The organism is Halomonas salipaludis (assembly GCF_002286975.1).
Classification (GTDB): domain Bacteria; phylum Pseudomonadota; class Gammaproteobacteria; order Pseudomonadales; family Halomonadaceae; genus Franzmannia; species Franzmannia salipaludis.
This window is the reverse complement of record NZ_NSKB01000002.1, coordinates 284,778-398,922: the sequence shown is the minus strand read 5'-3', so window position 1 is coordinate 398,922 and position 114,145 is coordinate 284,778. Positions and strand designations below refer to the sequence as shown.

Sequence of the window (114,145 nt, the reverse complement as noted above, 5' to 3'; positions counted from 1 at the left end):
ACGGCGCCTGGCAGACCTCGCCGACTCTCAGGGTCCCCATGCTCTATATCTTCTTCTCCACCGTGGTGATGTTCGCCCTGCTGCTGAGCTATAGCGCGCTCGGCTGCATCGAGGGCCTCATCGCCATGCTGCGTCCCAAGGAGCGTCGCTGATGGAAGTACTCGTCCTGTTCGGGGTCTTCCTGGTGCTGCTGGTGATTGGCCTGCCGATCGCCTTCGCCCTGGGGCTCGCCTCTCTGGCCTATTTGTTGCTCGAAGGCATCTCACTGACCATCGTGCCGCAGCGCATGTACGCCGGCATCGATACCTTCGTGCTGCTGTGCATTCCCGGTTTCGTGCTGGCCGGCAACCTGATGAACGTAGGCAACATCACCGAGCATATCGTGCGTTTCGCCAATGCCCTGCTGGGCCATATCCGTGGCGGCCTGGGGCTGGCCAACGTCGGCGGTTCGATGATCTTCGGCGGCATCTCGGGTACCGCGGTGGCCGACTCGGCGAGCATCGGTTCGGTGATGATTCCTGGCATGGCCCGCTCCGGCTACGACAAGCCCTTCGCCGCCGCGGTCACTGCCGCCTCCTCCACGGTGGGGCCGATCATCCCGCCCAGCGTGCCGATGATCATTGCCGGGTCGCTCTCCGGCGTCTCGGTGGGGCGGATGTTCCTGGCCGGCGCCATCCCCGGGCTGCTGCTGGGCCTGGCGATGATGATCACGGTCTATATCCTCGCCGTGCGGCGTGGCTATCCCAGGGGCGAGCGGGCCACCTTCATGGAGCTGCTGCGCGAGGGACGCACCGCCTTCTGGGCGCTGCTGATGACGGTGATCATCCTCTACGGCATCATCGGCGGCTTCTTTACGCCCACCGAGGCATCCATCGTTGCCAGCCTGTATGCGCTGGTGGTGGGCATGTACGTCTACAAGGGGCTCTCGTGGCGCAAGCTGCCGGGGATTCTCAGCGACACGGTGCTCACCTCCTCGGCGCTGCTGCTGCTGGTGGGGCTGGCCAATCTGTTCGGCTGGATCCTGACCAGCGAGCAGGTGCCGCAGATGATCGCCGCGCTGATCCTGTCGGTCAGCGAGAACCCGATCATCGTGATCCTGATTCTCAACCTGATCCTGCTGTTCGTCGGCGCCTTCATGGAGACCATCGCCGCGCTGATCATCCTGTTCCCGGCGCTGCTCGGGGTGGCCACCGGGGTCGGCGTCGACCCGGTGCACTTCGCGGTCATCGCGGTGCTCAACCTGATGATCGGCCTGACCACGCCGCCGGTGGGCGTCTGCCTGTTCGTGGTGGCGGGCATCGGCAAGCTGCCGATGCTCACCGTGGCGCGGGCCATCGTGCCGTTTCTGCTCTGCAATATTGGCGTACTGCTGCTGGTCTCCTATGTGCCGGCGGTGTCGCTGTGGCTGCCGACCCTGATCATGGGCGAATGACCCACCATAAGGAGGGATGATGTCCATCACCCGCTATCCCGCCGCGTCGCGTCGCGGTGCCATCGCCATCGTGCATCTCGGCCTGGGGGCCTTTCATCGCGCCCACCAGGCGGTTTATCTGGAACGCTACCGCCAGCGCAGCGGCGATGATGCCTGGGGTATCTGCAGCGCCAACCTGCGCGGCAATGTGGCCCTGGTGGACGGCCTGGCCGCAGCCGGCCATCACTACCATGTCGCCGAGTACACCGACAGTGAGAACGTCACCCTGCGCGAGATCGGCACCATCGAGGAGACGCTGTTCTCCGGCCGAGACGCCGAGGGGCAGTGGGGGCGCGATCTGGATGCCCTGCTGGAGCGCATGGCCGCGCCCGAGACGCGCATCGTCACCCTCACCGTCACCGAGAAGGGCTACTTTCTCAACCCGGCCAGCGGCGAGCTGCTCAGCGACGATCCGATGATCGCCGCCGATATCGCTGAGCCCTCGAGACCCCGCACGGCGCCAGGCATGCTGGTGGAGGCGCTGGCGCGGCGACGCGCCCAGGGCATCGCGCCCTTTACGGTACTGTGCTGCGACAATATGCCGGACAACGGTCGGCGCACCCGCAACGCCGTGGTCCAGCTCGCCGCGCGGCGCGACCCCGAGCTGGCGACGTGGATCGAGGCGCAGGTCGCCTTCCCCTGCAGCATGGTCGACCGCATCGTGCCGGCGATGACCGAACACGATGTCGCCCGGCTTGCCGAACTGGGCGTGGCCGATGCCCAGGCGGTGGCCTGCGAGGCCTTCAGCCAGTGGGTGGTGGAAGACAGCTTTCCCCAGGGCCGGCCCTACTGGGAGGCCGACGGGGTAGAGATGGTCGATGACGTCGCACCGTTCGAGACCATGAAGTTGCGCCTGCTCAACGGCAGCCACTCGCTGCTCGCCTATCTCGGCGCGCTGGATGGCATCGCAACGGTCGCCGAGGCGGTGGCCCGCGACGACCTGCGCGCCCTGCTGCACCACTATATGCATCGCGAGGCGGCGCCGACCCTGAGCCTGCCGGCGGGCACCGACCTGAGCGGCTATGCCGCCTCGCTATTGGCGCGTTTCGGTAACGACAGCCTGCAGCATCGCCTGCAGCAGATCGCCATGGACGGCAGCCAGAAGCTGCCCCAGCGCTGGCTGCAGGGCGCCGTGGCGCGCCTCGAAGCGGGTGGCGAGGTGCCGTGTACTGCACTTGGCTTGGCGGCGTGGATCCGCTACACCGCTGGCAGCGACCTGCACGGTAATGCCCATGCCGTCGACGATCCCCTGGCGCCGCGCTTCGTCGAGCTCCATCAGCACCACGCCAATGACCCGGCGGCGCTGGTCGCCGCCTTCCTGGCCATGGACGACGTGGTGCCGCCGGCCCTGGCGGGCAATGACGCATTCGCGATGGCGGTGCTGAGCGCCTATCGCACCTTGACTGAACAGCTCCTCGAGGGAGCGCTCGCCGCTCTCAACCGAAACTGAAGAATCGCGCTGCAGAGTATCGAGTTGCTGTTTTGCACTAGAAACGACTTTTTATCGTTAGATGGTTAGGAGAATAAATATGAAAAAAATACCACTGTTTTTCGGCCTGTCAGGAATGGTGTTGATCATTAGTGCTTGTGGACAAGGAGGTAATGACGAACAGGCGACATCGAACGAGGCTTATAAGCTCAATGTCGGTATTGCCATGAATGATAGGGATCCCATGTATGAGGGCATCGTAAGGTTTAAGGAGGCAGTCGAAGCACGCACAGAGGGTGGTGTTGAAATCGAGGTGTTTTCTAGTTCACAGCTGGGGAGTACTGCGGACCTTTTAGAGCAAGCAAGAGTTGGCGCCAATGTGGCAACCTTGACGGATGCTGGCCCACTAGGGGATATAGTCAGAGAGATTTCGATACTACAAGCTCCCTATATCGTCGATAACCTAGATGAGGGGCGGCAGTTGGTGGCCTCAGATCTCTTCAAGGAGTGGCAGGCTAACTTGGAGCCGGAGGGGGTGAAAGTCTTATCTTTTAACTGGTTCCAGGGAGAGCGGCACTTGGCGACGACTCGGTCTGTATTGACCCCAGACGATCTTAGTGGCATGGCGATTCGTACCAATGGTACGTCAATCGTCAATAAAGCGATTGAGGTCATGGGAGGAAACCCGACTGGCCTGGCATGGGCGGAATCCTACCCAGGCCTGCAGCAGGGGGTTATCGATGGGGTTGAAGCCCACTATTCCGCCATTCATGGTGCACGCCTGCCAGAAGTCGTTGACTCCATAGCGAAGACAGGCCATTTCCAGCTTCTAACCGCGCTGACTGTTGGTACCCAGTGGTTTGATAGGTTGCCCTCAGAGTACCAGAAAATCTTGATTGAAGAGTCAGTTGAAGCTGGGGAGTATGCTTCAGGTTTGAATGTGGAAAGGTCAAGAGAATATGAAGAGGAGATGACGGCTCAAGGAGTGAACATCAACCAGGTCGATATCGCTCTGTTCAGGGAAAAGGCTGACCGTTTCTATGACGAATTTGAAGGATTTAAAGCGCTCAGGGAGGAGGTTGACGAATATTTGGATAAATGAGTCCATGGTGGGAGGTTTAATGCGGGGGCTGTGAAGTCACCAGCCCTTATGCAAGGCAGAGGATGTTATACGTTGCTTTGGTTTGGCGCTCATTTGAAGAGGTTTATATGGATAGAATAATTAATTTTTTGATTGCCTTGGAGGAGTTTGTTTCCAGAACGCTGCTGGTGTGTGTGGTTTTATTGGTGTTTTTTGCAGCCGTGGGGCGGTGGTTTGGGCTGCCCGTTGCCTGGTCGGTGAATATTGCTCAGCTGCTTTTCGTGTGGATTATTTTTCTAGGTGCCAACCAGGCTCTGAGAAACGATAAACATATTGGGGTTGATATCATCACCAGTCGACTTACTGTGCAGTGGCGAAGGCTGAGCGAGCTAGGTGTTTTGGCTTTGGTTTCGGCATTTTTGGTTTTCATCGTTATGTATGGAGTGGGACTGAGCATTGATAACGCCACTCGTACAATAAGCAATACTTCCATTAGTTATTTCTACATAACGATGGCTGTTCCAGTGGGCTGTCTGCTGATGCTTGCTACCACTTTAAGGAAGATACAGCGCCTTGTGGTGAATGACCGTGGCCCATCTCATGGAGCACTGTCGGAGAGCAGTGATGATGTTCGATAGCTTTATCCTGCCAGCTGAAAGGGCATAATAGATGATATTGGTTAGCATTCTATTCGTGATATTCCTGTTGCTAAATGTGCCTGTCGCATTTGCCATAGGTATTGCAAGTCTCTCGTTTTTCCTGCTAGAGCCTAATCTACCAACTGCGCTGTCCGTTCAGCGCATGGTTAGTGGAACCCAGTCCTTCCCACTGCTGGCGGTACCCTTCTTTGTATTGGCTGGCCATATCATGAACGCTGCCGGTATCACTTCCCGCTTGATTCGTTTTGCTAATGCGTTGACCGGGCATCTAGTGGGTGGCCTGGCGCATGTCTCGATTGTTCTAAGTGGTTTGATGGGAGGTGTGTCAGGTTCGGCTAATGCTGATGCAGCAATGCAGAGCCGAATTCTGGCACCTCAGATGCTAAAGCGAGGATATTCGGGAGGCTATGCTATCTCGGTGATTGCGGTAAGTTCACTGATTACGGCAACTATCCCACCAAGTATCGGCTTGATTTTATATGGATTCGTTGGAGAGGTGTCGATCGGGAAATTATTTATCGCTGGTATCGTGCCTGGAGTATTGTTGACCTTGCTTTTGATGGCTACGTCTTATCTCATTGCCAAAAAAAGAGGGTATGATGTTAAAGCTGATATCGAAAAGCCTTCTTTTAGAGTGGTGTTTAATGCTTTCAAGGAAAGTGTCTGGGCACTGCTGTTTCCTGTTATCTTGATCGTAGGGATTCGCTTTGGGATATTTACCGCCTCAGAGGGTGGTGCTTTTGCAGTTATATATGCGCTCATTATCGGTGTCTTTGTTTATCGAGAATTAAGCTGGGGGAAGCTTAGTGAAGTGTTGAGCGAAACCGTCATGGACAATGCAGTTATCATGCTGATTATCTCGACGGCCGCAATACTCGGGTACATTATCACATATGCTCGTGTACCACACAGCATGTCTGAGCTTATTGTAGGAGTTTCCGGGGACCCAACGGTTGTTCTTATGCTGGTTCTGCTGTTTGTTCTTATAGCTGGCATGTTCATGGAAGCGACGGTTAATACACTGCTATTGACTCCCATATTCCTGCCAATTGTGCAACAGTTCGGAGTGGACCCTGTGCACTTTGGGATCATCATGATGCTCATTGTTACGCTAGGCGGTATGACTCCCCCAGTTGGCGTCACGATGTATACTGTTTGCTCGTTAACCGGAATATCCGTCGAAAGATACATAAAAGAATCTCTCCCGTTCCTTGTGTCGGTGGTTGTATTGGTGCTGGTGCTGGCCCTGTTCCCCGGGATCGTGATGTTCTTGCCGAACTTACTGATGTGAAATGTTTTGCGAAAGGATTTTGCGAAATATTTCGATCTTGAGGAGGCTTTATGGATGTGGTAGTTGCTGATAATTTGAAAGAGGTATGAAATGAGTAGAGTTCCTTTTGATGTGATGGTACAGGAAGTAAAGCGAGTCTTGGTGAAGAAGGGGTTCGACGATGATCGGGCCGAGGAGTGTGCGAGACTCTTTGCAGAAGCGAGCCTGGATGGCGTTTATTCACATGGCTTGAATCGTGTGCCGAGGTTTGTTGATTATATTGTTGAGGGGTGGGTTGATATTCATGCGCAACCGACGTTAGTCGGTGGCTTAGGCGCGGTTGAACAGTATGACGGAAACCTAGGCCCTGGTAATCTAAATGCCAAGTTTTCAATGGATCGTGCGGTCACACTTGCACGCGAGAACGGCATTGGGGTAGTTGCAATTAGAAATACTAACCATTGGATGAGAGGAGGCAGCTACGGCTGGCAAGCTGCTGATGCAGGCTGCATCGGGGTTTGCTGGACAAATACGGAATCATGCATGCCCCCATGGGGATCGAAAGACCGCAGGATCGGTAACAACCCCATGGTGCTTGCGGTTCCTCGGAAGGAGGGGCACCTTGTGCTCGACATGGCCATGTCTCAATTCTCTTACGGGAAGTTGGAGGTCACTAGGCTTAAAGATGAATTGCTGCCCGTTGATGGTGGATTCGATAATGAGGGGAACTTAACTAGAGTCCCGGCAGAAATTGAGGCATCGATGCGTATCCTGCCAGCGGGCTACTGGAAGGGCTCAGGGCTCGCCATAATGTTGGACATGATGGCGTCCTTGTTATCGGGTGGTCTCTCAACCAGTAAAGTGGATAAGCTTAAGCCGGCACCTCACGCGTCAGGGTATGGGACATCACAAATTTTTATCGCTTTTGATCCCGGCAAGTTCTCGGATGATTATTGGTCAGAGGGTGTCGTTGATGAGCTGGTTCGCTATTTGCACGATGCTGAGCCCGCAGAAGGGCATGGTAACGTGAGCTATCCTGGTGAAAGAACGATACAAACAAGACGCGATAACCTCGAAAAGGGAGTGCCAGTCGATGACGCTATTTGGAAAAGAGTGCTTGAGCTGTAACTCCCCTTCAAGTGCGAAGTAACCGTATGTCGAGAGCGTACCGCATGAGTCCTCGTGTAGCACAGGCGGTGCTCAGCGCCTGTGCTACGCAGACGCTCATCAGTAGGCTCGCAGAGAGGAGATAGTCCCCATGCAGCATACCTGGCGCTGGTTCGGCCCCACGGACCCCATTCGCCTCGACGAAATCCGCCAGACCGGGGCCACCGGCATCGTCACCGCGCTGCACGAGATCGCCAATGGTGAGGTGTGGCCGCGCCAGGCGATCGCCGAGCGCAAGGCGCTGATCGAGGACGCCGGCTTGACCTGGTCGGTGGTCGAGAGCGTGCCGGTGCACGAGGCGATCAAGCAGGGCCTGGCGGCGCGCGACGCCTTGATTGCCAACTATTGCCAGACCCTGCGCAACCTGGCGGCGTGTGGCATCGATACGGTCTGCTACAACTTCATGCCGGTCCTCGACTGGACCCGCACCGACTTGCGCTATCGCCTGCCCGATGGGGCCCTGGCGCTGCGCTTCGACCAGGTCGCCTTCGCCGCCTTCGATCTGTACCTGCTGGCGCGCCCCGGCGCCGAGAACGACTACAGCGAAGCGCAGCAGCGCGAGGCTCGAAACTATCTCGACACCCTAGGCCAGGGTGACCGCGATACCCTGGTCGATACCCTGATCGCCGGCCTGCCCGGTGCCGAGGAGGGCTACACCCTGGCCCAGTTCCGTGAGGTGTTGACGGCCTACACCGGGATCGACGCCGACCGCCTGCGCGAGCACCTGGCGTATTTCCTGCGCGCGGTGATACCCGTGGCCGAGGAGGTGGGCATCCGCATGGCGATCCATCCCGACGACCCACCGCGGCCGATGCTGGGCCTGCCGCGGGTGGTCTCCACTGCCGAGGACGCCCAGTGGGTCCTCGATGCCGTGCCCAGCCCGGCCAACGGCCTGACGCTGTGTACCGGCTCCTACGGCGTGCGCGGTGACAACGACCTGGCCGCGATGGCGCGTCACTTCGGCCCGCAGATCCACTTCGTCCACCTGCGCTCGACGCGGCGTGAGACGCCGGATCCGCGCTCCTTCCACGAGGCGCCGCACCTCGACGGCGACGTCGACATGGTGGCGGTGATCCAGGCCCTGGTAGCAGAGGAGCGGCGTCGCGAACGCGAGGGCGGGGCGCGCCTGCCACTGCGCCCCGACCACGGCCACCAGCTCCTCGATGACCAGCAGCGCGCGACGGCTCCGGGTTACCCCCTTTATGGTCGGCTGCGCGGCCTGGCCGAACTGCGCGGCGTGGAGCTGGCGGTGCGCCAACTGACCGTCTGACCCCACCGATTGCTCGGCGGGGTCCCGTTGTGTTACTGGCTCTGGAACAGTTAGGGAGCGCTGATTTATGTCGCGAGCGAAGAGAGGCTGGTCGCCGCCGGAGCGCAGGAACCGGAGTGTAGCCTGCTACATGAGGATTCCGAGCACCGCCGGCGGCCAGGATATCGAGCGCAGCAATAAATCAGTGTTTCCTTAGCGGCCGGTGGCGGCGATCTGGCCCTCGCTCAGAGCTGCCTCGGGGGCCTGCTCCATGCGTCGACGCTCCTCATCGAGGATCGCCAGGGCCTGTTCCGGCGTGGTGCGTGGCGCCGGTGTGAGCAAGCTGACCACCATGCCTACCGTTAGAGATGCCAACACTGCCGGGATGCTGGGGTTGCCCCAGTAGGCGTTCCAGTCGGCGTTGGCGATGATCCCAAGTGACGTAGCTGAGGCGCTGACCAGTGTGGCCACGGCACCCTGCCAGTTGTAGCGCGGCCAGAAGCGGCCCAGCAGAGCGCAGGCCAACAGGCCGGCCATGATGGTGGAGATCATGCGGGTGATATAGGTGATCACATTGTCCGAGGTCAGGGCAAAAGCCAACGCCAGGCCGATAGTGGCTACCAGCGCGATCCGGGAGAAACGTACTACGTTGCGTGCCGAGGGGGTATGGCCTGTGGCCAGCACGTAGAGGTCACGCATCAGTGTCGAGACCCCGGCGATGGCATCCGAGCTGGCACTGGACATGGTTGCCGACAGCCCCGCTACCAGCAGCAACAGGCCGAGGCCCAGTGGTAGGATCTCGGTGGCCAGAAAGGGGAAGGCGAAGTTGCTGTTGTCCAGGCCCGGATTGAGGGCATGGGTGGCCATGCCGATGATCGCCGGGATGATCGAGAAGCCCAGATAGAGTACGCCGGTGATCACGAAGGAGCGGCGTACCGAAGCGACCGACTCGCCTGAATAGATGCGCTGGCGGAAGGAGGGCGTCGCTAGCACGCCCACGGCGATCACCGCGGCCAGCGATAGCGCTGGCAGGCCGCCTATGGCCCCGATCCCGAGGAAGCTCGCCGCGCCGGCGTCCATGCTCGCTGTGAGCCCGCTGAATCCACCCACTTCCACCAGCGCCAGTACCGCCATCAGCAGGAAGCCGGCGAAAAGTATCACCGCCTGAATGGTGTCGGTCCAGACCACGGCAAAATAGCCCCCGATCACGCAGTAGATACCGAAGCCCAGTGCCACCAGAATGCGTGCGGTGGTCAGGTCGATGTCTGCCATCCATGACAGGTAGAGGCCGCCGCCGAGGATATGCGCTCCTAGCCAGCCGATGCAGGCGACGTAGATGAGCACTGCCACCAGATAGCGCACCAGGCGATTGGCTCCCACATAGTAGGAGAGCTCCTCGCTCATGGTCATGAAGCGCAGCTTGCGCACCGGGGCAAATAGCAGCGCCAGCAGCAGTACACCGACGGCGCCGCCGATGCCGTAGAGCGCGCCGGCCCAGCCGTTAGCATAGCCGAAGCCCACTGCGCCCATGCTCGAGCCGGTGCCGACCATGGTCGCCACGGTAGTGCCGATGGTCAGAAAGAGGGGCACGCTGCGCCCACCGAGCAGAAAGTCGTCGCCGTTGCCGCGCTTGTGGCGCGAGATCCACCAGCCGAAACCGATCATGGCGGCGACGTACACTACAAAGGTGCCGAGGAATATATGACTGTTCATGGTAGCCTCTTATCGTTGTTTGCCCGGCCGTTGCCGCGGCCGGTGGTAAGCAATGTCTCGATCGTCGGCGGGCATCGTCTGTCAGGAAACATCCGCCGGCGGTCTGGTGCCGTGCTCCTTGCCGGGAGCACGGCACCCTCTCTTCAGGCCCGGTCGGCCCGGAAGCACTTCACGTCCACCTCCACCTTGCAGTCCACCACCAGGTCCTGGACGCTACAGATGCGTGCCGGCGGGTGGTCGCCGAAGATCTCGCGGAACACCTTGTTGAAGGACGAGAAATAGCGGGCGTCGGTGAGTACCGCGGTGACGTGCACCACGTCCTCCACGCCATAGCCGGCCTCCGTCATGATCGTCAGGCAGTTGTCGAAGGCGAGCCGAGTCTGCGCGACGATGCCGCCCTCGACGACTTCGCCGTCGGTCATCGGCGTTTGACCGGAAACGTAGAGCCAGCCACCGGCTTCTACGGCGCGGGCGAAGGGCAGCTTCTGGCCGCCGGTGCCGACGCCGCCTTCGACGCCGTAACGGGTAATGCTCATTGAGATTCCTCCTTGCTATTTTGGGTCAGGGTATTGGGGATACGCCGGGTGCGGCGCAGCATGCGCCCGGCGCGCTCGCCGGTGGCCGCTCCCTGGCGGTAGGCGATCGTGCCATTGACCACCACCAACTCAATGCCCTGGGCCGGGGCGATGGGCGTGGCGTAGTCGGCGGTGTCTTCCAGGGTCTCGAGGTTGAAGAGCGTCAGGTCGGCATAGGCCCCCTCGCGGATCACGCCGCGGTCGGTAAGGCCGAAGTTGGCCGCCGAGAGCCCAGTCATCTTGCGTACCGCTTCGGCCAGCGGCATCAGCGCCAGGTCGCGGCTGTAGTGGGCCAGCACCCGGGGGAAGGCGCCCCACAGACGCGGGTGCGGATGGGGGTCGTTGGGCAGACCGTCGGAGCCGACCATCGACAGCGGATGGGCCAGCACCCGGCGCATGTCGTCCTCGCTCATGTTGTGGTAGACCGCCCCGGCCGGCTGCAGCCGCTCGGCGGTCTCCAGCAGCGACAGCTTCCACTCCTCGGCAATTGCCGTGAGCGGGCGGCGCGCCTGCTCGGGATGCGGCTCGGACCAGGTGATGGTGATCTCGATCTCGTCGCTGACCTGGCCCAGGTCGAGGGTCGAGGAGCCGGCGGTATAGGGGTAGCAGTCGCAGTGGGCGCGCTGGTGGCGGGCGGCATCTTCCAGCTTCTTCAGGGCGTGGGGGGCGCCGCCCCAGTTGCCGGCGCCAGCGCACTTGAGGTGCGAGATCACCAACGGCACCCGGCCGTGACGGGCGGTGGCGAAGGCCTCGTCCATGGCGCCCGGCAGGCCGGCGAACTCGTCGCGCAGATGAGTGGTGTAGATGCCGCCGGCCTCGCCCACGGCGGCCACCAGCGGTGCCATCTCCGCAGTGGGGGCATGGAAGGCGTTGCGGTAGGCGAGCCCCGAGCTGAGCCCTAGGGCGCCCTCGTCCAGGGCCCGGCGCAGCAGGCGTTCCATTGCGGCGATCTCGCTCGCTTGGGCGGGGCGTGCGAAGTCATCCATCACCTGGCTGCGTAGGCTGGTGTGGCCCACCAAGGCGGCGACGTTGACGCTAGGCACTGCCTTATCTACCGCTTCGGCATAGGTGGCGAAGCTTGGGTAGCGGAAATCCTCGGCCCGCCCCAGCAGGTTCATGGGATCGGGGACCTCGCTTGCGAGGGACACGGGGCTGGCGCTGATGCCGCAGTTGCCCACCACCACCGTGGTCACCCCCTGGGAGAGCTTGGGCAGCATGTCCGGGGTGCGGATCACGTTGGTGTCGTCATGGGTATGTACATCGATAAACCCCGGTGCCAGGTAGCGACCATCGGCATCGATGACGGTCGTCGCCTCGCGGCCCTTCAGGATGCCGATTGCCATGATGCGCCCGCCGCGAATCGCCACGTCACCAGCGAAGGGTGGAGCGCCGCTACCGTCGAGTAGCATGGCATTGCGGATCAGCAGGTCGTCGGGCATGTCTGTCTCCCAATGGCTGGCGGGCAGTCGCCCAGGAGGTGCGAAGGGCGTAGACCGAATATGGCTTTGCTGCGAAATCTAGAACGACGAGGTCTTAAGAAACGCCTGCAGGCGCGGCGACTCGGGATGCAGGAACAACCGCTGGGGCGGCCCCTGTTCGGCGATTCTGCCTGCTTCCATGAAGACGACCTTGTCGGAGACGTCCCGCGCGAATCGCATCTCATGCGTGACCAACACCATGGTCATGCCCTCCTGGGCGAGGGATCGAATCGTCTCTAGCACCTCGCCGACGCGCTCTGGGTCGAGTGCGGAAGTGGCTTCGTCGAACAGCATCACCTTGGGGTTCATGGCGATGGCTCTGGCAATGGCCACACGCTGCTGCTGGCCACCGGAGAGCTGGGAAGGGCGATGATCCCGACGCTCGAGCATGCCCACCCGCTCGAGCCAGTGATCCGCCAGCTCGACCGCCTCGGACCTCGGCATGCCGCGAACCTTGGTCAACCCAAGCGTGACGTTGTCCAGCGCGCTCATGTGCGGAAACAGATTGAAGGCCTGGAACACCATGCCGGTCATCGCACGCTGACGTGCGACTTCCTGCTCGCGGATTCGGACCCGTTGGCCACGTCGGATGCTGTAGCCAATCGTTTCGCCGCCGATCAGTACCTCGCCCTGGTGAAACTCCTCGAGCAGGTTGAGGCAGCGCAGTAGGGTGGTCTTGCCGGAACCGCTGGCGCCGATGATCGACACGACCTCACCCTCGGCGACCGTGAAATCGATGCCCTTCAGTACGTCGAGTTCACCGAACCGCTTGTGTAAGTCGCGCACTTCCACGATAGGGGTCATACCGTTTTCCTCGTCGCTTGGTCGAGACGCCGACCGATGAAACGCCCAACCTGCTCGATGGCGAAGTTGATCAGGAAATAGATCACCCCGGCCAGCAGGTAGAACTGCATGTTGAGAAAGTTGTTGCTGATGATCTGTTGGGTCGTGAGTAGCAGCTCGGCGACACCGATCACCGACAGCAGCGTCGAGGCCTTGACCATCTCTACCGCGGCGGTGATCCAGGTCGGCAGGGCGTAACGCAACGCCTGGGGGAACAGGATGTAGCGAAAAATGCTGCCGAAGGTGAGGCCGATCGCCCGGCCGGCTTCGATCTGCCCGCGCGACAACGATTGCAGGGCGCCCCGCAATATCTCCCCGACGTGAGATGAGCAGAACAGCGTGAGTGCCAGTGCACCCGCCTGGAAAGCGGTGAGATTCAGGCCCACGGCGGAGGAGACGTAGAACGTCGCCAGCACCAGAACCAGCACGGGCGTACCGCGAATGATGTCGATGTGGAGTCGGGCCGGCCACTTGAGTGGTTTGCCACCGTAGGTGACCGCGATGCCGATCACCATGCCGAGCACGGTTCCAGCCATGATCGCGATCAGCGACACCGCGAAGGTGATCGCCGTACCGTTCACCAGGGCAGCGCGATTGGCGACCACTTGATTCAGAAAGTAATCCCATTCCATGTCAGCTTTTCTCCAGCACCAATCGCTTCTCCATCGCCCTCAGCACCAGCGTGATGGCGAAGCAGCAGGCGATGTAGAGCAGCGAGGCGACGAGCCAGACCTCGATCACCCGGAAGGTTTCAGAATTGATCTTGCGGGCGTAGTAGGTCAGCTCGGGAACCGCGATGGTGGCAGCCAGGGAGGTGTCCTTGAACAGGGAAATGAAGTTGTTGCCGAACGCGGGCAGTGCGTTGCGAAACATGATCGGCAGCACGATATAGCGTTTGATGCGAAGCGACGTCAGGCCGATCGCCTGTCCGGCTTCGGTCTGGCCCTGGGGGACGCTCAACAGGCCGCCGCGAAAGACCTCCGCCATGTAGGCGCTGGCGTAGAGCGACAAGGCCACGATGAAGCTGGTGATCTTGTCCAGCGACAGCCCCAACTGCGGCATACCGAAAAACAGGAACAGCACGATCACTAGGATCGGTAGATTGCGAAGCATCGAGATCCAGGTAAAGGCTAGGCTGCGCAGCCAGCGGCTTGGGGCACGGCTGGCGAAGGCCACTACCAGCCCTAGAACGGAACCGATGGCGATCGATACTAGCGCCAACAGCAGGCCGAGGCCGATACCGCTGAGCAGCAACGGCCACTGATTCAGGATGGGGGCGAAGTTGAAGTGATAGTTCATGTCGGTCCATCTGCACGAGGAAGCAGTGTAGTGGGACGTTGCCGGGCAAGGAGCTGCCAGGCAACGTCAGCGGGCCGGGTTAGCGCATTTCAGCGGGGAAGCCGGTCTGCGGGGCAGGAGGACGCTCGCCAAACCACTGTTCGAACGCGTCGGCATAGCGCTGGAACTCGACGCCGTACATGGCTTCTTCGAGGGTGGTGTTGACGAAGTTCAACCAGCGCTGGTCATCGGGTGAGACGGCGCAGGCATAGGACTGCGGGTTCCAGCTGTAGCCGGCATCGGCATAGCGACCGGGGTTGTTTTTCATGTACCACTTCAACGTCGACAGGTCGGTGGCGACGGCGGCGGCGCGACGCGAGTTGAGTGCCTGGTAGATCAGGTTTTGGCTCTCATACTGATCGACCCTTGCTTGTGGCAGCGCTTGGTGAACCATCTCTTCGGCATAGACGTTCTGTAGTACTGCGACGGTAATGTCGTCGCCAGCGTCCTGGAGTGCGTCATAGTTGCCGTAGTCGCTACCCTCGAGCACCAGCAGACCGACGCCCTCCCGGTAGTAGGGCACGGTGAACGCGACCTGCTGGGCGCGGGCAGATGTGACCGTCATCCCCTGGCAGGAGATATCGACCTTATTCGTCAACAGGTTGGGGATGCGGGCATCCGATGATTGATTGACGAAGCGGACCTTGCTGGGGTCGTTGAACAGGCCCTGGGCCAGGATATGACCGATATCGGCATCGAACCCTACGGTCTGCCCCTTATCGGTGAAGTGCCAGGGAGGGTTCGAACTACCAGTACCGACGATGAGTTCGCCTCGATCGAGCACCGTCCGCAGGGTATCGGCCTGAGCCGTTGTGGCGGCAAGAGAGGGGAGGAGGGTGAGCGCCGCAATAGCGCCAAATGCTTTGAGAGTCGTTTTCATGGAAGTAGGCTCATCTTGTTGCTGTTGTTGTCCGGTATATCAGACCGTTGTCTGGTTTATCGGATAGAGTTATACTGCACCCATTCATTAGCGCTGCGCAAGTGGGTTAACCAGCTGCCGCCACAGAGGGGTAGACTGGGGCCTATGTACTCATCAACGAGGTGATATGAGCCGCTCCAACACCACATCGTCCCCCCGTGCCCGTGGCGTCGATCGCGTCATCTCTCTGTGTGAGCAGCTTCATCTGCATCGGCAACCGATGACGCCGAAGGAGCTGATTGAGGCGACCGGCGCACCGCGGTCGAGCGTATACGAACTGGTCAGCCTGCTAAGTGAAGCGGGCTGGTTGGAGACGACTAGCGATGGCCGGATCTTCTTCGGCCGGGCAATGCACTATTTCGGCCTCGACTATGCCGATCACAACGATCTTCTGCGCCGTGCCCGACCAGTAATGCGTCAACTATCGGCGCGCTTCGATGAGACCACTCAGCTGTGCATGCTGGATGGCGACAAGTACACCGTCATGCTCAACGAGAATGGCGCTCGGCCGTTTCGTATCAGCTCTGAAGTGGGTGTGAAGGTGCCGATTCCATGGACCGCATCCGGTCGGGTGCTGCTCGGTGGGATGAGTCGGGAGGCGATGCTGGGGCTGATACCGGAGGAAGATTTCGTTCTTCCCAGCGGCGAGCGTATCGATATCGAGGGCTTCATCGCCGATATCGAGTCGACGCGTCGTCGGGGTTACGCCATGACCGAGGGGTTGGTCGACAGCTTTGCTTGCTGCATGGCCGTTCCTGTATACGAGGGTGCCGGCCCGGCCCGGGCCACCCTCTGTTTCACCGTCGGCCGCGATGCCGATGAGACCCGCCGGGAGACCTTGCTTGCGGCATTGCGTGAGGCGTCCTGTTCGCTCTCCAGCGGAGAGTGATACCCGCTGCCCCCTGTCTGGAGACAGACCATGAACGAAGCAACTCCTTTAACATCTTCTTCGGTGTTGCCGCAGAAAGGCACTCCTCTTGCCATTCCCTGCAAACTGCTTGGGGATGTGCCGCTGCCGGCGGCGGTGATCCATGAGGCGCCGCTGGCCCATAACCTGGCGTGGATGCAGCGCTTCGCCGAGGCCCATGGCGCGCGGCTGGCGCCCCACGGCAAGACCACCATGGCGCCGGCGCTGTTCCGGCGTCAGCTCGAGGCCGGTGCCTGGGGCATCACTCTGGCCACGGCATCGCAGTGCCGGGCGGCCTTCGTGCATGGGGTGCGTCGGCTGCTGATGGCCAACCAGCTGGTGGGCGAGGCCAATATGGGCATCGTCGCCGAGCTGATCGAGGGCGGCGCCGACTATTACTGTGTCGTGGATAGTGTTGAGAATGTTGGCCAATTGGGGCCTTTCTTCGCCGCCCGAGGGCTCGAGCTGCAGGTACTGATCGAGTTGGGCGTGACAGGGGGGCGTTGCGGTTGCCGCGATGCCATCCAGGTCGAGGCACTGGTGGCGGCCATCGCCGAGCAGCCGGCCCTGCGGCTGGTGGGGGTCGAGGGGTACGAGGGCATGATCGCCGGCGGTGACGAGGTCGCCGCGGTCCGCGCCTACGGCGAGCGGTTGGTCGACACCGTCAGGGCGCTGCACGCCAGCGGTGTGCTCGCCTGCGAGGCACCGATCGTCACTGCGTCTGGCTCCAAGTGGTTCGACCTGATTGCCGAGGCCTTCGACGAGGCCGAGTTGCGCGAGCACTACACACCAGTGCTGCGGCCGGGCTGCTATGTGGTGCATGATCACAAGTTATATGCTGGCGCCATGGCCGACGTGAAGGCGCGCCATCCGCACCTCGAAGGCGAGCTACAGCCAGCGCTGGAAGTCTTCGCCCATGTCCAGTCGCTACCCGAACCGGGGCTTGCCATTATCGCGCTTGGCAAGCGTGATATCGGCCACGAGCCGGACTTGCCGCTACCGCTGCGGCTTTATCCCTTGGCCTCGCAACCGGAAGCGGGCATGGTTCCGGCTGACGTCACGGCCTGGCACACGACGCACATCATGGATCAGCACGTCTTCCTGGCGATTCCCCAAGATACTCCTATCGCCGTCGGCGATGTGATCGCCTTCGGCACCTCTCACCCCTGCCTCACCTTCGACAAGTGGCGCCAGCTGCTGTTGGTCGATGACACCCTGACGGTCAAGGAGGCTCTGGCGACCTACTTCTGAAGTCGCGCTAGACCATCGCGTCCGCCGTGAGGCGGGCCACCGCCGCGGGCAGCTCGCTGGCGTGATGGATGGCGATGGCTCCGACGGGAGTGGTCTCGGCGGCGGGGAAGCGGTTGAGGTGAATCACCTGCATGCCGGCCTCGAGGCCGGCGGCCACGCCCACCGAGGCGTCGTCGATCACCACGCAGCGCGCCGGTGGATAGCCCATGCTGGCGGCGGCCTGCAGAAAAAGGCCCGGATCCGGTTTCCACACCTCGAGGGTATAGGCGCTGAACAGCCGCTCCTCGAAATGATGGCTGAAACCCACGCTCTCCATCGCACAGCGAATCTTGGCCTCGGGGCCGTTGGAGACCACCGCCTTGGGGTGGGCGTCAAGTGCCGCCAGGGCGTCGGCCATGCCGGCGATGGGCATTAGCTCGGCGCGCATGCGCCGCTCCATCAGGGTGCGCATCTCCTGCTCCAAGCGTTCGCGGCGCGCAGCGTCGAGGGTGCCATGACGCCGTTCGAGGGCGAGCACGATGGTCAGGAAGCGGACGCCACGAAACTCCTGCATATACTGGCGCGGCGTGAAGGGTAGCCCGAAGCGCGGCAGCACCTCGGCCATGACCTCGGCGAGCAGTATCTCGCTGTCGACCAGGGTGCCGTCGGAATCGAACAGCAGGCAGAGTGGGGTAGTCATGCAAATGTCTCCGGATGCGTGGCGATGAGGGCCTCGAGTCGCTGGCGATCGGGCAGCCCTTCCATGTCGCCGATGACCTTGACCGCCTCGGCGCCGAGCAGGTTGCCGCGCAGCACGGCCTGACGCGGATCGAGCCCATCGAGCAGGGCGCTGATCACGCCAACGGCAAAGGCGTCGCCGGCGCCCACGGTATCGACTACCTCGGCCACCGCGAAGCCGGGCACACTGAGGCTCTGTTCGCGGCCGCCGAGCGTGCCGCGATAGTAACCGCCCTGGGGGCCCAGCTTTATGACAACCGCCTTGGCACCGCGCTCTAGATAGAAGTCGGCGATGCCCTCGGGGGATTCCCGTCCGGTCAGCCGCCGCCCCTCGGCGAGGCCGGGCAGCACCCAGTCGGCCTGGGCGGCGAGGCGATTGAGGGTGTCACGCATCTCCTCTTCGCTGTGCCACAGGCTGGGGCGCAGGTTGGGGTCGAAGGAGATGCTCGCACCGGCGGCGCGGGCCTGGGCCAGCAGGTGGTGGGAGAGCGCCCGGGCGCTGGACGAGAGGGCGGGAGGAATGCCGGTGGCGTGGAGGTGCCTGAGGGCGCTGAGGTCGAGGTCACTGGCGTCGTCGCAACACAGCTGACTTGCCGCGCTGCCGCGGCGGAAGTAGCTGACCCGGGGATCCTGGCCATCCTCCGCGCGCTCCTTGAAAAGTAGGCCGGTGGGGTTGATGGCGTCGCTGACCAAGTGGCGGCAATCCAGCCCTTCCTGCTCCAGGGTGCGGCGGATGAACTCGCCGAATCCGTCGTCGCCGACGCGGCTCAGCCAGGCGACGCCGAAGCCGAGCCTGGCCAGGCCAATGGCGACATTGGTATCGGCGCCGGCGATCCTGCGCCGGAAGCGCTCGACCTCGGCCAGCGCGCCCGGCGTCTCGGCGACGAACATGGTCATGGCCTCACCGAAGGTAAGGATCTCGGGGGGGGTAGGGCTAGGCATGGGTGAGTCGTCTCCGCATGAGTCAACGGCCAGAGGAGGCCGCTGGTGGTGGCTGGGGTGGCGTGCCGGCCGCGGTCGAGCCGCGTGCCATCAGCGTTGGGGAGTGCTGGATGTCATCGATGGCGCGGGCGGGGTCGGCCAGGCGCTTTAGCAAGCATGCGACTGCGCTGTGGCCGATGGCCGCGGTGGGTTGGGCAAGGGTGGTAATGCCGGGTTCGACCAGCCCACACCAGTCGAGCTCATCGATCCCCATCAGGCCGGTGGCGCCAGGGCGAATCGCCAGGGCGTGGAAGGCACGGGTGGCGGCCAGGGTCATGTTGCCGTTGGCACATAGCACGGCTTTTGGCGCCGCGGCCGGGCGCTGGATAAATGCGCTGAGCGCGGCCTGCAGTGACTCGTCGGCGCAGTCCGGCGCCTGGCAGTGGACCTCACCGCGCAGTCCTCGCGGTGCCAGGCCGTGGCGGAAGCTTGCCAGGCGCTGTTCGCGGGAGCTGACCTGGGCTGCAGGCTCGCTGAGATAGAACACCTCGCGGTAGCCCTGCGCGGCTAGGTGGTCGAGGGCCATCTCGATGGCCAGGCGGTTATCGAGCCCCACCACATCGGCACGTGCGTGGTCGAGGCGGCGGTCGAGCAGTACCGTGGGAATGGTCTGGGCGTCGAGCGCCGGCTGGTGGCTGCCGGTCGGGTTGATCACCAGCCCCTCGACCCGGTAGGAGGCGAGCAGCGCCAGGTGCTCGCGCTCCTGGGAGGGGGCGTTATCGGTGTTGCACAGCATCAGCGAGTAGCCGTGCTGGCGACATGCCTGTTCCACGCCATGCATCACCGCCACCGAGAAGGGGTTGCGGATGTCTGCCACCAGCATGCCGATCAGCCGCGAATGCCCCCCCTTGAGGCCGCGAGCCATGCGGTTGGGTGAAAACCCCAACTGTTCGGCTGCCGTGGCAATGCGCTCCTGCAGCGCCGCCGACAGCCTCTCGCGCTCGTCGCCAAAGTAGCGCGACACGCTGGTCTTGGAGGCGCCGGCGGCGCTGGCGACGTCATGCAGGGTAGGGGCGCGATCGGCCATGCGTGATGCTATCCAGTGGCAATGGTAACGTTCCCATCCTAACTCTTCCTGGCCGTTGCGGCAAACCCCTAGATGCCACCCACCACCAAGGCGCTATGGTCGAGGCCGGCATCGATGGGGTATCAATGGGAGGTCATAGGCTGAGTCCCAAAAGGAGAGATGAAATGGCGATCTATCGCTACGATGGCATGACCCCCGAGGTGCACGCCGACAGCTACGTGGCCGAAACCGCGGATGTGATGGGCCGGGTGGCGCTGCACAAGGGCAGTAGCGTGTGGTACCAGGCGGTGCTGCGCGGCGACAACGAGCTGATCGAGATCGGCGAAGGCAGCAACGTGCAGGAGGGGGCGGTGCTACACACCGATCCGGGCTACCCGCTGACGGTGGGCAAGCGGGTCACCGTGGGCCACCAGGCGATGCTGCACGGCTGCAGCGTCGGCGACGGTGCGCTGATCGGCATTCAGGCGGTGGTGCTCAACGGCGCCAGGATTGGCAAGAACTGCCTGGTCGGCGCCGGGGCGGTGGTCACCGAGGGCAAGGAGTTCCCCGACAACTCGCTGATCCTCGGCGCGCCGGCCAGGGTGGTGAAGACCTTGAGCGACGAGGCCATCGCCGCCATGCAGAAGGGCGCCGACAAGTACGTTGAGCGTGGCCGGGTGCATCGCGAGACCCTGGAGCGGATCGATTGAGAAAATCTCCGCCATCGATGTTGCACTGCACAAAATGCTCTGCTATGTTGCACTGCAACGAAGGACGAAAAGCCTTCGCTCCCGAAACCTACGGAGGTGTCCCATGAGCAACGCAACTATCGATCAAGCCACTCAGCAGTTCGAATCCATGTTCTTCGGTCCGGCCCGTGCCTATGCGGCACTGAGCATCGACTACGCCGAAAAGCTGCTGAACACCCAGTACGAAGCGGTCAAGTCCTATAGCGACGTCAGCATGAGCCAGGCACGCGCCATGCTCGACATCAAGGATGCGGAAGGTCTGCGTACTTACGTCGAAGGCCAGCAGAAGGTGGCCAAAGAGCTGTCCGAGCGCGTCAAGGGCGATGCAGAGAAAGTCGTCGCGCTGAACCAGGATTTCGTTCAGAAAGGCCAGAAGCTGGCTGAAGAGAACATCCAGACCGCGTCCAAGGCTGCCAGCAAGGCCGCCAAGTAACGCTCGACTCGCGCCATATGGCGTCGTGTTGAATCAGCCGCCACCCGAGAGGGTGGCGGCTTTTTTTCTGTGTGCTGTTGGCGGGCCATTTGGCCTGCTTTGTCGTATGTATCAACTGAGTACTATTTGTCTGCGCTTCGCGACAGCCGGTCGAGTCGCAGACGCTCGCGTTCATCGAACAGGCGTCGGCTGCCGGCAGCCACTGCTGCCATGGTGCCGAAGCCGGTGCCCACGGTAATCGTGAACATCACCAGGATCTGATATTTGACGGCCAGCGACGGCGGACTGCCGGCGAGGATCTGCCCGGTCATCATGCCGGGCAGGCTGACCACGCCGGCGGCGGCCATCGCATTGATGGTCGGGATCATGCCGCTGCGCATCGCCTCGCGGCGCAGGTCGCCCACCGCTTCCTGCCAGCGTTGGCCGAGCATCAGGCGGTTCTCGATTACCGCGCGCTGGCGCCATACGCTGTCGGTCAGGCGATCCAGCGACAGTGCTACCCCGGTCATGGTGTTGCCGAGCATCATGCCGAGTAGCGGAATGGCGTACTGCGGCGTGTACCACGGTTCGGGTCCGACGATAACCGTCAGGGTCAGCACGGTGACGGTGAACGACGACACGAACATCGATAGCGTGCCGATGCCAAACGCCCAGCCGCCTTTCAGGCGACGTTTCTGGCGTGCCATGACTTCGCGTCCGGCGATCAGCAGCATGGCCAGCGACATCAGTACGACCCAGTGCAGGTGTGCCACCGTGAACAGCGCTTCCAGCACCAGTCCGATCAGTGTCAACTGAATCACCGTCCGCGTGGCGGCGATCAGCAGGCTGCGGCCGACACCGAGTCGGCTCATGGCAGTGCAACCGGCCAGCGCTATCACCAGCAGTGCGGCGAGCCCCAGTTGCCACCAGGCCAGATCGATCACTTCCATGCTTGAGGCTCCAGGTGCTGGTCGGCAATGTGCAGGTGGCGCGTTGCCACCCGGGCAATTTGGTTCATGTCGTGAGCGACCCACAGCGCTGCCAGCGGCGTGTCGCGAATCTGCTGGCGCAGCCACGCTTCACAGCGGGTGATATTGTCGGCATCCAGGTTGGCGGTGGGTTCGTCGAGCAGCAGCACCTTGGGCCGGTGGGCGATCGCGCGCAGCAGTCCCAGGCGCTGTTTCTCGCCTGACGATAGCCGCGCCACGTCCCAGTCGAGGGTATCAGCAGCAAAGCCCAACTGCGCCAGGCTAGCCTTGAGCGATTCGCAGCACGGGGCCGGGAAGTGCTCGCCGACCCGCTCGTACCACCACTGGCTGTCTGCCGGAATCAGCATGACCCGCTGCCGCCAGTCGCTGCCGCGCCAGTCACTACGCGCTATATTGCCTAGCCAGGCCTCACCGCCGTGGGGCTCGAGGTCGGCAATCGCCCTCAGCAGTCGCGTCTTGCCCGAACCGCTGGGACCGGACAGGCAAACGATGTCGCCTGCGGCGATCTCCAGAGAGACCGCGTGCAGTTGGCCGATCGCGATGTCGTCAAGGCTCAGGAGTGGCGGCTGCTTCATGGCATGGAACTCGATAGTGGATGGCAGGCCGCTTGGCCCGCGGATGGGGCGAGCGTCGGTGCTTTGCCTTAGGAGCGTGCATCGTCGACAATTCATCCAGGTGATGCAATTTGACCAATCGGTCAGCTGAAATGGCGACACGGCAGAAACATGAGGATACGACATGCAGGGAATTCGGCGCGGGCTGTTGATGGTGTTGCTGGCCTGGCTGCCTGGCCTGGCCCACGCAGGGGTGCCAACGGTGGCCGCCGCCTCGGACCTGCAGTTCGCCCTCGAGGACATCGCCGAGCGTTTCACCGCCGAGACCGGCCAGGCACTGCGCCTGAACTTCGGCTCGTCGGGCAACTTCCGCCGCCAGATCGCCCAGGGCGCGCCCTTCGAGCTCTACCTCTCCGCCGACGAGGCCTACGTCGAGGCGCTCCACGCCGACGGGCATACCGTCGATGCCGGCGTGCGCTATGCAGTGGGGCGGCTGGTATGGCTACAGCCGGCCGGGCGCGATGACCTGCCCGGTGACGACGCGCCGCTGGCCGCGGTGCAGGCTGCGATAGCCAGCCTGCAGGCGGGAGAAGGGCGCGCGCGCATCGCCCTGGCCAACCCCGAGCATGCGCCCTACGGCGTGGCCGCGCAGCAGGCACTGGAGCATGCCGGCCTGTGGGCCGAGATGCAGCCGCTCAAGGTGCTCGGCGAGAATGTTTCCCAGGCGGCGCAGTTCGCGCTGGGCGGTGACGCCCGCGGCGGCCTGGTGGCCTATTCGCTGGCCTTGGCGCCGGCGCTGGCGGCACGCGCGGACCATGTGCTGATTCCCGAGGCGTGGCACGCGCCGCTCAACCAGCGCATGGTGCTGATCGACGGTGCCGGCGAGACCGCCCGGGCCTTCTACGCCTATCTGCAGCAGGATGAGGCGCGCGAGATGCTCGCCGAGTACGGCTTCAGCGTGCCGTCAGGCGGTGAGACGCCTTGATGGATTGGCGTGCGCTGACGGTCTCGCTGCAGCTGGCGGTCTTTACCTGCCTGCTACTGATCCCTATTGGACTATGGCTGGGGCGAACCCTGGCGACCCGCCGGTTTCGCGGCAAGGCGCTGTGCGAGGCGGCGGTGGCACTGCCGCTGGTGATGCCGCCCACCGTGCTGGGCTTCTACCTGATGCTGGCATTCGGCGTCGAGGCACCGTTTGGCGCACTGTGGCAGCGGCTGACCGGCAGCGGCCTGAATTTCACCTTCAGCGGTATCCTGCTGGCCTCGCTGGTGGTCAACCTGCCGTTCGCCGTGCAGCCCATCCAACGCGCCTTCGAGGGGGTGCCGAGCAACGTCCGCGAAGCGGCCTGGTGCTGCGGCCTCTCGCCATGGCAGACCTTCGCCCGTATCGAGCTACCGCTGGTATGGCCAGGGTTGATCTCGGCACTGGCGCTGACCTTCGCCCACACCCTCGGCGAATTCGGGGTGATCCTGATGGTGGGGGGCTCCATCGACGGCGAGACGCGCACCCTGGCGATCTCGATCTACGACCGCGTGCAGGCCTTCGACGAGGCCGGCGCGGGGATCATGTCGGCGATCCTGCTGGCGGTCTCCTTCGTGACCATCGGCGTGGTCTACGGCCTTGCCCGCCGCGGCAGGGGGCTGCATGTCTGAGCCGTCTTCCCCGCCACAAGGCCTCGAGGTGCGGCTGCAGCAGGCCGGGCCTATTCCGCTGGCCGCGGATTTCCACTGCGCGCCCGGCGAGCTGCTGGCGCTGGTGGGCCCCTCCGGCGGCGGCAAGACCACCCTGCTGCGTGCCATCGCCGGCCTCTATCGGCCTGAGCGCGGGAGCATTCGCTGCGCCGGGGAGACCTGGTTCGATGCCGAGGGCGGCGTCTGCCTGAGCCCGCAGCGGCGACGTATCGGCCTGGTATTCCAGGACTACGCGCTGTTTCCCCACCTCACCGCTCAGGCCAACGTCATGGCGGCAATGGATCATGTGCCGCGGGGCGAGCGTGCTGCGCGTGCGTCACGCTGGCTGGCCCAGGTGCGGCTCGAGGGGCTCGAGGGGCGCTACCCGGCGGCGCTGTCCGGCGGCCAGCGCCAGCGGGTGGCGGTGGCCCGGGCGCTGGCCCGCGAGCCGCGGGCGCTGCTGCTCGATGAGCCGTTCTCGGCGGTGGACCAGGTCACCCGGCGGCGTCTGCAGCGCGAGCTGGCCCAGCTGCGCGAGATGATCGACATTCCCATCATGCTGGTCACCCACGACCTGGAGGAGGCCGCGGCGCTGGCCGACCGGCTGTGCGTGTTGCACGCCGGCGAGACGTTGCAGAGCGGCACCGCCGAGGCACTGTTTCGCCGCCCGGTGTCGCCCCAGGTAGCGCGCCTGCTCGACAAGCACAATGTCTTCGAGGGGCAGGCGCTGCGCGGCAACGATGGGCAGAGCGGCGTGCAGTGGGGCCCCTACCGGCTCACCGCCGAGCTGCCGGCAAACGTCGCGAGTGGCGACCAGCTGCACTGGTATGTTCCGCCTTCGGATGTCGTGCTTCACCGGCGCGCGCGGCCCTCTCGCGGTGAGCGCGAGAACCCCGTGCATGGCTGGGTCAGTGAGATGATCGTGCTCGGCGGCATCGCCCAGGTCACCCTGAGCTTTGCCCATACTCGCGATAGCCTGCGTTTCGAGATCGCCACCCATGCGGCGCGGCGCAATGGCCTGTCCCGCGGTGAGCCAGTGGGTGTATCGCTGTTGGCCGCGGGCCTGCACGTCATGCCCGATGCCGGGCCGAGGCGCCTATCGGAAGGTCAGCACGAGGGCCCCGGACTCGACTGATCGAGCGTTTCGCAGCGGTTACGGCCCCTTGATTTGGCCAGGTACAGCGCCTTGTCGGCTTCTACCAGCAGGTGTTGGGGGCTGGTGTCCTGCCCGCTGTGGGTGGCGATGCCAATGCTGATGGTCACCGGTATGGCCCGTCCATCCTCGCCCTGCAGGGTCAGGCATTCGACATCGTCGCGCAACGCCTCGGCGATCTCCCACGCAGCGCGGCCATCTGCGTCCTTGACCAGCGCTGCAAACTCCTCGCCACCGAGTCGGCCCAGCGGGCCCCGTGGATGCAGGTGCTTGTCGAGCCGCCGGGCGACCGCTTGTAACACCGTATCGCCCACCTGGTGGCCGTGCTGGTCGTTGATGCGTTTGAAATTATCGATGTCGATCACCAGTACCGAACAGGGGTTGGCTTCGCGTAGCGAGCGTCTCAGCTGCTTGATAGCCTGGCGCAGGAAGGTGCGCCGGTTGGCGAGACCGGTCAGCGAGTCGGTGGTCGCCAGTTGTTTGAGCTCATGCTCCATGCGCTTGCGCTCGCTGATGTCCAGGCTCCAGATCAGCCAGGCACGATGCGAGTCGATCTCGAGGTGGCGTACCGAGAGCAGCGCCCAGTATGGCGACCTGGGATCGAGGCGTGCCTCCCAGTTGTCGAACGCCTGGCTCGTGGCCAGCCGCTGCATGAAGAGTGTGTACTGGTGCGAATCGACGAATAGCGACTCGAGAAAGCCACTGTCATTGGTGCTGGCGCGTTGCCGAAGGGTGTCGCTGATATAGTAGGCGTGCTGGTCGTTGGCACCGAGCAGGGCCACGTCGCTCGGGCTCGAGTCGAGGATGATGCCGAGCAGTGCCTTGCGCTCCTCGAGGCGCCGGGTACGCTCGGCGACACGCTCTTCCAGCGACTGGTTGAGGGTGCCGAGCTCGCGTGTCAGGTGCAGCGTATGGCGGTAGTCTCTGAATAGCTTGGCCGCCAGCAGCAGGCTGCCTGTACCCAAGAGCAGCAGCACCCATACCAGTCGCTGGAAGGTGCGCTTGAGGTCGTGGCGTTCGGCATCGAGACGGCTGGCCACGGCAATATTGGCACTGACGATGATGTCGTGGGTGGGGCCCAGCATGGTCGGTAGCTGATCTGCCATCTCGTCGGCGACCTGGATGGCCTGGGAGGTGTCCTGCCACGAGAGGCGTGACGACCAGGCTTGAAGCAGCGAGTCGAGGTGCTCGAGGGTTTCGGGTAGTTCAGCATGCGCCTCGGGTAGATAGTCGAAGACCCGGGTATGCTGCAGCGGGGCGAGTTGACTCTTCGCTACCCCCAGGCGCTGGATCAGTTCAGGCGCCGTCGCCTCGCCAGCCAGCACGCGGTTGGCGGTGTCGCTCAATCGGCGTGTTTCCGAGTGCAGCTGATAGCTCTGCCACACTTCGGTATGCATCCCCGGAGCAGAGTACTTCGCATACTTGGCATTGACGGTGACCAGGCTATAGGCCGTGGCCAAGATCATTGTCGCTAGCGTAGATAGAAGCGCCAGCATGGCCAGCTTATGGTGACGGGGGCGGCTGGGCTGCATGAGTGGCCTCACTCTAGCCTCAGTTCATCGAGTTGCCACACCGTGCGGCTGAAAAAAACGCGGGTCAGTAGTTCAGGATGCTCGCCATAGGGGTACATGATGACCAGCGGGCCACGCTGGCTGATGCTGAGGTACTCGCCATTGCGCTGATAGGCGATGATCGGATCGTAGTGCTCGAGGTCGCTACCGGGGATGGTTTCGCGATAGCTGTCCATGGCGCTGGCGGTGATTCGAGCAGGCCAGGGCTCGCCCAACCCCTGGAGCAGCGAGGCCAGGGAGACTCCTGTCCATTCGGCCTCGTGATCGCCGACATCGGGAATCAGGCCTGTCACACTGCGCCGTGGGTATGCTTCCAGGTCGGCCACACTGAGTACATGCGGAGTGCCTCCTGCGCCAGGGTGAATGGTAAGAATCGGCATATCGCGGGGTGGCGCTGCCTGGGCGCCAAAGGCCAGGATCAGGCCAGTCAGCAAGAGGCTAGTGATGACCCGGTGCATGCCAGTTCTCTCCTTCAGGTTCATTATCGATTTCCTCTGGGCATTGTTCTGGCAGTAATATCGGCGGGACCTAGCTTAAGCTGTAGCACCTTGTGCGAGCACCCTAAATTGAGTACCGCTCAAACACCAGAGGATGAAGGATGAACCTGACCCGCCGCCAGCTACTGCTCGGCATGAGCGCTACCCTGATGATGCCCAGGGCGTTGTTGGCGCAGTCCGACGCTGGCCAGCCCATGGACTTTGCCCGCGATACCCTCGCCATCCATAGCCAGCACGGGCCGCACAAGCTCGAGGTCGAGCTGGCTGAGAGCTTTGCCCAGCGCGCCCGGGGGCTGATGGATCGCGACGAACTGGCCAGCGATGCCGGCATGCTGTTCGTCTACGCCGAGCCGCAGTCGTCGCGCAACGGCTTCTGGATGTACCGCACCCGGATTCCGCTGGATATCGCCTTTATCGACGAGCAGGGACGTATCTCGACCATCGCCAGCATGCAGCCCTGCACGTCATCGGATCCGAGCGAATGCCCGGTGACGCGCCCCAACGCTCGCTATATCGCCGCGCTAGAGGTCAATGCCGGCTATTTCACCGAGCACGGCATCGAGGAGGGCGACTGCGTGGCGATCCCCGCGGCGGCCCTGCAGTGCCTGGCCGAGCTGGACGAGGGGGTGTAGCACAGCAGGGCCGAATACTCGGCGCCTCGGTGGCTCTGCGCCGCAACGGCCATATCCGCATCGGCCTGCTGGAGCGAGCGCTGCCCACCGACCCGAAGTTTCCCTATGGCTGCCGCGGGTGCTGAGCTATAACCTGGGACAGGGTGACGATAACGGGGAGGGCGGCATGCGAATAGGCGTTGTGATGACAGGCTGTGCTGCACTGCTAGCGATGCTGGCGTCGGCGCCGCTCGAGGCTCAGCGCACTGGCTGGCAGGCGGGTGAGCCGCATCAGGCCAGGGAGGCGCGTGATGGGCGGCAGCGCCAGTCGCGACGTGGGGAGCACGCCCCCCAGGCCCGTCCACGGCCACGGGTCGAGGTAGTGATTCCCCTCGAGCTGCTGCCCCAGGCGGCTCAGCCTGGTGTGCCAGCTAGCCCGCAGGCCCCCGATGAACCGCTGGTGCTCGACTGCCGGGCGCTGGCCGAGCGACTGGAACGCCTGCGCGCCGACACCACCGTCGGTACGCGCCAGCTGCGCGAGCGCCGCGAGCTGGAGGCCCGCTATCGGCGCGCCTGCCGGTAGAGCATTTGTCGCACTTGAGCGTGTGATTGGCGACATTCGTTGCAAATACGCGCAGAAACTTGCAACCCCTTACCCTAGCCTGTACCAATGGCCATCCCCGATGAACGCCACACGGCGCCGCTGCCTGTCACCTGCAGAGCGCAGCTGGCCCGCGCGCGCCGCGCAGAATAAACAGGAGATGGCATGAATCAGCCAGTGAATGCCGACCTCGAAAGATCCGCTAGCGCCTTCGAGGCACGCCAGTTCAAGGTCTACACCCATCGCCAACTCGACAAGATCGAGGCGCTCCAGTCTCTGCCTGAGGACCTGCGTTTCGACATGCGGGTGGTCAGCCAGGTACTGCCGTTTCGCGTCAACGAATACGTGATCGAGGAGTTGATCGACTGGGACAATGTGCCCGCGGATCCGGTCTTCCAGCTCACCTTTCCCCAGCGCGGCATGTTGCGCCCCGAGCACTTCGACGAGGTCGCCGAGCTAGTGCGTCGCGATGCGTCGACGGCCGAGATGAAGCCGGTGATCGAGCGGGTGCGCAGTGAGCTCAATCCGCACCCGGCGGGGCAGATGGACCTCAACCTGCCGCTGCTCGACGGCGAGCCGCTGCCCGGCATGCAGCACAAGTACCGCGAGACGGTGCTGTTCTTCCCAAGCCAGGGCCAGGTGTGCCACAGCTACTGCACCTTCTGCTTCCGCTGGGCGCAGTTCGTCGGTGACAAGGAGCTCAAGTTCGCCTCCAGCGAAGCGGGCTCCTTGCACCGCTACCTGGCCGAACACACCGAGGTGCGTGATCTGCTGATGACCGGTGGCGACCCCATGGTGATGAAGGCCAAGCACCTGCGCCAGTACCTGGAGGGGCTGATGGCCCCGGAGCTGGATCACGTCCAGGACATCCGCATCGGCACCAAGAGCCTGACCTTCTGGCCCTACCGCTTCGTCACCGACCCCGACGCCGAGGATATCCTTGAGCTGTTCCGCGAGCTGACGGCTGCTGGCAAGCACGTGGCCTTCATGGCGCACTTCAATCACTGGAAGGAGATGGACACCCCCATCTGCCGCGAGGCGATTCGCCGTATCCGTGCCACCGGTGCCGAGATTCGCACCCAGGCGCCGCTTCTGAAGCACATCAACGACGACGCCGAGCAGTGGGCGAAGATGTGGACCACCCAGGTACGCCTGGGGATGATCCCCTACTATATGTTCGTCGAGCGTGACACCGGTGCTCGCCACTACTTTGAAGTGCCGCTGGTGCGCGCCTACGAGATCTATCGCGAGGCCATCAAAACGGTGCCGGGCCTGGCACGTACCGCGCGGGGGCCATCGATGTCCGCCGATCCGGGCAAGGTGGAGATTCAGGGGGTGGCCGAGATCAAGGGCGAGAAGGTCTTCGTGCTGCGCTTCATCCAGGGGCGCGACAATGACTGGGTGCAGCGGCCCTTTTTCGCCAAGTACGACGAGAACGCCACCTGGCTCAACCACTTGGAACCGGCGCTGGGGGAGAGCGAGTTCTTCTATGAGGCCGAGTTCGCGGCGATGAAGGACGACAAGCAGGCTTTGATCATGAAGGCGTCTTGAAAGAAAGCCAAAATTAACGATCCCTAAACGCAGATGACACCTAGACTGAACGGGTATCGGCCGAGCCGCAGATTGGCTCGTGCTGGTACCTGTTTTTTTTAGGAAATTTCGCTAAAGTAGCGCACCGTCAATGACGGTATCCTTGGCCCTGTAGCCGCTTCACGCGAAGTGTCGATTGGCTCAATGCCGCGCAAAGAGGCTATAAGTATGCTAGGGCTATCGTAACGCAGGGTAATTGTCCCTGGCAGCAAGCGTTCGGCAGGATCGCCGGTCGCGTCGTCTACAACTTCAAGAGGTGTACAATGAAACGCCATGCCTTCACTGCCGCCGCCTTCTCCGGCGCGCTCCTCGGTGCTGCGGCCTTCTCCACGCCCGCCGTGGCCAACGAGCAGTTCATCACCATCGGCACCGGTGGCCAGACCGGCGTCTACTACGTCGTCGGCCAGTCGGTGTGTCGCATGGTCAACCGTGGTAGCGACGACCACAACATTCGCTGCAACGCGCCGTCCACCGGTGGCTCCGTGGCCAACGTCAACGGCATGAAGAGCGGTGAGCTGGACATGGGCGTGGTGCAGTCCGATGTCCAGTATCGTGCCTACCACGGCGAAGCCAACTTCGAGGACGACGGTGCCTGGGAAGACATGCGTGCGGTATTCACCATGCACGGTGAGCCGCTGACCGTGGTGGCGCGTGCCAACTCCGACATCGAAACCTTCGACGACCTGCAGGGCAAGCGCGTCAATATCGGCAACCCGGGCTCTGGCCAGCGCAACACCATGGACGTGGTGATGAACGCCAAGGGCTGGACCACTGACGATTTCGCGCTGGCCTCCGAGCTGGACGCCGCCGAGCAGGCTGCTGCGCTGTCCGACAACAACGTCGACGCCATGGTCTACGTCGTCGGCCATCCCAACGGCTCGATCCAGGAAGCCACCACCACCATCGATGCGCGCATCGTGCCGGTGACCGGCGACGAGATCGACGGTCTGATCGACGACTACCCCTACTACACTCGTGCCACCATCCCCGGCGGCCTGTATCGCGGCAACGACGAGGACGTCGAGACCTTCGGCGTAGCGGCGACCTTCGTCACCACTGCTGACGTCGACGACGACGTGGTCTACGAGACCGTCAAGGCGGTGTTCGAGAACTTCGATCGCTTCAAGCGCCTGCACCCGGCCTTCGAGAACCTCAACGAAGAGGACATGATCTCCGATGGTCTGACTGCACCGCTGCACGACGGTGCCAAGCGCTACTACGTGGAGCAGGGTTGGATCGAGGAGTGATCCTGGCACGCCAGGAGTAACCGACTCCACCTGACGATGCGCGGTCACCCCTGACGGGAGGCCGCGCATTGTGGTTTTGGACATGATGATCCGAGATTGAACTGAACATGACGTCAAGCAACTTCGAGTGGATAGAGTGCATCCGTGTCACTCGGCCAAGGGCAGGGCAAGCGTATGAGTGCTGACAAAAAAGCGCCGGCAAACGATGTCGATCTGGACGAGATGGTAGCGGCCAGCGATTCTGGAGCGCGCAAGCCGGTAGGCATGCCGGGCAAACTACTGGTCGGCATTGCCGCGACCTGGTCGCTATTCCAGCTGTGGTTTGCCTCACCGCTGCCTTACATCCTGGGCTTCGGGGTATTCAATGCCACCCAGGCGCGCTCGATTCACCTGGCCTTTGCGCTGTTCCTGGCCTTCATGGCCTATCCAGCCCTGAAGCGCTCACCGCGTGACCGGATCCCGATCCAGGATTGGGTATTTGCCGGCGTCGCGGCCTTTTGTGGCGCCTATATGTTCCTGTTTTACGCCGAGCTGGCGCAGCGCCCCGGACGGCCCGAGCCTCAGGACGTGGTAGTCGGCGTAGTAGGTATCATCATGCTGCTCGAGGCGGCCCGGCGGGCGCTGGGCCCGCCGCTGATGATCGTCGCCTCTGTCTTCATTCTCTATTCTCTGCTGGGCCCCTACATGCCCGGGCTGCTCGCCCACCGCGGGGTCAGCGTGGCGGGGCTGATCAATCACCAGTGGCTGACCACCCAGGGGGTGTTCGGTATCGCGCTGGGGGTGTCGACCAGCTTCGTGTTCCTGTTCGTGCTATTCGGTGCACTGCTCGACAAGGCCGGCGCTGGCAACTATTTCATCAAGGTCGCGTTCTCGATGCTCGGCCACTACAAGGGCGGGCCGGCCAAGGCCGCGGTAGTCGCCTCGGGCATGACCGGTTTGATCTCTGGCTCGTCGATCGCCAACACCGTTACCACCGGCACCTTCACCATTCCGATGATGAAACGGGTCGGGTTCTCGGCCGAGAAGGCCGGTGCCGTCGAAGTTTCCTCGTCGGTCAATGGCCAGATCATGCCGCCGGTAATGGGCGCGGCCGCCTTCCTGATGGTCGAGTATGTTGGCATTCCCTATGTGGAGGTGATCAAGCACGCCTTCCTGCCGGCGCTGATCTCCTATATCGCCCTGATTTACATCGTCCATCTCGAGGCGCTCAAGGCCGACATGACCGGTCTGCCGTCGAGCAACCCGGCGCGCCCGCTGATCAACAAGGTGCTCGGCTTCCTGACCGGCCTGATACTGCTGATGGCGCTGTCGTTTGCGGTCTACTACGGCCTCGGGTGGCTCAAGCCGGTGCTTGGCGATGCCACGCCCTGGGTGGTGGGCGTGGCACTGGCGGTGATCTATATCGGTCTGCTCAAGGTGGGATCGAACTATCCCGAGCTGGAGATGGATGATCCCAGTTCCAAGGTGCTCAAGCTGCCCCAGACCAGGCCGACGGTAATGGTCGGGTTACACTTCATCCTGCCGGTTATCGTGCTGGTGTGGTGCCTGATGGTCGAGCGCCTGTCTCCGGGGCTGTCGGCGTTCTGGGCCACGGTGTTCATGATCTTCATCATGATCACCCAGCGGCCTATCACTGCGCTGTTCCGCGGTCGCAGTCGCCTGGCGGGGGATATCAAGGAAGGATTCCTGGATCTCTGGGACGGCCTGGTGGCCGGTGCCCGCAATATGATCGGCATCGGTATCGCTACCGCCGCGGCGGGCATCATCGTCGGTGCGGTCTCTCAGACCGGGGTCGGCCTGGTACTGGCCGATGTGGTCGAGATCCTGTCCATGGGTAACCTGATGCTGATCCTGCTGCTCACCGCGGTGCTCAGCCTGATCCTCGGCATGGGTCTGCCGACCACCGCCAACTACATCGTGGTTTCGGCGCTGCTGGCGCCGGTGATCGTGATGCTGGGCCAGCAGAATGGTCTGATCGTGCCGCTGATCGCGGTGCACCTGTTCGTGTTCTATTTCGGCATCATGGCCGACGTCACGCCACCGGTGGGCCTGGCCTCGTTCGCCGCCGCGGCGGTATCCGGCGGTGACCCCATCCGCACCGGTTTCCAGGCGTTCTACTATAGCCTGCGTACCGCGGCACTGCCGTTCCTGTTCATCTTCAATACCGACCTGCTGCTGATCGACGTGAGCTTCCTGCAGGGCATCGTGATCTTCATCATCTCGACCATCGCGATGTTGATCTTCGCCGCCGGGACCCAGGGCTTCATGATCGTGCGCAACCGCTGGTACGAGAGCCTGCTGCTGCTATTGGTGGCCTTTACCCTGTTCCGCCCGGGCTACTGGATGGACATCATCCATGATCCTTATCAGTCGGTGCCTCCGGCGCAGCTCGAACAGGCCCTGGACGATATCGAGGATGGCAGCAACATGCGCGTGCAGATTGCCGGCGAAGATGCCTTCGGCGATCCCATGACCACCTATCTGCTGGTGCCGGTGCCGGCGGGTGACAGCGGCGCCGAGCGTCTCGAGAATCTCGGGCTCGAGCTCTACGTCGACGGCGACCAGGCAATCGTCGACTTCGTCGAGTTCGGTAGCCTGGCCGCCGATATCGGCTTCGATTTCGACCAGGAGATCCTCGAGATCCTTGCCCCGGTGGATCGTTGGGCCAAGGAGTGGATGTGGATCCCCGGCTTCCTGCTGTTTGGGCTGGTGGTGGTGTTGCAGCGTCGCCGTCGTGAACCAACGCCGGCGCAGACGGCATCCGCCTAGCGCCCAAGGAGAGCTGCCATGTATCAGAAGTTACTGTTGCCCATCGACCTCAACGAGGAAGCGTCGTGGCAGAAGGCCTTGCCCACGGCGCTGACGCTGTGCCGCACTTTCGGTGCCTCGCTGCAGATCGTCACGGTGATGCCCGACTATCGCATGCCGCTGGTGGGCTCCTACTTTCCCAAGGACTTTGCCAAGAAGGCACGCGAGGCGCTGACGGACGCCCAGCAGGCGTTCGTCGACGAGCATGTGCCGGATGACATCAGTGTCAAGCGTGCGGTAATCGACGGCTCGCCGTGGGAGGCGATCATCAAGGCGGCCAAGAAGATCGACGCCGACCTTATCGTCATGGCCTCCCACAACAAGCGCAAATTTGCCGACTACGTGCTGGGCCCCAACGCCGAGCACGTGGTGCATCACTCTAAAATGTCGGTGATGATCGTGCGCTAGCCTGCAAACTACTGCGCTCGGCAGGCAGCGCTGCGCGCTGCAATCGCGAATGACGTCGCTCCCACACTGGGAGTGGCGCTAAGGCCAATGTAGGAGCGGCTTTAGCCGCGATGGGGTTGGTCTACTCGGCAGCGCTGCGCGCTGCAATCGCGACTGAAGTCGCTCCCACACTGGGAGTGGCGCTAAGGCCAATGTAGGAGCGGCTTTAGCCGCGATGGGGTTGGTCTACTCGGCAGCGCTGCGTGCTGCAATCGCGAATGAAGTCGCTCCCACACTGGGAGTGGCGCTAAGGCCAATGTAGGAGCGGCTTTAGCCGCGATGGGGTTGGTCTACTCGGCAGCGCTGCGTGCTGCAATCGCGAATGAATTCGCTCCCACACTGGGAGTGGCGCTAAGGCCAATGTAGGAGCGGCTTTAGCCGCGATGGGTTTGGTTTAACCAGCAGCGCTGTACGCTGCAATCGCGACTGAAGTCGCTCCCACACTGGGAGTGGCGCTAAGGCCAATGTAGGAGCGGCTTTAGCCGCGATGGGGTTGGTCTACTCGGCAGCGCTGCGTGCTGCAATCGCGACTGAAGTCGCTCCCACACTGGGAGTGGCGCTAAGGCCAATGTAGGAGCGGCTTTAGCCGCGATGGGGTTGGTTTAACCAGCAGCGCTGCGCGCTGCAATCGCGAATAAATTCGCTCCCACACTGGGAGTGGCGCTAAGGCCAATGTAGGAGCGGCTTTAGCCGCGATGGGGTTGGTCTACTCGGCAGCGCTGCGCGCTGCATCGCGAATGAATTCGCTCCTACATAACGTTGAGCTCGCGGGTCTCGCGGGCGCTGTCGCCGGTGTCGTCGTGCCACTCGAAGGCCGCCTCGCCGCTGGCCTGCGGCGCCAGGTGGAAGCGCAGGTAGGGGTTGGCCGACACCGACTGGTGCAGCTCGGCCTCGAAGGCGGTGTCGCCATCCACGCTGACCGTGAAGCGCTCGATGATGTGGCGCGGCAGGGGCTCGCCGTCGTCGCCCTCACGCAGGCCCGTCTCCATGGGGTGGGTGATCAGAGTGCGGATCTCCCCGGGCTGGCCGGCGCTGAAGCTGTCGGGGACGCTGACCCGCGGGTTGCTGAGCGACTCCTGGACGTCGTCGCCGCGCATCAGGCAGCCGCTGACGGTAATCCGCACCTCGCGGGCGGTGGCCCACACCCTGCCTTCGGCGCTGCGCGCCACCGCCACTACCTCCTGGGTCTCGTTGAGGCGTACCCGGGTCGAGACTTCCGGCTTGCCGGCCATGGGAGTGAGATGGAACACCGCTATCTCGGGGCTGGGGTTGCCACTGGCGAACAGGTGGATGCTCTCGACATAGTCGTCGTCGAGGTCGGCCTCGACGCCCACGGTCAAGGCCACTGCCGAGCCGTCCTCGGAAACGTGGGGCAGGTCCAGGCTCAGGCCGCTGCTCTCTGGGGTGGCGTCGCCGATCACCTGCTGCGCCGCGTCGAGCCGCTGCCAGGCATCGCTGGCAAGGGCCGTCGGCGACAACAGCAGTCCCGGGGCCGCGCCGAGCAGGCCCAGGCCGAGTAGTCCGCCAGCGCTGGTGCGCAGCAGGCGGCGGCGAGAGAGCGTCAACTGGCGTGCAGGGTGGGGCATCGAGGTCTCCTGGCTGAAAACGGGAAGGTCACCATCATACCTTGGACAGTGCCAGCGGGCCGCGGATTCCCAGCCCGGCCCCGGCGAGGATAGCGCCAAGTGCCACGAAGCTGGTCAGCGCCAGGGTCGAGAAGCCCGATAGCCCCTGGCCGATGGAGCAGCCCAGCGCCAGTACCCCGCCGATGCCCATCAGCGTCCCACCGCCCATGCTGCGCAGGATGCGGGTGTGGTCAGGAAAGCCCTGCCAGGCGAAACCACGCGTCGCCAGCGAGGTGAGCAGCGAGCCGGCCAGTACCCCGGCTACTACCGTTACACCGAAGCCCAGCCGCGTGCCGGTGGAGAGCATCAGGTACTGCAAGCTCTCGCCGATCGGCGCGATGAAGGTCAGGCTGGCCAGTCGCACCGGCTCGAAATCGTCGAAGCCGAGCACGCCGGTGGCATACCAGCCGCCGGGAATCAGCGCACCGATCACCAGTCCGCCCAGCCAGTCGCGGGGCGAGGCGCGAAATGCTGCGCTGGACAGTGCCCAGACCAGCAGTGCCCCCGCCAGCAGCAGGCTGGGCAGCCAGCGGGCCATGCCGGCGCCCAGGCCGCCCTGCATCAGCCAGCCGGGCAGGTCGCGGGCCGGCAGCGCCAGCGTCGTCATCCCCTCGAGCCATACCCGTAGCGGGGCGAGTACCCCGGACAGCGTCATATAGGCGGCGATGCCCAGGCATACCAGCACCACGAAGCTGCGCAGGTTGCCGCTACCCAGCAGCACCAGCGAGCGTGCGCCGCAGCCGTTGGCCATTACCATGCCGTAGCCGAACAGCATGCCGCCCAGCGGCACCAGTAGCCACGACAGGCTGGCGCTGCGATACAGCGCATCGTTCAACGACAGCAGGGTCATGCCGGCCAGCAGCTGGCTGCCGAGCAGGGCGACCGCCATGGCCACGGCGAAGGCGCGCAGCTTGCGAGTGTCGCGCTGGGCGGGCTCCACTGCCCAGGCATTGGCCAGTCCGCGCATCAGGCAGAAACCGCTGAGCCTGCCAGCGGCACCGAACAGCAGGCCGAGCAGCAGGCCCGACCAGGCCACCATGGCGGTGTGGGTCATTGCGCATCTCCATGACGATCGAAAAGGCCACCCGAAGGTGGCCTCATTCTAGCCCGATTCGTGCTGTAGTTCAGGCCTCGGTACCCCAGGTGTCCTGGCAGATGGCGTTGTACCAGCCGACGGCATACTCGGCCTCCATCTGGCGGATCTCGGTGCTGGCATCGCTGGGGCTGAGCCCGCCTGAGCCTTCGACCTCGGCGATGACACCGTCCTGGATACGATACACGCCGGCCACAGAGATGCCGTACTCGGGGCCGATCAGGCTGTAGCAGGTGTTGCTCCAGTACGGCTCCGGAGTGCTGTCACCACGCAGTGCGGCGACGATGGCGGCGGCCGCTACCTTGGCCTGGGCGTTGGCGCAGAAGCCCGACTTGGGCATCGGTGCGGCCACCGAGGCATCGCCGACCACGTAGATATCGGCGACCTGCTGCGACTCGAAGGACTCCGGTTTGACCGGCACCCAGCCGCTGTCGTCGGTAACGCCGGCACGCTCGGCGATCCAGCCGGCCTTCTGCGGCGGCACCACGTTGAGCACATCGGCGCGGTGCACGGTGCCGAACTCCGTCTCGACCTCGAGGTTCTCGGCGTCGACGCGGGTCACGCGGCCATCGCCGGAGAGGCCGACCCACTCGATGCTGTCGCCGTAGAGCTGCTCCCAGCCACTAGTGAACAGCCCCTGCTTGGAGAAATTGTCCTTGGCGTCGAGGATCAGCACCTTGGAGCTGGGCTTATGCTGTGCCAGGTAGTGGGCCACCATGCTGGCGCGCTCATAGGGACCGGGTGGGCAGCGGAAGGGGTTCTCCGGGGCCACCAGCACGAAGGTGCCGCCGTCGTCCATGTCCTCGATCTGGCGCTTGAGCAGTTCGGTCTGGGGGCCGGCCTTCCAGGCGTGGGGAGCCAGCTCGGCGGCAGCTTCGTCGTAGCCCTCCAGCGCATTCCAGCGGATGTCGATACCCGGCGACAGCACCAGCTTGTCGTAGTGCAGGGTATCGCCGTTGGCCAGGCTCACGCTATGGCCGTCAGGATCGATGTCCTGGGCCATGCTGTGTACCACCTCGACGCCGTAGCGGTCGCGCAGCTCGTCATAGCCGTGGGCGATCTTGCTCATCTCGCGCAGGCCGCCGAGGAATAGGTTGCTGAACGGGCAGGTGTAGAAGGTCCGCGCCGGCTCGACCAGGGTCACGCTGAGGCTGGGGTTGGCACGCTTGAGATACTTGGCCGCGGTGGCGCCGCCAAAACCGCCGCCGATGACGACCACCCGGCCGTCGCTGCCAGTGGCAAACGCCGGGGCGAAGCCGCTGATCAGCGGCAGGCTGGAAGCGGCCCCGAGGCCCTTGAGTACCTGGCGACGAGAGACGCCCAGGCGTGATTGAAACGGCTTGCTGTTAACGCTCATGGGTGCCTCACTCCTGTTCCACGTTGGCGAAGTGCTCGGCCAGACTGGCCAGCTCGTCGTCGCTGAAACCCTTGGCGATGCGATTCATGATGGTGGTGTCGGCCACCTCATCGCGCTTGAAGGCCAGCAGGCGCTCTTCCAGGTAGTCGGCGTCGCGGCCGGCCAGCGGTGGCACGTTGCCGGCGCGCGCACCGTCGGTGCCGTGGCAGTTGGCACAGCCGCCGGCCATGACTTCCCGTTGCAGGTCGTAGTCGTCGGCCAGCGCCTGCTGGGTGGCGCCGAGCAGCAGGCTGGCAGCGACTGCCGCCGTCGCCGCACGTGGTAGGCGTACGTTCATCGTCGGATCCCTCACAAGACGTCGTTATCGTTATCCCCTCGGATGAAAGAGGGCTGTACGTTAATAGCATAGCGCCACGTGCCGGTGTGGGGCCAAGCGCTATGGGTAATGATTATATGAATTTTCATTGTTATAGCCATTGGCGAGCCTCGGGGCGCCGCGTTGAATGCTCGCCACCTGCACATTGGCGAGCGCTGAACTATAGTGAAGGTGTAAGAGAAAAGGCATCTAGCCTTGTGTTGGCCACCCGCGACCGAGGCCACGACAGGCCCGAGCCCGGTGTGCCGTATTACTGCTTGCGGGATAAGGGGTAACGCCATGAATGCTGCTGAAACGAACAAACACAAGCAGTCGGATGCCACGGTCAAGATCACCATCAACCCGGTGGAAATGGACCGGCCGCGCGCCTGGCTGGTGGCAGGCTTCAAGGATTTCCGCGAGGCCACGGCGGTCAGCCTGGCCTATGGGATGTTCTGGGTGGGGCTGAGCATCGCGGTCACCGCAGGTGCCTTCACGCTGGGGTACTGGCACTGGCTGCTGCCGCTGGTGGCCGGCTTCATGTTTCTCGGGCCGCTGGTCGCAGTAGGCTCCTATGGCATCAGTCGGCGCCTCGAGGAGGGCCGCACGCCGACCCTGGGCGACGCCTTCGGTGCCTGGCGCCCCCATGCCGGGCAACTGGCGATGATGGGCGTGATGATGATGATCTTCTTTCTTGCCTGGATTCGCCTGGCAACGCTGTTGTTCGCGCTGTTCTTCGGCTTCGAGACGCCCAGCCCCGACACCCTCTACACGGCGCTGATCACCACCCCGGAAGGCTTCGGCATGCTGGCGGTGGGTACCGTGGCCGGTGGCATTCTGGCCTTTGGCGCCTTTGCCATCAGTGTGGTGGCGATTCCCACCCTGATGGATCATGACCTGACCTTCATGGAGGGCATTGAAGCCAGCGTGCGCTCGGTGGCGCGGAATTTCCGGCCGATGCTGCTGTGGGCGGCGATGCTGACCGGCTGTGTGCTGATCGGCGTGATGACCTTCTATATCGGCCTGGCGCTGATTTTGCCGGTGCTCGGCCATGCCAGCTGGCACGCCTACGAAGATCTGGTGCGCGTCGAGGCACTGCCCAAGAGCTGAGGCTGTGGCACGGCCACCGCCGATACGACTATGCTGGGGGCGATCATCGCCCCCAGCGTCGTTGTAACGCCGGACAGATACTCTCGACACAAGGATTGCTGCATGGCCGACTCGCCGCTGCGTCTCGCGGGCCTCTACCGCTACCCGATCAAGTCTTCCGCCGGCGAAGCGTTGAGCGCTGCGCATGCCGGCGAGGAGGGCCTGGCAGGGGATCGCCGCTACATGGTAGTGCGGCCCGACGGTGTCTTCGTCACCGCGCGCAGCCACCCCCAGCTGCAGCGCATCTCGACCACGCTGTTCGACGGCGGCATCGTGCTGCATCATGCGGCGCTGGAGGACCTGACCCTGCATCACGCCAGCCACATAGGCGAGCCGCTCCCCACCCAGGTGTGGGGTGACCGTTTCTCTGGCTTGACCACCACCGCCGAGGCGGACGCCTGGATGAGCGAGGCCCTCGGCGAGCCGGTGCGGTTGCTCTGGCTCGGCGATCGCTCACCGCGCTATCGGCAGGCGCTGGGCAAGCGGGTCAGCTTCGCCGACGGCTATCCACTGTTGCTGATCGGCCAGGCCTCGCTGGATGACCTCAATACGCGTTTCGCGACGCCGCATCGCATGGCGCAGTTTCGGCCCAATCTGGTGGTGAGCGGCAGCCTGCCCTACGCCGAAGACGACTGGCACCTGCTGCGTATCGGCGAGGTCGAACTGCTGGTCGACAAGCCCTGCTCGCGCTGTGCGATGGTCACCGTCGACCCGGGCAGCGGTGAGTTCCTGCCTCGGCGCGAGCCGCTGCGCACCCTGGCCGAATACCGTCGTGGGGCGGATGGCCTGATCTATTTCGGTCAGAACCTGATCGTTGCCCGCGGCGGCACCCTGGAGGTAGACGCCGAGGTGGAGGTAGTGTCATGACGCATACGCTGATAGGCCAGGCCGTCGCCGCGCTGCTGCTGGCGGCGCCACTCGCCGTAGTGGCCGAGGAGGAGCCGCCGCCGACGCGGGGCAGCCACCCCATCGACCACAAGACCGACAGCTGCATGGAGGAGGGCGAATGGCGTACGCCGGCGATGCTCGCCTGTGCCGCGGACGCTTATGACGACTGGCAGGCTGAGGTGGAGCGCCTTGCGTCGCGCTTGTCGGGGCGTCTAGGCAGCGAGGCGCGTGACGCCCTGGAGCTCGCCCAGCAGCAATGGGCGCTGGGTCGCGACGCCGACTTTGCCTTCATTGCGGCCTATTATGCCGACCTCAAGCATGCCGAGGAGGGCTATGCCGACGAGGCGTCACAGGCAGATGCCGGCGACACGCCCTGGCCGCTGGCCGAGCAGCTGCGCCGCAACGCCGTGCTCGAGGACCGTGCCTACCAGCTGCAGCGCTACCTGGATGGCCTGGAGGAGTTACCCGGGCGGGCGCGGCTGCCTCATTAGGCGGTATCAGTCGAGAATATCGAGCACCGTGCCGATGATATCGTCCATGGTCAGCAGGCCCACCAGTTGGTTGTCGCGCAGCACCAGCACGCGCTTGATGTGGTTGTCGGTCATCAACGCTGCGACATGCTTGACGTCGAGATTCTCGCCCACCGAGATCACCGGTTTGGCGCAGACATCATAGACGTTGATCAGGTCGATATCGCCGCTCTCGGCGACGATGGTCTTGAGGATGTTGGTGTAGGTGATCAGGCCCCAGGCGTCGTGGGGGGTCTGCTGCTCGACCACCAGCGACTTGAGTGAATGACGCTTCATTAGCGCCAACGCCTCGCGCAGGGTGGCGAAGGCCGAAACCTTCACCACATCGCGCACCATGATGTCCTTGACCAGCATAGACATGCCTTCCTGTAGCGCCACCGAGTGGCGGGTGAGTAAGTGGCTAGAGCGACTCGCGCAGATGCTGTTCGAAGCGCTCCAGCTGCGAGACGTCGAGGCCGCCGAGGTGCTCGATGGGCAGCGTGAAGACCACTCCCCGCGAGCTCTCGCCGTCGTGATTGAGCACCTTCTGCAGCGCCTTGAGCACGCTCAGCGACAAGCCCCTCTCGAGGACCATCAGCAGCACTGTCTGGCTGCCCTCGAAGGTCAGGCCGAAGAAGGTCTTCTTGGGCTCGCCGCCCAGCCCGCGGCCCGACAGCAGGGTGACCCCGCCGCCGCCGCTATGGTTGGCCTCGTCGAGGCACTCCTGCTCCAGCTCCTCGGGCACGATGGCCACCAGCGCAGAAAACTTCATGATCGGACGTTCCTCCATTTGACCAAGCGTTCCATGATGATGGCATAACTCATCACCGTGACGATGGGAAATATCGAGGCGAAGGCGATCAAGCCGAAGCCATCGATCAGCACGTCGCGACCCTCGATTTGCGTGGCAAGGCCGATGCCCAGCGCGGTGACCAGCGGCACCGTGACCTCCGAGGTGGTCACCCCACCGAGATCGAAGGCCAACGCCACGATATAGCGCGGCGACAGCGCGGTGAGCACGATCACCAGGCTATAGCCGGCAATGATGTAGTGGTGGATCGAGTCGCCGGTGATGATGCGGTGAATGCCAATGGTGATGCCGATTGCCACGCCCAGCGCCACCAATAGCCGAATCGCGCGCCCGTCGATCTTGCCGGCGGCGGCCTCCTCGGCCTGCTGGCCCACGGCGATCAGTGCCGGCTCGGCCATGGTGGTAGCGAAGCCGATGGCGAAGGCGAACAGGTAGACCCATAGCCAGCTGTCGAACTCGATCAGCTGCTCGGCCATGCTGCGGCCGATCGGGAACAACCCCAGCTTGAGCCCGACCACGAAGGCGTAGAGACCGATGATCACCAACGCGAAACCGGCCGCGACGCGCAGCCGGTTGGAGAGCGCGCGTTTGAGCACCGCGTACTGGAAGAACAGGATCACCAGCAGGATCGGCAGCACATCGCGCAGCATGCTAAACAGGTCGAGCACCATCTGCAGCAGCGGATTGCCGGCGTCGAGGGCATCGTCGCCGTTCATCACCAGCTCGGCATTCCCTGCAGGGCTTGCCTGTCCGTAGACGATGATGCCGTAAAGCTGGACGCTGATCATCGGCACCATCACCGCCAGCCCCACCAGCCCGAAGCCGTCGATCAGTGGGTTGCGGCCGCGAATCGAGGTGGCCAGGCCAATGCCCAGTGCGGCGATCAGCGGCACGGTGACGATATTGGTGGTCACGCCGCCGGAGTCGTAGGCCAGCCCGACGATCTCCTCCGGGGCGAAGAAGGTCACCGCCACCACCGTCAGGTAGCCGATGATCATGTACCAGTGCAGTGGGTGGCCGAGGATCACCCGCAGGATCCCCATGGCCATCACCAGGCCCACCGAGGCGGCGACGATCAGGCGCAGGGTCAGGGCGTCGATGCGCCCGGCGCTGATCTCGGCGGCCTGGTCGGCAACGGCGATCAGCGCCGGCTCGGCGATCACCGCCGAGAAGCCGATGGCGAAGCCGAAGCCGATCAAAATCGGCAGCGAGCCGCGTCGCGCGAACTGGTTGGCGAGGCTCTTGCCGACCGGAAAGATGCCCAGTTCCAGGCCGCGCAGGAACAGCGCCACGCCGAGTGCCACGATCAGCAGGCCAACCGCCATGCCGAGGCCGCCGTCAGGCCATTGGCGCAACACCAGCGCCTGGAACACCACCACCACCACGATGATCGGCAGCAGATTGTTCACGGCATGCCAGAAGGTGTGGGCAAAATCCTTCAACTGCTCAGACAAGAGACCTCTCCTGTGGCCTGGGTGTTGTCCAGTGTGCCGATGGGGAGCGGCAACCACGAGATTCTACCCTAGGGAATATGGCAAAATAGTGCGACGGATCAATAAGCAGTGCGAGCAGTGCAAGGGAAGGCCTGCACGGCACTGATGACGGCAAGGCGTGTCGTCGAGCGCACGATCATAAAAACGTTTGTATGTAAGGGGCCTTCATGCGTATTCGTCACCGCCAGTCACTCTCCGCCAGCCGGCTGCCGCTGGCCATGCTGCTGAGCGTTCTGCCGTTGGCGGCCTGGGCTCTGCCCAGCCCGCAGGGCGAGGTGATCCTCACGGTCTCGGGCAATATCGCCCATACTAACGTCGGCGACGAGGCGCATTTCGATATCGATATGTTGAGGTCTCTGCCCGCCAGGGTGATCGAGACCCATACGCCCTGGACCGATGGCCCGAATGTCTTCGAGGGGCCGCTGGCGCGGGCCCTGCTGGAGGCGGTGGGCGCCGACAGCGAGTCGGTGCGGGTTCGCGCGTTGAACGACTTCGCCGCCGACATCCCGGTCGACAACTTCCACGACTACGACGTGATTCTGGCGCTGACGCGCAACGGCGAGCCGATGCCGATTCGCGACTACGGCCCGATCTTCGTACTCTACCCGTTCGATGACCATCCCGAGCTGCACAACGAGACGATCCGTTTCCGCTCGGTATGGCAAGTGATCAATATCCATGCCGATTGAGCGCGGGGCGCCAGGTCAGCGCCCAGCGACGTGAGGGCGATGTGATGCTGCGTTACCCTGGCCGCCTCAAGCTCGGCGCGTTTGCCGCGCTGCTGTTCTTCGTTGCCGCCATCGCCGTGGCGGGGTTGGTGCTGTGGCGTCAGGACAGCCTGGCGCAGAGCGTTGGTGGCGATACCGCCTGGGCGGCCTACAAGCTCGATCGTGAGGCGATCCAGCTGCGTTCGCAGCTGGCCCGCCCCACGGCACAGGACGATCTCAGCGACCTGCGCCTGCGCTTCGAACTGATGTACAGCCGCGTTAACCTGCTGCGCCGCGGCGAGCTCGCCGAACTGCTCGACACCATTCCACGAGCCGCGTCGCTGATGGCGTCGATCATCGATCAGGTCGATGCCATCGATACGCAGCTCTACCGCGACGACTTCTCGCTCCAGGACGGCGGCCGTGAGGCGCTGGATGCGCGACTCGCGACCCTCAGCGGCTACAGTGAGGAACTGATCGTGACGATCAATGCCCACCTCGCCGACACCACCACCCGCGAGCGCCAACAGCTGCAGCGTCTCTACCGCCTCCTGCTCGCGCTGATTGTGGCAATGAGTGCCGCCGCCGCCTTGGTGGTGGTGTTTCTGTTCCGCGAGGCGCGCGAGAGCGCCGCGGCACGGCGTGCTACCGAAGCGCTCAGCGGCGAGCTCGAGGTCGCCGCACGGCGTGCCGAGGCGGCCAGCCAGGCCAAGAGCGAGTTCCTGGCCACGGTCAGCCATGAGATTCGCACCCCGCTGAATGGCGTGATCGGCATGAGCGAGCTGCTGCGCGAGCGGCCGCTGGATGCCACCTCGCGGCACTATGCGGCGACCATTCATGAGAGCGGCGGTCTGCTGCTGGGGTTGATCAACGACATTCTCGACTTCTCCAGGATCGAGGCCGGCCGCCTCGAGCTGGAGCATACCGACTACGATCTGCGTGAACTGGTGGCGCGGGCGGTGGCGCTGTTCGCCCCTCGGGCCAGCGCCAAGTCGCTGATGCTGCGCAGCGAGTGCGACCCACGGCTGCCGGCACGCCTCTACGGCGACCCCGGACGCATCAATCAGGTGATCCTCAATCTGCTCTCCAATGCCATTAAGTTCTCGGCCGACGGCGAGGTGGTGCTGGCCGTCCAACGCTGCGCGGATGAGCAGCTCGAGATCAGCGTCAGCGACCAGGGCTGCGGCATCGATGAGGCGCAGCGCGAGGCACTGTTCGAGCCCTTCCGCCAGGGCGACGCCTCCACTGCACGACGCTTCGGCGGTAGCGGGCTGGGGCTGGCGATCTGCAAGCAACTGGCCGGCGCGATGGGCGGCGAGATCGACTTTATCAGCCAGCCGGGGCAGGGCAGTCGTTTCTGGCTACGACTGCCGCTGCAGCCGGCGACGGCCGAAGGCGAGGCGCCGCCGGTGAGCCAGCCAGTTGCCACCACATCGAGCGTCGGGGCATCGCTGCTGTTGGTCGAGGACAACCCAATCAATCAGCAGGTGGCGGTGGCCATGCTCGAGCAGCTGGGCTGCCGGGTCACCCTGGCGGGCAGCGGGCGCGAAGCTCTGGCATGCTGTGAGGCGCAGCGCTTTGCACTGATCTTCATGGACGTGCAGATGCCTGACATGGACGGACTGGCAGTGACCCGCGTGCTACGTCAGCATGAGGGCTGGACGCGGCAAGTGCCCATCGTGGCGATGACTGCCGGGGCGCTGGACGGTGATCAGGCGCGCTGCCGCGAGGCCGGCATGGATGGCTACCTGGCCAAGCCGCTGTTCCGCGAGACGCTACTGGCGGTGCTCGAGCGCCACCTGCCCGGTGAGCCAAGGCCTGCCACGGCGGCGCCAGCTGGCGATGATGGCGAGCCATCGGCATGGCTCGACGACGACGCCCTGCATGAGTTGGAGGCGAGTCTGCCGCTGAGGGATCGCCGCTCGCTGCTGGCGCTGTTGAAGTCCAATATGCCGGTGCGGCTCGACGAGCTGGCGGTGGCCCAGGCGAGCAGGGATCTGCCGCACATCGCGCAGCTGGCTCATCTGATCAAGGGCGAGGCCGGCAGCCTGGGGTTGGGACGGCTGGCAGCGGCGGCACAGCGCCTCGAGCAGGCTGCTGCGCAGCAGGCGCCGTGCCAAGCTGCGCTGGAGATGCTGCGCCACTGCCTGGCGCCGTCGCTGGCAGCGCTGGAGCGGCGCTGGCCGGCTAGCGAAACCTCATAGCCAGCGCCGCTCGGCGGTGAACGACAACGTGAACCAGCGCTGCTCGCCGGGGATGCTCAGCCGCGAGGCGATCTCCTCGCGGATCTCGTCGAGCCGGGCCACCCCGGCGTCGCGGGCAAACTCCGGTGTGGTCAGCAGATGGATCTCGATGGTATGCACCCGGCCGCTCTTGGCCACGTGGCTCGAATACTCCAGCAGTCCGTCACGCCGCATGACCGGCACCATCGACGCATGCACCTCGGCATCCAGCGCCGGTGGGGCGATCATCATGATCTCGCCCATGGCGCGGCGCACGATACCGATCGGCACGGGCATGAAGCACAGCGTCAATACCGCCAGCAGCGCCGAATCGACGTAGGGCGTCCACGCCGCCAGGGCGGTATCCTGCATCAGCAGTGCGGCAATGAAGGCCACCAGCAGGGCGCTGGTGATCAGCGCCGCCATTAGCCAGCCCTGGGTGTCGATGCGCACGAACTCCGAGCGCGCGCGGCGATTGAGGCGGCGCTCGAAGAAGAACATGCCGTAGCAGGCCGCGCAGACGATGACCGCATAGCCGATTGCCACATCGAAGGCCAGTTCGCGACCGCCCTCCATCAGCCCGCTGATGGCGTTGAGAAAGGCATAGAAGCATAGCAGCAGCAGGATCGAGCCGTTGAGTGCCGCGACCATCGGCTCGAAGTGCCAGTAGCCGAGTTGGAAGCGCTGGCTCGACTCCTTCATTACCAGCCGCGAGACGAACAGCGCCAGCAGCGACATGGCGGCATCGATGGTCGAGAAGACCCCGTCGAAGAGAATCGAGCGCGACCCCGAGAGCAGCCCGAAGGCCACCCCCAGGCTCGCCACCAGCAGGGTCATGGCGGTGGAAATTTTCAGCGCACGCTGCTCAAGGTAGGCGTTCATGGTGTCACCCGTGGGTATGAGGCCGGCGACGCAGCATCAAAAAATCCACCGCCCAGACACGTGTTGCCTGGGTGGTGGATGCCGGTATTCGAGTAGTGGGCGCTGTCGCTGTGGCGCCTGAGTGTTGAATATTCTATACCATTTGCGGATTGCTCACCAGCTGCGGCAGGCGCTGGCGCAGGCTGCGTTCGACCACGTCCTGCCCGGGACGATAGTCGTCCTGGCAGGCGGCCAGGGCACGGTTGAGGGTCAGCTCGGCGATGCGCGCGTGGTCCTGGGGCAGTGAATTGACCGGCAGTGGCAGGAAATCCAGCAGCCGGTCGTCGCCGAAGGTTGCCAGGCGCAGTCGCTGAGGCAGGCTGCCCTGCTCGAGCAGGACGTCGAAGACGCCGTCGAGTAGGGTATAGGAGGCGGTGACCAGGGCGTCGGGCAGGCCGTGGTCGTCGAGCAACTGACGCATCAGCCGCGCGCCCTCGCCGCGCTCGTAGCGCGCCGCGCTGTAGGTCACTGCCTGGGCGGGGGCGTCGGCCAGTGCCTGCTGGAAACCGGCGCGCCGCTCGACGCTGATCGACAGCCGTGGCACGGCGTCGAACCAGGCGATGCGACCCACCTCGGGAGCCAGCACTGAGCGGGTAAGGGTGTGGGCCGCGGCCTGGTTGTTGCTGACCACGCTGACGAAGCGCGACGGATCCATGGCGCGGTCGACGGCGATCACCGGCAGCCCCGTCTCCATCAGCTCGGCGTAGAAGGGGTCGTCCATGGCCAAGCAGCTGGCGACGATTAGCGCGTCGCAGCGCTGCGCACGCAGTGCCCTGGCCAGCTCGCGTTCGCTCGCGGGGGCGTCGTCGGAGCCGACGATCAGTAGCTGGTAGCCACGCTCCCGGGCGCCGCGCTCGAGACGCTTGGCGAGCCGCGCATAGCTGGCGTTCTCCAGGTCGGGAATGATCAACCCCAGGGTGCGGCTGGCGCCGCGGCGCAGCGCGGCGGCCTGGGCGTCGATGCGGTAGTGGTGGCGCTCGACCACGGCCATGACCTTGTCGACTGTGTCCTGGCTGATGCGCCGCTCCTTGGCCCGGCCATTGATCACGTAGCTTGCCGTGGTGCGCGAGACGCCGGCCAGGCGGGCGATTTCGGCTAGGGTCATGACAGGTTTCCTTGGCTTGGGCATGCGTCGATTTCCTTATTCTACGCCACCGATGTGCCCTTAGACCCCCTGCCAAAGTCGTAGGCATCGTGGCTTGATTAAAGCGTGTTCTCGATCCAGCATTGTCATTAGTGTGTGGTGACACGATTCAGCCTGCAGCTATAAGATGTAGCGTTTAAGGCCAGGTGCGTCAAACATCTCGCCACCCACGCGATTATCTGCGCCTTACCCGAGACGGGCGAGGCACTACCAGGAGGCAGCTCATGCTGACACTCGGCCAGGACGACATTCTTCTCGATTGCCAGGCGCGTGACTGGCGTGAGGCACTCGATGCCGCTGCCCAGGCGCTGCAGACGGCGGGGTTGGTGGATGCCGGCTACCGCCAGGGCCTGCACGCCCGCGAGGCGCAGTCGTCGACCTTTCTCGGCAACGCCATTGCCATTCCCCACGGCACCCCGGAGAGCCGTCAGCACGTCAAGCGCACCGGGGTGCGGGTGCTGCAGTTTCCCCGCGGCATCGAGTGGCACGACGGTAATCGCGTCCACGTGCTGGTCACCATCGCCGCCCAGAATGACGAACATCTCGATATTCTGCGCCAGTTGACCCATGTCCTCGACCGCGACGGCGTCGCCGAGCGGCTGGCGGCGGCGAGTGATAGCGGCGAGGTCGCCGCGCTGCTCTCCAAGGCGGTGGTCGAGGCGCGGGTGGACGCCGCAACGCTGTGTCTGGGGTTTCCCGGTCATGATGCGGCGGAACTGGCGCTGGCCGGTGCTGCACGGCTGCGTCAGGCAGGCTGTGTTGCCAGCGAGTTCGTCGCGGCGATTGCCGCCGCCAGCCCTCAGCCGCTGGGGCAGGGGTTGTGGCTGGCCAGCGCCGAGCGCGGCGTCGGCCAGCCGGCGTTGGCCCTGGCTACGCCAGAAGCGCCGCTGGCCACGCCGCTAGGTACGGTCAATGGCGTGTTCTGCCTGGCGGCCCAGGGTGAGGCGCATCGGCCGCTGCTGGAGCGTCTGGTGGCGCTGCTCGATAGCGGCGCCGGCGAAACCCTGGCAGGCCTCTGTGAGGCCGAGGTGCTGGCACGCCTAGCCGGCGAGTCGGCGACGGCACAGACCGCCACGGTGAGGGTGCTCAATGCCCATGGCCTGCACGCGCGGCCCGCCAAGCAACTGGTGCAGGTAGCCCGCGCCCAGCCGCTGGCGATCAAGGTGCGGCTGGCCGAGGGCAGCGCTGCGGCGGTCTCCGCGGCGAGCCTGACCAAGGTCATTGGCCTCGGCGCGCGGCGTGGCCAGATGCTGCAGTTCTCGGCCGAGGGGCAGGGCGCTGAAACGGCGCTAGCAGCAGTCTGTGATGCCGTCAGCGCCGGGCTCGGCGAGAAAGTGGCACCCTTCGATGAAAGTCGCGAGCATGCCGCCGTCGCCTCTGCCGCGGCGCCCAGGCTGGAGCCGCTGCCTGCCGACACGCCGCATCAGGCGGTGGCCGCCTCGCCGGGCCTGGCCATTGCACCACTGTTCGTGATGCGTACGCCGCGCTTCGACTATCCGCGCCAGGGCCAGGGTACCAGTCACGAGATCCCGCGCCTCGAGCAAGCCATCGCCGAAGGCCAGGCGCAGCTCGAGGCGCTGGTCAAGCGCGCGCCGGGCGGCGAGGTCGCCGAGATCCTGTCGATGCACGAGGAGATGCTCGACGATCCCGAGCTGCACCAGGCGGCCCGCGACGCCATCGACGACGGGCTCTCGGCGGAGGCGGCCTGGTGGGATGCCATCGACACCGCCGCCCACGCCCAGGAGATGCTCGCCGACCGGCTGCTGGCCGAGCGCGCCGCCGATCTGCGCGACGTAGGGCGGCGGGTGCTGGGCATCCTCTGCCAGGTCACGCTGCCCGAGCCGCCGGCGCATCCCTACATCCTGGTGGCTGACGACCTGGGCCCCTCCGATGTGGCGCGCCTCGACACCGCGCGGGTGCGCGGCTTGCTCACCGCCCGCGGCGGGGCCACCGCGCACAGCGCGATTCTCGCTCGTGCCCTGGGCATCCCGGCGGTGGTCGGTGCCGGGGATCGCGTGCTGAGCCTCGATAACGGCGTCGAGATGATCCTCGATGGCGAGCGCGGGCGGGTGATTCCGGCACCGTCGGCGGAGCGGCGCAGCCGCGCCGAGCTACGCCTCAAGGAGCATGAGGCGCGGGAGCGCGAGGCCTGGGAGGCGCGCTTCGAAGAGGGGCGCACCCGCGATGGCCAGCGCGTCGAGGTCGCCGCCAACCTCGGCAATACCGCCCACGCCGCGGATGCCGTCGAGCGCGGTGCCGAAGGCGTCGGCCTGCTGCGTACCGAATTCCTGTTCATGGCCCACGCCAGCGCCCCGGACCTCGACACCCAGATCGCGGAGTATCGCGAGGCGATCACCGCCCTCGAGGGGCGGCCGCTGGTGGCGCGCACCCTCGATGTCGGCGGCGACAAGCCGCTGCCCTACTGGCCGGTGCCCCAGGAGGACAACCCCTTCCTCGGCCTGCGCGGCATCCGCCTGGCGTTGACCCAGCCGGAGGTGCTGGAGACCCAGCTGCGTGCGCTGCTGATCGCCGCCGTGGGTACGCCACTGCGGATCATGCTGCCGATGGTCAAGGACATCGCCGAGTTCCGCCAGGCCAAGGCGATCTACGACCGCCTGCTGGCCGAGCTGCCTGCCACCGAACGTGCCACCGATGTGCAGCTGGGCGTCATGATCGAGGTGCCATCCAGCGCGCTGCTGGCGCCAAGCCTGGCTGCCGAGGTCGATTTCTTCTCGGTGGGCACCAACGACCTGACCCAGTACACCCTGGCCATCGACCGCGGCCACCCCGAACTCTCGGCCCAGGCCGATGGCCTGCACCCGGCGGTGCTGCGGCTGATCCAGATGACCGTCGACGCCGCCCACGCCCAGGGCAAGTGGGTCGGGGTGTGCGGTGAGCTGGCCTCGGACGCCACGGCGGTGCCGGTGCTGGTCGGCCTGGGTGTCGACGAACTGTCGGTCAGCGCCCGCCAGGTGCCGCTGGTCAAGGCGCGGCTGCGCGATATCGACCTCGCCGAGGCCCGCGCCCAGGCCGAGCTGGCGCTGGCCCAGGCCACCAGCGAAGCGGTACGCGACGCCCTGGAGGCACGCTGATGGCCAATGTCCTCACCCTCAGCCTCAACCCGGCGCTGGACCTGGCGATCAGCCTGCCGCGCCTGGCGCTAGGCCAAGTCAACCGTACCGACGCCACCCACCTCGAAGCCGCCGGCAAAGGCGTCAACGTGGCGCGGGTGCTGGCGGCCCTCGGCCACCGGGTACGCGTCTCGGGCTTTCTCGGCGCTGCCAACGACGGCCCCTTCCTGCGCGCCTTCGAGGCCATGGGCGTGGAGGATGACTTCCTGCGCGTGGCCGGCGAGACGCGCATCAATGCCAAGGTCGCCGAGCATGACGGCCGGGTCACCGATATCAACGGGCCGGGTCTGGAGATCGATGCCGCGGCCTTCGGTGCGCTAGTCGAGCGCCTCGATGCCCTGGCCACCGACTGCGAGGCGCGCCCCGATGCGGTGCTGATCGGCGGCAGCCTGCCGCCGGGTATCGCCGCCGAGGATCTCGCCGCGCTGGTGGTGCGGCTGCGCGGCCATGGCCTGCCGGTATGGGTCGACACCAGCGGGGCGGCGCTGCGGGCCGCCATCGAGGCCGGGCCCACCGCGGTCAAGCCCAATGAAGTGGAACTCGCCGACTGGGCCGGCCGGGCGCTAGACACCTCCGCCGAACGGCTGGCAGCGGCGCTGAGGCTGCACGCCGCCGGCGTCGAGGAGGCGCTGATCTCCGCTGGCGCCGAGGGCGTGCTGTGGATCAGCCGGCGTGGCAGCTGGCTGGCTACCCCACCGCGGGTGGCGGTGGCCAGTACCGTGGGCGCCGGCGACACCCTGGTGGCGGGGATGCTGCACGGCCTGCTCGAAGGCCATGCGGCGCCGCAGACCCTGGCGTTCGCCACGGCGCTGTCGGCGGAATCGGTTCGTCACCTCGGGGTGGGCAACGTCCACGCCGAGGATCTCTCTTCACTCCAACAACAGACCCGTGTGCGTCGCCTCGACGACGCCGATACAGGGGGAGCGCTCGCATGAACATCATCCTGATCACCGCCTGCCCCAGCGGCATGGCGACTACCTTTCTCGCCGCCCGTCGCCTGGAACAGGCCGCTGTCCGCCGCCAGTGGCAGGTCAGCGTCGAGATGCACGGCCAGCTCGAGCCGTTGACCCCGGTCAGCGGCGAGGCGATCGCCGCCGCCGACCTGGTCGTGGTCGCTGCCGAGCGGGTCCCGGACCCGGCGCGCTTCGCCGGCAAGCGCCTCTACCGGGCAGCCATCGACCAGGCGCTACCCGACCCCGACGCCTTTCTCGAACGTGCCAGCCGCGAGGCTGAAACCTTCACGCCGGCGGCGGAGGAGACACCGCCTTCAGTGGCCACTGCCGGCAGCAAGATCGTCGCCGTCACGGCCTGCCCGACCGGCGTGGCCCACACCTTCATGGCCGCCGAGGCGCTGAGTGAGGCCGGCAAGGCGTTGGGCCATAAGATTCGCGTCGAGACCCAGGGCTCGGTGGGCGCCCAGGACAAGCTTACAGCGGAGGAGATCGCCGATGCCGACCTGGTGCTGTTGGCCTGCGACATTGAGGTCGACCCGACCCGCTTCGCCGGCAAGCGCATCTACCGCACCTCCACCGGCAACGCCCTGAAGAAACCCCAGCCGACCATCCAGGCGGCGCTGGCCAATGCCGCGGTAGAAGAAGCGGGGGCGAGTGCCACTGGCGGCGACGCGAGCAAGAGCTTCAAGGAGGTCGGCGTCTACAAGCACCTGCTGACCGGCGTCTCCTTCATGCTACCGATGGTGGTGGCCGGCGGCCTGCTGATCGCGCTCTCCTTCGTGTTCGGCATCGACGCCTTCGAGCAGGAGGGCACCCTGGCCGCGGCGCTGATGCAGATCGGTGGTGGCACTGCCTTCGCGCTGATGATTCCGGTGCTGGCCGGCTATATCGCCTACTCCATCGCCGACCGGCCGGGCATCGCCCCGGGCATGATCGGCGGCATGCTGGCCGCCGAGATCGAGGCCGGCTTCATCGGCGGCATCCTGGCCGGTTTCCTGGCCGGCTATGTGGCGCTGGCGGTGGCGCGCTACGTCAAGCTGCCGTCCAGCGTGGAGTCGCTCAAGCCGATCCTGATCATCCCGCTGGTGGCGAGCCTGGTCACCGGCCTGACCATGATCTACGTGATCGGCGAGCCGGTGGCGGCGATTCTCAGCGGCCTGACCACTTTCCTGGCCGGCATGGACGCTACCAATGCGGTGCTGCTGGGCATCCTGCTTGGCGCCATGATGTGCTTCGACCTGGGTGGGCCGGTCAACAAGGCGGCTTACACCTTCGGCGTTGGCCTGCTGGCCTCCCAGACCTACGCCCCCATGGCGGCGATCATGGCCGCCGGCATGGTGCCGGCGATCGGCATGGGCATCGCCAGTTTCGTGGCGCGTCACAAGTTCTCGCAGCCCGAGCGCGAGGCGGGCAAGGCCTCCTTCGTGCTCGGCCTGTGCTTTATCAGCGAAGGGGCGATCCCCTTCGCCGCCAAGGACCCTCTGCGGGTGATCCCCGCCTGCATCGCCGGCGGCGCGGTGACCGGGGCGCTATCGATGCTGGTTGGCGCCCAGCTGATGGCACCCCACGGCGGCATCTTCGTACTGCTGATCCCCAACGCCATCACTCCGGTGCTGCTCTACCTGGCCGCCATCGTGATCGGCTCGCTGGTCACTGGCCTGGGCTACGCCGCCCTCAAGCGTGGTGCCGCACCGGTGGCGGTAGCCGCGACCAGCTGATCGTTCGTGGGATTTCTTTGCATGGCTTGCCGGCGCCTTCGGGTGCCGGCTTTTTATTGCCCGATGCCTATACGACGCACGGCAAATGCTGGCATTGGTAGGAAGATGTCCTGGTATTCCGCGGGATTTATGAATTTTATCCTGATTAGCCATTCAATAATGGTCTGATGGCATTTACGGCAAAGCTGGTGTAGTTTTTGCAACACTGAATAAGCAGATGAAAGCGGAGGGCCCTTACCCGGGCCATTCGTTCGCTCGGTGGCGCTACCCGCGCCGCTGATGAAACAGGAGATACACGATGTCTACCGCCCCCGTGACGCTGATGGTGGCGCGCCGTGTGGCCCGTGGCCGCTACCGCGCGTTCATCGCCTGGCTCAATGAAGGCCGCGACCTGGCCGCCGACTTTGCCGGCTACCTCGGCTCCGGCGTGCTGGCACCGCCGCCCGGCGACGATGAATACCAGATCATCTTCCGCTTCCGCGATACCGGCACCCTTGCCGCCTGGGAGCACTCCGCCTCGCGGCGTGCCTGGCTGGCGCGCGGTGCCGGCCTGTTCGAGGCGCCTCACGAGCATCGTGCCATCGGGCTCGACCGCTGGTTTGCCGATGCCAATGGCCAGGCACCGCCGCGCTGGAAGCAAGCGGTGGCCATCTGGCTGGCATTCTTTCCGGTGTCGTTGCTGTTCCAACTGCTGGCCGGCAGTGCCTTGGCCACGCTGCCGCTGGTTGCCAAGGTGCTGGTCAGCACCCTGGTGCTGACGCCGCTGATGGTGTTCCTGTTCATTCCGCTCTCGACCCGCCTGCTGGCGCCCTGGCTGCGTGGCGAGTGCACCGTACGAGAGCAGTTGGGGCGTCTGTTGCACCTGCGCCAGGCATAAATGAGAACAGCGGCCTGTTGCCAGGCCGCTGTTGGTGTAGTGGAGGAGAGGACCCCTGTTAGAAGGATTCCCACTCCAGCTCGGCCTTGTCGGTAGCCTTCGAGGTTGAGGCTAGCTTGAGTGGTTTGGCTGGTGCACTGGCTGTCGGGGCCTTCGGCGCGGGGCGCGACAGAGGCGAGGTGCCGCCGGCGAGTTTGAAGGTGGACACGACCTCTTCCAGGCGGGCGGCCTGATCTTCCAGCGAGGCGGCGGCCGACGAGGCCTCCTGAACCAGTGCTGCGTTTTGCTGGGTGACTTCATCCATCTGTGACACGGCCTGGTTGACCTGCTCGATGCCCGAGCTCTGCTCCTGAGAGGCGGCAGAGATCTCATCCATGATGTCGTTGACGCGCTTCACCGAGGCGACCACCTCGCGGATGGTGTTGCCGGCGCTCTCGACCAGTTCGGAGCCATCCTTGACCTGGGTGGCGGAGGCCTCGATCAGTGCCTTGATCTCCTTGGCGGCGTCGGCACTGCGGCTAGCTAGGTTGCGCACTTCGCTGGCGACCACGGCGAAGCCGCGGCCCTGCTCACCGGCGCGTGCTGCTTCCACCGAGGCGTTGAGCGCCAGGATATTGGTCTGGAAGGCGATCGAGTCGATCACGCCGATGATATCCACCACCTTCTTCGAGCTACCGGCAATGGCGTGCATGGTGGTGATGACCCGGTCGACCTCCTCGCCGCCGCGCCCTGCGGTGGTCGAGGCGTCATTGGCCAGGCTGCTGGCCTGGCGCGCGTTGTCGGCGTTCTGCTTCACCGTGGCGGTGAGCTGCTCCATGCTCGCGGCGGTCTCCTGCAGCGAGGCGGCTTGCTCCTCGGTACGCGCCGACAGGTCGGTGTTGCCGCTGGAGATTTCGCGGGCGCCAATATGAATCGAGCCGCTGCTGTCACGCACGTTGGCCACGGTCTTGGCCAGGCCTTCCTGCATGCGCTGCATGGCCGAGAAGAGGCGGCCCAGCTCGTTGCGGCCACGCTCGGGAATCGGGTGGGACAGATCGCCCTTGGCAATATGCTCGGCATGCTCGACCACTTCGTCCAACGGTTTGACGATGCTGCCGACCAGGGCGGTACGCACGACCAGCACGATCAGCGCGGCCAGGATCAGCACGGCGATATCGATATAGCCGAACAGTTGCATCCGTGCACCGAAGTCGTCGATCAGCTGGCTGCCATGTTCGTATGCATAATCGTTGTAGGCGCCGCTCGATGCGGCAAAGGCACGGTTGTGCTCGCGAGCGGTGGGGAGCAATGCGAGGAAAGCCGCTTCGTCACGCCTCTCCACGGTGGATTGAAGGGGCAGAAGCACATTATTTATAAGGGACGCGAAGTCGGCGTCAAGGGCGTTGCCCACGTCGCTGCCACCTTCAGGGGCGTGGGACTCAAAGGTGGCAAAGTGCTGCTGCGCTTCGGTAAGGCGCCGTTCGGCCAGCGACCGCTCTTCGGCAGCCTGTTGCGTGTCATTTTCATCAACAGCGTCCCAGAAGTTCTGGAAATGGAGCTGAGTAGCGCCGACGGCGATCTGACTAAGGTTCAGGTAGTGCATCCTGTCGATCGCAACCCGATCCAGCTCATGAAGTGCATTGCTGCCCATCCGCCCGCCCTGATAGCCAAGGGCGGCCACCACAAGAATGAGTGCGACGAAGATCGCCAGCACGGCAGTCAAACTGGCCTTGACCGAAAGGTTGTTCATCAAGCGATTCATATGTCGGGTCCTCAATGCAGCTGTTTGGGCTGCTTGCATATATGAGTTGATTAGGGTGTTTACCGCTCTAGGGGCGGCTATGGTCGTCAAGGGCAGCTGGTGCGCCTACATGGAGGCCAGGACCTGCACTGCTTACATGCAATATCGGCAGTTTTGTGAATATCTTTAGCCCGAATGATTATAAGAAATATCTACATTAATAGAAAATAAGTAAATTTTTCCTCATTTAGCTGCTCATGTTGAACCGTGTGCTCGCCACTGAGGGGGGCATGAACGCCAACAGCGGCCTGTTACCAGGCCGCTGCTGTCATGCACGTTGGCCACGGTGGTAGCGAGGCCTTCCTGCATGCGCTGCATGGCCGGCACGTCACCTTGCGCAACGGTGACTCGCTGGGGCAGGAGTACGTTATCGACCAGGGCAGTAAGTTCCTTTACATAGACGGCCTGAGCTCGCCTTAGCTTATCGGGAGGGTTGGGTTGTTGCCGCTCTAGTGGTGGCTCTATATCAGGGTGTCAGGTAGTGAGTTCTATCGACTTTACAAGGTGAAGCTTTAGACAATTCGTATAAATAATCTTTCTGTGTTCATGTGATAATTAATTCAGCATTAGTAATGGTTTATTATTAATTAATTGGGCCTGATAAGGGCCGTATGCTGTGCTTCTTAAGGCTGGATATGTACACGGATATTCACGCTATTTGGATGACTCGCCGGCTGTTTTTTATGCTTTTAATATGACGCCATCATGGACGGTTGGGCGTGCCAGATTTTTATCTTGGATGTGCTCGGGTAGAGGGCTGCTTGTTAGGATCGGCATGCGAGTTGGTGGTTGGACGTGGAGAGTGGTACTCGCTAATCTGGGGGGATATTTCGATGCTTGGCTGAGCTAGGTGCCTGGGTTGCTTGAAAGGGAGAGAGAATCGCCATGCAGGTGCTACGTCAGTTCTCGGCGCTCGGATTGCTGGTGGGGACGCTGTTTTTCGCCATTTCATTGACGCCGAGCCTGCTGCCACGCACCTTCATCGTCCAGGGCATCATCTCGGGGTTGTCGTTCTCGGCCGGCTATGGGCTTGGCGTGATGGGACGTTGGCTGTGGGCCTATCTCGAGCTGCCGGTGCCGGGCCGGCACGGTGCGCTAAGCCTCAAGCGCATCGCCGCTGGCATCTGCGCGGTGGTGGCTTCGATGTTTCTATGGCGCGCTTCTGGCTGGCAGGACTCGATTCGCGTGCTGATGGAGATGGAGCCCGCCAGCGGTACGCGACCGTTCAGCGTGGCGCTGATTGCGATGGCGATCTTTGCCGCCTTGCTGCTGCTGGCCAGGCTCTTTCGGCGCACCTTTCGTTTCCTGGCGCGCCGGTTGCGGCGCTATGTGCCGCGTCGTGTATCGAATGTGATCGGCGTGGTGGCGGCCGCGGCACTGTTCTGGTCGGTGATCGATGGCATCATCTTTACCCTGACCCTGCGCGCCCTAGACCGCTCCTACCAGCAGGTCGACGTACTGATGCCGGATGATCTGGCACCGCCCAGCGACCCGCTGGTAGCGGGCAGCGAGGCGTCGCTGATCAGTTGGGAGGCCCTGGGTCTGCGTGGTCGTCGCTTCGTGACGGCAGGACCTTCCGCAGGCGATATCGAGCGCTTTCTGGGCGAGCCCGCCGAGCAGCCGCTGCGGGTCTACGTCGGCCTGAATGCCGCCGAGACCCCCAAGCAGCGGGCGCAGCTGGCGCTCGAGGAGCTCAAGCGGGTGGACGCTTTCGAGCGCTCGCTGCTGCTGCTGGCCACGCCCACCGGCCGTGGCTGGCTGGACCCGGCGGCGCAGAACACTCTGGAGTACCTGCAGCGCGGCGATATCGCCACGGTCACCGCCCAGTACTCTTACCTACCGAGCCCGCTGGCGTTGATCGTCGAGGGCGACTACGGCGCCGAGATGGCGCGGGCGCTGTTCGATGAGGTCTACCGCCATTGGACGACGCTGTCAGACGACCAGCGTCCGGCGCTCTACCTGCACGGCTTGAGCCTGGGTGCGCTCAATTCGGACCGCTCGTTCGATCTATATGACATCATCGATGACCCCTTCGACGGTGCGCTGTGGAGTGGGCCGCCGTTTCGCAGCCCGACCTGGCGGACCCTGACCGAGGATCGCGATGCCGGCTCGCCGGCTTGGCTGCCACGCTTTCGCGGCGGTGCGGTGGTGCGTTTCATGAATCAGCACGGCGGTCTCGAGGATGGCACAGCGGAGTGGGGCGATTTCCGCATCGCCTACCTGCAGTATGCCAGCGACCCGGTGACCTTCTTCGAGCCAAAGGCGCTCTACCGCGAACCGGAGTGGCTGCAGGCGCCGCGCGGACCGGATGTCTCCGAGGACCTGACCTGGTACCCGGTAGTGACCGGTCTACAGCTGCTGGCCGACCTGGCGGCAGGGTCTGCGCCGCCCGGCTACGGCCACGAGATCGCCGCCGAGGATTATATCGAGGCCTGGCTGGCGCTGGTTGCGCCCGATGGTTGGTCGGCAGACGACGTGGAGCGTCTCAAGGCGCTGTTCGCCGAGCGTGGGTAGCGTAGCGTTGTGAAGCGTAGCAGCAGCGTCCTACACTGCAGAAAACCTTGCAGGATCGCCGCCATGCTCGATGCGCCACCGGTTGACCGGCTTGCCGTCAACGACCGCCAGACGGCGGTGCATACCGCCGTCAGCCATGCTCGCGACCCACAGCGTGCGGCCAATGAGCTGGCCGCTGCGCTGCGCCATCCGCAGCTGGGGTTCGTGCTGTTCTTCGTTAGCGCCGAGTATGCGTTGTCGCCACTCGGCGAGGCGCTGGAGTCGGCCTTTGCCGGGGTGCCGATCAGCGGCTGCACCACCGCCGGCGAGATCACGTCCGAGGGCTACGACCGCGGCTGTATCGTGGCGGTGGGCTTCGATGCCCGTCATTTCGGCGTCGGGGTGGCGCTGATCGATAAGCTGGATGGCTTCGGCTTGGTCCATGCCCAGCGCGTCACCGATGGCCTGCTGGCCGCATCCCGCCGCCAGGCACCGCCCGGCGGCGACCACTTCGCCCTGACCCTGCTCGATGGGCTGTCGAGCTGCGAGGAGCAGGTGCTGGCGACCCTGGACGCGGCGCTGGGCAGCATTCCCAGCTTCGGCGGCTCCGCCGGCGACGATAACCGCCTGGCGCATACCCACGTTTATAGCAACGGGCGCTTTCATGATCAGGCCGCGGTGGTGGTGATGTTCACCACCTGCCTGCCGTTCGAGGTCTTCACCACCCACCATCTGCGGCCACGCGGCGAAAAGCTGGTGGTGACCCAGGCCGATCGCCAGCGGCGTCGGGTGATCGAGCTCAACGCCGCGCCGGCCGCCGACGAGTATGCGCGGCTGGTAGGCTGCCCCCGGGCGGCCCTCGGCGATGCGGTATTCGCTCGCTATCCGCTGGCGGTGCGCATCGGCGATGCGTTCTACGTACGCTCGATTCAGCGTGTCAACGACGACGGCAGCCTGAGTTTCTACTGTGCGGTGGAGAACGGCATCGTGCTGACCGCCATGACTCCGGCGCCGATCCTGCCCGACCTCGAGGCGGTGTTCGACGACCTGAGCGCACGGCTCGGCGAGCCCGAGCTGATCATTGGCCTCGACTGCTTCCTGCGGCGCCTGGAGATCGAGGCGCTGGACGGCCTCGAGGCGGCCTCGAGTCTACTGCGACGCCAGCGGGTGATCGGCTTCAACACCTACGGGGAGCAGCACCATGGCATGCACATCAACCAGACCTTCACCGGGGTTGTGCTTGGGCGCCCCGGTAGCGGCTGACAGCGATGCCGCGCTGACGCCCCGCGAGCAGGCCCTGGTCGAGGAGAATGCGCGGCTGCACAAGGTGTGTGCGGCGCTGATCGAGCGCGTCGAGTCCAGCGGGGTGGCCGGCGGTGCGCCCTATGCGGCCTTCGAGCACGCCGTGCTGCTGGCCGAGCAGGTCCGTGAGCGCACCGAGACCCTGCATCGTACCCTCGATGAGCTGAGCCAGGTCAACGCCGAGTTGGGGTCGGTGAATACCAAGCTGCGCGAGGAGATCGCCGTGCGTGGCGAGACCGAGCGGCGGCTGCGCGAGGCCAAGGCCGAGGCCGAGGCGGCCAACGTGTCGAAGAGCAAGTTTCTGGCCGCGGTCAGCCACGATCTGCTGCAGCCGCTCAATGCGGCGCGCCTATTTACCACTGCCCTGGGCGATCAGCTCGAGGACCCAGCGCTGCCGGCGGAGTCGCGCCGGCTGGTGGGGCATATCGGCCGCTCGCTCAAAGATGTCGAGACGCTGCTCGGCACGCTGGTGGATATCTCGCGCCTCGATGCCGGCGTGCTGACGCCGGATGTGGCGCCGTTCGCCGCCGCCGAGCTGCTCGATGCGCTGGCCGAGGAGTACCGCCAGATGGCTGCGGCCCGCGGCCTGGTGCTGCGCTATGTGGCCAGCTCGGCGGTGATCGATTCCGACCTGGCGCTGCTGGCACGGGTAGTACGCAACCTGCTCAGCAACGCCATTCGCTATACGCCACGCGGTCGCATCCTGCTCGGTTGCCGGCGTCGTGCGGAGGGGCTCGAGATCAGCGTTGCCGATACCGGCAGCGGTATCGAGGAGGCCCAGCGCGAGGAGATCTTCCTCGAGTTCCGCCGCGGGGACGCCGGCCGCCTGCAGAGCGACCGCGGCCTGGGGTTGGGGCTGGCCATCGTCGACCGTATCAGCGGCATGCTCGGCCACCGGCTGTCGCTGGCCTCCACCCCGGGGCGCGGCTCGCGCTTCACGATCCTGGTGCCCTACGCCCAGCGTCCGGTACCCCAGACCCAGGCACCGGCGATGCCGGGCCTGGCACCGCTGGCCGGTGCGCGGATATGGGTGATCGACAACGACCCGGCGATCTGCGAGGGCATGCAGGCACTGCTGAGTGGCTGGGGGTGCGCGGTCGACAGCGCCCGCTCGCTGGCGGCGCTGACCCGCAGCAGGGCGCTGGCCGGCGGCGCCGACGCGCTGATCATCGACTATCACCTCGACGAGCATCAACCCGACGGGCTCGAGGTGGCGGCGATGCTGCAGCGGCGCTTCCCGCGGCTGCCGGTGATCATGATCACCGCCAATCACGACGCGGCGCTCAAGGCATGCGCCCGCGAGCGCGGCTATCGCTGTCTGCTCAAGCCGCTCAAGCCGCTGCGTCTGAAGATGGCACTGCTGCAGTGCGTGGCGGATGCGACCGGCGACAACCGCTAACGAATGCCATCGTCACGCTCGCTGGCGAGCAGGATCGCCTGGACTCGGCTGCTTACCCGGAGCTTGCGTAGGATAGCCGAGACGTGGGTCTTGACGGTGGTTTCGGCGATGTCGAGGCGGTAGGCGATCATCTTGTTGGACTCACCCTTGACCATGTGTGCCAGTACCTCGCGCTGCTTGTCGGTGAGCGAGGTCAGGGGATGATGCTTGAGGGGCGCAGTGGGGCTGGCCGGCGGGCTGCCGGTGCGCATGATGTCCGGCGGCAGATAGACCTGGCCGGCGAGGATCTGTTGCAGGGCCACGAGTAGGGTATCGCGTGGCGTCGACTTGGGAATATAGCCCACCGCGCCGAGGTTCAGCGCCTCGAGAATGGTGTGCTTGTGCTGTTCGGCGGAGACGATCACCACCGGCAGCCACGGCACCGCCTGGCGCAGCTGGGCCAGGCCACTGAGGCCTTCGGCATCGGGCAGACCGAGGTCGAGCAGTGCCAGGTCGAGGTCGTCGTGTTGCGCGACGACCTCGAGGGCGGCGGCGAGACTGGCGGCTTCGAGGGTCTCGCTGCCGCTGAGTCCGCGGGCGATGACCGCGACCATCGCTTCGCGAAACAGGGGGTGGTCGTCGGCGACCAGCAGCCGGTACATGCGTGGCGCGCTCCTTGTGTTGGCTGGCGGTATCGGAGGCGGCGCCTCCTACCAAGGGAGGAGGCTAACTCCTGCCATGGCAGTATGTCGCGAAGTGCCGGCCTGTCCAACACTGAAGCGAGCATCACCCATAACGACAACAGCTACAACCGACAGGAGTAACGCCATGATCTATGCCAACCCCGGCATGCCCGATGCCAAGGTCAGTTTCGCCAAGCGCTACGGCAATTATATTGGCGGTGAGTTCGTACCGCCGGTGAAAGGCCAGTATTTCGACAACGTCAGCCCGGTCAACGGCGAGGTGTTCTGCCAGATTCCTCGCTCCACCGCCGAGGATATCGACAAGGCGCTGGATGCCGCCCATCAGGCCGCCCCCGCCTGGGGCAAGACCTCCGCCGCCGAGCGCAGCAATATCCTGCTTAAGATCGCTGATCGCATCGAACAGAACCTCGAGATGCTTGCGGTGGCCGAAACCTGGGACAACGGCAAGGCGGTACGCGAGACCCTCAACGCCGATATCCCGCTTGCGGTGGATCACTTCCGCTACTTCGCCGGCTGCATCCGCGCCCAGGAGGGCAGTGCCGCCGATATCGACGCCAATACCGTGGCCTATCACTTCCACGAGCCGCTCGGTGTGGTCGGCCAGATCATTCCCTGGAACTTTCCGATCCTGATGGCCTGCTGGAAGCTCGGCCCGGCGCTGGCCGCCGGCAACTGCGTAGTGCTCAAGCCCGCCGAGCAGACGCCGGCCTCGATCCTGGTGCTGATGGAATTGGTCGGCGACCTGCTGCCGCCGGGGGTGATCAACATCGTCAACGGCTACGGTGCCGAGGCGGGCCAGGCGCTGGCCACCAGCAAGCGCATCGCCAAGATCGCCTTCACCGGCTCGACGCCGGTGGGTTCGCACATCCTCAAGTGCGCAGCGGAGAACATCATCCCCTCCACCGTGGAACTGGGCGGCAAGTCGCCGAATATCTACTTCGCCGACATCATGAACGCCGAGCCTGAGTTCATCGACAAGGCGGTGGAGGGGTTGGTGCTGGCCTTCTTCAACCAGGGCGAGGTCTGTACCTGCCCGTCGCGGGCGCTGATCCAGGAGGAGATGTACGAGTCGTTCATGGCCAAGGTGATGGAGCGCACCCGCTCGATCAAGCGCGGCAATCCGCTGGATACCGATGTCCAGGTCGGCGCCCAGGCCTCCCAGGAGCAGTTCGACAAGATCATGTCGTACATGGATATCGCCCGCGAGGAGGGCGCCGAGTTCCTGACCGGCGGCAACAAGGAGAGCTTCGACCCTAGTTACGACAAGGGCTACTACATCCAGCCGACCCTGCTCAAGGGCAACAACAGCATGCGCGTCTTCCAGGAGGAGATCTTCGGCCCGGTGGTGGCTGTGACCACCTTCAAGGACGAGGCCGAGGCGCTGGCGATCGCCAACGACACCGAGTTCGGCCTTGGCGCCGGGGTCTGGAGTCGCGATATGAACGTTGCCTTCCGCATGGGCCGCAACATCCAGGCCGGTCGGGTGTGGACCAACTGCTACCATCAGTACCCGGCGCATGCCGCCTTCGGTGGCTACAAGAAATCCGGCGTCGGTCGCGAGACCCACAAGATGGCGCTGGAGCACTATCAGCAGACCAAGAACCTGCTGGTCAGCTACGACATCAACCCACTCGGCTTCTTCTAAGCCGCCACGCCGCCCGGCTTGGCCGGGCGGCGATTCGATTCCCCGATCCTATTATCCTGCGCAAGCGTATGGCTACGTTGGTCTCCTGTCTGCCAGTCCAAGCACAGTGGCTTCGTACCGTCGACGCTGCCTGAGGTCCCAAGCGACGGCGCCGGCCAGCAGCACGAAGCCGATCAGCTCCAGTGCCATGGAATAGTCGACGAACAGTGCGTACAACACGAGAAGTGAGCCGGCCAGGCCCGCAAGCGTGGGCCATGCACGGCGATGTAGGCGCAGGCCGCTGGCCACGAACGCCAGGGTGAACAACACAAAGGCAGCGATGGTGCCGGCCCAGAGCCCCTCGTCGAGCGCCAGGTGTACGCCCAACAGCGGTAGCAGGGCGACCAGTGCCAGGGTGCCGTAGCAGCTCAGTAAGGCCAGCAGGAAGGCCAGTATCCCGAGCAGGCCACGGCGATACCATAGCCGCAGCCAGCGCCGCGGATCAAGGCGACGCCCCCAACGCTGTACCCTGCTCGGGGCGGTATCGCCGCGGCGCATTCTGAGCTCGACCGAGTGTGCACCGAAGCCTGCGGCAACCTCGCGCGTCTGGGCGCTGGGGCTCAGAGAGAAGTAGTCGTGACTGCCGACCACGGCCACATCCTCGAAGCCAACTTCCTCGAACAGCGCTACGAGCTCCTCCTTCACCGTTGCCCCCACCACACACTCGACCCACAGTCGCGGGTCCTCGTGGCAATCCACCGATACCGGATGATGGATCACCACGTCGGCCAGCTGTAGGCGTCCGTGGGGCTTAAGCACGCGGAACATCTCGGCCACCGCGCGGCGTTTATCGGGTACCAGGTTGAGGGCGCCGTTGCTGCTGATGCAGTCGATGCTGGCATCGGGCAGTGGTAACTGCTCGGCGGAACCCTGCACTACGCCGAGCCGTTGGATGGCGTGGCGTTTGGCAGCCTGGTGTAGTCGGCGGGTCATGGCCGCGGTCAGGTCGAGGGCGATGACCTGACCTTGCGGGCCGGCCAACTGGTGCGCTATGAGGGCGTCAGCGCCGGCACCTGCGCCTATGTCGAGTACCCGGTCGCCGGTGCGGATGGCCTCGGCACGAAAAGGGTAGCCGACGCCGGCGAAGGCATCGCCTACCTCTGCCGGCAGCAGCGCGAGCTGATCGGGGGGATAACCCAGACGGCGGCTGGCCTCGACGCCGACAGGGAAATGGAAAGGGGAGTCAGGGGCATTCGCCACGGTGGTGTACATCTGCTGTACCGCAGCCAGAATCTGCGGGCGTGAGTAGCCGAGAATAGCCACCATGAGGTGTTCTCCTCACGGGTCAGCGGGTGGTGTCGGACTCATCGAAGCGGTCGAGCAGGGTCCGAATGCGCTGATGCAGCCGTGGCGGGGTCTTTGCCGTGCCGCTGGCCGCCACCCTAGCCCGTAGTCGTCGTTCAAATTCGGCGCGTGTGAAGCAGTCTCGGCAGCGGTGCAGGTGCCATTCGATATCGCTCGCCGCCTGCGGGTCGAGTTCCCGGTCGAGGTAGTCGAAAAGACGCTCGATGACCTCCTCGCAGCTCAGTGCTCTCGGGCTCATTCCTGCGCTCCTCCCGTTCCTGACACCACGCCCGCCTCTCTGGCCTGCTCCCAGAGTGCCTGCTGCAATCGACAGCGCGCCCGGTTCAATCGCGAGCGTACGGTGCCCAGTGGAATGCCGAGGAGACTCGCGACCTCCTCATACGTATAGCCCTGCACCTCGACCAGCACAATCGTCACTCGGTAAGCATCGGGTAGCGCATCCAGTGCCCGCTGCAGATCCTCCTGCAGCAGGCCGTTGAAGAATTGTTCCTCGAGGCTGCCCCACCATAGGAGGAAGGGCTGGTGCAGCTGCTGGAACAGCGCAAAGCTGGCGCTGTCGAGCTCGCTGGGCTCGGTAGCGTCATCTCCGCCCGACGATGGGCGGCAGCGGCGCTTCCTCCATTCGCTGATGAAGGTGTTGGTGAGGATATGAAACAGCCAGCCTTCGAAGTGTTGGGCGTCGCGCAGCCGGTCGAGCTGCGTCCAGGCCTTGGTCACCGCCTCGGCGACGATGTCTTCGGCGTCGGCGGAGTTACGGGTAAGCCGCAGTGCAGTGCCATAGAGGCGGTCCATCAGCGGTGCCAGGCGCTGTTCGAACCACTCCCGCCGGCTGGCGGCTTCGTCGAAACGCATAATGGCCCCCGTGGCGTCCCGGTACCGGACGCATGACTGCGACCGAGGATGGCTAAGCAGTGAACCTGCCAACGGCATGGCGACACCTCTTCGAGCATGGTCTGCCTGCCGTCACCGGGCAAGCGGACAGGTATTGCCGGGACGCGGCAGCGATGCGTTCGGTTCCCATTGGGAACCCTTTATCCAGCGGCTGCGTCCTGGCACACACGACACCGTCCGGTGTCGTGGTGAGTAGCCAAGAGGAGAGAGAGCATGACTATTACCGCACAGCCTGCATCCACGGGGGTGGATACACAGGAGCTTGAGGCACGTGTCAAGGCAATGTATCGCGAGGTGGCCGAATCGCCGCAGGGGGAGTTTCACTTCGAGATGGGGCGAGCCCTGGCTGAACGGCTGGGCTACGACCCACGCGGCCTGGATGCTGTACCTGACGCCGCCATCGACTCCTTCGCCGGCGTTGGCCATTTTCTCGACCTGGCCGCCATCCAACTCGGCGAGACAGTACTCGACCTGGGCAGCGGTTCCGGCATGGACAGCCTGCTGGCGGCTCTTGCTACGGGGCCAGGTGGGCAGGTACTGGGGCTCGACATGACCGCAGCTCAGCGCGACAAGGCTGAGCGGCTGGCACGCGAGGCAGATTCCGGCCAGGTCACCTTCCGTGCCGGCTACATCGAGGCGCCGCCGTTTGCCGACGAAAGCGTCGACGTGGTGATCAGCAACGGCGTGATCAACCTTTCGGCCGACAAGTCACGGGTCTTCGCCGAGGCGGCGCGGGTACTGCGTCCCGGTGGGCGCCTGGCTCTGGCCGACATCGTCACCGAAACGGCGCTGCCGGAGAGCGTCTCTTGCAACGCCACCCTGTGGGCCGCCTGCATTGGCGGCGCCCTACAGCAGGACGACTACCGTGCAGCCATCGAGTCGGCTGGCCTCGTCATCGAGACCTGGCGTGAGCACCCCGAATACCGCTTCCTGACCGATTCGGCTCGGGGGGCCAGTGCCACCTACGGGGTCAAGAGCATCTCGCTGCTGGCAGTTAAGCACTGAGGGCCGCGGGGCCGCGACTACTATCACAATCAAGGAGAAGCCACCATGCAACGCCACTCCACTATCCTGAATGCCTTGCTGGCCTTGGCGATTTCCAGTGTATCTGGAGCACTCTGGGCTGCCCCCTATCATGGCGACGGGCACCTGCTCGGCACGCCTGACGATCTCAGCTGGGGGCCGGTCGGTTCCATGGGCGAGGGCGCCGAGATCGCGATCATCGAGGGCGACCTCTCGGCCGAGGTGCCATTCACCTTTCGCCTGCGGCTGGAGGATGGCTACGAGATCAAGCCCCACGTGCATCCCGCCTACGAGCGGGTGACGGTACTCGAGGGCACCCTGCACTTTGCCCATGGCGAGCGCTTCGAGCGCGAAGCCACCCACGCCCTGCCTGTTGGCGGCTATGCCATCATGTCGCCGGGTGACGGCATGTTCGGCTATGCAGAGGGAGAGACCATCATCCAGTTGCACGGCACCGGCCCATGGGGCATCGAGTATATCGACCCGGCGGATGATCCGCGTCAGTAGCGAGTGACACGCCGCGTGGCGGTATGCCGCGCGGCTCCCTTGCCCCCTGCACGACCCGCCAGCATGAGGCGATATCCGGTCATTACAGACGAGGGGAATCGCCATGTGGCATCAGCAGGAACTGCGCCTAGTGGTGGGTATCTGGCTCGGCGAACATGGCGGGGCGCGGCGCATGATCGCCACGTTGTAGGGGCATAGCCCCCTTCAAACGCTCTGCATGGTCAGCCAGCGCTCGGCCAGGCGTCGCGCATGGAGTAGGTGGTTCACGACAGCCAGGCGCCCTGTTTGGCGTTTCACGCCGGCGCGCTTGAGCTTGAGCACCATGCGTGCCGGCATGCCGATGAAGATCAGCCCCACCTGGCGCGCGCGTAGCTCCTCGACCAGCGACTGCAGGGCGACGATGGCGGTGGCGTCCAGGCTCGGCACGTCGCGCATATCGAGCATCACCACGCGCACCTCGGGATCTACTACCCGCAGGGTCGACACGGCCTTTTCCGCGGCACCGAAGAACAGCGGGCCGTTGATGTCATAGAGCGCCACCTGGGGCGGTAGATCTCGGGTCTGTTCGTCACTATCAGGTTCAAGACGGCGGGCGTGTGTAAGGTGGGCCATGCGGCGGATGAACAGTGTTGCCGCAAGGCCGATGCCCACTGCCACCCCCAGCACCATATCGAATACCACCGTGAGCAGGAAGCAGATCACCAGGATGGCGACGTCGCTGCCCGGTGCGCTCTTCAGGGTGTGCACGAAGTGGCGCGCCTCGCTCATATTCCAGGCGATCACGAACAGCAGCGCGGCAAGTGCTGCCATCGGCACCAGCGCGAGCACCTCGGCCAGCGCCACCACTGCCAGCAGTACCACCAGCGCGTGGACCACCGCGGCCAGTGGCGAGCAGGCACCACTGCGGATATTGGTGGCGGTGCGCGCCAGCGCGGCGGTGGCGGTGATGCCGCCGAAGAAGGGGACGGCGATATTGCCGAGTCCCTGACCGATCAACTCGGCGTTGGGATCGTGGCGGGTGCGGGTCAGGCCGTCGGCGACCACCCCACAGAGTAGTGACTCGATGGCCGCCAGCATGGCGATGGCCAGTGCCGGGCCGAGTAGTTCGCGAATCAGGGCGAAGTCCACCGTCAGCGGTGTCCCATCCGCTCCAGGCAGGCGCCAAGGCAGCAGCAGGGTGGGGGCGAAGGGGGGAATGCCACTACCGGTCTGGCCCTGATACTCCCAACTGAAGCGCGAGGCGATGGTGTCGATCTCTACACCCAGTGGTGCGATCGCCAGTGTCGCCAGGGTGCCTACCGCCAGCCCTGCCAGCGGTGCCGGCACGGGTGTCTTCAGCCGCGGCCACAGGAGCAGGCTAGCCAGCGTCAACAAGCCGATGCCGAATTCAGCAGGGGCCAGCGAGGGTGCGGCATGGGCGATGGCAGCCAGGTTGTGCAGCGTGCTATCGCCGATTTCGACCCCCGCGAGCCCGAGGAAGTCGGGCAACTGCAGCAAGGCGATGACGACGGCAATGCCGGCGGTGAAACCCAGCACCACCGGATAGGGCACGAACTGGATCAGGTTGCCTAGCCGTGCCAGCCCTAGCGCGACCAGAATCACTCCCGCCATCAGCGTGGCGATCAGCAGGCCACCAAGGCCATGGCTGGCGACGATGGGGAACAGGATAACCACGAAGGCCGCGGTAGGGCCGGAGACGTTGAAGCGCGAGCCGCCGGTGAGGGCGATGATGGCTCCCGCCACGATAGCAGTGTACAAGCCGTGTTGGGGCGGTACGCCAGTGGCGATGGCCAGGGCCATGGAGAGGGGCACCGCGACGATGCCGATGGTCAGCCCGGCGAGTAGGTCTCGCTTGAGTTCGGCCAGGCCATAGCCCAGGCGCCAGCTGGCAAACAGAGCGCTGCCGGGCCGTGGCAGTGAGTAGCGGGACGGCTTGCGTGGTCGTGACATTAGGGTTACCGAGATGCTGCAGGGAACCTTAACGTTACTCCTGCATATTGCGTTGCCACAAGATGACCAGCATCGATAACCGCGGCGACACTCCTGGGGGTGTCGCCGTCGCGAGGGACGTGTGTCCGCCGGGCCCGATGACTAGCCGGCCACCAGCTCCTGGTAGATGCCGCCCGGGGCATCCAGGACATAACGATAGAAGCCGCCGGGCTCCGGTACCTCGGGCTCCTCCTCGACCGGCGCCGGCGGTGGGTAGACCGCCACCAGCTCGCCATTGGCGGACTCCATGATCTCACGCACCTGGCCGTAGTCGATGTCCGGCAGGTCATCGCCGAGCGCCTGATGCAGGTTGTCGAAGGGGGCGAGCAGGTGGGTCAGGGCGTCGTCGCGCTGCTCGGCGGGGGCGAAGGCCTGGACGTAGAGGGTGTCCTCCTCCCAGCCGACCTTGAAGTGGTCGTCGATGATATTGACCGCGGTGCCGTTGGGGATATTGCCGTAGAGGTGTTCGATATCCTCCGGGTACATGCGGATACAGCCGCGGCTGGCGCGCATGCCGATGCCGTCGGGCATGTTGGTGCCATGGATCAGATAGCCGGGGATGTCGAGCAGGATGGCGTGTCGGCCCAGAGGATTGTCGGGCCCCGGGGGCACCACGGCGGGGGCCGGTTCACCGCGTTCAGCGGCCTCTTCGCGCATCGAACGCGGCGGATACCAGGCCGGGTCCTCGAGGCGCATGGTGGTCTCGGTGGTGCCCAGCGGCGTATTGAAGCCCTCACGGCCGATGCCGATGGGGTAGGTCTCGACCCGCGGTGTCTCGCCATTGGCGGAGGGCGGGTAGTAGTAGAGCCGCAGCTCGGCAAGATTCACCACCAGCCCCTCGCGGGGCGCGTCGGGCAGAATGTGCTTGGCCGGAATCACCACTTCGGTGCCGTCGCCGGGAATCCAGATACTGACCTCCGGGTTGGCGGCGCGGATCTCTTCATAGCCAACGTTATGGGCCCGGGCGATATCGAGCAGGGTCTCGTCGCCCTCGACCTCGACGGTGTAGCGCTCGCCGACGATATTGCCGTCTTCGGGCAACGGGTAGTGGCCAAGCGGCCATTCGCTGCCTTCGTCGGCGAGCAGCGAGCCGCTGGCAAGCGCGATGCCCAGCGCCAGCGGGGCCAGCCACAGGGGGCGTGATGCTGAAATAAAGGGTGTCGTCACGATAATCCGAATATCGGCCAGTGGCCGTGAGATAGGGTTGCCGAACAGTGTTCCATGCTACTCGCGGGGGTGCAACTGCCACCGACGCCCTTAGCTTTGGGGGCAACTGCGATCACCCTGGGCGTTAACGCAAGCGGCGACTCCGAAGAGTCGCCGCACGGTTGGCTACTTGCATTTCGCTCAGGGCGAGTCGCCCACCGCTCCGGGCATGGCGGGGACGCTACCGTTCTCGCCAGCCAGCGCCAGGAAGTGCAGGTGGCGCTCATACTCGGCCAGCACGTCGCCGATCACCTGGCCGCGGGTGTAGCCGTTGAGATCCTGGCCGGTGCCGCCTTCGGCGAGGTAGACGTCGAGGCGCACGTAGTAGTCGTCGTCCACCGGCAGGAAGCTCGGCGTGCGCATGCGATGCGGGCACACCTGATAGACGAAGAACGGCGCGTTCTCGAGCTCGACCTGCAGCGTCAGGCGCGGCAGCGGCTCACCCTCGACCTGCTCCTCACTGACATTGGCGACCTGGCCGCGCCCCTCCAGCTCCTGGGCGAACTGGGTCAGCGCCGGGCGGATCGAATGTTCGATGGTTGCCGCGGCGCCGGCGCGGTTGGAGGTGTCCAGCGCGCGGTCGAGGCGCTCGCGCCAGTCGCCGCCCGGCGCGGTGCCGGCGATGCGACGGCGGGCGTCGGCCTTGTCGCCCTCCATGCGCAGGGCACGGTACATGCCGGCCATGATCGCGAAGATCACCAGCGAGAACGGCAGGGCGGTGATTACCACGGCGCTCTGCAGCGCCGCTAGCCCGCCGGCCATCAGCAGGGCGATGGTGATCAGACCGATCACCGTCGACCAGAAGATGCGCAGGGTCACCGGCGCGTCGTGGTTGACGTCGGAGAGGATCGAGGTGAAGTTGGCCAGCACCAGTGCCCCGGAGTCCGCCGAGGTGATGAAGAAGACGATACCGAGCACGGTCACCACCGCCGCAGTCAGACCCACCCAGGGGTAATACTCGAGCAGGGTGTAGAGCGTGGTCTGCGGGGTGCTCAGGGCCTGTTCGCCGAGTTCGACGACGCCCTGGTTGGCGACCAGCTCGATACCGCTGTTACCGAACACCGACATCCACACCATCATGAACGCCAGCGGGATACCCAGCGCACCTGCCACGAACTCGCGGATGGTCCGCCCGCGCGAGATGCGCGCCAGGAACAGGCCAACGAACGGTGTCCAGGCGATCCACCAGCCCCAAAAGAAGATCGTCCACCACATCTTCCACTCCTGGGCCTCCTCGCCGGCGAAGGCGTAGGTGTCGAAGCTCTTGGCGATGAAGCCGGACAGATAGTCGCCAGCGTTGTTGACCACCATGTCGAGCAGCTGCAGGGTGTGGCCCTGGAACAGCACGAACAGCAGCAGCGCCAGTGCCAGCAACATGTTGAATTCGGAGAGCCGGCGGATACCCTTCTCGACGCCGCTGACCACCGAGATGGTCGCCATGATGACCACTAGGGCGATCAGGATCACCTGCACCGAGAGGCTCTCGGGCACGCCAAACATGTAGGTCAGGCCGTAGTTGAGCTGCATCACCCCGATGCCGAGGCTGGTGGCGATACCGAACACCGTGGAGATCACCGCGGTAATGTCGACGGCGTGGCCGATGGGGCCGTAGATGCGCTTGCCGAGCAGCGGGTAGAGCGCGCTGCGGATCGCCAGCGGCAGGCGGTGGCGATAGCTGAAGTAGGCCAGTGCCATGCCCATCAGTACGTACAGCCCCCAGCCGGACAGCCCCCAGTGCATGAAGGTCTGCACCACCGCGGCGCGCATTGCCGCCTGGCTTTCGGGGGCGAGGTCGGGCGGCGCCAGATAGTGGGCGACCGGCTCGGCGACGCTGAAGAACAGCAGGTCGATGCCGATGCCGGCGGCGAACAGCATCGCCGACCAGGAGAGTAGCGAGAACTCCGGCCGCGAGTGATCGGGGCCGAGGCGGATGCTGCCGAACCGCGAGCAGCCGATCAGCACCACGAACACCAGGTAGGCGACCACCGCCAGCATGTAGTACCAGCCGAAGGTGGCGCTTACCCAGGCCAGGCCGGCGTCGAAGAACTCGCCGGCCTGCTCGGTGAAGGTCATGGTAACGACCAGGAATACCAGGATGCCGGCCACCGAGCCGTGGAAAACGGCCGGGTTGAGCCGATCCCGGCGTTCGGGGGGATGTTGGTCATGCGCCATTGGGCAGACTCCCTTAGCGTTGTTGATGTGGTGCCTCCCACTGCGCTGGGCCGCGATGTGACGTCGCTGTTATTTTGATTGATCGCCCAATCAAAATAGCGCCAAGTCATATCGTTTGCCCATGGCGGTTGCCATGCATGTCGTATCGGGACATGGGGCGAGACGCTTTCGGCAGCAGCGTGCCGAGTCGCTGCAGATTGGCGGTAGCTAGCTGAGCGTAGCCAGCCGCCAGGGTAAGGTAGTATTTTTTATTGATTGATCGTTCAAATAAAATACCCGACCCGAGAGTTCCCTTCAACCCCCCGGTGACGGATCTGCATGCTTGACTGTAATTCAACGCTGGAAGCGAGCCACTGCCTTGCAATCCTTGTTTACCCAGCTATACCTGATGTAACTGATCGTGATATGTCAGGTGTTGGGTGCCGGACGCCCCGGTGATGCGCGATCAGTCGTACGCCGCTCCTCTGGGGAAGGAGACCCGGTTCAGCGCAGGTAAACCAATAACGATAACCGCCTCGTTGGAGAACCCAATGACTCACGATATGCCTCGAAGCGCTTCCACATCACCCGTGGAAGTCGCCAGCACCACGCCGTCTCTCGAATCTGCCACCACGCCACCCAGTGCGTCACGACGCCGCTTCCTCACCGGTTCAGCGGCTGCCGTCGGCGCCGCTGCCGCGGTAGGCTTTCCCAGCATCGCCGTGGCCCAGACCACCACGCTACGCTTCCAGAGCACCTGGCCCAACCAGGACATCTTTCACGAGTTCGCGGCGGACTACGTACGCATCGTCAACGAGATGTCCGGCGGTCGCCTGCGCCTCAATCTGCTGCCTGCCGGCGCGGTAGTAGGCGCCCTGCAGATGCAGGATGCGGTGATTTCAGGTGCCCTCGACGGCGGCCACGGGGTGGCGGCCTACTGGTACGGCAAGCATAAGGCTTTCTCGCTATTCGGTACGCCGCCGCCGTTCGGCTGGGATGCGCATCAGTTCCTGGCCTGGTTCTGGAACGATGAAGGGCTGGCACTCTACAACGAGCTGCTCGCAGATATGGAACTGCCGCTGGTGGGCTACCTTAGTGGGCCGATGCCGACCCAAGCACTGGGCTGGTTCAAGGAGCCGATCAGCAGCGCCGACGATCTACGTGGCCTCAAGTACCGCACGGTAGGGTTGGCCGCTGACCTGATGAACGAGTTCGGTGCGGCGGTGACGATCATGGGCGGCGGCGATATCGTCCCTGCCATGGACCGTGGCTTGCTCGACGGCGCCGAGTTCAACAATCCATCGTCGGATCGCCTGCTGGGCTTCCCCGATGTCAGCAAGACCTGGATGCTGCGCAGTTACCATCAGGATTGCGAATCCTTCGAGATCATCCTCAACAAACAGAAACATGACGAGATGCCCGAAGAGTTCCAGGCGATCCTGCAGTATGCCGCCAAGGCCGCTTCGTCGGAGATGTACTGGAAGGCCATGGACCGCTACCCGCGTGATCTCAACGCCATGCGCGAGGAGCAGGGGGTGCAGACCTACATCACCCCCGACTCGGTGCTCGAAGCGCAGCTCGCCGCCTGGGACACGGTGATCGAGCGCGAATCGAACAACAGTGAGTTCTTCAAGAGGGTCGTCGATAGCCAGAAAGCCTACTGTGAGCGCGTGGTCGGCTGGCATCTAGAAGGTAATACCCCCAAAGGCCCTGCCTATCGCCACTTCTATGGCAAGGAACCTACCGACACCTCCACCATCCTCTAGGCCTCGGGCCGTCAATCACCCGCTGCCAGGAGGCGGCGGGACATCGACCGGCTGCACTGCCCGTGATGGGGTAGTGCGGCCCAGGGTGAGAGGTTGTCATGCGCTTCATCTTCTTCATCGACCATATCAGTACCTGGATGGGCAAGGTATTTGCCTGGGCCATCCTGCTCCTGACCTTTGTGGTCAGCTACGAGGTCTTCATGCGCTATGTGGTGGGCGCACCCACGACCTGGGCCTACGATACCAGCTACATGCTCTACGGCACCCTGTTCATGATGGCCGGTGCCTATGCCCTGGCGCATAACGCCCATGTGCGGGCTGACGTGGTGTCGCGCTACTTCCCGCCACGGGTTCAGGCGGGGCTTGACCTGGGGCTCTACATGATTTTCTTCTACCCCGGCATCCTGGCACTGCTGTTCTACGGCTGGGACTTCTTCGCGCTCTCCTTCCGCCAGAACGAGCACAGCTCCTATACCCCCGGTGGGCCGCCGATCTACCCCTACAAGTTCGTGATCCCCGCCTGTGCGGCGCTGCTGGCACTGCAGGGCGTGGCCGAGGTCAGCCGCTGCATCCTGTGTCTCAAACATGGTAAATGGCCGCGCCGCCTCGGTGACGTGGAGGAGGTCGCCATTCCGATCAATAAGCAGGATGAGATTCTTTCTGCTCAGCAGACACCTCCGGAGGATCGGCAATGAGCGAACCGGAAATCGGTATCCTGATGCTGGGCATGTTGGTCATCCTGATCATGCTCGGCTTCCCCATTGCCTTCACGCTGATTGCCATGGGCATCGCCTTCGGCTATTTCGCCATCGGCGACATCATCTTCTCGCTACTGGTGCAGCGCGCCTATGGGGTGATGTCCAACGACGTGCTGATTGCTGTGCCGCTGTTCCTGTTCATGGGCTATATGGTCGAGCGTGCCAATATTCTCGACCGGCTGTTCTCGAGCCTGCAGCTGGCGGCGCGCGGCATGCCGGCCTCGCTGGCGGTGGCCAGCCTGATCACCTGTGCGCTGTTTGCTACGGCCACCGGCATCGTCGGTGCGGTGGTGACCCTGATGGGGCTGCTGGCGCTGCCGGCGATGCTCAATGCCGGCTACGACAAGCGTATGTCGAGCGGGGTGATCTGTGCCGGCGGCTGCCTGGGGATCCTGATCCCGCCGAGCATCATGTTGATCCTGTATGGCGCCATGGCTGGGGTCTCGGTAGTGCGCCTGTATGCCGCGGCGCTGATCCCCGGGCTGCTGCTGGCGGGGCTCTATATCCTCTACGTCATGGGGCGCGCGATGATCAACCCCAAGGTGGCGCCGAAGCTGCCGGCCGAGCAGTTAAATGTGCCGCTGGGCAAGGTCTACTGGGGGCTTTTGACCTCCTTCGTGCCGCTGTTCGTGCTGATCATGTCGGTGCTGGGGGCGATCCTGTTTGGCCTGGCCACTCCCCACGAGGCAGCCGGTATCGGCGCCCTGGGGGCGATCCTGCTGGCCGCGGCCTACCGTCAGTTGACCTTCGCCCGGCTGCGCGAGGCGGTGTTCCTCACCGCGCGTACCAGCGCCATGGTGTGCTGGCTGTTCGTCGGCTCGTGGATCTTCTCGTCGGTGTTCTCGCTGCTCGACGGCCACTCGCTGATCGAGCACTGGATCAGCGGCATGTCGCTGACACCTTTGCAGTTCCTGCTGCTCGCCCAGTTGATGATTTTCATCCTTGGCTGGCCGCTGGAGTGGACCGAGATCATCATCATCTTCGTGCCGATCTTCCTGCCGCTGCTGCACATGTTCGGCATCGACCCACTGTTCTTCGGGGTACTGGTGGCGCTCAATATCCAGACCTCGTTCCTGACCCCGCCGATGGCGATGTCGGCCTTCTACCTTAAGGGCATCTCGCCCAAGGGGATCGAGCTCAACGATATCTTCATCGGTATCGCGCCGTTCCTGCTGATGGTGTTCGTGGCGATGTTCATCCTCTACATGGTGCCGGGCATCGTATTCTGGCTGCCGGGGGTACTGTACGGCTGATAGACGACAACGCCCGCCAGAGGATGCCGGGCGCATGGGGTAATAGCGTAATGCGGCGCCGGGGACTGGGTCAGCGGCGCCGCGTCCGTCAGGCGTCGCGCTCGGACGGGTGGCCGCGCTTGCCGTGGTGGCGATGGCCGTGCTTACTGCCTTTGGGCTGCATGGCGGCCTTGAGCTCCTCGAGCTGCTGCTCGTCGAGGAGTTCGGTCAGCGCCGCATGGTGCTCGTCGCGCAGCGCCTGGTAGGCCTCGCGGCGTTCATCGCGGGAGTCGAACTCTTGCTCACGCAGCTCGCGCATATCGCTATACAGCGCCTCGCGGGTCTCGGTCAGGGCCGCGCGCTCCTCGTCACTCAGCTCCCAGCCGTCGACCAGCGCGGTAAGGCGCTCCTGCATCGCCTCGCGGCGCTCGGCGCGGTGCTCCTGCATTTTTTCACGCATGGCGCTGCGCAGCTCTTCGCGCTGCTCGTCGGTGAGGATATCGTCGAGGGCGGCACGATGCTGTTCATGCAGCTCGCGGTAGGCGTCGCGGCGTTCGTCGCGGGAGTCGAAGTCCTGGCCCTTGAGATCGCGATGGGCGTCGCGCATCTCGGCGTGGGCGGCTTGCAGTTCGGCTCGGGTATCGTCATCGAAGCCCAGGCGCTGCTGCATGGCATCGAGATGCGCGGCGTGCTTGTGCTGGTAGCGCTCGCCCTGGGCGGCATCGTCGCCGTGGTCGGCGGCGCTGACGGCCAGCGACAGCGGCGCGATGGCCAGCGCCAGCAGCGCCGGCATCAGGGTCTTGCGAAGGCTCAATCGAATCATGGTGGACTCCTCGTCCCTACGGATTGACGCTGACACTGTCGCCTGGCGACGTGCAATCAGGTTGCAGCAAGGGTGCAACCATCGCGCAAGGTGTCCTTGCGACCCACACGGATATGGGACGTGCGTTGGTCCGTCGGGAGCGGGCCTAACGCTGTGACTTTTGTAAGCACCCCCTCAGCGCTGGCTTCACCAACGTCGCTCAGAAAGGCTCAGTGCTGTAGCGCCTCCACCAGGCACAAAAGCGACATCGACTGACCATAGGCAGTGGGATGAATCGGGATATCCCGATAAAACTGCAGCGTGTGCCCCATCCGCGTGCCATAGGAGACATTTGCAACCGTGCCATCTTCCTCGATGTTGTCGATCACCGCCTGTAGCGCCAATCTTCCGGCGCGCTCCCAGCGCTCGTCACCATAACCGAGCCGTGCGCCTTTCAGAAAAGCGTAGCCGAACGCCGCCGTGGCGGAGATCTCTTCATAGGAAGTTTCATCGTCAACGAGAGTCCGCCAAGCGCCGCTGGAACACTGGTAGTCGAGCAGCGCTTCCATCTGGGAGCGCAGCACCCAGCCAAAATAACGCTCGAGCGACGGTGTCAGGTCGGCCGTTTCGAGGAAGTCGAGAAGGCCGGCGGAAATCCACGAGTTGCCCCGCGCCCAGCGCGCCCGCGCGAAATTATGATGGCCGTCGAACGTCCACCCATGAAACCACAGACCGGTTTCGCGCTCGCTCAAGTAGTGGGTATGCAACAGGAACTGGAGACAGGCCTCGTCGCACAGCTCCGGGCGATCGGCGGCCCGGCCATAGTTGGCCAGAAAAAGTGCGACCATGAACAGCGTATCGTCCCAAAGCTCATTGTCATTGATTTTATCCGACACGTTGTGCTGAAACCCACCGCAGCGCGTGCGTGGCATCTCCGCCATCAATTGCTCGGCCCATTTAGCGAGGCTACTCTCCCAGCGAGGATCGCCGGTCTCCGACCACAGAATCGACAGAGCCAGCATTGGCGCAGTGGTATTGACGTTGAGCGAAGGCAACCCGGCGGACAGCTGGGCGTCGTACCAGTTTTCCAGCAGCTTTTTCGCTTCTTCATCACCGGTATGCTGCCAAAGTCTTGCAATTCCGTAGAGTCCGACGCCCTGCGGCCACTCCCAATTGTTGAAACTGACGTAATCGCCTGCGGTGCCATCAAGGTTTGGTTCGTGAAAGCGACCGTCATGACGTAGGTCGGTCAGTCCTTTGATAACGAGCGCGATATGGCGTCTCACTCCATCTTTCGAAATTTCTGGCAGAGCGCCCATGACAAACCATCTCCATGTAATCGAGAATACTTTGAGTTGAGTAAAAAGAGTGAGCCGCTTGGCGTGACGTCTTCACCTTTCAAGGGGGCAAGGTGAGTGCCTCGCTTCAACAGCCCACTCCGATTGGACGGGGTCAATCCGCAATGATCTGTTCCAGTAAAGGGCCGATCGTGCTGTCTTGGTGATACTCGTCGATAAGCGGCTGAACGGCGCGACGAAACGGCTCCTTGTCAGGCCGGTTGATCTTCACACCCATCTCGTGGGCATCGGCAAGGGCTTTGCGCACCGCTTCGTCCCATAGTTCACGATAGGCCTCCGTAGCGTGGGCAGCTGCCTCACGGACGATCTCCTGCTGCTCGTCTGTCATCTTCTCCATGGCACGGTTGGAGATCACCAGAAAGTCGGGAATACGCTGGTGCTGATCGAGAGAATAGTATTTCGCCACTTCACCATGCCGCCCGATGGTGAGAGCGGTGGGATTGTTTTCAGCCCCATCGATCACGCCCGACTGTAGCGCGGTATAGACCTCTCCGTAGGGAAGCGGCGTCGGTGTCCCACCCATCAACTCCAGCATGCGGATTGATGTATTGGAATTGATGACCCGGAGCTTGAGCCCCTGAAGATCCTCGGGGGTCTCGATCGGCTTGGAGATGTTGTAAAAAGAGCGGGCGCCGCTATCGAAGAATGTCAGTCCCTGAAAACCATCGTCTATGGTCGCTTCATAAACAGTGGAGGCGACAGGCCCCCTCATTTTTTCGTAAAAATCCTCTTCATCCTCGAAAATGTAGGGAAGTGAGAAGACACGAAAAACGGGAGCGAAGTTTTCCAGGCTTGCTGCGCTTACTCGGGTGATATCAACGGCGCCGTTCTGGAGCTGCTCGAGGGCTTCCCGCTCGGAGCCCAACACACCATTGACGAAAAGACGGATCGATACCTCACTATCCGTCTTTTCACGGACTTCGTCTGCGAACTGTTGAAGCACGATGCTGCTCGGGTGATCCTTTGACAGTGCATTGGCCAGCCTCATTCGTACATCGGCATTGGCGCTGGTGACACCCAGAGTTAGCACCGAGAGTGCTGTAAAAACTGTTGCAAGGACTTTCATGGCTTTCTCCCGTAAATCCATCCGCAGACCTGGTTGTTTACAACAACGCTTTCGCAAGGTTCGGATCGATTCTGCCCGGGATGAAAAGAAATATCTATATGAAAAAAAATTTCATAACTGGGACTTTAGTCCCGACGAGGAGCGCACGACGAGTTCACAAGCAAGCTCGACGCGCCGGGCAGTGAAGCTTTCGTCGAGCACATGGTCGCGCATCAGATTGACCGCAGCCTGCCCGATGCTGTGCATGGGAACATGCACCGAGGTCAGCGCCGGTATCAGCAATTCACCCTGGGGGAGGCCGTCGATACCGACCACCGAAATATCCTGCGGAACCCGTAGCCCGCGGGCGCGAAGTTCCAGTACCACACCGATGGCGAGGCTGTCGCCGGCGCACAGCACCGCGGTGAAGTCGTGGCCTTGCTCGAGCCTTGCCGCAATGCCTGCTCTGGCCGCTTCCGGCGTCCACTCCTCGACCTCGACAATGAGCTCGTCCCGGTATGCCTGTACCTCGGCAGGCAGCGATTCGAGCCAGCCTTCGCGGCGCCGCTCGATGGTACGACGCCCCGGGTTGGTGCAGAACAGAATGCGTTGGTGACCCAGGTCGACGAGATACTGGGTGGCGGCAGCCGCTGCTGCCCGGTTGTGCGGCGCCACACTCGAGAGCTGCACCAATGGATCGTCGCCATTGACCAGCACGATGGGCTTGGACAGGGTCCGCGCCTGTGCCAGCACGACTTCATCGTCCACCGCCAGGAATAGCAGCCCGGCCACCTCCTTGGACGCCTCGGCCTCTTTCAGCAGCACCAGTTCGCTGTGGCGATCCGGCGCGCTCTGCATCTCGAGCTCCATGTCCAGCAACTTGGCCTGTGCCTTGATGCCATACAGCACATGCGTCGTGAACTGATTGCGCTGGTAATCCACCATCGCCCTGGCACTGGCCAGCACCACGATTCGCAGACCGGCCAGCGTGCTGGGCTGTTGGTAGTTCAGTTCGCGCGCCGTGGCGAGAATGCGTTCGCGCAGGTCGGCACGCACTCCCGGCGTACCCGATAGCGCTCGCGATGCGGTGCTGATCGAAACGTTGCAGTGAGCTGCCACATCGGCAAGCTTCAGCCGTCTTCCCTTTTTCTTCATCACATTGCCCTTCTGCGGATTAACCAGAAACGTTCATGACTATTGTATAAGTAATGAAAATTTTTTTCATATTGCAAAATTAAGTTCCAGTATCCAGTATTTAAATAATGCTCCAATCACTTTGTCATTCAGGAAACGACATCCTTCTATTTCCGTGGTTAGGTCCCGGAGTAATTTTATGCTTTCGTTCAAGAGATGGCTGGAAAGAGTTCTGTTGGTTTTGATGGCGATGATGCTGATCACTATGGTCTGCCTGATGCTCTGGCAGGTAGCGGCACGATATCTATTGGGAGTCCCTGCTCTCTACACCGAGGAGACCCTGCGCTTTCTGATGATCTGGATGGCGCTGATAGGTGCAGCTTACTGCTTTGGTGACAACAAGCATCTTTCCCTGGATCTGATTCCTTCACTCTTGCCAGAGAAGGTCGGGCGCATTCTGTATCTCATCAACGCTCTCGTGGTGTTGGCTTTTGCCGGACTGGTCCTGCTATGGGGAGGGTGGAATGCCAGCATGTCGGCGCTGAACCAGATGTCGCCCATCATGCAGGTTCCGATGGGGTACGCTTATTTGATACTGCCGATATCGGCGATACTTATCTTCGTTCTCCAGCTGATCAATGTCTTTCTGATCATGACAGGTCGCCTGCGCTTGCCTTACGCCAAATCCAGTGCCGAGGAGTCCTGACATGATGGCCTACATGAACTTCATGGCGGATCCGCTTAACGCCGCCTTCGTCCTCTTCGGTGCTTTCTTTCTGCTGCTTTTCATGGGGTCGCCGATATCGGTGGCGATCGTCTCCTCGTCGCTGCTAGTGGGTATCGCCTACCTTCCTCCGGAAACCGCGCTTTTCGTCTCTACCCAGAAGATGTTTACCGGGCTGGATAGCTTTACCCTGCTGGCGATACCTTTCTTCATCCTGGCTGGCGACATCATGAACAAGGGCGGTATCGCCATCCGGCTGATCGACCTGGCTCGCTTGGTGGGAGGGAAGCTGCCGGGTTCCCTCGCCCATACCAACGTGATTGCCAATATGCTCTTTGGGGCGATTTCCGGCTCGTCGATCGCTGCCGCAGCGGCGGTTGGTGGCACCATGGGGCCACTGCAGCGCAAGGAGGGCTACGCGCCTGATTATTCCGCCGCCGTCAATATCGCTTCCGCGCCGACCGGCATTCTGATTCCCCCCAGTGGGCCGCTGATTCTGTTTTCGCTGGTCTCTGGTGGAACCTCGATTTCAGCACTGTTCATTGCCGGCTATATACCGGGCATGCTGATGGGCCTGACCGTCATGATCGTGGCGGGCATCATTGCCAGGAAGCGCGGCTACCGGAGCCGCATTCGCAGCACGCCTGGCGAAGCGCTACAGATCGTTCTTCGCGCGTTGCCGGCCTTGGGAATGATCGTGGTGATCATCGGCGGTATCGTCATCGGTGTTTTCACCGCGACCGAGGCGGCGGCGGTCGCTGTGCTCTATGCACTGATTCTCTCGCTGGCCTACCGCATGACCACACCACGGGAGTATCTGAGAATCGTTTGCCGCTCGGCAATACTGAGCGCTTCCATCCTGTTTCTTATCGCGTCTTCGGGTGTCATGTCCTATGTCATGACGATCGCAGGCATCCCCGACATGATTGCCGATACGATTCTGCAGTTCGACAACTTGATCATGGTTTTCCTGATCATGAATCTGTGTCTTTTGATCATCGGGTTCTTTATCGACCTAACCCCTGCCGTACTCATCTTCACCCCCATTTTTCTGCCTATCGCCCAGCAGATGGGCATGGATCCGGTGCAGTTCGGCATCATGCTGATCTTCAATCTGGGGGTTGGCTCGATGACGCCACCGGTAGGCAGCGTGCTGTTCGTAGGCTGCTCGATCGCCGGGCTGCGTATCGACCAGGTCGTGAGACCGATTCTGCCGTTCTTTTTTGCGCTGGTGATCGCTCTGCTGATGGTCACCTACATTCCCTGGCTATCGCTGGGGCTGCCGCGCCTCTTCGGGTTGATGTAACCCGCTTGAACGGGCAGCCCGATCCACTGGAAAGACTGACGGAGTAGAGGAGTTCCCATGTCAAGATTTTCACTCACGGGACGCGTGGCACTGGTGACCGGTGCCAACACCGGCATCGGCCGCGCCATCGCCATCGCCATCGCCGAGGCGGGGGCCAGCGTCATCTGCGCCGGTCGCCGCTCGACGCAGGAGACCGTGGATACCATCACCGCGAAGGGCGGCACTGCCGAGGCCATGGTCATCGACTTCGCCGACCCCATGGCGGCGAGGGATCTTTTTCAGTCCCGCCGCATCGACGTGCTGGTCAACAACGCCGGCATGATTCGCCGCGCCGACGCCATCGACTTCTCCGAGCAGGACTGGGACGAGGTGATCGACGTCAATCTCAAGGCACTCTTTTTCACCTCTCAGGCGTTCGCCAAAGCGCTGCTGGAGCGTGGAGCTACAGGCAAGATCATCAATATCGCCTCCCTTCTGAGCTTCCAGGGCGGTATTCGCGTGGCCTCCTACACCGCCTCCAAGCACGGCGTGGCGGGGCTGACCAAAATGCTCGCCAACGAGTGGGCGGCCTTTGGCATCAACGTCAACGCTGTCGCGCCGGGTTATATCGCCACCAACAACACCGAGGCGCTGCGCAACGATCCCGAGCGTTCGGAGGCGATCCTCGCCCGTATTCCCGCCGGCCGCTGGGGCGAACCCCGCGATATCGCCGACAGTGCCGTCTTTCTCGCGTCGCAGGCTGCCGACTACATCCACGGCACCGTATTGAACGTGGACGGCGGCTGGCTGGCACGCTGATTCCTTCTTCTTCCATCCATCAGGGAGCAACACCATGAACATGACGACACGATACGGCGCCGGCCCCAATCAGATCGATGCCATGAATACCGAAGCGTTGCGTGAAACCTTCATGGTCGAGGGTCTTTTCACCCCCGGTGAGATCGCCTTCACCTATACCCATCTGGATCGCATGATCGTGGGCGGCGCCGTGCCTCTTCAGTCACCGCTGACCTTCGGTGACGGCAGCGATGTGGGCACGCCATTCTTTTTCGATGCGCGCGAAATGGGCATCGCCAACCTGGGGCAGCCGGGCTGGATCGAGGTCGACGGGGAGCGCCATGTGCTGGCCAATCGCGATGTGCTCTACGTCGGCCGCGGGGCGCAAGAGATCACACTGGGCAGCGATGATGCCGCCGAGCCGGCCCGCTTTTATATGAATTCGGTGCCTGCCGGTGTGGATATACCTCATCGACTGATTCCCAAGTCGGAAGCGAAGGTCATCACCATGGGCGACAGCGCCAAAAGCAACGTGCGTTCGCTGGCGATGTACGTTCACCCGAAAGTGGCGCCTTCGTGCCTGCTGCTGATGGGGATCACCGATCCCGCCCCCCAGTCGATCTGGAACACCATGCCGCCACATCTGCACGAGCGTCGCATGGAAGCCTACTGCTACTTCGAGCTGGCCGAGGAGGATCGCGTCATGCACTTCATGGGGCGCCCCAACAACACCCGTCACCTGGTAGTGGCCAATGGCGATGTCGTGTTGTCGCCGGCCTGGTCGATTCACATGGGCGCCGGTACCGGTCCCTACGCCTTCGTCTGGGGCATGACCGGCGAAAACCAGGCCTACGAGGACGTCGATCCCGTATCCATTGCGAGTCTGCGCTGATGAACCTTCGATCCGGGGATACGCTCACCTACTGGCAGGTGCTGCCGCTGGTGGAGGAAGCCTACGATGTCGCCGATACCACCATGGAAGGCGAGATGGATTCCACCTTCTTTCTGACCAAGGAGAAGAACTGGATTCCGCACACTTACCCCTGCCGTACCGCCTATATCGCCGAACGTCGCGATCGGTCGCTCGAGCCGCAACCGTTGCCCGACTGGCGGCAGGCCCGCAACGTGCTGCCGATGGGCTCGCCGTGGCTGGATCTGTCGGGATTCTGGTTCCGCCCGACACGCATCCGCGGCTGGGCACGGACCTCCATTCGGGCCGAACAGGCCGGCATCGCGCGTCTGCGCCTGGGGATCTGTGGTGCGACACGTATTTATGTCAACGGCCAAAGTGCTGGCTGGCTGTCGCCGGCAACCCGCAATGCGATGGACGAGACCGAGATCGAGGCCGAGTTGCAGGCCGGCGATAACGATATCGTCTTTCAGTTCGAGGATCTCTGCGAACGCGACGCGGTGATTCGCCTCTCCCTCACCTGGCTCTCCGGGCCCACCGCCCATGCCGGCTACCCCTTCGAGGCTGCGGCGGAGACGGTGAGCGACGTCGAGCGTGTCCTCGAGGCCATGCACCTCGATCGTGCCGTCTACGATGGTGAGGAGATCGAACTGGTCTGTCCCCATCCGTTCACGCGGCGCGTGGCGGCCAGGGTGGAGATCGCCGGGCACTTCATGTCCCACGGCAAGCGGCAGATGGCATTCGAGATTCCCGCTGGTGCCGAGCGGGTGCGTCTATGCCCATCCTGCGAGCTACCGGCCGACTATCGCTATTTCGATATCACCGTCGACTGCGGGGGCTTCACCACCGCGCTGCGGCTGGGTGCCGAGATCACCCATCGTTCCGCGCTCGGCGCCCCCGTCGAGACGTTGGCTGGCCGAATCGAAGAGACGCTGGGCTGGATCGCCACCAACGCCGAGTCGGATACCGAGCGGGCGCTGGCCTGTCTCGACGAGGGCAGCGAGGCGATGCTCGCCACCGCCGAGAGGATCATCGAGGCGGAGCTGCCGGCTATCGAGCAGTGTTACGACTGTGCCGATTTCTCGCTGGTGCCACTGCTGTGGGCGCGAATCCAACACGGGCACAGGCTGTCGCCGGCGCTGTTGGCGCGCATCGATGCTGCCATTCTCGACTACCGCTACTGGATGGACGAGCCGGGCAACGATGTGCAGTGGTACTTTTCCGAGAACCACGCCCTGCTTTTCCACACCGCTTGCTATCTTGCCGGCCATCTGCACCCGGAATCGCGCTTCCGGCGCTCGGGGCGCATCGGTGCCGAGCAGAGCGAGACGGGCCGACAGCGGCTGATGGAATGGTTCGACCATTTCGAGAGGGCGGAGATGGCCGAGTTCAACTCAGCCCCCTACTTCCCGATCGACCTCAAGGGCTTTACCGCCATCCATGCCCTCGGCCCCGACGACACCCTGCGCGAGCGCGCCGCGCGGGCCATCGAGCGGCTAGTCACGGTCGTTGCCAACGCCGCCCACCAGGGCTTTCTCACCGGTGCCCAGGGACGCAGCTATCAACACTCGCTGTGCGCCGCCGACACCCTGGAACTGACCGGGCTGGCGCGTCTTCTGTGGCGCAAGGGTAGTTTCGGTTCCCATGTTCACTGCCTGGCGCAGTTGGCGCTATGCCTGCGCGATCATGGCCTGGCGTTGCCGGAGTCACTGGGCCAGCGGGCGTGCTGGCAGGGCGACGAGGGGCAGGAGTGGGTCTATCAGCAGGGCGAGAACGGCTTCGCCCGGCTCTACCACTACAAGACCCGCGACACCGCCATGGGTAGTGCCGCCCGCTACCGCTGGTTCGAGTGGGGCTATCAGGAGACGCTGATTCAGGCGCGTATCGGTACCGAGCCGCACGCCCAGGTCTGGATCAATCATCCTGGTGAGCGGGTACAGGCGGGCTTCGGTCGACCGTCATTCTGGGGTGGCTCGGCCAGTATTCCCCGCGTCCAGCAGTACCGCAGCCTGGCCATCGTGGTGTTCGAGGGCCACGCCAGCCAACCGGATTTCACCCACTGCTGGTTCCCCACCCCGGCGTTCGACGAGTGGCGACTCAACGAGCGCGGCGCCGTGGCCCGTTCGGGGCATGGCGTGCTGGCGCTGACCACCAGTGCAGCACCGAAGCTGATGCAGCGTGGCGCCTCCGCCCACCACGAGCTGCGCGTTCCCGGGCAGCGCAGCTGGTGGGTCGTGCGGCTGGGACGCGACACCCCGGCGGAAGAGTTCCTGGCGCGTCATCAGATCGATCCTGTGCGTGAGCAGCAGGCCTGGGTCGTCGAGGATCCCGAGTACGGTCGCGTGCTCTTCCACGACGACGGACGGGTGGAAGCCGAGGGACGCTTGATCGATCCCGCCGCTTTCGTCCTGACCGGGCACTGCGAGTTCCTCTCCGAATAGTCCGTATTCGAGACCCTGACGTCTGCTTCTCGAGGGGGAGGAGAGCACTAGCTCCGCCCTCAAGAGGAGGCTTTTCCCAAAAACCAACAACGCTAGCGTATTCAAGGTGTACTGAACATGAAAACGACAAACACTTCCTGGTCTATTCTCGCCGCATTGTCCTTGGCGTTGGCCCTGGGCAGCGGTACTCCGGCGGTTGCCGACGACGCCGACCTGGCAGCACGCCTCAAAGCCCTGGAAGCGCGAGTGGCTGCCGCCGAGCAGCGTGCCCAGGATGCCGAGTCGCAGGTGGCGCAGCTCGAGTCGGAGAGCCGCCCTGAAGACAATACCGAATATGAAGCGCGCCTTGCCGCCCTGGAGAAGGAGGCCGACAGCGGCGACGATTTTTCCTTCAGCGTCTACGCGCGCTCGGGGCTGCTGCTGGGCGACGACGGCAAGAGCATTCCAGGCGGCCCTTACGTGACACCGGCGGGTTCGGTGGGGGGGGCGGTGGGCCGGCTCGGCAATGAGCCGGACACCTACGTTCACGCTCGCTTCAATCACCTCAAGACATACGAAAACGGCGCCAAACAGCGTTTTCAGCTTGCCCTGGCCGATTCGGTCACCACCAGCAACGACTGGACCGCAGCGGAATCCAGCCTCAACGTGCGCCAGGTATTCGTCGAGCTCTCCGATCTACCCAGCTTCGAGGGGACCGCGTTCGAAAACGCTACGCTTTGGGCCGGCAAGCGCCTCGATCGCAACAACTTCGACGTCCACTGGATCGACAGCGATGTGGTCAAACTGGCGGGCGTGGGCGGCGGCGTTTATGACGTCGAGCTAGGCGATGACTGGCGCGGGGACTTCACGCTCTACGGCCGCAGCTTCGATGATTTCAACGTCGATCCGGAAAACGCCGAGATCAGTGCCGACACAGACAGCTTGGTGCTGACCGCCAACAACTACATGGGCAACTGGCAGTTCATGCTCAGTGCCCTCTCCGCCAACGACAACGACCAGCGGGTCGTCGATGGCAGCGGCACCGCTGCCGACAGCGGCGTGCACGGGATGCTGGCCTATCGGGGCGACAGCTTTTTCGGCCTGGGCGAAGGAACCTTCATGGCCGCGCTGCTGCACGGCGAGGGGCTAGGCGCAGAGGTCAAACAGATCGGCGCCAACGGCGAGCTGCTCGACGACGCCCGTGCCACACGCCTTGCGGTCTACGGCACCACCTACCTGTCGCCCAACTGGCGAATCGCACCTTCTCTGCTGGCCGAGGTCAGCAAGGATCGCTTCGTCCGTGATGACGACTATCTCTGGGCCTCTTTCAATACGCGTCTTGCCAACGAAATCACCGAAAACTTCGAGATGCAGTATGAAGCCAGCTACCAGACCATGGACCTAGACCCCCAAGGCTACAAGGGGCGCCAAAAAGTGCGGGGAAACTTCGGCAAACTGACCATCGCTCCGACCTTCAAGCCGTTGGTGGGTGGTTTCTTCCAGCGTTCCGAACTTCGCGTTTTCGCGTCCTATACCACCTGGGACGATGAGCTCAACGACTTCGCCAGCGACGATGCCTTCGGCGAAAAGGGGTATGCCGGCAGCCAGTGGAGCTTTGGGATGCAGGCGGAAACCTGGTTCTAGAGGCATGATCGCTGTTGCCACGGATGGCGCCTTACTCCTCCGGCTGGTACTTGTAGCCCACGCCGTAGACCGAGCGGATGATCTCGCGCTCCGGCCACACGTCGCTGATCTTCTTGCGCAGCTTCTTGATGTGGCTGTCGACGGTGCGCTCGGAGACGATGCGATGGTCGCGGTACATATGATCCATCAACTGGTCGCGGGAGAAGATCCGTCCCGGCGCATTCATCAGCACCTTGAGCAGCTGGAACTCGACGGCGGTGAGCCCCAGGTCGTGGCCGTCGGCCAGTGCCCGCCAGCCGTCGTCGTCGAGGACCAGCGCGGCGCTCTCGGCGCCGGCCGGTGCCTCGGCGGCGCGGCTGCGGCGCAGCACTGCCTTGATCCGTGCCACCACCTCACGGGGGCTGAACGGTTTGCAGATATAGTCGTCGGCGCCGAGTTCCAGGCCCAGCAGGCGGTCGACCTCTTCGACCCGCGCGGTGAGCATGATCACCGGCAGCCGCGGCCAGCGCTCGCGCAGCTGGCGGCACAGGGTCAGGCCGTCGGTACCCGGCAACATCAGGTCGAGCAGTACCAGGTCGGGCTGCTGCTGCTCGAGCCACGGCACCACGCTGTCGCCGTGGTCGAGGTGGTGCGAGGCGAAGCCGCTGCCGCGGAGGTAGTCGGCCACCAGGCTGGCGATCTTAGGCTCGTCCTCGACGATCAGCACGGTTTCGTTAGGCGTGGCGCTCATGCACGTTCTCCCTGAGCAGTGGAAATTCGAGGGTCCAGCATAACCCGCCGAGCGGGGAATTCGAGGCTCGCATGCTGCCGCCGTGGGCGGTAACCAGGGCGGTGGCGATCGACAGCCCCAGTCCGCTGCCGCCGCTGGCGCGGTTGCGCGAACCCTCGACCCGGTAGAGACGCTCGGTGAGATGGTCGAGCTCCTGCTCGGGCACGCCCGGGGCGGTGTCCTCCCAGACGATGCGCACGACCTGCGTATCGCTCGCCAGACTGACCCTGAGCCGGCCGGGGGCCTGGGTATAGGCGCAAGTGTTGTCGAGCAGGTTGTGCCACAGCTGGCGCAAGCGCTGCAGGTCGCCGCGGATCGGCGCCTGGTCGGTGATATGCACCTCTAGCTCGAGGCCCTGGTCGGCCAGCCAGTCGCGGCGCTCCTCGAGGCGCGCGGCCAGCGTCTCGGCCAGATCGAGGGGCGCCAGCGATACGTCGAGCACGCCGGCATCGCTCTGGGCCAGCAGCCGCAGGTCGGCGACCAGCCGTTCGAGCTGACCGACCTCCTGGGCCAGCGAGCCGAGGTTATCCTCGTTCATCGGGCGGATACCGTCCTGCATGGCTTCGATCTCGCCGCGCAGCACCGCCAGCGGCGTGCGCAGCTCGTGGGCGATGTCGGATACCCAGCGGCTTCGCGCCTCGCGGTTGGCCTCGAGCGTCGCCGCCAGCACGTTGAAGTCGTGGGAGAGTCGCGACAGCTCATCGCCGCCGTGCTCCGGCAGGCGGATATCGTAGTCGCCCTCGGTGAGGCGCCGGGTGGCCAGCGCCATATGCCCGGTGCGCCCGCCCAGCCACCACGACAGCCCGCCGGCCAGCAGCAGCGAAGCGAGTGCCAGCGAGGCGACGATGATGCCCAGGTTGCGCTGCTGTCGAGACAGGAAGATGCGGTCCATGCGCGCCATGAGTTGCTGGGGAGGGCGGTAGCCGAGTGCCCCGACCTGCTCGCCCTGACTGATGATCGGCAGCCAGTGCAGCTCGGAGCCTCCGGCGGCTTCGTCGTCGTCGGGACGCAGCCCGATTACCGGCAGGCCGTTGGCGTCATGCAGCACGAAGTCGCCTGGATCACCCAGGCGCCGGTCGATGCCCTGCGGTGGCGGGCCGTCGCCGGGCCACAGTTGTTGGCGTACCAGGCGCTGCCAGGCGCTCATGTCATCGCGTAGCCACTGCCAATCGCCACGCCGCTGCCACTCCTCGGCGAGGCCTTCGGCCAGGGTTTCGGCACGGGTGGTCTGGGTGGTCTCCAGGTAGTCGATGAAGCCGCGGTCGATGCTGCGCGACACGGCCAGGAACACCAACCCGGCAATCAGCACGTTGACCGCCAGGATGATTACGAACAGCTTGACGCCGAGGCGCGATACCACCGGGCGGCGAGGGAACGAGTAGGCGGGCATCAGCGGGCCTCCTGTGGGCGTGGCGCGGCGTGCGGTGTCAGACGTTCGCGCAGTCGCTCGAGGCTCAAATAGAGCACCGGCACCAGGATCAGCAGGATCAGGGTAGCGAACAGCATGCCGAAGCCCAGCGAAATGGCCATGGGAATCATGAAGCGTGCCTGGCGCGAGGTCTCGAAGATCATCGGCGCCAGCCCCAGGAAAGTGGTCATGGTGGTCATCATGATCGGTCGCAGGCGGCGCGTGGCGGCGGCGACGATCGCCTCGCGGGCGGCCATGCCCTCGCGGCGACGGCGGTTGGCGTAGTCGATCAGCACCAGCGCATCGTTGATCACCACCCCGGACAGCGCCAGCATGCCCAGCAGGCTGACGATGGAGAGTCCGAAGCCCATGATCAGGTGGCCGCCCACCGCGCCGATCACCCCGAACGGGATTGCCGCCATCACCAGCAGCGGCTGCAGGTAGCTGCGGAAGGGGATCGCCAGCAGGCAGTAGATCGCCGCCAGGGTCAGCCACATGGCGGTCCTCAGCGCGGCCAGGTTGTCGGCGGTGTCCTGCTGGCGGCCGCCGAGGCCGATCTCGAGGCCCGGATAGGCGGCCTCGACCCCGGGGAACACCTGCTCCTGCAGGGTCGCCAGTACCTGGTTGACCTGGGCGTCGCCGTCGAGGTCGGCGGTGACGGTGATGTCGCGGCGGCCGTCGGTGCGGCGCAGGGTGGTGGAGGCGCGGCCGATGTCGATATCGGCGACCCGGGCCAGCGGTACCTCGACGCCCTCGGCGGTGCGAATCGGCAGCTGATAGAGCTCGCTCAAGCTGTCGCGGGCCTGCGGCGGCAGGCGCACCTCGACGCTCACCGAGGTGCGCCCGGCGTGCTGCTCGACGGCGGTGACGCCCTGCAGTGGCCCGCGCAGCTGGGCGGCCAGGTCGCTGCCGCTGAGGCCCAGGGCGCGCCCCTCGGCAGAGAGCCGCACCTCGAGCTGCGGCAGGCCGTCGCCGAGGCCGCTGTCGATATCGGTGAGGCCGCCGAACTGGGTGAGCTCATCGGCGAGCCGCAGGGAGGCCGCCTCGAGCACGTTGCTGTCGGGGTGGGAGAGGCGCAGCGTCAGCCCCGCCCCACGGCCCGGGCCGCCGACGTCGGACTCGAAGCGCACGGCCTGGACGTTGGTCAGCTCGCCGCTCAGCTCGCGCCACTCGCGGGCCACCCGCGACGGCGGCCAGGCGTCGAGACTGGCCGGATCGAGCTGCAGCAGGACCTCGAGGCTGTCGCCGTCGAGGCGTGTACGGGTGCCGGTGAAGTGCGGCCCGTCGTCGCGCTCGGCGAGGCGCTCGGCGGCCTCCAGCAGTTGGTCGCGGACACGCCGGTCGTCGGCCATCGGGCTGCCCACCGGCAGGGTCACGCTGGCCTGGACCTGATCCGATTCGACCCGCGGCATCAGCGAGAAACCCAGCCGCCCGCTCATGGCGTAGGCCAGCGCCACCGCCAGTACCGCCACCGCCAGGCTGATGGTCAGCGCACGCTGGTCGAGGGCACGCTGCAGCAGCGGCGCGAAGCGCCGTTCGGTGAAGCGCGTCAGGCCGCCTTGCATGCTGTGTCTGACGCGCTCCAGCGGGCGCTGCCAGCGCGGCGTGGGGCGTCGGCTGGTGCCGTGGGCGAGGTGGGCGGGCAGGATGAACAGCGCCTCCACCAGCGACATCACGAACACCGTGATCACCACCAGCGGCACCATGGCGAAGATCATGCCCAGGAAACCGGGCAGGAACAGCAGCGGCAGGAAGGCGACGATATTGGAGAGGATGGCGAAGGTGATCGGCGTGGCCAGTTCGCGGGCGCCGCGCACCGCCGCTTCGCGCAGCGAGTGGCCCTGTTCGCGGTAGCTGTAAATGTTCTCGCCGACCATGATCGCGTCGTCGACCACGATGCCCAGCGCAATGATGAAGGCGAACATCGTCATCATGTTGATCGACACGCCGATCCACGGCAGGAACAGCATGGCGCCGAGGAAGGCGGTGGGGATGCCGAGGGTGACCCAGAGGGCCAGCCGCGCCTCGAGGAACAGCGCCATCATCACCATCACCAGCGCCAGGCCCAGCCAGGCGTTCTTGAGCAGCAGGTCGAGGCGATCGCGGTAGATCTCGGAACTGTCGCGGGCGACGCTCAGGGTGACGCCTTCGGGGAGGTTGGCGATCAGCCGGTCGAGCTCGGCGTGAACCGCCTCGGAGATGCCCAGCGGGGTCTGGTCGCCGATCTGGTAGACGTCGATGGTCAGGCCCGGCTGGCCGTTGTACTGCACCTCGCGGTCGCTCTCGGCGAAGCCGTCGCGGACCTCGGCGACATCGCTGAGGCGAATGATGCCGCCGTTGGCGGTGCTGCCCACCGGCAGCTCGGCGAACGCCAGGGCGTCGTCGCGGCGGCCCTGGTAGTGGATCAGCCACTCGCCCTCCTGGGTCGAGAGCCGCCCGCCGGCCAGGTCGAGGGCCTCGTCGCCGATGCGTGCGGCGAGCTGGCCGTGGGTCATGTCGAAGCGCCGCATGGCCTGGTCGTCGAGCCACACCTGGATTTCGCGCTCGCGGTTACCCGACAGCTCGGCCTTGGCGATGCCGCGGCTGGCGATCAGCTCGGCGCGTATCTCCTCGGCGGCGTCGTGCAGGGCGCGGTCGCTGACGTTGCCGTGTACCTGCAGGCGCAGCACGCTGCGCGAGCGCCCAGCCAGATTGATGCGCGGCGGGTCGGCGGCGGCGGGCAGGGTAGTGATGGCATTCACCGCCTGCTGGATGTCCTGGTAGACACGCATCACCTCGACGCCGTCGATCAGGGTGGCGCGCAGGCTGGCGCTGCCCTCGCTGGCGGTGGCAGTGACCTCGTCGATGCCCTCGATGTCGGCAAGCTCGGCCTCTACCGGCAGCAGGATGCTCTGCTCGACCTCTTCCGGGGTCGCCCCGGGGTAGCTGACCGAGATCTGTACCACCTCGATATCGAAGTCGGGAAATACCTCCTTCTTGATCGTCAGCGAGGCCATCAGGCCGCCGACGATCAGCAGCAGCATCAGCAGGTTGGGGGCCACGCCGTGGTGGACCATCCAGGCGATCGGGCCGCGCCGCATCATGACTCGTCCTCCGCCGCACTATCGAGCAGCGCCGCAAGCTCGGTGCTGCCCAGGGTACGCGGCCGCAGGCGCATGCCGTCGCGTGGCTGGCCGAGGTTGGAGACCACGATGCGCTCGCCGGCCTCGAGCCCGGTGCTGATCAGCACCTGGTCCTCGCCGCGGTGCAGTACCTCGACCCGCGCGCGGCGCAGGCGATCCTCGTCGTCGAGCCGCCACACCTCGTCGCCGGGCCTGAGTGCCTGGGCCGGCAGTGCGAACAGGTCGTCGCGGGGGCTGGCGATGACCTCGGCGCGTAGCAGATCGCCGAGGCGCAGCGCCGGGCCATCGCTATCCAGTGCCAGCGGGTCGTCGACCTGCACCAGCAGTTGGGTCTGCAGGCCGCCCTCGTCGAGCGCCGGCAGCACCGAGAGTATCCGCCCGTGGCGCTCGGCCCCCGCTGGCCAGCCGCGGCTGGTCAGGTGGACCTCGGCGCCGCTGGCGGCGGCGCCGTTGGCCTGTCCGGCATCTATCCACGCCAGCGCCTCGCCGGGCAGCGAGAGCTGGACCCAGAAGTGCGCCACATCGACCAGGTGCAGTAGCTCGGTGCCGGCGCTGATCTCGCTGCCACTGCCCACCAGGCGCTCCTGGATCATGGCGCGGTAGGGACTGGTCAACTGGGTGCGCGCAAGGTCCAGCTCGGCCTGCTCGAGTGCCACTTGCGCTGCGGCTACGCCAGCCTCGGCGGCGCGCAGCTGCGGCTCACGCAGTACCAGGGCGCGGCGCTCGGCGGGCAGCTCACGGCCGAACGACTGGTATTCGCTCTGCGCCCGCAGCTGTTCGCCGCGCTCGCTGGCGAGCTCGGCCTGAGCCCTGGCGAGGTCGGCCTCGGCGGCACGCAGTGCCAGGCGATAGTCGCGGTCGTCGATGCTCAGCAGCGGCTCGCCGGCCTCTACCACGCGGCCCGGGATCACCCCGGGGGCGAAGGACTCGAGGCGGCCGGCAACGCGGCTCGAGAGATGCGTCTCGCGCTCGGCCTGAACTCGGCCGTAGCCGTGAATCTGTGGGGCCGCGGGGCCGCGGATGACCTCGATCACGTCGACCACCGGCGGCGGCACCTCGGGCGGCGGGCGCCGCTCGACCCGCGGCGGCTGGCTGATCAGCCAGTAGGCCACGCCCAGGCCGACCGTCAGCACCAGCAGTGCGGCGACCGCGCCCAGGCGTACGCGCCCTCGCTGGTGGGCGTGGGCGCGGCGGGGCAGGGCAGTGCGGACCGAAGTGACGGGCATGAGCGGCTCAAGACGAGGGATAGGCAGCACACAGCATCGCCGTGGCGGATGCAGCTATTGGTCATGAACTGTGCAAGCAAGGTGCAAGCGATGGCAACTGTCGATGCCAGCGCCGGTCTCGTCGCGCGCTTACGGGCAGCTGTCGCCGATCATCAGTTGGGTGGACACTTGACTATCGACGGCGGGGGTCAGCCCCAGGATCATGCGTGCGGCAATACGTCCCTTCTCGACGCTGTCCTGGCGTACCGTGGTCAGCCGCGGCGCGCGGTACTGGCCCTCGGCGATGCCGTCGAAGCCGACCAGGCGCAGGTCCTCGGGGACCCGCAGGCCGCGCTGCTCGGCCAGGGTCAGGGCGGTCAGGGCGATGCGGTCGGACATGCACAGTAGCAGGTCGGGGCGCTCGGCGTCGGGCAGGTCGAGGAGCTCCGCGATTACCGGTGAGCAGACCTCGAAGGTGTTCTCCTCGATGTTCCACAGCGGAATGGCCTGGCGCGCAAAGCCCTGCTCCTCCAGCGCCTGGTAGAAGCCGTCGAGCCGCGAGCGGGTGATGGTGCGATTGCCCGGTAACAGGGTATGTGCCGGGGTGACCCGGCCGTTGCAGGGCTCGGCGGTGAGGCGCAGATTGATCACCGCCGGGCGCTGGGGCGGTGTGGCCAGGGCGTGGCGGGCGATGGCTCGGCACGCCGCCTGGTTGTCGACGTGCACCGCCGGTCGCCCTTCGATATCGAAGTCCACCGCCACCAGCGGGCGCTGGGCCGGCAGGTCGCCGAGCAGGGCCAGGGTCGGCATCAGGCCGTAGACGATGAAGCCGTCGGCGATGTTCGCCGAGCCCGGCGCCTGGGAGGCGTGCTCGCGGCCGGGCAGCAGCAGCAGGGTGTGGCCGTGGGCATCGAGAATTTCGGCGACACCCGACAGGAACTCGCTGGCCACGGCGTCGTTGAGGCTGTAGGTGAGGCTCTCGGCGAGCACCACGGCGATGATCCGCGAGCGGCCGGTACGCAGGCTGCGCGCCTTGGCGTCCGGCCCGGTATAACCGAGGCGCTTGGCCTCGCCGAGAATTCGCTCGCGCAGCGCCGGCGACAGCTGGTCGGGGCGATTGAAGGCGTTGGAGATCGTGGCGGTGGAGACGCCAAGCTCGCGCGCCAGGTCTTTCAGCGTGATACGGCGTGGCGATGAGGGCACGGTGCTTTCCCTGCTAAGTATTCAGGTAACAGAATACCGGCCCCTTGCCGCCGTGAATACTGCGGCAAGCGAGCCGGCAGGTGACGTGATGCCAGCGGCTAGGCGGCGGCCCGCGGCTGGGCCAGCCCAAGCGCTCGGTCGTCGGCATCGAACAGGTGAACGTGTTCGGGGTCGGGCGCCAGCGCCACCTGCTGGCCAACCCGCCAGGCGCTAGGCGCCTCGCTGCGGTGGATCAGTAGGGTGTCGCCGGCCTTGGGCTCCAGGTAGACATAGACCTCGTTGCCGAGGTACTCGACGTTGACGATCTCGAAGGCGTTGTCGCCCGAGGCCTCGGCCAGGCGCAGGTGCTCGGGGCGCACGCCCAGGGTCAGGGCCGCGCCGCCGCCGTGGCCGGAGGCGTCCTGAGGCAGCGCCAGCTCGCCGATACCGGCGCTGGTCACCCGGCAGCCGTCGGCGCTGCCGGACACCAGCTCGGCGGGCAGGAAGTTCATGGTCGGCGAGCCGATAAAGCCGGCCACGAACTTGGTCGCCGGGCGCTGGTAGAGCTCATGGGGGCTGCCGACCTGCTCGATGCGACCGGCGTTGAGCACCACGATCTTGTCGGCCAGGGTCATCGCCTCCACCTGGTCGTGGGTGACGTAGATCATGGTCGAGGCGAGGCGCTGGTGGAGGCGGGCGATCTCGTTGCGCATCTGCACGCGCAGCGAGGCATCCAGGTTGGAGAGCGGCTCGTCGAACAGCAGGATGCGCGGCTCCCGGGCCATGGCGCGGCCCATGGCCACGCGCTGGCGCTGGCCGCCGGAGAGTGCCTTGGGCTTGCGCTCGAGCAGCTCCTCGAGCTGCAGGATGCGCGCAGTGGCCATCACTCGCTCGTGCACGGTCTGCTTGGCGGTTTTGGCCAGCTTGAGGCCGAAGGCCATGTTCTCGTACACCGTCATGTGCGGGTAGAGCGCATAGGACTGGAAGACCATGCCCACGCCGCGCTCGCGGGGCGGCAGCTCGTTGACCACGCTGTCGCCGATGCAGAGCTCGCCGTCGCTGATCGACTCCAGCCCGGCGATCAGCCGCAGCAGGGTCGACTTGCCGCAGCCGGAGGGGCCGACGAAGACCACGAACTCACCGTTGCCGATCTCCAGGTCGACATCCTTGATGATATGGGTGCTGCCGAAGACCTTGTTGATCTTGTCGAGGGTGACGCTTGCCATGGGGTGTCTCCTTGCCGGCCGCTGGTGGATAGTCTCGCCACGGGCCGGCCTGTTGTCATGGGTGTGGCTCAGAGGGCGAACCAGGCGGCCTGATAGGGCGGCAGGCTCAGGGTCTCGCCGTCGAGTTCATGGGTAAAGCCGTGGCCCTGCAGCGCGCTGTCGACCGCCAGCGGCAGTTGCACGTCACGGGCCTGGCCGGTGAGGTTGAAGACACACAGGATACGTTCGTTGCCCTTTTCGCGGATGAAGCCGAGCAGCGCTTGCCCCACATCGACCAGTACCAGATCGCCGTCGAACAGCGCCGCATGGGCGGCGCGCAGGGCGAGCAGGCGGCGGGTGGCGCTGAGCACCGAGTCCGGGTCGTCCTGCTGCTCGGCGACGGCCAGCGGCAGCTGGCGGGCTTCCACCGGCAGCCAGGGCGTCACGCCTGCGGTGCTGAAGCCGCCGCTTGCGCTGTTCTCCCAGGGCATCGGCGTACGGCAGCCGTCGCGGCCCTTGAATTCCGGCCACAGCACCTTGCCGTAGGGGTCCTGGATACGCTCGAAGGGCACCTCGGCCTCGGGCAGGCCCAGCTCCTCGCCCTGGTAGAGGCAGACGCTGCCGCGCAGCGAGAAGAGCACGGCTAGGGCCACCTTGGGGTAGGCGATGGAGTCCTCGCCGTCGCCCCAGCGGGTCGCGCTCCTCACCACGTCGTGGTTGGAGAGCGCCCAGCAGGGCCAGGCGTCACCGGCCAGGCGCTGGAAGCGCTCGATCACCTGGCGGATATAGGCTGCCGAGTGGGGGGCATTGAGCAGGTCGAAGGTGTAAGCCATATGCAGCTTGTCGCCGCCCGCGGTGTATTCGGCCATGCGCTCGAGCGGGTGGTCGTCGCCAATCTCGCCCACCGTGGTGGTGCCGGGGAACTCGTCCATCAGGGTGCGCAGCTCGCGCAGGAAGTCGAGGTTCTCCGGGCGACTCAGGTCATAGACATGGCGCTGCCAGGTGTAGGGGTTGGCGTCCGGGGCGCCCAGGGTCTTGGCCTCGCCGGCCGGCACCGGCGGGTTGTCGCGCAGTTCGGCGTCGTGGAAATAGAAGTTGACGGTGTCCAGGCGGAAGCCGTCGACCCCGAGTTCCAGCCAGAAGCGCATATTGTCGAGGTTGGCCTGGCGCACTTGCGGGTGATGGAAATTGAGGTCCGGCTGGCTGCTCAGGAAGTTGTGCAAGTAGTACTGGCGGCGGCGCGGGTCGAAGGTCCATGCCGAGCCGCCGAAGATCGACAGCCAGTTGTTGGGCGGGGTGCCGTCCGGTTTGGGGTCGGCCCAGATGTACCAGTCGGCCTTGGGGTTGGTACGATCCTGCCGACTCTCCTGAAACCAGGGGTGCTGGTCCGAGGAGTGACTGATCACCTGGTCGATCATCACCTTGAGACCGAGAGCATGCGCCTTGGCGAGCAGCGTCTTGAAGTCGTCCAGGCTACCGAACATCGGGTCGACGTCGCGGTAGTCGCTGATGTCGTAGCCGAAGTCGAGCATTGGCGAGGTAAAGAAGGGCGACAGCCAGATGCCGTCGACGCCGAGGCTCGCCACGTAGTCGAGCTTGTCGCTGATGCCCTTGAGGTCGCCGATACCGTCGCCGTTGGCGTCCATGAAGCTGCGCGGGTAGATCTGGTAGATGACGCCACCGCGCCACCAGAGGGTGTTGTCCTGCATCTTGAATCCTTGGGTCATGGGAAGCGTTTGGTATTCATTGAGGTCGCTATCAGTTTCCCGACACCGGGACTGATCCGACGGCAGGCCTGCGCGAAGGCGCTGTAAACCCTTCCCTGGGCGCTACTTTTGCCCTGCTGCGCTCTTGCATCCTGCTTCGCTTGCAGGACCGGGGCTGGCCATCCATGGCTAGCCCGTTCGGAGCAGTGCTCCTCACCCATGGCAAAAGACCTTCGCTTCGACCTGCCCTCGGCGTCCCTCAGAGGCTCGGGCCCGATGGTGATGATGGAGTTAGCCCTTGACGGCGCCGGCGGTGAGGCCGGAGACGATGCGCCGCTGGAAGATGATCACCAGGATCACCAGCGGCACGGTGACCACCACCGAGGCAGCCATGATCGGGCCCCAGGGCAGCTCGTAGGCGCTGCCGCCGGAGAGCAGGGCGATGGCCACCGGCACCGTGCGCTGGCTGTCGGTGAGGGTGAAGGTCAGCGCGAACAGGAACTCGTTCCAGGCGGCAATGAACGCCAGCAGCCCGGTGGTGGCCATGGCCGGCCACATCAGCGGCAGGAACACCTTGGTGATGGTGACCCAGGGCGTGGCGCCGTCCATGATCGCCGCCTCCTCGAGCTCCATGGGCAGTTGACGCATGAAGGTGGTCAGTACCCAGACGGTGAAGGGTAGGGTGAAGATGGTGTAGCTGAGTATCAGCCCGGCCGGATTGTTGTAGAGGTTGAGGGCGCGGATCACCTCGAATAGGCCGGAGAGCACCGCCACCTGCGGAAACATCGATACGCCGAGAATTACCAGCAGCACCGTGGAGCGGCCGCGGAAGCGCACCCGGCCCAGGGCGTAGGAGGCGGTGATGCCGAGCAGCAGGGCGATACCGACCACGCTCACGGCAACGATGATCGAGTTGACGATGGCCTGCAGGAAGCTGCGCTGGCTGAAGATCTGCGCATAGTTGGAGAGGTCGAAGCGGCTCGGCCAGAGCTCGACCCGGAACAGCTCGCTGGAGGGTTTGAAGGAGGTGATCACCGCGTAGTAGAAGGGGAACACCGCGTAGAACACCACCAGCGCGACCAGCAGCCAGAAGCCGATGCGCTTGGCGAATTTGGATAGCTGGCGCGAGGTCATGCGTCACCTCCCAGTTGCAGTTGCTTGCGGCCCAGGTAGAGGTAGGCAACGGTGGCCAGGGCGATGATCAGGAACAGCAGCGTCGAGGCGGCGCTGCCGTAGCCGACGTCCTGGAACTCGACCAGCTGCTGGCGGGCGTAGATCGACATCGACATGGTGCTGGTGGAGTTGGAGGTCAGCACATAGATGACGTCGAACACGCGCAGGGCATCGAGCAGGCGGAAGATCACCGCTACCATCAGCGCCGGGGTGATCAGCGGCAGGGTGACCTTGAAGAACACCCTGAGCGGGTGGATGCCGTCGACCTCGGCAGCCTCATAGCAGTCCTTGGGCAGCATCTGCAGCGCGGCAAGCACCAGCAGGGCGACGAACGGCGTGGTCTTCCACACATCGACCATGATCACCGCCCACATCGAGTAGCGCGCCTCTGCGGTCCAGGCGATGGGGGCGTCGATGATGCCGACCATCATCAGCAGGTGGTTGATGATCCCGAACTGGTCGTTGAGCATCCACGCCCACATCTGCGCCGAGACGATGGTGGGGATGGCCCAGGGAATCAGCACCGCGGCACGCACTAGGGTGCGGCCCTTGAACTCGGCGTTGAGGATCAGTGCCACGATTACCCCGAACACCACCTCGAGCGATACCGAGACCACCGCGAAGTAGGCGGTATTCCACACCGAGCGCCACCAGATGGGGTCGGCGAGCACGCCGTACCACCGGCCGTCCTCGTAGATCAGGTAGTTCTCGATGCCGATGAAGCTCGCTCGTCCCAGGTCGGACAGCGAGGCATCGGTGAAGCTGAAGTAGAAGGTGCGGATCAGCGGCCAGCCGGCCACCAGTGCCAGTGCAACCAGCATCGGCGCGAGGAAGGTCCAGGCCGCGCGCACGCGCTGGCGGCGAACCTTGGTGCTGCGGTAGCGACCCGCCGGCGGGCGCGCCGCGGCGGGCGCGCTGTGGTTGAGTGTCGTGCTCATTAGGGGCTCCAGGGCTTACCAGTTGCGCCGCTTGAGGCGCGACAGCTCACGCTCGAGGTCGGCGACTGCGGTGGCACCATCGCGGTTGCCGGAGAGCACGTCGTGGGTGGCGCTGAAGAAGGCGTTGCTGACCCGACCGTAGGCGTCGCCGGTGGGCGCCGAGGGGCGCGCCACGGCGTTGACGAAGGTGTCGTAGAGCTCACCGAAGAAGGGCACCGCCGCGAGCACCTCGTCGTCCTGGTAGAGGGCGTCGAGGGTGGGGTTGTAGGAGGCCTCGATGGCGCGACGCTTCTGCTCCTCCTCGCCGGTGAGGAAGGCGACCAGCTCGGCGGCGAGTTCGGGGTTGTCGCTGTAGCGGGACACCGCCAGGTTCCAGCCGCCCAGGCCGCCGGCGCTGTGTCCTTGGTCGCCGTGGGGGAGCTGGGTCACCCCGACCTTGCCGCGCACGTCGCTGTCGTCGCTCTGTGCCAATGCCCAGGCGTAGGGCCAGTTGCGCATGAACACCGCATTGCCGCCCTGGAAGACCCCGCGGGCCTCCTCTTCGGTGTAGTTGAGCACGCCGTTGGGAGCGATGTCGCCGATCCAGCTGGCCGCCAGGTCGAGGGCCTCGGCGGCCTGTGGATTATTGATGCTGATCTCGCCGTCGCTCTCCACCAGGCTGCCGCCGCCGTGGCTGGCGACCCACTCCAGGGCGTTGACGGTCAGCCCCTCGTAGGCGCGGCCCTGGAAGACGAAGCCGCGCATACGCTCGTTGCCTGCGGCGTGCTCGGCCTGCTGGATCTCGCGGGCGATCTCGGTGAGCTGCTGCCAGGTCTCGGGCACGTCGAAGCCGTGCTCCTCGAGCAGGTCGGCACGGTAGTAGAGCACCCCGGCATCGGTGAACCAGGGCATGGCGACCAGCCGCTCGTCGATGGTGTTGTTGGTGACGATGGCCTCGAAGTGGCCGTCGGCGGCGTTGTCGCCGAGTACCTCGCGCAGGTCAAGCAGGTGGTTGGCAAGCAGCCCCGGCCACACCACGTCGATCTGCATCACGTCGATGTCGCTGGAGTTGGCCGAGAGAATCTGCTGGTAGAGCGACAGCCGCTCGGTGGAGGAGTTGGGGGTCGAGACCACGTCGACGCTGTGGCCGGTGGCTTCCTCCCAGGCGCGAACGCCTTCCTGGCACAGCGTCAGTTCGGCACCCACGGCGCCGCAGGAGATGGTCAGGTCGGCGGCCTGGGCGTGGCTGGTGGTGGCCATGGCGGCGCTTGCCAGGGCAATCGCCGGGATCAGTCTGTTGAGCATGGGGTGGCTTCCTCGTCGGCTTGTTGTTGTGTGTAGTGGATACATATTGCGATCGTCTTAAACGATTAAGATCGTTGGCACACAGTTAGCCGTCTGTGCGCTGGGACTTCAACCTAGACTTTGGGCTAACGTGCTACGTGCTACGTGCTACGTGCTACGTGCTACGTGCTACGTGCTACGCGCTACGCGCTACGCGCTACGAGCGGTCATGGGCGGTAGCGCCATCACAGCGACAGCAAGAACAGGATCAGCGGCGGCGAGAGTAGCGACAGGATGAATCCGCTGACCACGGCGATGGGCACGCAGGCCACGCCGCCATGCTGCTGGATCACCGGCAGGGTGAAGTCCATCGAGGTGGCGCCGCCGTAGCCGATGGCCAGCGGTGTGGCGCGATGGATCAGCAGCGGGATCAGCACGAAGGCCAGCAGCTCGCGGGCTAGGTCGTTGAAGAACGCCACGCCGCCGAGCAGCGGCCCGAGCTGGTCGCCGATCAAGATCGCCGACAGCGAGTACCAGCCGAACCCCGAGGCCATCGCCAGCCCCTGGTTCCAGCTCAGCCCCAGCAGCGGTGCGGCGAGCAGCCCGGCGAGCAGCGAGCAGACGGCGACGGTGGCGGCGATCGCCAGGCCGAAGCGATTGAGCAGGATCTGCTTGAGCGACATGCCGGAGTTGCGCAGCTGGCAGCCGATCAGCGCCAGCAGTGCATACAGCGCCCATTCGGCGAGCCGCTCGGCCCAGGCGTAGGCCGGTTCGCCGACCAGCCAGCCGAGCAGTAGCCCGATCAGTACCCCGGCCATGACCACCCCGACCAGCGCCAGCGAGCCGAGCATCGCGGTGAGCTTGCTGGTCGGCGCATTGGCCACCACCGGCGAGTCGCCGACGCTGAGCCGCAGCCGCCGCGACAGCCACAGCAGCCCGAGCAGGTTGGTGGCGGCGGTGATGCTGAACAGCAGGCCGGCCTGAACGCCCATTTGCGACAGCTGCCCGGCGAGGTTGTCGAGTCCAGCCAGGCTTATGCCCATCAGCAGAAGGATCAGATAGACCGAGGCGTTGACACTGCGGTTGATCAGCGCCATGGCGCCGGCATGGCGCACCGGCACCAGGTAGCCCAGTAGCAGCGGGAGGAGAACGATCAGCAGGCCGGTGAACATGGCGTTCCTTATGCAGTGACGGGCGGGCAACAAAAAGGCAGCCAGTGCGGCTGCCGGGGGGCTACTTTACGGATTGCGGCGTGATTTGTGCAGTCCTTTTGTAGACATCCTCTTAGCGATGGGGCGTTTCCAGGGCACTCAGCGTCAACCGACTGCGACGCTCGCCGTCGCGGTGGTAGTCGACGCCGAGCAGCAGGCCGGGGAGCTCGGGATGGAAGTCGAACACCAACTGGCGTTCGGGAGTCTCCGGGTCCCAGGTCTCGACGCTGACGGCATCGAAGGTGCCGGCGGGGCTCTCCACCTTGTCGCGGGCCACCACCCGGTAGTGCAGCGTCTCCTCCTCGCCCTTGTGGTCGACGAAGTGCAGTTCGCAGGGTGTCGCCTCCTGACCTTCACAGCCGCCTGGCGCCGCGCTGCGCCGCGACAGGTCGAACAGCGCCGCCTGGCGGTCGGGCAGCACGCTAAGCTCTTGGCTGCCGAGCTGGTAGTCGCCGCCGATGCCGAGTAGCGAGTAGCCGCTGGAGTAGGCGCTGGGCCGCACGCCATCGGCGTCGACGCGAAAACGGCTACGCTCGTTGCCGCGGGCCACGGCGATGGCGGCGCGCATGTCACTCTGCCACTGCTCGCCGTGCTGGCTGAGGCGGTGCTCGACGCGGGCGTTGGGCCAGCCGCTGATCTGCAGCTGGTAGTGGGCGGTGAACGGCGTGGGCTCGGCCATGCCCTGTGCCACGGCGCCGGTGCTGGCGCTGGCCAGTAGCGCGGCGATCAGCAGTGTACGGATGCTCGACACCTGGGACTCCCTGGGCCAATGAACGACAGGCCTGAGAGCCCCGGCCCGGCGTGAGGTTCCCGCTGCCGGGCGAGTTGCGCAATCTTTGCGCGATGCGCGCCTTAGGCGTTGTACGAAAAGTCGGCGAGCGCAGGCAGTTTTCGTCACAGCCTAGCGCTGGCGTTCGGCCAGCCTGGCAAGCTCGGGGGCGAGCGACAGTGGATAGCCGGACTCGCCGCTCTCCAGCGTGCGCAGTGACGCCGGCAGGCGCTGCAGGGTCTCGGCGACCCGCTGTGGTGCCTGCTCGGCCAGAGCCATCTGCTCGGTATCGAGGCGCCCGCCCTTGACCAGCGCCACCAGCAGCGGGGTGCCGGACGGCGCTGCTTCGTCGCGCAGCGCCAGGGTGTCGCCGGCCAGCGCTCCGCGTTCGTCGAGGCGGCGATAGACCTGCTTGCGGCCGGGCAGGTTGAGCTTGCCCGGCGAGCGTTTCGAGCGGGGCGTACCGGCGTATTCGACCAGCTTGTAGGAGAGATCGATCACCGGCGCATCGGCGGATGCCCCGAGCTGGGTGCCGACGCCGAACACGTCGATGGGCACTCCCTGGGCCACCAGCGCGGCGATCTTGTGCTCGTCGAGGCCGCTGCTGGCGACGATCTTGACCTGGGTGTGACCGGCGTCGTCGAGCAGGCGACGCGACGCCTTGGCCAGCGCGCCAAGGTCGCCGGAGTCGAGACGGATGGCGCCCAGGCGCAGCTCGGGTTCGGCATCCAGCAGCGCGATCAGGTCGCGCACGCCGTCCAGGGTGTCGTAGGTATCCACCAGCAGGGTGGTACCGGGATAGTGGCGCAGGAAGGCGCGGAACGCCTCGCGCTCGCTGTCGTGGGCGAGGATATAGCTGTGCGCCATGGTGCCGCGTAGCGGCAGGTCGTGGCGCAGCCCGCCGAGCACGTTACTGGTACCGGCCAGGCCGGCGCTGCGGTAGGCGCGCACGCCGCGCACGGCGGCATCGACGCCGTGCATGCGGCGCATGCCGAAGTCGACCAGCGGCCGGCCGCCGGCGGCCAATACCAGACGCACCGCCTTCGACGCCAGCAGGGTCTCGAGCTGCACCAGGTTCATGATCAGGCTCTCGAGCAGCTGGGCCTCGGCGATCGGCGCCTCGACCTCGAGCAGCGGCTGATTGGGGAACACCGGGGTGCCCTCGGGCAGCGTCCAGATATCGCCGCTGAAGCGCCACTCGCCGAGCCAAGCGAGGAACTCCGCCTCGAACTGGCCAGTCGCGGCCAGGTGCTCGAGGTGGTGTGGCTGGAAGCGCAGCCGGCTGGCCACGGCGGCGGCATGCTGCTGGCCGCAGGCGAGCATGAAGCGGCGCGTGTCGGGCAGTTTGCGGAAGTAGAGACTGAAGGTGGCGCGCTCGCGCAGGCCCTCCTTCCAGTAGGCCTGGAGCATGGTCAGCTGGTAGAGGTCAGTGAGCAGCGCCAGGTCGTCGTCGGCGACCTGCAAGGGTGGGGCCGCTCTCATTGGCGTACCTCGACCCCGGCGCGCTCGAGCTCGGCCAAGCAGTCGTCGGCCGAGTCGGGATCCACCGCGGCGCTAAGCGGCGCCAGCAGCAGGGTGGCGAAGCCGGCATGGCGTGCGTCGAGGGCCGTGGCGCGGACGCAGACGTCCAGCGCCAGGCCGCATATCACCACCCGAGTGATATTGCGTTCGTGCAGGTAGCCGGCCAGGCCGGTGGCGTCGAAGGCCGAGTAGGCGTCGGCATCGAAGGCGGTGGCCTTGCTGACCCGCAGGGCCTCGTCAGGCAGCGCCAGGTCGGGGTGGAAGGCCGCGCCACGGGTGTCCTGAATGCAGTGCGGCGGCCAGCTTCCGCCGCGATGGGTGAAGCTGGCGTGGTCGACCGGGTGCCAGTCGCGGGAGGCGATCACCAGTGCGCCCGCCGCGCTGGCGGCGGCGATTTCGGCATTGATGCCGGGAATCAGGCCGCGGCCGCCGGCCACGGCCAGGGCGCCGCCCTCGCAGAAGTCGTTCTGCATGTCGACCACCAGCAGGGCGTCGCCGGGGCCGTAATCGATGTGCATGGTCATCGCTTGCCTCTCCCTATCGGGCCTGATTGCTTACAGCCTAGCGCTCCCCGACGCCGCGGTGAAACCTGGTGCCGCTCAGTAGCCAGCGCTGCGGTCGATGGTCGGCACCTCGCGACCGGCATGCCACGCTTCGAGCGTTTCCACTACCTGGTCGAGAGCCGCACCGAGCGGCGTGGGGCCGGCCATGTGCGGGGTGATCAGCAGCCGCGGGTGCTGCCACAGCGGGCTGTCGCCGGGCAGCGGCTCCTCGGGGAAGGCGTCGAGCAGGGCGCTGCGCAGGCGGCCCTCGTGCTCGGCGTCACCCAGTGCCTCGAGCAGCGCGCGCTCGTCGATCAGGGTGCCGCGGCCGGGGTTGATCAGGCTGGCGCCGTGGGGCAGGGCGGCGAGGGTCTCGGCATTGATCAGATGATGGGTCTCGGGGGTATTGGGCAGCAGGGTGATCAGCGTGCGCACCTGGCCCAGCAGGTCATAGAGGCCCTCCTCGCCGTGGTGGCAGTGGATGCCATCCAGGGTCTTGGGTGAGCGGCTCCAGCCGTGGACCGCAAAGCCCACCGCCGCGATGCGCTCGGCGACATGGCGGCCGATGGCGCCAAGGCCCAGCACACCCACCGGCCAGTCGCCCTTGTCGATCACCTGGTGCTCGCGCCACTCGGCGCGCTGCTGCTGGTCGCGATAGCGGTCGAAGTCGCGCTGTACATGGAGCAGGCCATAGAGGCAGTAGTCGGCGATCAGCTCGCCCATGCCGGCGTCGCGCAGCTTGACGATGGGGATGTCGTCCGCTAGCCCGGGATTGCTCAGCAGGGCATCGACGCCGGCGCCCAGGTTGATGATGCCGCGGGCCTCGGCGTGGCGCTCGAGCAGCTCGGCAGAGGGCTTCCAGACCGCCAGGTAGTCGATGTCGTCGACCGCTTGGTCGCTGGTGAAAACCTCGGCGTCGGGGAGTCGCTGCTGCAGGGCCGCCTGCCAGTCGGCGGCATCGTCGATATGCACCAGAATGCGCATGATGTCTCCTGTCTCGGGGGATCTGACAGCCATCATCGGCCGCTGCGATGCATCGAGTAAAGTCGTTGCGCCATATCGCTCGCCGTGGCGGTGGCGAAAAGGCCAATAAAGCCTTTGACGGCGGGCTTGGCGATGGTGCTAGTATCGTCGCCAGGATGTTGATGGGGCATAACCCCTCCATTATCGTGCCCGCTGGCAGGAAGCCCTCGCCGCGGCCAACGAGTGTCGTGCCGGCCGTAAGCGTTCAGCGGGTTCCGACGCAGGTAGTGCAGCAGGTCAACGCGCAGGCTCGGCCTTCTCCTCAGGAGGAGTGCCGGTTTTGGTGATTTTCGGTAATGGCGAGTGGCCACATGAATCAGGTAACCCTGCCTTTCACTCGTGAAGAGTATGCCAGCCGCGTATGGAAGGTGCGTGCGGAGATGGCCAATCGCGGCATCGACGTGCTGATCATCAGCGACCCCTCCAACATGGCCTGGCTCACCGGCTACGACGGCTGGTCGTTCTATGTCCACCAGTGCGTACTGCTGGGGCTGGAGGGTGAGCCGGTCTGGTACGGCCGGCGCATGGACGCCAATGGCGCGCTGCGCACCTGCTGGATCGACCCGGCCAACATCACCTACTACCCGGATTACTACGTGCAGAATCCGGACATGCACCCCATGGACTACCTGGCTCAGTCGATCATGCCCGACCGCGGCTGGCACCAGGGCGTGGTGGGCATGGAGATGGACAACTACTACTTCTCGGCCAAGGCGTACCAGTGCCTGCTGCGCGAGCTGCCCCATGCGCGCTTCATGGACGCCAACTCGCTGGTCAACTGGTGCCGCGCCATAAAGTCGCCCCAGGAGGTCGCCTACATGCGCGTCGCCGGCAAGATCGTCGAGGGCATGCATACGCGGATACTCGAGGTGATCGAGCCGGGCTTGCCCAAGAGCAAGCTGGTCTCGGAGATCTACCGGGTGGGTATCGAGGGCTGGGTCGACGAGCACGGCAAGGTCTACGGCGGCGACTATCCGGCCATCGTGCCGATGCTGCCCACCGGCAAGGACGCCGCCGCACCGCACCTGACCTGGGACGATACGCCGTTTCGCGAGGGCGAGGGCACCTTCTTCGAGATTGCCGGGGTATTCAAGCGCTACCATGCGCCGCTGTCGCGTACCGTGTTCCTCGGCAAGCCGCCGCGGGATTTCATCCGCGCCGAGTCGGCGCTGCTGGAGGGCATCGACAACGGCCTGGCGGTGGCCAAGCCCGGCAACCGCACCGCGGATATCGCCATGGCGCTGGGCGCGGCCATGGACAAGTACGGCTTCGACCGCGGCGGTGCCCGCTGCGGCTACCCGATCGGCATCTCCTACCCGCCGGACTGGGGTGAGCGGACCATGAGCCTGCGCCCCTCGGACGAGACCATCCTGCAGCCGGGCATGACGTTTCACTTCATGCCTGGCCTGTGGGAGGACGAGTGGGGCCTGGAGATCACCGAGAGTATCCTGATCACCGAGACCGGTTGCGAGACCCTGGCGAATTTCCCGCGTCAGCTATTTGTCCGCTGATGCTGAGATGAAGCAACAACCCATAGCGAGGAGCGCCGGCGATAGGTCGTAGAGGGGGTTCTACGCCATGGATGGCGTAGGTAGCGCCCAGGGAAGGGTTTACAGCGCCCCCTCGTAGGCCTGTCGCCGGATCAGCTCCGAGCGCTGGGGGTTGCCGCAGGAGCAGCCTCGAGAATTGCACCGCGGCAATCCGTACAAGCACAAGGAGAGTACTCTATGGCCAAGCGCCCTAGCCCGATCAGCGCCACCGTCGACTTCGACGCCGACGGCATTCAGCACGGTTTCCTCAAGCTGCCGATCTCGGTGGACGAGTCGGCCTGGGGCGCGGTGATGATCCCGCTCACCGTGGTCAAGAACGGCGACGGCCCCACCGCACTGCTCACCGGCGGCAACCACGGCGACGAGTACGAAGGCATCACCTCGCTGCTCAAGCTGTCGAGCAGCCTGCGTGCCGAGGACGTCACTGGCCGGGTAATCATCGTGCCGTGCATGAACACCCCGGCGGTGATGGCCGGCAAGCGCACCTCGGGGCTCGATGGCGGCAACCTCAACCGCAGCTTCCCCGGCGACCCCGACGGCAGCGTTACCGAGAAAATCGCCGACTACTTCACCCGGGTGATGACACCGATGTGTGATGTGGTGCTCGACCTGCACTCCGGCGGGCGCACCCTGGATATCATCCCCTTCGGCGCCTCCCACGTGCTCGACGACCCCGAGCAGCAGCGCCGTGCCCTGGAAGGCGCCAAGGCCTTCGGCGCGCCCTACGCGATGATAATGTTCGAACTCGATGCCGCGGCACTCTTCGACACCGCGGTGGAGAGCCAGGGCAAGATCTTCGTCGCCACCGAGCTCGGCGGCGGCGGGACCTCGACCCCCGAGAGCATGGCCATCACCGAGCGCGGCGTGCGCAACTTCCTGATCCACTACGGCCTGCTGGCGGGCGAGGTGGAGATGCCCGCCGAGCCGCAGGTCTACCTCGATATGCCCGACGCCAGCTGCTACGTGCAGAGCGAGCACTCCGGCGTGCTGGAACTCTGTTTTGCACTGGGGGAGCGGCTCGAGAAGGGCGACGTGGTGGCCCGGGTCTATGATATGACGCGCAGCGGAAGCGCCCCGGTGGAGTACCGTGCCAGCCGCAGCGGGGTGCTGGCGGCGCGGCGTCATCCGTCGCTGGTCAACATGGGTGATACCATTGCGGTTATAGCCGATATCGTCGACTCCCTCGACTAGGAAAGCACTGCCCAAATGTCTACACGAGCGAATCACTGCGTTGCGCGGTGCGCGGAATCCTCACCTATACCCCATAGGCTCCGGTTCCTGTGCTCCGTGCGCCTTGCGCTTCATCTCGCTCGACAATTTGTTCAGCGTTTCCCGAAGGCCCCCACTTCAACCTGGAAGGCGCATGAAGCTCGATCGCTACGATCTTAAGATCCTCGAGATCCTGGCCCAGAATGGGCGCATCACCAAGTCGAAGCTGGCCGAGGCTATCAACCTCTCGGTCAGCCCCTGCTGGGAGCGGGTACGGCGCCTCGAGAAGGCCGGCATCATCGAGGGCTATTCGGCGCGCATCAACGCCAACGCGCTGGTCAAGCGCACGCCGGTGTGGGTGCAGGTCGAGCTCAAGGCCCACAATGCCGAGAGTTTCCAGCGCTTCGAGGCGCTGGTCCATGCCACGCCCGAGGCCACCGAGTGCGTGGCGGTGGGCGGCGGTGTCGACTACCTGCTCAAGATCGAGGCCGACTCCATCGATGCCTATCAACGCCTGATTGACGCCTGGCTGGTCTCTGACGTCGGCATCGAGCGCTACTTCACCTATATCGTCACCAAGACGGTCAAGCAACAAGCCCCACCGATTCAACTGGATAGCCGCTAAGCCGGCGGCAATGCCCGATGCTGCCCGGCAACAAAGCCCAGCCTTGCCCTCGCGTCAAGTCGTTAACGTTGGTTACACGTCCGCTGAATTTGGCATAAGCTGATTCAGGTACGCGGGTTGTGGCGATTCCGCCTAGCAGGGGCCAGGCCCCATCGATGTCATCCTTTACCAGGCGTTCGCCATTCGAGAGGAACTGCATGTCCTATTTCACGATTGCCGGGGTGCAGCTGCATGCCCTGCACCATGGAGACAACACCGATGCCATGCGGCATCGCATCAATCTGCTGATGGCAAGGTTCCCCAACGTGCAGATGGTGCTGTTCAGCGAGCTGGTGGCCAACGGTGCCGCCACTCACCACGCCGAGCCGATGCCCAGCAACATGGAGGCGATGTTCTGCCAGCTGGCCGAGCAGCACCGCATCTGGCTGATTCCCGGCTCGATGTTCGAGCGCGAGGGCGACAAGGTCTACAACACCCTCAGCGTGATCAATCCCCAGGGCCAGGTGGTGGCGCGCTATCGCAAGATGTTCCCGTTCCGGCCCTTCGAGGAGGGCGTCGAAGGCGGCAGCGAATTCGTGGTCTTCGATGTTCCCCATGTGGGACGCTTCGGGGTCTCGATCTGCTACGACATGTGGTTTCCCGAAACCACCCGCACCCTGGCGGCGATGGGCGCCGAGGTGATCCTGCACCCGACCATGACCGACACCATCGACCGCGATATCGAACTCTCCATCGCGCGCACCAATGCGGCGATCAACCAGTGCTACTTCTTCGACATCAACGGCGCCGGCGCCATGGGCAACGGCCGCTCGATCGTGGTCGGCCCGGCCGGTGACGTGATTCACCAGGCCGGCATCGGTGAGGAGATCATTCCGCTGGAGATCGACCTCAACCGGGTGCGCCGCGAGCGTGAGGTGGGCCTGCGCGGGCTAGGCCAGCCGCTCAAGAGCTTCCGCGACCGTAGCGTCGACTTCGGCGTCTATCGCACGGAGAACGCGCCGACACCGTTCCTCGACACGCTCGGGCCGCTGGTCAAGCCGCGTCGCCCCGATAACGGCCACCACGACATCTGATCGCGCCCTTGGCGCAGCAGCAGGGAGAGCCGCGCAATGTTGACCAGGATCATCCGCCAGCTGCGCCAATGGTTCATGCCGCCGTCCGCTCCCAGGGCCGGCGGCCAGGTCTCGCCGCCGGCCGCGGCGGGGCCATCATCGCCCACGCACAGGGGCCGTCCTCCCCAAGGAGCAAGAGAAATGAACAAGATCACAAGCATTTCTGATGTGCGCCGCCACTTTCATAACAACAAGACGCCGATCTACTTCATCTCGGCGACCAACTTCAATCTGCTGGGCATTGGCGATTGGGTGGGCAACTTTCGCCATATCAACTATATCGACTGTTTCGACGGGCGTCAGAAGAACGTCTTCGTGCCCAAGCAGAAGTTCCCCCGCGACTTCGAGAGCATCGAGGACATCAACAACTACCTGCTCGAGCACAAGGAGGTCATCGACTTCCTCAAGTCGCGCGG

102 protein-coding genes and 1 pseudogene (2 of these 103 only partly in view) are annotated in these 114,145 nt (G+C 64.6%); 52 read left to right on the top strand and 51 right to left on the bottom strand.

Translation table 11 applies throughout. The features are described 5' to 3' along the window. The 8 genes from CK498_RS05765 to uxuA form a co-directional block, all read left to right on the top strand. Positions 1 to 152: the end of a TRAP transporter small permease gene (locus CK498_RS05765; RefSeq protein WP_095619901.1), read on the top strand. It extends 421 nt beyond the left edge of the window; only the last 152 of its 573 coding nucleotides appear in the window; its start codon lies off the left edge, out of view; the stop codon is at positions 150 to 152. Continuing rightward, positions 152 to 1,432, top strand: a complete 1,281-nt coding sequence (locus CK498_RS05760; RefSeq protein ID WP_095619900.1) for a TRAP transporter large permease — start codon at positions 152 to 154, stop codon at positions 1,430 to 1,432. The genes CK498_RS05765 and CK498_RS05760 overlap by 1 nt, the downstream gene beginning before the upstream one ends. A 19-nt stretch (positions 1,433 to 1,451) precedes the next feature. Next, positions 1,452 to 2,921, top strand: coding sequence for a mannitol dehydrogenase family protein (locus CK498_RS05755; RefSeq protein WP_407645835.1), 1,470 nt, complete (start codon positions 1,452 to 1,454; stop codon positions 2,919 to 2,921). A 79-nt stretch (positions 2,922 to 3,000) separates the two neighbouring features. Continuing rightward, positions 3,001 to 4,002 (top strand): C4-dicarboxylate TRAP transporter substrate-binding protein, encoded by a 1,002-nt coding sequence (locus CK498_RS05750; RefSeq protein WP_176475730.1) that lies wholly within the window; start codon positions 3,001 to 3,003, stop codon positions 4,000 to 4,002. Positions 4,003 to 4,109: 107 nt separating this feature from the next. Next, complete coding sequence (locus tag CK498_RS05745; RefSeq protein ID WP_176475729.1) at positions 4,110 to 4,619, top strand: TRAP transporter small permease; 510 nt, start codon at positions 4,110 to 4,112, stop codon at positions 4,617 to 4,619. Between the two features lie 55 nt (positions 4,620 to 4,674). After that, a complete protein-coding gene (locus CK498_RS05740) occupies positions 4,675 to 5,931 on the top strand; it encodes a TRAP transporter large permease (protein ID WP_229358974.1) in 1,257 nt (418 codons plus the stop codon). 90 nt (positions 5,932 to 6,021) lie between these two features. Next, positions 6,022 to 7,038: a 3-dehydro-L-gulonate 2-dehydrogenase gene (gene yiaK / locus CK498_RS05735; protein ID WP_095619895.1), complete on the top strand. Its 1,017-nt coding sequence runs from the start codon at positions 6,022 to 6,024 to the stop codon at positions 7,036 to 7,038. A 130-nt stretch (positions 7,039 to 7,168) separates the two neighbouring features. Beyond that, positions 7,169 to 8,347, top strand: a complete 1,179-nt coding sequence (uxuA, locus tag CK498_RS05730) for a mannonate dehydratase (RefSeq protein WP_095619894.1) — start codon at positions 7,169 to 7,171, stop codon at positions 8,345 to 8,347. Between the two features lie 192 nt (positions 8,348 to 8,539). Here uxuA and CK498_RS05725 read toward each other — a convergent pair whose 3' ends face one another. From CK498_RS05725 to CK498_RS05695, 7 genes are all read right to left on the bottom strand, one after another. Beyond that, the gene (locus CK498_RS05725; RefSeq protein WP_095619893.1) at positions 8,540 to 10,039 is read right to left on the bottom strand and encodes a sodium:solute symporter family protein; all 1,500 of its coding nucleotides are present in this window, start codon (positions 10,037 to 10,039) and stop codon (positions 8,540 to 8,542) included. 143 nt (positions 10,040 to 10,182) lie between these two features. Next, positions 10,183 to 10,575 carry a RidA family protein gene (locus CK498_RS05720; protein ID WP_095619892.1) on the bottom strand — a complete coding sequence of 131 codons (393 nt, stop codon included), beginning with the start codon at positions 10,573 to 10,575 and terminating at the stop codon, positions 10,183 to 10,185. Next, a complete protein-coding gene (locus CK498_RS05715) occupies positions 10,572 to 12,053 on the bottom strand; it encodes an N-acyl-D-amino-acid deacylase family protein (protein WP_095619891.1) in 1,482 nt (493 codons plus the stop codon). The genes CK498_RS05720 and CK498_RS05715 overlap by 4 nt, the downstream gene beginning before the upstream one ends. A 78-nt stretch (positions 12,054 to 12,131) precedes the next feature. Then, positions 12,132 to 12,896 carry an amino acid ABC transporter ATP-binding protein gene (locus tag CK498_RS05710; RefSeq protein WP_095619890.1) on the bottom strand — a complete coding sequence of 255 codons (765 nt, stop codon included), beginning with the start codon at positions 12,894 to 12,896 and terminating at the stop codon, positions 12,132 to 12,134. Further along, positions 12,893 to 13,567, bottom strand: coding sequence for an amino acid ABC transporter permease (locus tag CK498_RS05705; protein WP_095619889.1), 675 nt, complete (start codon positions 13,565 to 13,567; stop codon positions 12,893 to 12,895). Before CK498_RS05705 ends, CK498_RS05710 begins: the two co-directional genes overlap by 4 nt. Before the next feature lies 1 nt (position 13,568). Further along, positions 13,569 to 14,234, bottom strand: coding sequence for an amino acid ABC transporter permease (locus CK498_RS05700; protein WP_095619888.1), 666 nt, complete (start codon positions 14,232 to 14,234; stop codon positions 13,569 to 13,571). A 79-nt stretch (positions 14,235 to 14,313) separates the two neighbouring features. Continuing rightward, complete coding sequence (locus CK498_RS05695) at positions 14,314 to 15,153, bottom strand: transporter substrate-binding domain-containing protein (RefSeq protein ID WP_095619887.1); 840 nt, start codon at positions 15,151 to 15,153, stop codon at positions 14,314 to 14,316. A 166-nt stretch (positions 15,154 to 15,319) separates the two neighbouring features. Here CK498_RS05695 and CK498_RS05690 point away from each other — a divergent pair, with 166 nt between their 5' ends. Then, positions 15,320 to 16,081 (top strand): IclR family transcriptional regulator, encoded by a 762-nt coding sequence (locus tag CK498_RS05690; protein ID WP_095619886.1) that lies wholly within the window; start codon positions 15,320 to 15,322, stop codon positions 16,079 to 16,081. Positions 16,082 to 16,111: 30 nt separating this feature from the next. Then, entirely contained in the window at positions 16,112 to 17,350 is a 1,239-nt protein-coding gene (locus CK498_RS05685; RefSeq protein ID WP_095619885.1) for an amino acid deaminase, read from the top strand. Between the two features lie 7 nt (positions 17,351 to 17,357). On the opposite strand, the gene CK498_RS05680 is transcribed toward CK498_RS05685, so the two are convergent. From CK498_RS05680 to CK498_RS05670, 3 genes are read right to left on the bottom strand one after another with little or no spacing between them, the layout of a single operon-like run. Then, positions 17,358 to 18,029: an HAD-IA family hydrolase gene (locus CK498_RS05680; protein WP_095619884.1), complete on the bottom strand. Its 672-nt coding sequence runs from the start codon at positions 18,027 to 18,029 to the stop codon at positions 17,358 to 17,360. Beyond that, positions 18,026 to 19,009: a sugar kinase gene (locus CK498_RS05675; RefSeq protein ID WP_095619883.1), complete on the bottom strand. Its 984-nt coding sequence runs from the start codon at positions 19,007 to 19,009 to the stop codon at positions 18,026 to 18,028. The genes CK498_RS05680 and CK498_RS05675 overlap by 4 nt, the downstream gene beginning before the upstream one ends. Before the next feature lie 22 nt (positions 19,010 to 19,031). Next, positions 19,032 to 20,075, bottom strand: coding sequence for a LacI family DNA-binding transcriptional regulator (locus tag CK498_RS05670; protein WP_095619882.1), 1,044 nt, complete (start codon positions 20,073 to 20,075; stop codon positions 19,032 to 19,034). A gap of 164 nt (positions 20,076 to 20,239) precedes the next feature. Between CK498_RS05670 and CK498_RS05665 the strand changes: the two genes are divergently transcribed. Then, positions 20,240 to 20,764 (top strand): gamma carbonic anhydrase family protein, encoded by a 525-nt coding sequence (locus CK498_RS05665; RefSeq protein ID WP_095619881.1) that lies wholly within the window; start codon positions 20,240 to 20,242, stop codon positions 20,762 to 20,764. 103 nt (positions 20,765 to 20,867) lie between these two features. Then, the gene (locus CK498_RS05660; protein WP_095619880.1) at positions 20,868 to 21,236 is read left to right on the top strand and encodes a phasin family protein; all 369 of its coding nucleotides are present in this window, start codon (positions 20,868 to 20,870) and stop codon (positions 21,234 to 21,236) included. A gap of 122 nt (positions 21,237 to 21,358) precedes the next feature. Here CK498_RS05660 and CK498_RS05655 read toward each other — a convergent pair whose 3' ends face one another. Continuing rightward, entirely contained in the window at positions 21,359 to 22,165 is an 807-nt protein-coding gene (locus tag CK498_RS05655; protein ID WP_095619879.1) for an ABC transporter permease, read from the bottom strand. Continuing rightward, a complete protein-coding gene (locus CK498_RS05650; protein WP_095619878.1) occupies positions 22,156 to 22,779 on the bottom strand; it encodes an ABC transporter ATP-binding protein in 624 nt (207 codons plus the stop codon). The genes CK498_RS05655 and CK498_RS05650 overlap by 10 nt, the downstream gene beginning before the upstream one ends. 163 nt (positions 22,780 to 22,942) lie before the next feature. Here CK498_RS05650 and modA point away from each other — a divergent pair, with 163 nt between their 5' ends. From modA to CK498_RS05635, 3 genes are read left to right on the top strand one after another with little or no spacing between them, the layout of a single operon-like run. Continuing rightward, positions 22,943 to 23,743: a molybdate ABC transporter substrate-binding protein gene (gene modA / locus CK498_RS05645; RefSeq protein ID WP_095619877.1), complete on the top strand. Its 801-nt coding sequence runs from the start codon at positions 22,943 to 22,945 to the stop codon at positions 23,741 to 23,743. After that, complete coding sequence (gene modB, locus CK498_RS05640; RefSeq protein ID WP_076748956.1) at positions 23,743 to 24,411, top strand: molybdate ABC transporter permease subunit; 669 nt, start codon at positions 23,743 to 23,745, stop codon at positions 24,409 to 24,411. Before modA ends, modB begins: the two co-directional genes overlap by 1 nt. Further along, positions 24,404 to 25,564, top strand: a complete 1,161-nt coding sequence (locus tag CK498_RS05635) for an ABC transporter ATP-binding protein (protein ID WP_095619876.1) — start codon at positions 24,404 to 24,406, stop codon at positions 25,562 to 25,564. Before modB ends, CK498_RS05635 begins: the two co-directional genes overlap by 8 nt. On the opposite strand, the gene CK498_RS05630 is transcribed toward CK498_RS05635, so the two are convergent. Together CK498_RS05630 and CK498_RS05625 are read right to left on the bottom strand one after the other, a co-directional pair. After that, positions 25,537 to 27,048, bottom strand: coding sequence for a GGDEF domain-containing protein (locus tag CK498_RS05630; protein WP_217987692.1), 1,512 nt, complete (start codon positions 27,046 to 27,048; stop codon positions 25,537 to 25,539). The two genes, CK498_RS05635 and CK498_RS05630, sit on opposite strands and share 28 nt — an antisense overlap. Positions 27,049 to 27,122: 74 nt before the next feature. After that, positions 27,123 to 27,611 (bottom strand): molybdopterin-dependent oxidoreductase, encoded by a 489-nt coding sequence (locus tag CK498_RS05625; protein ID WP_176475728.1) that lies wholly within the window; start codon positions 27,609 to 27,611, stop codon positions 27,123 to 27,125. A 140-nt stretch (positions 27,612 to 27,751) separates the two neighbouring features. On the opposite strand from CK498_RS05625, the gene CK498_RS05620 reads away from it, so the two are divergent. The 7 genes and pseudogenes from CK498_RS05620 (at position 27,752) to CK498_RS05595 (ending at position 34,915) form a co-directional block, all read left to right on the top strand. Next, complete coding sequence (locus CK498_RS05620) at positions 27,752 to 28,282, top strand: DUF192 domain-containing protein (protein ID WP_095619873.1); 531 nt, start codon at positions 27,752 to 27,754, stop codon at positions 28,280 to 28,282. A gap of 20 nt (positions 28,283 to 28,302) precedes the next feature. Beyond that, a pseudogene (locus CK498_RS26505) lies at positions 28,303 to 28,380 on the top strand (TRAP transporter small permease); the annotation flags it as partial. 68 nt (positions 28,381 to 28,448) lie between these two features. Then, positions 28,449 to 28,844, top strand: coding sequence for a hypothetical protein (locus tag CK498_RS05615; protein ID WP_141246916.1), 396 nt, complete (start codon positions 28,449 to 28,451; stop codon positions 28,842 to 28,844). A gap of 183 nt (positions 28,845 to 29,027) precedes the next feature. Then, complete coding sequence (locus CK498_RS05610) at positions 29,028 to 30,413, top strand: KamA family radical SAM protein (protein ID WP_095619871.1); 1,386 nt, start codon at positions 29,028 to 29,030, stop codon at positions 30,411 to 30,413. A 302-nt stretch (positions 30,414 to 30,715) separates the two neighbouring features. Then, positions 30,716 to 31,699, top strand: coding sequence for a TAXI family TRAP transporter solute-binding subunit (locus CK498_RS05605; RefSeq protein ID WP_095619870.1), 984 nt, complete (start codon positions 30,716 to 30,718; stop codon positions 31,697 to 31,699). Positions 31,700 to 31,873: 174 nt separating this feature from the next. Next, positions 31,874 to 34,468 carry a TRAP transporter permease gene (locus tag CK498_RS05600; RefSeq protein WP_095620245.1) on the top strand — a complete coding sequence of 865 codons (2,595 nt, stop codon included), beginning with the start codon at positions 31,874 to 31,876 and terminating at the stop codon, positions 34,466 to 34,468. An 18-nt stretch (positions 34,469 to 34,486) separates the two neighbouring features. Further along, the gene (locus CK498_RS05595) at positions 34,487 to 34,915 is read left to right on the top strand and encodes a universal stress protein (RefSeq protein ID WP_095619869.1); all 429 of its coding nucleotides are present in this window, start codon (positions 34,487 to 34,489) and stop codon (positions 34,913 to 34,915) included. Positions 34,916 to 35,703: 788 nt separating this feature from the next. On the opposite strand, the gene soxZ is transcribed toward CK498_RS05595, so the two are convergent. The 4 genes from soxZ to CK498_RS05575 form a co-directional block, all read right to left on the bottom strand. Next, a complete protein-coding gene (gene soxZ / locus CK498_RS05590; RefSeq protein WP_095619868.1) occupies positions 35,704 to 36,540 on the bottom strand; it encodes a thiosulfate oxidation carrier complex protein SoxZ in 837 nt (278 codons plus the stop codon). 34 nt (positions 36,541 to 36,574) lie between these two features. Next, on the bottom strand, positions 36,575 to 37,633 hold the full coding sequence (locus CK498_RS05585) for a YeeE/YedE family protein (RefSeq protein WP_095619867.1): 1,059 nt from the start codon (positions 37,631 to 37,633) through the stop codon (positions 36,575 to 36,577). Positions 37,634 to 37,703: 70 nt separating this feature from the next. Beyond that, complete coding sequence (locus CK498_RS05580; protein ID WP_176475727.1) at positions 37,704 to 39,029, bottom strand: NAD(P)/FAD-dependent oxidoreductase; 1,326 nt, start codon at positions 39,027 to 39,029, stop codon at positions 37,704 to 37,706. A 7-nt stretch (positions 39,030 to 39,036) separates the two neighbouring features. Beyond that, positions 39,037 to 39,366: a c-type cytochrome gene (locus CK498_RS05575; protein WP_095619866.1), complete on the bottom strand. Its 330-nt coding sequence runs from the start codon at positions 39,364 to 39,366 to the stop codon at positions 39,037 to 39,039. Positions 39,367 to 39,684: 318 nt separating this feature from the next. Here CK498_RS05575 and CK498_RS05570 point away from each other — a divergent pair, with 318 nt between their 5' ends. The 3 genes from CK498_RS05570 to CK498_RS05560 all read left to right on the top strand — a co-directional run bounded on the left by CK498_RS05570 (position 39,685) and on the right by CK498_RS05560 (position 41,912). Continuing rightward, complete coding sequence (locus tag CK498_RS05570; protein ID WP_095619865.1) at positions 39,685 to 40,494, top strand: DUF2189 domain-containing protein; 810 nt, start codon at positions 39,685 to 39,687, stop codon at positions 40,492 to 40,494. Between the two features lie 102 nt (positions 40,495 to 40,596). After that, the gene (locus CK498_RS05565; RefSeq protein ID WP_095619864.1) at positions 40,597 to 41,400 is read left to right on the top strand and encodes an MOSC domain-containing protein; all 804 of its coding nucleotides are present in this window, start codon (positions 40,597 to 40,599) and stop codon (positions 41,398 to 41,400) included. Further along, positions 41,397 to 41,912 (top strand): lysozyme inhibitor LprI family protein, encoded by a 516-nt coding sequence (locus CK498_RS05560; protein WP_095619863.1) that lies wholly within the window; start codon positions 41,397 to 41,399, stop codon positions 41,910 to 41,912. The genes CK498_RS05565 and CK498_RS05560 overlap by 4 nt, the downstream gene beginning before the upstream one ends. A gap of 6 nt (positions 41,913 to 41,918) precedes the next feature. Here the strand turns inward: CK498_RS05560 and CK498_RS05555 are convergent, their stop codons facing one another. The 3 genes from CK498_RS05555 to CK498_RS26795 are packed head-to-tail and all read right to left on the bottom strand — an operon-like array spanning position 41,919 to position 44,195. After that, positions 41,919 to 42,305, bottom strand: a complete 387-nt coding sequence (locus CK498_RS05555; RefSeq protein ID WP_095619862.1) for a CBS domain-containing protein — start codon at positions 42,303 to 42,305, stop codon at positions 41,919 to 41,921. Positions 42,306 to 42,351: 46 nt separating this feature from the next. Next, entirely contained in the window at positions 42,352 to 42,702 is a 351-nt protein-coding gene (locus CK498_RS05550; RefSeq protein WP_095619861.1) for a transcriptional regulator, read from the bottom strand. Further along, positions 42,699 to 44,195 (bottom strand): DUF1538 domain-containing protein, encoded by a 1,497-nt coding sequence (locus CK498_RS26795; protein ID WP_324615505.1) that lies wholly within the window; start codon positions 44,193 to 44,195, stop codon positions 42,699 to 42,701. Before CK498_RS26795 ends, CK498_RS05550 begins: the two co-directional genes overlap by 4 nt. Before the next feature lie 206 nt (positions 44,196 to 44,401). On the opposite strand from CK498_RS26795, the gene CK498_RS05540 reads away from it, so the two are divergent. After that, positions 44,402 to 44,923, top strand: coding sequence for a molybdopterin-dependent oxidoreductase (locus CK498_RS05540; protein ID WP_141246915.1), 522 nt, complete (start codon positions 44,402 to 44,404; stop codon positions 44,921 to 44,923). Between the two features lie 44 nt (positions 44,924 to 44,967). Further along, positions 44,968 to 47,145, top strand: coding sequence for a hybrid sensor histidine kinase/response regulator (locus CK498_RS05535; protein WP_095619860.1), 2,178 nt, complete (start codon positions 44,968 to 44,970; stop codon positions 47,143 to 47,145). On the opposite strand, the gene CK498_RS05530 is transcribed toward CK498_RS05535, so the two are convergent. Together CK498_RS05530 and cra are read right to left on the bottom strand one after the other, a co-directional pair. After that, positions 47,140 to 48,045, bottom strand: coding sequence for a cation diffusion facilitator family transporter (locus CK498_RS05530; RefSeq protein ID WP_095619859.1), 906 nt, complete (start codon positions 48,043 to 48,045; stop codon positions 47,140 to 47,142). The genes CK498_RS05535 and CK498_RS05530 overlap by 6 nt on opposite strands. A 133-nt stretch (positions 48,046 to 48,178) precedes the next feature. Continuing rightward, on the bottom strand, positions 48,179 to 49,189 hold the full coding sequence (gene cra, locus CK498_RS05525; protein WP_095619858.1) for a catabolite repressor/activator: 1,011 nt from the start codon (positions 49,187 to 49,189) through the stop codon (positions 48,179 to 48,181). A 263-nt stretch (positions 49,190 to 49,452) separates the two neighbouring features. On the opposite strand from cra, the gene ptsP reads away from it, so the two are divergent. From ptsP to CK498_RS05505, 4 genes are all read left to right on the top strand, one after another. Further along, positions 49,453 to 52,320 (top strand): phosphoenolpyruvate--protein phosphotransferase, encoded by a 2,868-nt coding sequence (ptsP, locus tag CK498_RS05520; RefSeq protein WP_095619857.1) that lies wholly within the window; start codon positions 49,453 to 49,455, stop codon positions 52,318 to 52,320. Beyond that, entirely contained in the window at positions 52,320 to 53,294 is a 975-nt protein-coding gene (pfkB, locus tag CK498_RS05515) for a 1-phosphofructokinase (protein ID WP_095619856.1), read from the top strand. Before ptsP ends, pfkB begins: the two co-directional genes overlap by 1 nt. Next, on the top strand, positions 53,291 to 55,030 hold the full coding sequence (locus CK498_RS05510; protein ID WP_095619855.1) for a PTS fructose-like transporter subunit IIB: 1,740 nt from the start codon (positions 53,291 to 53,293) through the stop codon (positions 55,028 to 55,030). Before pfkB ends, CK498_RS05510 begins: the two co-directional genes overlap by 4 nt. 298 nt (positions 55,031 to 55,328) lie before the next feature. Then, positions 55,329 to 55,907, top strand: a complete 579-nt coding sequence (locus CK498_RS05505) for an antibiotic biosynthesis monooxygenase (RefSeq protein ID WP_176475726.1) — start codon at positions 55,329 to 55,331, stop codon at positions 55,905 to 55,907. 58 nt (positions 55,908 to 55,965) lie between these two features. Here the strand turns inward: CK498_RS05505 and CK498_RS26790 are convergent, their stop codons facing one another. Continuing rightward, positions 55,966 to 57,648, bottom strand: coding sequence for a methyl-accepting chemotaxis protein (locus CK498_RS26790; protein ID WP_095619854.1), 1,683 nt, complete (start codon positions 57,646 to 57,648; stop codon positions 55,966 to 55,968). 309 nt (positions 57,649 to 57,957) lie between these two features. Between CK498_RS26790 and CK498_RS26125 the strand changes: the two genes are divergently transcribed. From CK498_RS26125 to CK498_RS05485, 4 genes are all read left to right on the top strand, one after another. Then, positions 57,958 to 58,107, top strand: coding sequence for a hypothetical protein (locus tag CK498_RS26125; protein ID WP_176475725.1), 150 nt, complete (start codon positions 57,958 to 57,960; stop codon positions 58,105 to 58,107). Between the two features lie 465 nt (positions 58,108 to 58,572). Further along, complete coding sequence (locus CK498_RS05495; RefSeq protein WP_095619853.1) at positions 58,573 to 60,201, top strand: alpha/beta hydrolase; 1,629 nt, start codon at positions 58,573 to 58,575, stop codon at positions 60,199 to 60,201. 63 nt (positions 60,202 to 60,264) lie between these two features. After that, a complete protein-coding gene (nosP, locus tag CK498_RS05490) occupies positions 60,265 to 61,443 on the top strand; it encodes a nitric oxide-sensing protein NosP (RefSeq protein ID WP_095619852.1) in 1,179 nt (392 codons plus the stop codon). Next, positions 61,382 to 62,881, top strand: a complete 1,500-nt coding sequence (locus CK498_RS05485) for an ATP-binding response regulator (RefSeq protein ID WP_095619851.1) — start codon at positions 61,382 to 61,384, stop codon at positions 62,879 to 62,881. The genes nosP and CK498_RS05485 overlap by 62 nt, the downstream gene beginning before the upstream one ends. Here the strand turns inward: CK498_RS05485 and CK498_RS05480 are convergent. Further along, complete coding sequence (locus CK498_RS05480; RefSeq protein ID WP_095619850.1) at positions 62,878 to 63,522, bottom strand: response regulator; 645 nt, start codon at positions 63,520 to 63,522, stop codon at positions 62,878 to 62,880. The genes CK498_RS05485 and CK498_RS05480 overlap by 4 nt on opposite strands. Before the next feature lie 166 nt (positions 63,523 to 63,688). Between CK498_RS05480 and exaC the strand changes: the two genes are divergently transcribed. Next, a complete protein-coding gene (exaC, locus tag CK498_RS05475; RefSeq protein WP_095619849.1) occupies positions 63,689 to 65,209 on the top strand; it encodes an acetaldehyde dehydrogenase ExaC in 1,521 nt (506 codons plus the stop codon). Between the two features lie 72 nt (positions 65,210 to 65,281). On the opposite strand, the gene CK498_RS05470 is transcribed toward exaC, so the two are convergent. From CK498_RS05470 to CK498_RS05460, 3 genes are read right to left on the bottom strand one after another with little or no spacing between them, the layout of a single operon-like run. Then, positions 65,282 to 66,514: a MerC family mercury resistance protein gene (locus CK498_RS05470; RefSeq protein WP_095619848.1), complete on the bottom strand. Its 1,233-nt coding sequence runs from the start codon at positions 66,512 to 66,514 to the stop codon at positions 65,282 to 65,284. Positions 66,515 to 66,533: 19 nt separating this feature from the next. Continuing rightward, positions 66,534 to 66,791, bottom strand: a complete 258-nt coding sequence (locus tag CK498_RS05465) for an anti-sigma factor family protein (protein ID WP_095619847.1) — start codon at positions 66,789 to 66,791, stop codon at positions 66,534 to 66,536. Next, entirely contained in the window at positions 66,788 to 67,405 is a 618-nt protein-coding gene (locus CK498_RS05460; protein WP_217987691.1) for a sigma-70 family RNA polymerase sigma factor, read from the bottom strand. Before CK498_RS05460 ends, CK498_RS05465 begins: the two co-directional genes overlap by 4 nt. Before the next feature lie 252 nt (positions 67,406 to 67,657). Between CK498_RS05460 and CK498_RS05455 the strand changes: the two genes are divergently transcribed. Both CK498_RS05455 and CK498_RS05450 read left to right on the top strand, forming a co-directional pair. Continuing rightward, positions 67,658 to 68,449: a methyltransferase domain-containing protein gene (locus CK498_RS05455; protein ID WP_095619846.1), complete on the top strand. Its 792-nt coding sequence runs from the start codon at positions 67,658 to 67,660 to the stop codon at positions 68,447 to 68,449. A 45-nt stretch (positions 68,450 to 68,494) separates the two neighbouring features. Further along, on the top strand, positions 68,495 to 68,974 hold the full coding sequence (locus CK498_RS05450; RefSeq protein ID WP_095619845.1) for a cupin domain-containing protein: 480 nt from the start codon (positions 68,495 to 68,497) through the stop codon (positions 68,972 to 68,974). Between the two features lie 204 nt (positions 68,975 to 69,178). On the opposite strand, the gene dauA is transcribed toward CK498_RS05450, so the two are convergent. The 3 genes from dauA to betT form a co-directional block, all read right to left on the bottom strand. Then, entirely contained in the window at positions 69,179 to 70,924 is a 1,746-nt protein-coding gene (gene dauA / locus CK498_RS05445; RefSeq protein WP_095619844.1) for a C4-dicarboxylic acid transporter DauA, read from the bottom strand. Between the two features lie 141 nt (positions 70,925 to 71,065). Continuing rightward, the gene (locus CK498_RS05440) at positions 71,066 to 72,130 is read right to left on the bottom strand and encodes a L,D-transpeptidase family protein (protein WP_229358973.1); all 1,065 of its coding nucleotides are present in this window, start codon (positions 72,128 to 72,130) and stop codon (positions 71,066 to 71,068) included. A gap of 180 nt (positions 72,131 to 72,310) precedes the next feature. Beyond that, complete coding sequence (gene betT, locus CK498_RS05435; protein WP_095619843.1) at positions 72,311 to 74,341, bottom strand: choline BCCT transporter BetT; 2,031 nt, start codon at positions 74,339 to 74,341, stop codon at positions 72,311 to 72,313. A gap of 530 nt (positions 74,342 to 74,871) precedes the next feature. On the opposite strand from betT, the gene CK498_RS05430 reads away from it, so the two are divergent. The 3 genes from CK498_RS05430 (at position 74,872) to CK498_RS05420 (ending at position 78,097) form a co-directional block, all read left to right on the top strand. After that, positions 74,872 to 76,086 (top strand): TRAP transporter substrate-binding protein, encoded by a 1,215-nt coding sequence (locus CK498_RS05430; protein ID WP_229358972.1) that lies wholly within the window; start codon positions 74,872 to 74,874, stop codon positions 76,084 to 76,086. Positions 76,087 to 76,184: 98 nt separating this feature from the next. Beyond that, positions 76,185 to 76,781, top strand: coding sequence for a TRAP transporter small permease subunit (locus CK498_RS05425; RefSeq protein ID WP_095619842.1), 597 nt, complete (start codon positions 76,185 to 76,187; stop codon positions 76,779 to 76,781). Then, a complete protein-coding gene (locus tag CK498_RS05420; RefSeq protein WP_095619841.1) occupies positions 76,778 to 78,097 on the top strand; it encodes a TRAP transporter large permease in 1,320 nt (439 codons plus the stop codon). Before CK498_RS05425 ends, CK498_RS05420 begins: the two co-directional genes overlap by 4 nt. A gap of 88 nt (positions 78,098 to 78,185) precedes the next feature. On the opposite strand, the gene CK498_RS05415 is transcribed toward CK498_RS05420, so the two are convergent. The 4 genes from CK498_RS05415 to CK498_RS05400 form a co-directional block, all read right to left on the bottom strand. Then, positions 78,186 to 78,899 (bottom strand): hypothetical protein, encoded by a 714-nt coding sequence (locus tag CK498_RS05415; RefSeq protein ID WP_095619840.1) that lies wholly within the window; start codon positions 78,897 to 78,899, stop codon positions 78,186 to 78,188. Positions 78,900 to 79,108: 209 nt separating this feature from the next. After that, positions 79,109 to 80,197, bottom strand: a complete 1,089-nt coding sequence (bglB, locus tag CK498_RS05410) for a beta-galactosidase BglB (RefSeq protein WP_095619839.1) — start codon at positions 80,195 to 80,197, stop codon at positions 79,109 to 79,111. A gap of 133 nt (positions 80,198 to 80,330) precedes the next feature. Continuing rightward, entirely contained in the window at positions 80,331 to 81,302 is a 972-nt protein-coding gene (locus CK498_RS05405) for a TRAP transporter substrate-binding protein (RefSeq protein ID WP_176475724.1), read from the bottom strand. Between the two features lie 111 nt (positions 81,303 to 81,413). Next, on the bottom strand, positions 81,414 to 82,436 hold the full coding sequence (locus tag CK498_RS05400; protein WP_095619837.1) for a LacI family DNA-binding transcriptional regulator: 1,023 nt from the start codon (positions 82,434 to 82,436) through the stop codon (positions 81,414 to 81,416). Between the two features lie 178 nt (positions 82,437 to 82,614). Between CK498_RS05400 and CK498_RS05395 the strand changes: the two genes are divergently transcribed. The 6 genes from CK498_RS05395 to CK498_RS05370 all read left to right on the top strand — a co-directional run bounded on the left by CK498_RS05395 (position 82,615) and on the right by CK498_RS05370 (position 90,196). Continuing rightward, the gene (locus CK498_RS05395) at positions 82,615 to 83,121 is read left to right on the top strand and encodes a TRAP transporter small permease (protein WP_095619836.1); all 507 of its coding nucleotides are present in this window, start codon (positions 82,615 to 82,617) and stop codon (positions 83,119 to 83,121) included. 1 nt (position 83,122) lies between these two features. Beyond that, positions 83,123 to 84,445 carry a TRAP transporter large permease gene (locus CK498_RS05390; RefSeq protein WP_229358971.1) on the top strand — a complete coding sequence of 441 codons (1,323 nt, stop codon included), beginning with the start codon at positions 83,123 to 83,125 and terminating at the stop codon, positions 84,443 to 84,445. Positions 84,446 to 84,502: 57 nt separating this feature from the next. Continuing rightward, positions 84,503 to 85,243: a 2-dehydro-3-deoxy-D-gluconate 5-dehydrogenase KduD gene (kduD, locus tag CK498_RS05385; protein WP_095619835.1), complete on the top strand. Its 741-nt coding sequence runs from the start codon at positions 84,503 to 84,505 to the stop codon at positions 85,241 to 85,243. Between the two features lie 34 nt (positions 85,244 to 85,277). Further along, the gene (gene kduI / locus CK498_RS05380; RefSeq protein WP_095619834.1) at positions 85,278 to 86,114 is read left to right on the top strand and encodes a 5-dehydro-4-deoxy-D-glucuronate isomerase; all 837 of its coding nucleotides are present in this window, start codon (positions 85,278 to 85,280) and stop codon (positions 86,112 to 86,114) included. Then, positions 86,114 to 88,573, top strand: coding sequence for a hypothetical protein (locus CK498_RS05375; RefSeq protein ID WP_095619833.1), 2,460 nt, complete (start codon positions 86,114 to 86,116; stop codon positions 88,571 to 88,573). Before kduI ends, CK498_RS05375 begins: the two co-directional genes overlap by 1 nt. 117 nt (positions 88,574 to 88,690) lie before the next feature. Beyond that, the gene (locus CK498_RS05370; RefSeq protein ID WP_095619832.1) at positions 88,691 to 90,196 is read left to right on the top strand and encodes a carbohydrate porin; all 1,506 of its coding nucleotides are present in this window, start codon (positions 88,691 to 88,693) and stop codon (positions 90,194 to 90,196) included. 31 nt (positions 90,197 to 90,227) lie between these two features. Here CK498_RS05370 and CK498_RS05365 read toward each other — a convergent pair whose 3' ends face one another. The 16 genes from CK498_RS05365 to CK498_RS26120 form a co-directional block, all read right to left on the bottom strand. Continuing rightward, entirely contained in the window at positions 90,228 to 90,926 is a 699-nt protein-coding gene (locus CK498_RS05365; protein ID WP_095619831.1) for a response regulator, read from the bottom strand. Then, positions 90,910 to 92,355, bottom strand: a complete 1,446-nt coding sequence (locus tag CK498_RS05360) for an ATP-binding protein (protein WP_095619830.1) — start codon at positions 92,353 to 92,355, stop codon at positions 90,910 to 90,912. The genes CK498_RS05365 and CK498_RS05360 overlap by 17 nt, the downstream gene beginning before the upstream one ends. Beyond that, on the bottom strand, positions 92,355 to 95,456 hold the full coding sequence (locus CK498_RS05355; RefSeq protein ID WP_095619829.1) for an efflux RND transporter permease subunit: 3,102 nt from the start codon (positions 95,454 to 95,456) through the stop codon (positions 92,355 to 92,357). The genes CK498_RS05360 and CK498_RS05355 overlap by 1 nt, the downstream gene beginning before the upstream one ends. Beyond that, positions 95,453 to 96,721 carry an efflux RND transporter periplasmic adaptor subunit gene (locus tag CK498_RS05350; RefSeq protein ID WP_095619828.1) on the bottom strand — a complete coding sequence of 423 codons (1,269 nt, stop codon included), beginning with the start codon at positions 96,719 to 96,721 and terminating at the stop codon, positions 95,453 to 95,455. Before CK498_RS05350 ends, CK498_RS05355 begins: the two co-directional genes overlap by 4 nt. A gap of 129 nt (positions 96,722 to 96,850) precedes the next feature. Beyond that, a complete protein-coding gene (locus CK498_RS05345; RefSeq protein ID WP_229358970.1) occupies positions 96,851 to 97,903 on the bottom strand; it encodes a LacI family DNA-binding transcriptional regulator in 1,053 nt (350 codons plus the stop codon). 98 nt (positions 97,904 to 98,001) lie between these two features. Next, positions 98,002 to 99,108 (bottom strand): ABC transporter ATP-binding protein, encoded by a 1,107-nt coding sequence (locus CK498_RS05340; RefSeq protein ID WP_095619827.1) that lies wholly within the window; start codon positions 99,106 to 99,108, stop codon positions 98,002 to 98,004. A 68-nt stretch (positions 99,109 to 99,176) separates the two neighbouring features. Further along, entirely contained in the window at positions 99,177 to 100,796 is a 1,620-nt protein-coding gene (locus CK498_RS05335; RefSeq protein WP_095619826.1) for an alpha-glucosidase family protein, read from the bottom strand. Between the two features lie 288 nt (positions 100,797 to 101,084). Continuing rightward, entirely contained in the window at positions 101,085 to 101,927 is an 843-nt protein-coding gene (locus CK498_RS05330; RefSeq protein WP_095619825.1) for a carbohydrate ABC transporter permease, read from the bottom strand. Further along, complete coding sequence (locus CK498_RS05325; RefSeq protein WP_095619824.1) at positions 101,924 to 102,904, bottom strand: carbohydrate ABC transporter permease; 981 nt, start codon at positions 102,902 to 102,904, stop codon at positions 101,924 to 101,926. Before CK498_RS05325 ends, CK498_RS05330 begins: the two co-directional genes overlap by 4 nt. Positions 102,905 to 102,919: 15 nt before the next feature. Next, positions 102,920 to 104,188 (bottom strand): ABC transporter substrate-binding protein, encoded by a 1,269-nt coding sequence (locus tag CK498_RS05320; protein ID WP_095619823.1) that lies wholly within the window; start codon positions 104,186 to 104,188, stop codon positions 102,920 to 102,922. A 224-nt stretch (positions 104,189 to 104,412) separates the two neighbouring features. After that, on the bottom strand, positions 104,413 to 105,339 hold the full coding sequence (locus CK498_RS05315) for a lysine exporter LysO family protein (protein WP_095619822.1): 927 nt from the start codon (positions 105,337 to 105,339) through the stop codon (positions 104,413 to 104,415). A 112-nt stretch (positions 105,340 to 105,451) separates the two neighbouring features. Then, positions 105,452 to 106,129 (bottom strand): hypothetical protein, encoded by a 678-nt coding sequence (locus CK498_RS05310; RefSeq protein WP_095619821.1) that lies wholly within the window; start codon positions 106,127 to 106,129, stop codon positions 105,452 to 105,454. Positions 106,130 to 106,279: 150 nt separating this feature from the next. Beyond that, complete coding sequence (locus tag CK498_RS05305; RefSeq protein ID WP_095619820.1) at positions 106,280 to 107,629, bottom strand: nicotinate phosphoribosyltransferase; 1,350 nt, start codon at positions 107,627 to 107,629, stop codon at positions 106,280 to 106,282. After that, positions 107,626 to 108,192, bottom strand: a complete 567-nt coding sequence (locus tag CK498_RS05300; RefSeq protein WP_176475723.1) for a nicotinamidase — start codon at positions 108,190 to 108,192, stop codon at positions 107,626 to 107,628. The genes CK498_RS05305 and CK498_RS05300 overlap by 4 nt, the downstream gene beginning before the upstream one ends. Positions 108,193 to 108,267: 75 nt before the next feature. Then, positions 108,268 to 109,194, bottom strand: coding sequence for a 2-hydroxyacid dehydrogenase (locus CK498_RS05295; protein ID WP_095619819.1), 927 nt, complete (start codon positions 109,192 to 109,194; stop codon positions 108,268 to 108,270). Positions 109,195 to 109,226: 32 nt separating this feature from the next. Continuing rightward, positions 109,227 to 109,364, bottom strand: coding sequence for a hypothetical protein (locus CK498_RS26120; protein WP_176475722.1), 138 nt, complete (start codon positions 109,362 to 109,364; stop codon positions 109,227 to 109,229). Between the two features lie 180 nt (positions 109,365 to 109,544). Here CK498_RS26120 and doeA point away from each other — a divergent pair, with 180 nt between their 5' ends. The 5 genes from doeA to CK498_RS05270 form a co-directional block, all read left to right on the top strand. Next, positions 109,545 to 110,744 carry an ectoine hydrolase DoeA gene (doeA, locus tag CK498_RS05290; protein WP_095620234.1) on the top strand — a complete coding sequence of 400 codons (1,200 nt, stop codon included), beginning with the start codon at positions 109,545 to 109,547 and terminating at the stop codon, positions 110,742 to 110,744. A gap of 216 nt (positions 110,745 to 110,960) precedes the next feature. Further along, positions 110,961 to 111,974, top strand: coding sequence for a N(2)-acetyl-L-2,4-diaminobutanoate deacetylase DoeB (gene doeB / locus CK498_RS05285; protein ID WP_095619818.1), 1,014 nt, complete (start codon positions 110,961 to 110,963; stop codon positions 111,972 to 111,974). Between the two features lie 172 nt (positions 111,975 to 112,146). Continuing rightward, positions 112,147 to 112,617 (top strand): Lrp/AsnC family transcriptional regulator, encoded by a 471-nt coding sequence (locus CK498_RS05280; protein ID WP_095619817.1) that lies wholly within the window; start codon positions 112,147 to 112,149, stop codon positions 112,615 to 112,617. 197 nt (positions 112,618 to 112,814) lie between these two features. After that, on the top strand, positions 112,815 to 113,690 hold the full coding sequence (locus tag CK498_RS05275; RefSeq protein WP_095619816.1) for a carbon-nitrogen hydrolase family protein: 876 nt from the start codon (positions 112,815 to 112,817) through the stop codon (positions 113,688 to 113,690). 180 nt (positions 113,691 to 113,870) lie between these two features. Next, positions 113,871 to 114,145, top strand: partial view of a biotin carboxylase gene (locus CK498_RS05270; RefSeq protein ID WP_095619815.1) — the beginning only. 1,192 nt of this gene lie beyond the right edge of the window; 275 of the gene's 1,467 nt are visible here — the first part of the coding sequence; its start codon is at positions 113,871 to 113,873; its stop codon lies beyond the right edge, outside the window.

Coding starts and splice junctions, on each gene's coding strand:
- CK498_RS05535 (WP_095619860.1), top strand. CDS start 44,968: ATGCTGCGTTACCCTGGCCGCCTCAAGCTCGGCGCGTTTGCCGCGCTG.
- exaC (WP_095619849.1), top strand. CDS start 63,689: ATGATCTATGCCAACCCCGGCATGCCCGATGCCAAGGTCAGTTTCGCC.
- CK498_RS05580 (WP_176475727.1), bottom strand. CDS start 39,029: ATGAGCGTTAACAGCAAGCCGTTTCAATCACGCCTGGGCGTCTCTCGT.
- CK498_RS05755 (WP_407645835.1), top strand. CDS start 1,452: ATGTCCATCACCCGCTATCCCGCCGCGTCGCGTCGCGGTGCCATCGCC.
- CK498_RS05425 (WP_095619842.1), top strand. CDS start 76,185: ATGCGCTTCATCTTCTTCATCGACCATATCAGTACCTGGATGGGCAAG.
- CK498_RS05670 (WP_095619882.1), bottom strand. CDS start 20,075: ATGGCCGATCGCGCCCCTACCCTGCATGACGTCGCCAGCGCCGCCGGC.
- CK498_RS05530 (WP_095619859.1), bottom strand. CDS start 48,045: ATGAACGCCTACCTTGAGCAGCGTGCGCTGAAAATTTCCACCGCCATG.
- CK498_RS05725 (WP_095619893.1), bottom strand. CDS start 10,039: ATGAACAGTCATATATTCCTCGGCACCTTTGTAGTGTACGTCGCCGCC.
- CK498_RS05610 (WP_095619871.1), top strand. CDS start 29,028: ATGAATCAGCCAGTGAATGCCGACCTCGAAAGATCCGCTAGCGCCTTC.
- CK498_RS05635 (WP_095619876.1), top strand. CDS start 24,404: ATGTCTGAGCCGTCTTCCCCGCCACAAGGCCTCGAGGTGCGGCTGCAG.
- CK498_RS05565 (WP_095619864.1), top strand. CDS start 40,597: ATGGCCGACTCGCCGCTGCGTCTCGCGGGCCTCTACCGCTACCCGATC.
- CK498_RS26125 (WP_176475725.1), top strand. CDS start 57,958: ATGCACGTTGGCCACGGTGGTAGCGAGGCCTTCCTGCATGCGCTGCAT.
- CK498_RS05325 (WP_095619824.1), bottom strand. CDS start 102,904: ATGAGCACGACACTCAACCACAGCGCGCCCGCCGCGGCGCGCCCGCCG.
- CK498_RS05485 (WP_095619851.1), top strand. CDS start 61,382: ATGGCATGCACATCAACCAGACCTTCACCGGGGTTGTGCTTGGGCGCC.
- CK498_RS05675 (WP_095619883.1), bottom strand. CDS start 19,009: ATGCCTAGCCCTACCCCCCCCGAGATCCTTACCTTCGGTGAGGCCATG.
- CK498_RS05665 (WP_095619881.1), top strand. CDS start 20,240: ATGGCGATCTATCGCTACGATGGCATGACCCCCGAGGTGCACGCCGAC.
- CK498_RS05510 (WP_095619855.1), top strand. CDS start 53,291: ATGAACATCATCCTGATCACCGCCTGCCCCAGCGGCATGGCGACTACC.
- CK498_RS05350 (WP_095619828.1), bottom strand. CDS start 96,721: ATGCCCGTCACTTCGGTCCGCACTGCCCTGCCCCGCCGCGCCCACGCC.
- CK498_RS05505 (WP_176475726.1), top strand. CDS start 55,329: ATGTCTACCGCCCCCGTGACGCTGATGGTGGCGCGCCGTGTGGCCCGT.
- CK498_RS05695 (WP_095619887.1), bottom strand. CDS start 15,153: ATGAAAACGACTCTCAAAGCATTTGGCGCTATTGCGGCGCTCACCCTC.
- CK498_RS05720 (WP_095619892.1), bottom strand. CDS start 10,575: ATGAGCATTACCCGTTACGGCGTCGAAGGCGGCGTCGGCACCGGCGGC.
- modA (WP_095619877.1), top strand. CDS start 22,943: ATGCAGGGAATTCGGCGCGGGCTGTTGATGGTGTTGCTGGCCTGGCTG.
- CK498_RS05340 (WP_095619827.1), bottom strand. CDS start 99,108: ATGGCAAGCGTCACCCTCGACAAGATCAACAAGGTCTTCGGCAGCACC.
- CK498_RS05300 (WP_176475723.1), bottom strand. CDS start 108,192: ATGACCATGCACATCGATTACGGCCCCGGCGACGCCCTGCTGGTGGTC.
- doeB (WP_095619818.1), top strand. CDS start 110,961: ATGGCCAAGCGCCCTAGCCCGATCAGCGCCACCGTCGACTTCGACGCC.
- CK498_RS05745 (WP_176475729.1), top strand. CDS start 4,110: ATGGATAGAATAATTAATTTTTTGATTGCCTTGGAGGAGTTTGTTTCC.
- cra (WP_095619858.1), bottom strand. CDS start 49,189: ATGACCCTAGCCGAAATCGCCCGCCTGGCCGGCGTCTCGCGCACCACG.
- CK498_RS05750 (WP_176475730.1), top strand. CDS start 3,001: ATGAAAAAAATACCACTGTTTTTCGGCCTGTCAGGAATGGTGTTGATC.
- CK498_RS05685 (WP_095619885.1), top strand. CDS start 16,112: ATGAACGAAGCAACTCCTTTAACATCTTCTTCGGTGTTGCCGCAGAAA.
- CK498_RS05315 (WP_095619822.1), bottom strand. CDS start 105,339: ATGTTCACCGGCCTGCTGATCGTTCTCCTCCCGCTGCTACTGGGCTAC.
- yiaK (WP_095619895.1), top strand. CDS start 6,022: ATGAGTAGAGTTCCTTTTGATGTGATGGTACAGGAAGTAAAGCGAGTC.
- CK498_RS05605 (WP_095619870.1), top strand. CDS start 30,716: ATGAAACGCCATGCCTTCACTGCCGCCGCCTTCTCCGGCGCGCTCCTC.
- CK498_RS05375 (WP_095619833.1), top strand. CDS start 86,114: ATGAACCTTCGATCCGGGGATACGCTCACCTACTGGCAGGTGCTGCCG.
- CK498_RS05355 (WP_095619829.1), bottom strand. CDS start 95,456: ATGATGCGGCGCGGCCCGATCGCCTGGATGGTCCACCACGGCGTGGCC.
- kduD (WP_095619835.1), top strand. CDS start 84,503: ATGTCAAGATTTTCACTCACGGGACGCGTGGCACTGGTGACCGGTGCC.
- CK498_RS05710 (WP_095619890.1), bottom strand. CDS start 12,896: ATGACCCCTATCGTGGAAGTGCGCGACTTACACAAGCGGTTCGGTGAA.
- CK498_RS05705 (WP_095619889.1), bottom strand. CDS start 13,567: ATGGAATGGGATTACTTTCTGAATCAAGTGGTCGCCAATCGCGCTGCC.
- CK498_RS05560 (WP_095619863.1), top strand. CDS start 41,397: ATGACGCATACGCTGATAGGCCAGGCCGTCGCCGCGCTGCTGCTGGCG.
- modB (WP_076748956.1), top strand. CDS start 23,743: ATGGATTGGCGTGCGCTGACGGTCTCGCTGCAGCTGGCGGTCTTTACC.
- CK498_RS05465 (WP_095619847.1), bottom strand. CDS start 66,791: ATGAGCCCGAGAGCACTGAGCTGCGAGGAGGTCATCGAGCGTCTTTTC.
- soxZ (WP_095619868.1), bottom strand. CDS start 36,540: ATGCCCCACCCTGCACGCCAGTTGACGCTCTCTCGCCGCCGCCTGCTG.
- CK498_RS05390 (WP_229358971.1), top strand. CDS start 83,123: ATGATGGCCTACATGAACTTCATGGCGGATCCGCTTAACGCCGCCTTC.
- CK498_RS05470 (WP_095619848.1), bottom strand. CDS start 66,514: ATGGTGGCTATTCTCGGCTACTCACGCCCGCAGATTCTGGCTGCGGTA.
- CK498_RS05450 (WP_095619845.1), top strand. CDS start 68,495: ATGCAACGCCACTCCACTATCCTGAATGCCTTGCTGGCCTTGGCGATT.
- ptsP (WP_095619857.1), top strand. CDS start 49,453: ATGCTGACACTCGGCCAGGACGACATTCTTCTCGATTGCCAGGCGCGT.
- CK498_RS05680 (WP_095619884.1), bottom strand. CDS start 18,029: ATGACTACCCCACTCTGCCTGCTGTTCGATTCCGACGGCACCCTGGTC.
- CK498_RS05700 (WP_095619888.1), bottom strand. CDS start 14,234: ATGAACTATCACTTCAACTTCGCCCCCATCCTGAATCAGTGGCCGTTG.
- CK498_RS05650 (WP_095619878.1), bottom strand. CDS start 22,779: ATGAAGCAGCCGCCACTCCTGAGCCTTGACGACATCGCGATCGGCCAA.
- CK498_RS05280 (WP_095619817.1), top strand. CDS start 112,147: ATGAAGCTCGATCGCTACGATCTTAAGATCCTCGAGATCCTGGCCCAG.
- CK498_RS05550 (WP_095619861.1), bottom strand. CDS start 42,702: ATGAAGTTTTCTGCGCTGGTGGCCATCGTGCCCGAGGAGCTGGAGCAG.
- CK498_RS05275 (WP_095619816.1), top strand. CDS start 112,815: ATGTCCTATTTCACGATTGCCGGGGTGCAGCTGCATGCCCTGCACCAT.
- CK498_RS05420 (WP_095619841.1), top strand. CDS start 76,778: ATGAGCGAACCGGAAATCGGTATCCTGATGCTGGGCATGTTGGTCATC.
- CK498_RS05480 (WP_095619850.1), bottom strand. CDS start 63,522: ATGTACCGGCTGCTGGTCGCCGACGACCACCCCCTGTTTCGCGAAGCG.
- CK498_RS05585 (WP_095619867.1), bottom strand. CDS start 37,633: ATGACCCACACCGCCATGGTGGCCTGGTCGGGCCTGCTGCTCGGCCTG.
- CK498_RS05620 (WP_095619873.1), top strand. CDS start 27,752: ATGAACCTGACCCGCCGCCAGCTACTGCTCGGCATGAGCGCTACCCTG.
- CK498_RS05660 (WP_095619880.1), top strand. CDS start 20,868: ATGAGCAACGCAACTATCGATCAAGCCACTCAGCAGTTCGAATCCATG.
- bglB (WP_095619839.1), bottom strand. CDS start 80,197: ATGGGCGCTCTGCCAGAAATTTCGAAAGATGGAGTGAGACGCCATATC.
- CK498_RS05360 (WP_095619830.1), bottom strand. CDS start 92,355: ATGCCCGCCTACTCGTTCCCTCGCCGCCCGGTGGTATCGCGCCTCGGC.
- CK498_RS05395 (WP_095619836.1), top strand. CDS start 82,615: ATGCTTTCGTTCAAGAGATGGCTGGAAAGAGTTCTGTTGGTTTTGATG.
- nosP (WP_095619852.1), top strand. CDS start 60,265: ATGCTCGATGCGCCACCGGTTGACCGGCTTGCCGTCAACGACCGCCAG.
- CK498_RS05575 (WP_095619866.1), bottom strand. CDS start 39,366: ATGAACGTACGCCTACCACGTGCGGCGACGGCGGCAGTCGCTGCCAGC.
- uxuA (WP_095619894.1), top strand. CDS start 7,169: ATGCAGCATACCTGGCGCTGGTTCGGCCCCACGGACCCCATTCGCCTC.
- CK498_RS05615 (WP_141246916.1), top strand. CDS start 28,449: ATGCGAATAGGCGTTGTGATGACAGGCTGTGCTGCACTGCTAGCGATG.
- CK498_RS05600 (WP_095620245.1), top strand. CDS start 31,874: ATGAGTGCTGACAAAAAAGCGCCGGCAAACGATGTCGATCTGGACGAG.
- CK498_RS05630 (WP_217987692.1), bottom strand. CDS start 27,048: ATGATCTTGGCCACGGCCTATAGCCTGGTCACCGTCAATGCCAAGTAT.
- CK498_RS05570 (WP_095619865.1), top strand. CDS start 39,685: ATGAATGCTGCTGAAACGAACAAACACAAGCAGTCGGATGCCACGGTC.
- CK498_RS05320 (WP_095619823.1), bottom strand. CDS start 104,188: ATGCTCAACAGACTGATCCCGGCGATTGCCCTGGCAAGCGCCGCCATG.
- CK498_RS05305 (WP_095619820.1), bottom strand. CDS start 107,629: ATGAGAGCGGCCCCACCCTTGCAGGTCGCCGACGACGACCTGGCGCTG.
- CK498_RS05405 (WP_176475724.1), bottom strand. CDS start 81,302: ATGAAAGTCCTTGCAACAGTTTTTACAGCACTCTCGGTGCTAACTCTG.
- CK498_RS05540 (WP_141246915.1), top strand. CDS start 44,402: ATGCGTATTCGTCACCGCCAGTCACTCTCCGCCAGCCGGCTGCCGCTG.
- CK498_RS05555 (WP_095619862.1), bottom strand. CDS start 42,305: ATGCTGGTCAAGGACATCATGGTGCGCGATGTGGTGAAGGTTTCGGCC.
- CK498_RS05715 (WP_095619891.1), bottom strand. CDS start 12,053: ATGCCCGACGACCTGCTGATCCGCAATGCCATGCTACTCGACGGTAGC.
- CK498_RS05455 (WP_095619846.1), top strand. CDS start 67,658: ATGACTATTACCGCACAGCCTGCATCCACGGGGGTGGATACACAGGAG.
- CK498_RS26120 (WP_176475722.1), bottom strand. CDS start 109,364: ATGCCCCATCAACATCCTGGCGACGATACTAGCACCATCGCCAAGCCC.
- CK498_RS05335 (WP_095619826.1), bottom strand. CDS start 100,796: ATGCAGGACAACACCCTCTGGTGGCGCGGTGGCGTCATCTACCAGATC.
- CK498_RS05430 (WP_229358972.1), top strand. CDS start 74,872: ATGACTCACGATATGCCTCGAAGCGCTTCCACATCACCCGTGGAAGTC.
- CK498_RS05415 (WP_095619840.1), bottom strand. CDS start 78,899: ATGATTCGATTGAGCCTTCGCAAGACCCTGATGCCGGCGCTGCTGGCG.
- CK498_RS05595 (WP_095619869.1), top strand. CDS start 34,487: ATGTATCAGAAGTTACTGTTGCCCATCGACCTCAACGAGGAAGCGTCG.
- CK498_RS05370 (WP_095619832.1), top strand. CDS start 88,691: ATGAAAACGACAAACACTTCCTGGTCTATTCTCGCCGCATTGTCCTTG.
- CK498_RS05495 (WP_095619853.1), top strand. CDS start 58,573: ATGCAGGTGCTACGTCAGTTCTCGGCGCTCGGATTGCTGGTGGGGACG.
- CK498_RS05690 (WP_095619886.1), top strand. CDS start 15,320: ATGAGCCGCTCCAACACCACATCGTCCCCCCGTGCCCGTGGCGTCGAT.
- betT (WP_095619843.1), bottom strand. CDS start 74,341: ATGGCGCATGACCAACATCCCCCCGAACGCCGGGATCGGCTCAACCCG.
- CK498_RS05760 (WP_095619900.1), top strand. CDS start 152: ATGGAAGTACTCGTCCTGTTCGGGGTCTTCCTGGTGCTGCTGGTGATT.
- CK498_RS05655 (WP_095619879.1), bottom strand. CDS start 22,165: ATGGAAGTGATCGATCTGGCCTGGTGGCAACTGGGGCTCGCCGCACTG.
- CK498_RS05460 (WP_217987691.1), bottom strand. CDS start 67,405: ATGCGTTTCGACGAAGCCGCCAGCCGGCGGGAGTGGTTCGAACAGCGC.
- doeA (WP_095620234.1), top strand. CDS start 109,545: ATGAATCAGGTAACCCTGCCTTTCACTCGTGAAGAGTATGCCAGCCGC.
- CK498_RS05625 (WP_176475728.1), bottom strand. CDS start 27,611: ATGCACCGGGTCATCACTAGCCTCTTGCTGACTGGCCTGATCCTGGCC.
- CK498_RS05400 (WP_095619837.1), bottom strand. CDS start 82,436: ATGAAGAAAAAGGGAAGACGGCTGAAGCTTGCCGATGTGGCAGCTCAC.
- CK498_RS05295 (WP_095619819.1), bottom strand. CDS start 109,194: ATGCGCATTCTGGTGCATATCGACGATGCCGCCGACTGGCAGGCGGCC.
- dauA (WP_095619844.1), bottom strand. CDS start 70,924: ATGTCACGACCACGCAAGCCGTCCCGCTACTCACTGCCACGGCCCGGC.
- pfkB (WP_095619856.1), top strand. CDS start 52,320: ATGGCCAATGTCCTCACCCTCAGCCTCAACCCGGCGCTGGACCTGGCG.
- CK498_RS05330 (WP_095619825.1), bottom strand. CDS start 101,927: ATGACCTCGCGCCAGCTATCCAAATTCGCCAAGCGCATCGGCTTCTGG.
- CK498_RS26790 (WP_095619854.1), bottom strand. CDS start 57,648: ATGAATCGCTTGATGAACAACCTTTCGGTCAAGGCCAGTTTGACTGCC.
- CK498_RS05365 (WP_095619831.1), bottom strand. CDS start 90,926: ATGAGCGCCACGCCTAACGAAACCGTGCTGATCGTCGAGGACGAGCCT.
- kduI (WP_095619834.1), top strand. CDS start 85,278: ATGAACATGACGACACGATACGGCGCCGGCCCCAATCAGATCGATGCC.